This is a genomic window from Rhizobium sp. ERR 1071, assembly GCF_007828675.1.
GTDB classification, from domain to species: domain Bacteria; phylum Pseudomonadota; class Alphaproteobacteria; order Rhizobiales; family Rhizobiaceae; genus Rhizobium; species Rhizobium dioscoreae.
Window position 1 is genome coordinate 112,262 of the sequence record NZ_VITM01000006.1, and the last position, 113,393, is coordinate 225,654.

The 113,393-nt window shown below is 59.2% G+C and carries 113 protein-coding genes and 5 pseudogenes (2 of these 118 running past the window's edge); 49 read left to right on the plus strand and 69 right to left on the minus strand.

The features are described from left to right. On the minus strand, positions 1-293 hold the start of the coding sequence (locus tag FBZ99_RS21400; protein WP_331275827.1) for a monovalent cation/H+ antiporter subunit A. It extends 2,629 nt beyond the left edge of the window; the window shows 293 of its 2,922 coding nt (coding positions 1-293); its start codon is at positions 291-293; the stop codon falls past the left edge of the window. 79 nt (positions 294-372) lie between these two features. On the opposite strand from FBZ99_RS21400, the pseudogene FBZ99_RS21405 reads away from it, so the two are divergent. From FBZ99_RS21405 to FBZ99_RS21425, 5 genes and pseudogenes are all read left to right on the plus strand, one after another. Further along, a pseudogene (locus tag FBZ99_RS21405) lies at positions 373-657 on the plus strand (helix-turn-helix transcriptional regulator); the annotation flags it as partial. A 310-nt stretch (positions 658-967) separates the two neighbouring features. Next, the gene (locus tag FBZ99_RS21410; protein ID WP_113350851.1) at positions 968-1,528 is read left to right on the plus strand and encodes a cytochrome b; all 561 of its coding nucleotides are present in this window, start codon (positions 968-970) and stop codon (positions 1,526-1,528) included. A gap of 403 nt (positions 1,529-1,931) precedes the next feature. After that, positions 1,932-2,663 (plus strand): response regulator, encoded by a 732-nt coding sequence (locus FBZ99_RS21415; RefSeq protein WP_233788651.1) that lies wholly within the window; start codon positions 1,932-1,934, stop codon positions 2,661-2,663. Then, positions 2,660-3,997 (plus strand): ATP-binding protein, encoded by a 1,338-nt coding sequence (locus FBZ99_RS21420; protein ID WP_113350850.1) that lies wholly within the window; start codon positions 2,660-2,662, stop codon positions 3,995-3,997. The genes FBZ99_RS21415 and FBZ99_RS21420 overlap by 4 nt, the downstream gene beginning before the upstream one ends. A gap of 68 nt (positions 3,998-4,065) precedes the next feature. Continuing rightward, the gene (locus FBZ99_RS21425; RefSeq protein WP_113350849.1) at positions 4,066-4,722 is read left to right on the plus strand and encodes a DUF3313 domain-containing protein; all 657 of its coding nucleotides are present in this window, start codon (positions 4,066-4,068) and stop codon (positions 4,720-4,722) included. A 91-nt stretch (positions 4,723-4,813) separates the two neighbouring features. Here the strand turns inward: FBZ99_RS21425 and FBZ99_RS21430 are convergent, their stop codons facing one another. The 3 genes from FBZ99_RS21430 to FBZ99_RS21440 all read right to left on the minus strand — a co-directional run bounded on the left by FBZ99_RS21430 (position 4,814) and on the right by FBZ99_RS21440 (position 6,708). After that, a complete protein-coding gene (locus tag FBZ99_RS21430; protein WP_246661161.1) occupies positions 4,814-5,329 on the minus strand; it encodes a hypothetical protein in 516 nt (171 codons plus the stop codon). A 101-nt stretch (positions 5,330-5,430) separates the two neighbouring features. Further along, positions 5,431-6,162: a phosphodiesterase gene (locus FBZ99_RS21435; RefSeq protein WP_113329349.1), complete on the minus strand. Its 732-nt coding sequence runs from the start codon at positions 6,160-6,162 to the stop codon at positions 5,431-5,433. Positions 6,163-6,321: 159 nt separating this feature from the next. Further along, positions 6,322-6,708, minus strand: coding sequence for a VOC family protein (locus FBZ99_RS21440; RefSeq protein ID WP_113351068.1), 387 nt, complete (start codon positions 6,706-6,708; stop codon positions 6,322-6,324). 153 nt (positions 6,709-6,861) lie between these two features. On the opposite strand from FBZ99_RS21440, the gene FBZ99_RS21445 reads away from it, so the two are divergent. The 3 genes and pseudogenes from FBZ99_RS21445 to FBZ99_RS21455 all read left to right on the plus strand — a co-directional run bounded on the left by FBZ99_RS21445 (position 6,862) and on the right by FBZ99_RS21455 (position 9,232). Beyond that, a complete protein-coding gene (locus tag FBZ99_RS21445) occupies positions 6,862-7,344 on the plus strand; it encodes an NUDIX hydrolase (RefSeq protein WP_442966501.1) in 483 nt (160 codons plus the stop codon). 106 nt (positions 7,345-7,450) lie between these two features. Then, positions 7,451-7,966, plus strand: a complete 516-nt coding sequence (locus FBZ99_RS21450) for an adenylate kinase (RefSeq protein WP_113350848.1) — start codon at positions 7,451-7,453, stop codon at positions 7,964-7,966. A gap of 220 nt (positions 7,967-8,186) precedes the next feature. Beyond that, positions 8,187-9,232 (plus strand): annotated as a pseudogene (locus FBZ99_RS21455) (isopenicillin N synthase family dioxygenase). Positions 9,233-9,398: 166 nt separating this feature from the next. On the opposite strand, the gene FBZ99_RS21460 reads toward FBZ99_RS21455, so the two are convergent. Both FBZ99_RS21460 and FBZ99_RS21465 read right to left on the minus strand, forming a co-directional pair. Then, complete coding sequence (locus FBZ99_RS21460) at positions 9,399-9,719, minus strand: 2Fe-2S iron-sulfur cluster-binding protein (RefSeq protein ID WP_112721834.1); 321 nt, start codon at positions 9,717-9,719, stop codon at positions 9,399-9,401. Positions 9,720-9,749: 30 nt separating this feature from the next. After that, a complete protein-coding gene (locus FBZ99_RS21465; RefSeq protein ID WP_113351066.1) occupies positions 9,750-10,982 on the minus strand; it encodes a cytochrome P450 in 1,233 nt (410 codons plus the stop codon). A 123-nt stretch (positions 10,983-11,105) separates the two neighbouring features. Here FBZ99_RS21465 and FBZ99_RS21470 point away from each other — a divergent pair, with 123 nt between their 5' ends. After that, on the plus strand, positions 11,106-11,987 hold the full coding sequence (locus FBZ99_RS21470; RefSeq protein WP_246661162.1) for a helix-turn-helix transcriptional regulator: 882 nt from the start codon (positions 11,106-11,108) through the stop codon (positions 11,985-11,987). Positions 11,988-12,134: 147 nt separating this feature from the next. Further along, positions 12,135-13,061: a cation diffusion facilitator family transporter gene (locus tag FBZ99_RS21475; RefSeq protein ID WP_113350846.1), complete on the plus strand. Its 927-nt coding sequence runs from the start codon at positions 12,135-12,137 to the stop codon at positions 13,059-13,061. 7 nt (positions 13,062-13,068) lie between these two features. On the opposite strand, the gene FBZ99_RS21480 is transcribed toward FBZ99_RS21475, so the two are convergent. Continuing rightward, positions 13,069-13,971 (minus strand): LysR family transcriptional regulator, encoded by a 903-nt coding sequence (locus FBZ99_RS21480; RefSeq protein WP_113329355.1) that lies wholly within the window; start codon positions 13,969-13,971, stop codon positions 13,069-13,071. Between the two features lie 165 nt (positions 13,972-14,136). Between FBZ99_RS21480 and FBZ99_RS21485 the strand changes: the two genes are divergently transcribed. After that, positions 14,137-16,086, plus strand: a complete 1,950-nt coding sequence (locus tag FBZ99_RS21485; protein ID WP_162751538.1) for an FUSC family protein — start codon at positions 14,137-14,139, stop codon at positions 16,084-16,086. Between the two features lie 5 nt (positions 16,087-16,091). Here FBZ99_RS21485 and FBZ99_RS21490 read toward each other — a convergent pair whose 3' ends face one another. The 3 genes from FBZ99_RS21490 to phnF form a co-directional block, all read right to left on the minus strand. Continuing rightward, a complete protein-coding gene (locus FBZ99_RS21490) occupies positions 16,092-17,192 on the minus strand; it encodes an acyltransferase family protein (protein WP_246661163.1) in 1,101 nt (366 codons plus the stop codon). Positions 17,193-17,388: 196 nt separating this feature from the next. Next, the gene (locus FBZ99_RS21495; RefSeq protein WP_113350844.1) at positions 17,389-18,210 is read right to left on the minus strand and encodes a class I SAM-dependent methyltransferase; all 822 of its coding nucleotides are present in this window, start codon (positions 18,208-18,210) and stop codon (positions 17,389-17,391) included. A 100-nt stretch (positions 18,211-18,310) separates the two neighbouring features. After that, positions 18,311-19,069, minus strand: coding sequence for a phosphonate metabolism transcriptional regulator PhnF (gene phnF, locus FBZ99_RS21500; protein WP_069610056.1), 759 nt, complete (start codon positions 19,067-19,069; stop codon positions 18,311-18,313). 222 nt (positions 19,070-19,291) lie between these two features. On the opposite strand from phnF, the gene FBZ99_RS21505 reads away from it, so the two are divergent. The 11 genes from FBZ99_RS21505 to FBZ99_RS21555 all read left to right on the plus strand — a co-directional run bounded on the left by FBZ99_RS21505 (position 19,292) and on the right by FBZ99_RS21555 (position 28,951). Beyond that, entirely contained in the window at positions 19,292-20,539 is a 1,248-nt protein-coding gene (locus FBZ99_RS21505) for an extracellular solute-binding protein (RefSeq protein ID WP_113329358.1), read from the plus strand. A gap of 9 nt (positions 20,540-20,548) precedes the next feature. Then, positions 20,549-21,433: a carbohydrate ABC transporter permease gene (locus FBZ99_RS33515; RefSeq protein ID WP_113350843.1), complete on the plus strand. Its 885-nt coding sequence runs from the start codon at positions 20,549-20,551 to the stop codon at positions 21,431-21,433. Next, on the plus strand, positions 21,430-22,269 hold the full coding sequence (locus FBZ99_RS21515; protein WP_233788647.1) for a carbohydrate ABC transporter permease: 840 nt from the start codon (positions 21,430-21,432) through the stop codon (positions 22,267-22,269). The genes FBZ99_RS33515 and FBZ99_RS21515 overlap by 4 nt, the downstream gene beginning before the upstream one ends. Positions 22,270-22,277: 8 nt before the next feature. Next, a complete protein-coding gene (locus tag FBZ99_RS21520) occupies positions 22,278-23,078 on the plus strand; it encodes a PfkB family carbohydrate kinase (protein ID WP_186450327.1) in 801 nt (266 codons plus the stop codon). Positions 23,079-23,214: 136 nt separating this feature from the next. After that, entirely contained in the window at positions 23,215-23,673 is a 459-nt protein-coding gene (locus FBZ99_RS21525; RefSeq protein WP_113350841.1) for a phosphonate C-P lyase system protein PhnG, read from the plus strand. A gap of 2 nt (positions 23,674-23,675) precedes the next feature. Then, positions 23,676-24,221, plus strand: coding sequence for a phosphonate C-P lyase system protein PhnH (gene phnH, locus FBZ99_RS21530; protein ID WP_113350840.1), 546 nt, complete (start codon positions 23,676-23,678; stop codon positions 24,219-24,221). Continuing rightward, entirely contained in the window at positions 24,221-25,315 is a 1,095-nt protein-coding gene (locus tag FBZ99_RS21535) for a carbon-phosphorus lyase complex subunit PhnI (RefSeq protein WP_113350839.1), read from the plus strand. Before phnH ends, FBZ99_RS21535 begins: the two co-directional genes overlap by 1 nt. After that, positions 25,312-26,223, plus strand: coding sequence for an alpha-D-ribose 1-methylphosphonate 5-phosphate C-P-lyase PhnJ (locus FBZ99_RS21540; RefSeq protein ID WP_113329363.1), 912 nt, complete (start codon positions 25,312-25,314; stop codon positions 26,221-26,223). The genes FBZ99_RS21535 and FBZ99_RS21540 overlap by 4 nt, the downstream gene beginning before the upstream one ends. After that, positions 26,223-27,050 carry an ATP-binding cassette domain-containing protein gene (locus tag FBZ99_RS21545; protein WP_113350838.1) on the plus strand — a complete coding sequence of 276 codons (828 nt, stop codon included), beginning with the start codon at positions 26,223-26,225 and terminating at the stop codon, positions 27,048-27,050. Before FBZ99_RS21540 ends, FBZ99_RS21545 begins: the two co-directional genes overlap by 1 nt. A gap of 13 nt (positions 27,051-27,063) precedes the next feature. Then, a complete protein-coding gene (locus FBZ99_RS21550) occupies positions 27,064-27,810 on the plus strand; it encodes a phosphonate C-P lyase system protein PhnL (RefSeq protein WP_113350837.1) in 747 nt (248 codons plus the stop codon). Then, complete coding sequence (locus FBZ99_RS21555) at positions 27,797-28,951, plus strand: alpha-D-ribose 1-methylphosphonate 5-triphosphate diphosphatase (protein ID WP_113350836.1); 1,155 nt, start codon at positions 27,797-27,799, stop codon at positions 28,949-28,951. The genes FBZ99_RS21550 and FBZ99_RS21555 overlap by 14 nt, the downstream gene beginning before the upstream one ends. Positions 28,952-29,039: 88 nt before the next feature. Here the strand turns inward: FBZ99_RS21555 and FBZ99_RS21560 are convergent, their stop codons facing one another. Together FBZ99_RS21560 and FBZ99_RS21565 are read right to left on the minus strand one after the other, a co-directional pair. Next, a complete protein-coding gene (locus tag FBZ99_RS21560) occupies positions 29,040-29,849 on the minus strand; it encodes an SDR family oxidoreductase (protein ID WP_113350835.1) in 810 nt (269 codons plus the stop codon). A gap of 6 nt (positions 29,850-29,855) precedes the next feature. Beyond that, the gene (locus FBZ99_RS21565; protein ID WP_113350834.1) at positions 29,856-31,049 is read right to left on the minus strand and encodes a phytanoyl-CoA dioxygenase family protein; all 1,194 of its coding nucleotides are present in this window, start codon (positions 31,047-31,049) and stop codon (positions 29,856-29,858) included. A gap of 107 nt (positions 31,050-31,156) precedes the next feature. Between FBZ99_RS21565 and FBZ99_RS21570 the strand changes: the two genes are divergently transcribed. After that, positions 31,157-32,176 carry a LacI family DNA-binding transcriptional regulator gene (locus FBZ99_RS21570; protein WP_113351062.1) on the plus strand — a complete coding sequence of 340 codons (1,020 nt, stop codon included), beginning with the start codon at positions 31,157-31,159 and terminating at the stop codon, positions 32,174-32,176. Between the two features lie 46 nt (positions 32,177-32,222). Here FBZ99_RS21570 and greA read toward each other — a convergent pair whose 3' ends face one another. Continuing rightward, a complete protein-coding gene (greA, locus tag FBZ99_RS21575) occupies positions 32,223-32,705 on the minus strand; it encodes a transcription elongation factor GreA (RefSeq protein WP_113351061.1) in 483 nt (160 codons plus the stop codon). Positions 32,706-33,021: 316 nt separating this feature from the next. Here greA and FBZ99_RS21580 point away from each other — a divergent pair, with 316 nt between their 5' ends. Next, positions 33,022-33,648: a LysE family translocator gene (locus FBZ99_RS21580; protein WP_173004604.1), complete on the plus strand. Its 627-nt coding sequence runs from the start codon at positions 33,022-33,024 to the stop codon at positions 33,646-33,648. Between the two features lie 25 nt (positions 33,649-33,673). Here FBZ99_RS21580 and FBZ99_RS21585 read toward each other — a convergent pair whose 3' ends face one another. Together FBZ99_RS21585 and FBZ99_RS21590 are read right to left on the minus strand one after the other, a co-directional pair. Then, a complete protein-coding gene (locus FBZ99_RS21585) occupies positions 33,674-34,357 on the minus strand; it encodes a GNAT family N-acetyltransferase (protein ID WP_113351059.1) in 684 nt (227 codons plus the stop codon). Then, positions 34,357-34,848 (minus strand): MarR family winged helix-turn-helix transcriptional regulator, encoded by a 492-nt coding sequence (locus FBZ99_RS21590; protein WP_113351058.1) that lies wholly within the window; start codon positions 34,846-34,848, stop codon positions 34,357-34,359. Before FBZ99_RS21590 ends, FBZ99_RS21585 begins: the two co-directional genes overlap by 1 nt. Before the next feature lie 634 nt (positions 34,849-35,482). On the opposite strand from FBZ99_RS21590, the gene FBZ99_RS21595 reads away from it, so the two are divergent. From FBZ99_RS21595 to FBZ99_RS21605, 3 genes are all read left to right on the plus strand, one after another. After that, positions 35,483-36,292 (plus strand): WecB/TagA/CpsF family glycosyltransferase, encoded by an 810-nt coding sequence (locus FBZ99_RS21595; RefSeq protein ID WP_113350833.1) that lies wholly within the window; start codon positions 35,483-35,485, stop codon positions 36,290-36,292. Next, positions 36,289-37,548, plus strand: coding sequence for an FAD-dependent oxidoreductase (locus FBZ99_RS21600; protein WP_113350832.1), 1,260 nt, complete (start codon positions 36,289-36,291; stop codon positions 37,546-37,548). Before FBZ99_RS21595 ends, FBZ99_RS21600 begins: the two co-directional genes overlap by 4 nt. Positions 37,549-37,793: 245 nt before the next feature. Continuing rightward, entirely contained in the window at positions 37,794-38,540 is a 747-nt protein-coding gene (locus FBZ99_RS21605; RefSeq protein ID WP_113351057.1) for a hypothetical protein, read from the plus strand. A 71-nt stretch (positions 38,541-38,611) separates the two neighbouring features. Here FBZ99_RS21605 and FBZ99_RS21610 read toward each other — a convergent pair whose 3' ends face one another. From FBZ99_RS21610 to FBZ99_RS21620, 3 genes are read right to left on the minus strand one after another with little or no spacing between them, the layout of a single operon-like run. Further along, the gene (locus FBZ99_RS21610; RefSeq protein WP_145634740.1) at positions 38,612-40,165 is read right to left on the minus strand and encodes a hypothetical protein; all 1,554 of its coding nucleotides are present in this window, start codon (positions 40,163-40,165) and stop codon (positions 38,612-38,614) included. Between the two features lie 59 nt (positions 40,166-40,224). After that, complete coding sequence (locus FBZ99_RS21615; RefSeq protein ID WP_233788555.1) at positions 40,225-41,328, minus strand: glycoside hydrolase family 5 protein; 1,104 nt, start codon at positions 41,326-41,328, stop codon at positions 40,225-40,227. A 26-nt stretch (positions 41,329-41,354) separates the two neighbouring features. Further along, entirely contained in the window at positions 41,355-43,517 is a 2,163-nt protein-coding gene (locus FBZ99_RS21620; protein ID WP_113350829.1) for a GumC family protein, read from the minus strand. A gap of 243 nt (positions 43,518-43,760) precedes the next feature. Here FBZ99_RS21620 and FBZ99_RS21625 point away from each other — a divergent pair, with 243 nt between their 5' ends. Both FBZ99_RS21625 and FBZ99_RS21630 read left to right on the plus strand, forming a co-directional pair. After that, the gene (locus FBZ99_RS21625) at positions 43,761-45,173 is read left to right on the plus strand and encodes a lipopolysaccharide biosynthesis protein (protein ID WP_145634743.1); all 1,413 of its coding nucleotides are present in this window, start codon (positions 43,761-43,763) and stop codon (positions 45,171-45,173) included. Continuing rightward, complete coding sequence (locus FBZ99_RS21630; RefSeq protein WP_113350827.1) at positions 45,170-46,312, plus strand: glycosyltransferase family 4 protein; 1,143 nt, start codon at positions 45,170-45,172, stop codon at positions 46,310-46,312. Before FBZ99_RS21625 ends, FBZ99_RS21630 begins: the two co-directional genes overlap by 4 nt. Here FBZ99_RS21630 and FBZ99_RS21635 read toward each other — a convergent pair. The 4 genes and pseudogenes from FBZ99_RS21635 to FBZ99_RS21645 all read right to left on the minus strand — a co-directional run bounded on the left by FBZ99_RS21635 (position 46,265) and on the right by FBZ99_RS21645 (position 49,515). Next, complete coding sequence (locus tag FBZ99_RS21635; protein ID WP_113350826.1) at positions 46,265-47,731, minus strand: glucosamine inositolphosphorylceramide transferase family protein; 1,467 nt, start codon at positions 47,729-47,731, stop codon at positions 46,265-46,267. The genes FBZ99_RS21630 and FBZ99_RS21635 overlap by 48 nt on opposite strands. Positions 47,732-48,006: 275 nt before the next feature. Continuing rightward, positions 48,007-48,141 (minus strand): hypothetical protein, encoded by a 135-nt coding sequence (locus FBZ99_RS33905; RefSeq protein WP_442966498.1) that lies wholly within the window; start codon positions 48,139-48,141, stop codon positions 48,007-48,009. 17 nt (positions 48,142-48,158) lie between these two features. After that, positions 48,159-48,440: pseudogene (locus tag FBZ99_RS33910) on the minus strand (dioxygenase); the annotation flags it as partial. A gap of 121 nt (positions 48,441-48,561) precedes the next feature. Continuing rightward, positions 48,562-49,515: a hypothetical protein gene (locus FBZ99_RS21645; protein ID WP_186450328.1), complete on the minus strand. Its 954-nt coding sequence runs from the start codon at positions 49,513-49,515 to the stop codon at positions 48,562-48,564. 450 nt (positions 49,516-49,965) lie between these two features. Between FBZ99_RS21645 and FBZ99_RS33915 the strand changes: the two are divergent. From FBZ99_RS33915 to FBZ99_RS21655, 3 genes and pseudogenes are all read left to right on the plus strand, one after another. Then, positions 49,966-50,187 (plus strand): annotated as a pseudogene (locus FBZ99_RS33915) (winged helix-turn-helix domain-containing protein); the annotation flags it as partial. Between the two features lie 117 nt (positions 50,188-50,304). Continuing rightward, positions 50,305-51,699 (plus strand): tetratricopeptide repeat protein, encoded by a 1,395-nt coding sequence (locus FBZ99_RS21650; RefSeq protein WP_442966502.1) that lies wholly within the window; start codon positions 50,305-50,307, stop codon positions 51,697-51,699. Between the two features lie 227 nt (positions 51,700-51,926). Next, complete coding sequence (locus tag FBZ99_RS21655; protein ID WP_113350824.1) at positions 51,927-52,883, plus strand: pilus assembly protein TadG-related protein; 957 nt, start codon at positions 51,927-51,929, stop codon at positions 52,881-52,883. An 83-nt stretch (positions 52,884-52,966) separates the two neighbouring features. Here the strand turns inward: FBZ99_RS21655 and FBZ99_RS21660 are convergent, their stop codons facing one another. The 13 genes from FBZ99_RS21660 to FBZ99_RS21720 all read right to left on the minus strand — a co-directional run bounded on the left by FBZ99_RS21660 (position 52,967) and on the right by FBZ99_RS21720 (position 65,561). Further along, positions 52,967-53,803, minus strand: a complete 837-nt coding sequence (locus FBZ99_RS21660) for a bifunctional allantoicase/(S)-ureidoglycine aminohydrolase (RefSeq protein ID WP_113350823.1) — start codon at positions 53,801-53,803, stop codon at positions 52,967-52,969. Positions 53,804-53,892: 89 nt separating this feature from the next. Further along, positions 53,893-54,483 carry an ankyrin repeat domain-containing protein gene (locus FBZ99_RS21665; protein WP_210248388.1) on the minus strand — a complete coding sequence of 197 codons (591 nt, stop codon included), beginning with the start codon at positions 54,481-54,483 and terminating at the stop codon, positions 53,893-53,895. Positions 54,484-54,706: 223 nt separating this feature from the next. Then, a complete protein-coding gene (locus FBZ99_RS21670) occupies positions 54,707-56,158 on the minus strand; it encodes a sensor histidine kinase (RefSeq protein WP_113350821.1) in 1,452 nt (483 codons plus the stop codon). Then, complete coding sequence (locus FBZ99_RS21675) at positions 56,155-56,829, minus strand: response regulator transcription factor (protein WP_113329383.1); 675 nt, start codon at positions 56,827-56,829, stop codon at positions 56,155-56,157. The genes FBZ99_RS21670 and FBZ99_RS21675 overlap by 4 nt, the downstream gene beginning before the upstream one ends. Positions 56,830-57,006: 177 nt before the next feature. Next, positions 57,007-57,351, minus strand: coding sequence for a type II toxin-antitoxin system RelE/ParE family toxin (locus FBZ99_RS21680; RefSeq protein ID WP_113350820.1), 345 nt, complete (start codon positions 57,349-57,351; stop codon positions 57,007-57,009). After that, on the minus strand, positions 57,338-57,613 hold the full coding sequence (locus tag FBZ99_RS21685) for a ribbon-helix-helix domain-containing protein (protein ID WP_095437326.1): 276 nt from the start codon (positions 57,611-57,613) through the stop codon (positions 57,338-57,340). The genes FBZ99_RS21680 and FBZ99_RS21685 overlap by 14 nt, the downstream gene beginning before the upstream one ends. 87 nt (positions 57,614-57,700) lie before the next feature. Then, positions 57,701-58,357: a class II aldolase/adducin family protein gene (locus tag FBZ99_RS21690; protein ID WP_069610444.1), complete on the minus strand. Its 657-nt coding sequence runs from the start codon at positions 58,355-58,357 to the stop codon at positions 57,701-57,703. Positions 58,358-58,397: 40 nt separating this feature from the next. Next, positions 58,398-59,777, minus strand: coding sequence for an FGGY-family carbohydrate kinase (locus FBZ99_RS21695; protein WP_145634749.1), 1,380 nt, complete (start codon positions 59,775-59,777; stop codon positions 58,398-58,400). After that, positions 59,774-60,832, minus strand: coding sequence for an ABC transporter permease (locus FBZ99_RS21700; protein ID WP_145634752.1), 1,059 nt, complete (start codon positions 60,830-60,832; stop codon positions 59,774-59,776). Before FBZ99_RS21700 ends, FBZ99_RS21695 begins: the two co-directional genes overlap by 4 nt. After that, a complete protein-coding gene (locus FBZ99_RS21705) occupies positions 60,825-61,859 on the minus strand; it encodes an ABC transporter permease (protein WP_145634755.1) in 1,035 nt (344 codons plus the stop codon). The genes FBZ99_RS21700 and FBZ99_RS21705 overlap by 8 nt, the downstream gene beginning before the upstream one ends. Then, positions 61,852-63,345 carry a sugar ABC transporter ATP-binding protein gene (locus tag FBZ99_RS21710; RefSeq protein ID WP_145634758.1) on the minus strand — a complete coding sequence of 498 codons (1,494 nt, stop codon included), beginning with the start codon at positions 63,343-63,345 and terminating at the stop codon, positions 61,852-61,854. The genes FBZ99_RS21705 and FBZ99_RS21710 overlap by 8 nt, the downstream gene beginning before the upstream one ends. Positions 63,346-63,519: 174 nt before the next feature. Then, the gene (locus FBZ99_RS21715; RefSeq protein WP_145634761.1) at positions 63,520-64,527 is read right to left on the minus strand and encodes a substrate-binding domain-containing protein; all 1,008 of its coding nucleotides are present in this window, start codon (positions 64,525-64,527) and stop codon (positions 63,520-63,522) included. Further along, positions 64,491-65,561 (minus strand): LacI family DNA-binding transcriptional regulator, encoded by a 1,071-nt coding sequence (locus FBZ99_RS21720; RefSeq protein ID WP_145634765.1) that lies wholly within the window; start codon positions 65,559-65,561, stop codon positions 64,491-64,493. The genes FBZ99_RS21715 and FBZ99_RS21720 overlap by 37 nt, the downstream gene beginning before the upstream one ends. A gap of 178 nt (positions 65,562-65,739) precedes the next feature. Between FBZ99_RS21720 and FBZ99_RS21725 the strand changes: the two genes are divergently transcribed. Further along, complete coding sequence (locus FBZ99_RS21725) at positions 65,740-66,636, plus strand: sugar phosphate isomerase/epimerase family protein (RefSeq protein ID WP_113329392.1); 897 nt, start codon at positions 65,740-65,742, stop codon at positions 66,634-66,636. Between the two features lie 58 nt (positions 66,637-66,694). Here FBZ99_RS21725 and FBZ99_RS21730 read toward each other — a convergent pair whose 3' ends face one another. From FBZ99_RS21730 to FBZ99_RS21755, 6 genes are all read right to left on the minus strand, one after another. Then, positions 66,695-67,417, minus strand: coding sequence for a L,D-transpeptidase (locus tag FBZ99_RS21730; RefSeq protein ID WP_371864848.1), 723 nt, complete (start codon positions 67,415-67,417; stop codon positions 66,695-66,697). Positions 67,418-67,827: 410 nt separating this feature from the next. Continuing rightward, on the minus strand, positions 67,828-69,168 hold the full coding sequence (locus FBZ99_RS21735; protein WP_145634768.1) for an SAM-dependent methyltransferase: 1,341 nt from the start codon (positions 69,166-69,168) through the stop codon (positions 67,828-67,830). 330 nt (positions 69,169-69,498) lie between these two features. Then, entirely contained in the window at positions 69,499-70,272 is a 774-nt protein-coding gene (locus FBZ99_RS21740) for an SDR family NAD(P)-dependent oxidoreductase (protein ID WP_145634771.1), read from the minus strand. An 11-nt stretch (positions 70,273-70,283) separates the two neighbouring features. Next, positions 70,284-71,009 (minus strand): SDR family oxidoreductase, encoded by a 726-nt coding sequence (locus FBZ99_RS21745; protein WP_113329395.1) that lies wholly within the window; start codon positions 71,007-71,009, stop codon positions 70,284-70,286. Between the two features lie 183 nt (positions 71,010-71,192). Beyond that, a complete protein-coding gene (locus FBZ99_RS21750) occupies positions 71,193-72,170 on the minus strand; it encodes a tagatose kinase (RefSeq protein WP_145634774.1) in 978 nt (325 codons plus the stop codon). 63 nt (positions 72,171-72,233) lie between these two features. After that, entirely contained in the window at positions 72,234-72,509 is a 276-nt protein-coding gene (locus FBZ99_RS21755; protein ID WP_145634777.1) for a hypothetical protein, read from the minus strand. A gap of 66 nt (positions 72,510-72,575) precedes the next feature. Here FBZ99_RS21755 and FBZ99_RS21760 point away from each other — a divergent pair, with 66 nt between their 5' ends. After that, positions 72,576-73,301, plus strand: a complete 726-nt coding sequence (locus FBZ99_RS21760) for an SDR family oxidoreductase (RefSeq protein WP_069610097.1) — start codon at positions 72,576-72,578, stop codon at positions 73,299-73,301. Between the two features lie 110 nt (positions 73,302-73,411). Here the strand turns inward: FBZ99_RS21760 and FBZ99_RS21765 are convergent, their stop codons facing one another. Together FBZ99_RS21765 and FBZ99_RS21770 are read right to left on the minus strand one after the other, a co-directional pair. After that, on the minus strand, positions 73,412-73,618 hold the full coding sequence (locus FBZ99_RS21765) for a hypothetical protein (protein WP_233788556.1): 207 nt from the start codon (positions 73,616-73,618) through the stop codon (positions 73,412-73,414). A 219-nt stretch (positions 73,619-73,837) separates the two neighbouring features. Further along, positions 73,838-74,608, minus strand: coding sequence for a hydratase (locus tag FBZ99_RS21770; protein WP_113350807.1), 771 nt, complete (start codon positions 74,606-74,608; stop codon positions 73,838-73,840). Between the two features lie 802 nt (positions 74,609-75,410). Here FBZ99_RS21770 and FBZ99_RS21775 point away from each other — a divergent pair. The 3 genes from FBZ99_RS21775 (at position 75,411) to FBZ99_RS21785 (ending at position 78,044) form a co-directional block, all read left to right on the plus strand. Further along, positions 75,411-76,454, plus strand: a complete 1,044-nt coding sequence (locus FBZ99_RS21775) for a helix-turn-helix domain-containing protein (protein WP_145634780.1) — start codon at positions 75,411-75,413, stop codon at positions 76,452-76,454. A 156-nt stretch (positions 76,455-76,610) separates the two neighbouring features. Further along, positions 76,611-77,432 (plus strand): sterol desaturase family protein, encoded by an 822-nt coding sequence (locus FBZ99_RS21780; RefSeq protein ID WP_113329400.1) that lies wholly within the window; start codon positions 76,611-76,613, stop codon positions 77,430-77,432. A 294-nt stretch (positions 77,433-77,726) separates the two neighbouring features. Next, entirely contained in the window at positions 77,727-78,044 is a 318-nt protein-coding gene (locus FBZ99_RS21785) for a chemotaxis protein CheW (RefSeq protein ID WP_233788557.1), read from the plus strand. 285 nt (positions 78,045-78,329) lie between these two features. Here FBZ99_RS21785 and FBZ99_RS33520 read toward each other — a convergent pair whose 3' ends face one another. Beyond that, on the minus strand, positions 78,330-78,827 hold the full coding sequence (locus FBZ99_RS33520) for a hypothetical protein (protein WP_246661164.1): 498 nt from the start codon (positions 78,825-78,827) through the stop codon (positions 78,330-78,332). Between the two features lie 167 nt (positions 78,828-78,994). On the opposite strand from FBZ99_RS33520, the gene FBZ99_RS21795 reads away from it, so the two are divergent. Continuing rightward, a complete protein-coding gene (locus tag FBZ99_RS21795) occupies positions 78,995-79,393 on the plus strand; it encodes a DUF1236 domain-containing protein (RefSeq protein WP_113329403.1) in 399 nt (132 codons plus the stop codon). A 384-nt stretch (positions 79,394-79,777) separates the two neighbouring features. Here the strand turns inward: FBZ99_RS21795 and FBZ99_RS21805 are convergent, their stop codons facing one another. Further along, the gene (locus tag FBZ99_RS21805; RefSeq protein WP_145634783.1) at positions 79,778-80,431 is read right to left on the minus strand and encodes a hypothetical protein; all 654 of its coding nucleotides are present in this window, start codon (positions 80,429-80,431) and stop codon (positions 79,778-79,780) included. Between the two features lie 284 nt (positions 80,432-80,715). Here FBZ99_RS21805 and FBZ99_RS21810 point away from each other — a divergent pair, with 284 nt between their 5' ends. Continuing rightward, complete coding sequence (locus FBZ99_RS21810; protein ID WP_113350804.1) at positions 80,716-82,149, plus strand: sensor histidine kinase; 1,434 nt, start codon at positions 80,716-80,718, stop codon at positions 82,147-82,149. Further along, positions 82,146-82,790 (plus strand): response regulator, encoded by a 645-nt coding sequence (locus FBZ99_RS21815; RefSeq protein WP_113350803.1) that lies wholly within the window; start codon positions 82,146-82,148, stop codon positions 82,788-82,790. Before FBZ99_RS21810 ends, FBZ99_RS21815 begins: the two co-directional genes overlap by 4 nt. On the opposite strand, the gene FBZ99_RS21820 is transcribed toward FBZ99_RS21815, so the two are convergent. The 10 genes from FBZ99_RS21820 to FBZ99_RS21865 all read right to left on the minus strand — a co-directional run bounded on the left by FBZ99_RS21820 (position 82,784) and on the right by FBZ99_RS21865 (position 90,611). Next, on the minus strand, positions 82,784-83,287 hold the full coding sequence (locus FBZ99_RS21820; protein WP_186450329.1) for a hypothetical protein: 504 nt from the start codon (positions 83,285-83,287) through the stop codon (positions 82,784-82,786). The genes FBZ99_RS21815 and FBZ99_RS21820 overlap by 7 nt on opposite strands. A gap of 1,009 nt (positions 83,288-84,296) precedes the next feature. Then, complete coding sequence (locus tag FBZ99_RS21830) at positions 84,297-84,443, minus strand: DUF1127 domain-containing protein (RefSeq protein ID WP_083258017.1); 147 nt, start codon at positions 84,441-84,443, stop codon at positions 84,297-84,299. Between the two features lie 260 nt (positions 84,444-84,703). Further along, positions 84,704-85,174 carry an MEKHLA domain-containing protein gene (locus FBZ99_RS21835; protein ID WP_069610109.1) on the minus strand — a complete coding sequence of 157 codons (471 nt, stop codon included), beginning with the start codon at positions 85,172-85,174 and terminating at the stop codon, positions 84,704-84,706. A 215-nt stretch (positions 85,175-85,389) separates the two neighbouring features. Further along, positions 85,390-86,193, minus strand: coding sequence for a phosphonoacetaldehyde hydrolase (gene phnX / locus FBZ99_RS21840; RefSeq protein WP_113350800.1), 804 nt, complete (start codon positions 86,191-86,193; stop codon positions 85,390-85,392). Between the two features lie 5 nt (positions 86,194-86,198). After that, positions 86,199-87,344, minus strand: coding sequence for a TIGR03364 family FAD-dependent oxidoreductase (locus tag FBZ99_RS21845; protein ID WP_113350799.1), 1,146 nt, complete (start codon positions 87,342-87,344; stop codon positions 86,199-86,201). A gap of 121 nt (positions 87,345-87,465) precedes the next feature. Further along, entirely contained in the window at positions 87,466-88,368 is a 903-nt protein-coding gene (locus FBZ99_RS21850; protein ID WP_162748761.1) for a LysR family transcriptional regulator, read from the minus strand. A gap of 294 nt (positions 88,369-88,662) precedes the next feature. Then, the gene (locus FBZ99_RS33205; RefSeq protein ID WP_162748760.1) at positions 88,663-88,836 is read right to left on the minus strand and encodes a hypothetical protein; all 174 of its coding nucleotides are present in this window, start codon (positions 88,834-88,836) and stop codon (positions 88,663-88,665) included. A 290-nt stretch (positions 88,837-89,126) separates the two neighbouring features. Then, positions 89,127-89,726 (minus strand): TetR/AcrR family transcriptional regulator, encoded by a 600-nt coding sequence (locus FBZ99_RS21855; RefSeq protein ID WP_246661165.1) that lies wholly within the window; start codon positions 89,724-89,726, stop codon positions 89,127-89,129. A 16-nt stretch (positions 89,727-89,742) separates the two neighbouring features. Next, positions 89,743-90,171: a hypothetical protein gene (locus FBZ99_RS21860; protein ID WP_113350796.1), complete on the minus strand. Its 429-nt coding sequence runs from the start codon at positions 90,169-90,171 to the stop codon at positions 89,743-89,745. Then, positions 90,168-90,611, minus strand: a complete 444-nt coding sequence (locus tag FBZ99_RS21865) for a hypothetical protein (protein WP_145634785.1) — start codon at positions 90,609-90,611, stop codon at positions 90,168-90,170. Before FBZ99_RS21865 ends, FBZ99_RS21860 begins: the two co-directional genes overlap by 4 nt. A 515-nt stretch (positions 90,612-91,126) precedes the next feature. Between FBZ99_RS21865 and FBZ99_RS21870 the strand changes: the two genes are divergently transcribed. Further along, a complete protein-coding gene (locus tag FBZ99_RS21870) occupies positions 91,127-91,858 on the plus strand; it encodes a helix-turn-helix transcriptional regulator (protein ID WP_113350794.1) in 732 nt (243 codons plus the stop codon). Here the strand turns inward: FBZ99_RS21870 and FBZ99_RS21875 are convergent. Next, complete coding sequence (locus tag FBZ99_RS21875) at positions 91,848-92,675, minus strand: acyl-homoserine-lactone synthase (RefSeq protein ID WP_246661166.1); 828 nt, start codon at positions 92,673-92,675, stop codon at positions 91,848-91,850. The two genes, FBZ99_RS21870 and FBZ99_RS21875, sit on opposite strands and share 11 nt — an antisense overlap. Before the next feature lie 36 nt (positions 92,676-92,711). Further along, positions 92,712-92,921 (minus strand): annotated as a pseudogene (locus tag FBZ99_RS21880) (3-hydroxyacyl-CoA dehydrogenase NAD-binding domain-containing protein); the annotation flags it as partial. 144 nt (positions 92,922-93,065) lie between these two features. On the opposite strand from FBZ99_RS21880, the gene paaG reads away from it, so the two are divergent. The 4 genes from paaG (at position 93,066) to FBZ99_RS21900 (ending at position 96,409) form a co-directional block, all read left to right on the plus strand. Continuing rightward, on the plus strand, positions 93,066-93,854 hold the full coding sequence (gene paaG / locus FBZ99_RS21885; RefSeq protein ID WP_113350791.1) for a 2-(1,2-epoxy-1,2-dihydrophenyl)acetyl-CoA isomerase PaaG: 789 nt from the start codon (positions 93,066-93,068) through the stop codon (positions 93,852-93,854). Beyond that, positions 93,851-94,294: a hydroxyphenylacetyl-CoA thioesterase PaaI gene (gene paaI, locus FBZ99_RS21890; protein WP_113350790.1), complete on the plus strand. Its 444-nt coding sequence runs from the start codon at positions 93,851-93,853 to the stop codon at positions 94,292-94,294. The genes paaG and paaI overlap by 4 nt, the downstream gene beginning before the upstream one ends. A 104-nt stretch (positions 94,295-94,398) precedes the next feature. Continuing rightward, positions 94,399-95,709 (plus strand): phenylacetate--CoA ligase PaaK, encoded by a 1,311-nt coding sequence (paaK, locus tag FBZ99_RS21895; protein ID WP_145634788.1) that lies wholly within the window; start codon positions 94,399-94,401, stop codon positions 95,707-95,709. A 103-nt stretch (positions 95,710-95,812) separates the two neighbouring features. Beyond that, positions 95,813-96,409, plus strand: coding sequence for a TetR/AcrR family transcriptional regulator (locus FBZ99_RS21900; RefSeq protein ID WP_113329420.1), 597 nt, complete (start codon positions 95,813-95,815; stop codon positions 96,407-96,409). Between the two features lie 9 nt (positions 96,410-96,418). On the opposite strand, the gene FBZ99_RS21905 is transcribed toward FBZ99_RS21900, so the two are convergent. From FBZ99_RS21905 to FBZ99_RS21955, 11 genes are all read right to left on the minus strand, one after another. Beyond that, positions 96,419-97,033: a transferase hexapeptide repeat family protein gene (locus tag FBZ99_RS21905; protein WP_113350788.1), complete on the minus strand. Its 615-nt coding sequence runs from the start codon at positions 97,031-97,033 to the stop codon at positions 96,419-96,421. Continuing rightward, the gene (locus FBZ99_RS21910) at positions 97,034-97,552 is read right to left on the minus strand and encodes an acyl-CoA thioesterase (protein WP_113329422.1); all 519 of its coding nucleotides are present in this window, start codon (positions 97,550-97,552) and stop codon (positions 97,034-97,036) included. A 4-nt stretch (positions 97,553-97,556) separates the two neighbouring features. Beyond that, the gene (gene paaZ, locus FBZ99_RS21915; protein ID WP_113350787.1) at positions 97,557-99,614 is read right to left on the minus strand and encodes a phenylacetic acid degradation bifunctional protein PaaZ; all 2,058 of its coding nucleotides are present in this window, start codon (positions 99,612-99,614) and stop codon (positions 97,557-97,559) included. A gap of 69 nt (positions 99,615-99,683) precedes the next feature. Continuing rightward, positions 99,684-100,439 carry a Phenylacetic acid catabolic protein gene (locus FBZ99_RS21920; RefSeq protein WP_113350786.1) on the minus strand — a complete coding sequence of 252 codons (756 nt, stop codon included), beginning with the start codon at positions 100,437-100,439 and terminating at the stop codon, positions 99,684-99,686. A 28-nt stretch (positions 100,440-100,467) separates the two neighbouring features. Beyond that, a complete protein-coding gene (paaE, locus tag FBZ99_RS21925; RefSeq protein ID WP_113350785.1) occupies positions 100,468-101,544 on the minus strand; it encodes a 1,2-phenylacetyl-CoA epoxidase subunit PaaE in 1,077 nt (358 codons plus the stop codon). A 25-nt stretch (positions 101,545-101,569) separates the two neighbouring features. Then, positions 101,570-102,094, minus strand: coding sequence for a 1,2-phenylacetyl-CoA epoxidase subunit PaaD (gene paaD / locus FBZ99_RS21930; RefSeq protein ID WP_162748759.1), 525 nt, complete (start codon positions 102,092-102,094; stop codon positions 101,570-101,572). Positions 102,095-102,103: 9 nt separating this feature from the next. Beyond that, positions 102,104-102,886 carry a 1,2-phenylacetyl-CoA epoxidase subunit PaaC gene (paaC, locus tag FBZ99_RS21935; RefSeq protein ID WP_145634792.1) on the minus strand — a complete coding sequence of 261 codons (783 nt, stop codon included), beginning with the start codon at positions 102,884-102,886 and terminating at the stop codon, positions 102,104-102,106. Next, positions 102,886-103,170 (minus strand): 1,2-phenylacetyl-CoA epoxidase subunit PaaB, encoded by a 285-nt coding sequence (paaB, locus tag FBZ99_RS21940; protein ID WP_113350783.1) that lies wholly within the window; start codon positions 103,168-103,170, stop codon positions 102,886-102,888. The genes paaC and paaB overlap by 1 nt, the downstream gene beginning before the upstream one ends. Positions 103,171-103,200: 30 nt before the next feature. After that, on the minus strand, positions 103,201-104,205 hold the full coding sequence (paaA, locus tag FBZ99_RS21945) for a 1,2-phenylacetyl-CoA epoxidase subunit PaaA (RefSeq protein WP_113350782.1): 1,005 nt from the start codon (positions 104,203-104,205) through the stop codon (positions 103,201-103,203). A 324-nt stretch (positions 104,206-104,529) separates the two neighbouring features. Continuing rightward, positions 104,530-105,420, minus strand: coding sequence for a phenylacetic acid degradation operon negative regulatory protein PaaX (gene paaX / locus FBZ99_RS21950; RefSeq protein ID WP_145634796.1), 891 nt, complete (start codon positions 105,418-105,420; stop codon positions 104,530-104,532). An 84-nt stretch (positions 105,421-105,504) separates the two neighbouring features. Beyond that, positions 105,505-105,984 (minus strand): Lrp/AsnC family transcriptional regulator, encoded by a 480-nt coding sequence (locus FBZ99_RS21955; protein WP_069610127.1) that lies wholly within the window; start codon positions 105,982-105,984, stop codon positions 105,505-105,507. 118 nt (positions 105,985-106,102) lie between these two features. Between FBZ99_RS21955 and FBZ99_RS21960 the strand changes: the two genes are divergently transcribed. The 4 genes from FBZ99_RS21960 to FBZ99_RS21975 all read left to right on the plus strand — a co-directional run bounded on the left by FBZ99_RS21960 (position 106,103) and on the right by FBZ99_RS21975 (position 112,272). Continuing rightward, on the plus strand, positions 106,103-108,181 hold the full coding sequence (locus tag FBZ99_RS21960) for an alpha-ketoacid dehydrogenase subunit alpha/beta (protein WP_113350780.1): 2,079 nt from the start codon (positions 106,103-106,105) through the stop codon (positions 108,179-108,181). Positions 108,182-108,183: 2 nt separating this feature from the next. Next, on the plus strand, positions 108,184-109,401 hold the full coding sequence (locus tag FBZ99_RS21965) for a dihydrolipoamide acetyltransferase family protein (RefSeq protein WP_145634799.1): 1,218 nt from the start codon (positions 108,184-108,186) through the stop codon (positions 109,399-109,401). Positions 109,402-109,418: 17 nt separating this feature from the next. Beyond that, positions 109,419-110,609, plus strand: a complete 1,191-nt coding sequence (locus FBZ99_RS21970; protein ID WP_113350778.1) for an aromatic amino acid transaminase — start codon at positions 109,419-109,421, stop codon at positions 110,607-110,609. Positions 110,610-110,946: 337 nt separating this feature from the next. After that, a complete protein-coding gene (locus tag FBZ99_RS21975; protein WP_113350777.1) occupies positions 110,947-112,272 on the plus strand; it encodes an MFS transporter in 1,326 nt (441 codons plus the stop codon). A 75-nt stretch (positions 112,273-112,347) separates the two neighbouring features. On the opposite strand, the gene FBZ99_RS21980 is transcribed toward FBZ99_RS21975, so the two are convergent. Then, positions 112,348-113,393, minus strand: partial view of an amidase gene (locus FBZ99_RS21980; RefSeq protein WP_113350776.1) — the 3' portion only. It continues 319 nt past the right edge of the window; only the last 1,046 of its 1,365 coding nucleotides appear in the window; its start codon lies beyond the right edge, outside the window; it ends in the stop codon at positions 112,348-112,350.

Sequence of the window (113,393 nt, forward strand, 5' to 3'; positions counted from 1 at the left end):
ACGAGAAAGCCGATGGCGGTGATGACAAGCGAAAACAGCCAGGCAAAACCATCCAGCCTGAGGCTGAAATCAAGCCCGAGCTGCGGTAGCCATTCTATGCTATAGTGGACGATGCCGCCGTCCTTGACGGCAGGATAGAAGCTTGCGGAAATCAACAGCGCCAGAAATGTGACAGTCCCGGCGATCCAGGCCGGGCCACGCCGCGACTGTGTGCGCAAGAGGCATACGGAAAGAAGACTTCCGATAAACGGCAGAGCCAAAAGTGCTAGAATAAAAACAGGCTCGCCAGTTATCCCAAAACGTCATTCCTTCGCTTGGCCGGATCACGCCCAGACTGCCACGACGGCAAAACCCCTAGAAATCCGGTGTATTATGTCCTATATGATAGATATTGCCCAATATGGGCAGCTTCGAACCCTGCGTCAAGGTAAGATGGCGATGATTTTGACACCAGCACTCTGCCGGGCAGCCCGCGGCTTCCTCGATTGGACGCAGACGGATCTTGCCGACCGCTCCGGCGTATCGCGCAGCACGATCCGTGACTATGAAGGCAATCGCCATAGCTTGCATCGGGCGACGGAGGCGCAGTTGCGCCTGGCGCTCGAGACGGGGGGCATCGCCTTCTTCCGGATCGAAGGACATGAGATCGGCATTTGTACGAAGGCCCTGGTCGCCGAAGCGCCAGCGCCGACGCATACGGAAAGCTGCGAGATCCTTTCCAGCGCCGGCGAAAGAAACCGGACGCCGCCTAAGCCGGAACAATAGTGCCGGATAGCGCTGGACGCGGCCGGCACAATTTCCGACCATAAAGTCGCTTATGCAAGCCGAAGCCTTTCGCCGGCGTTACCTCGCGCGTAGCCGATAGAAGTCCGCTCGCGAGAAGGTGAACGGAAAGGTCCTCAATTCAGCCATATTCCAACCGATTACCGCATCCGCGCCGTACCCCCCAAGACGACCGGAGAAACCCATGCCCAATACGACAGCGACCACAGCAGAAACATCTACCGCCCGCTACCGATCGTCGCAACGGCTCCTGCATTGGCTTATGGCCATCGTCATCATTTCAGCGCTCGTCATCGGCCTTTATTGTTCCTACCTCACCCCGGGCATACCCCTGCGTCGCGCCCTCCTCGACATACACAAATCCCTCGGCATGACGGCGCTTTTTCTCATCGCCATCCGCCTGCCGCTCAGGCTTTCGCTGGGTGAACCTGCCTATCAACGGCCGCTTGGCGTCTTCAATCACTATGCCGCCCGCGGCGCGCATATCCTGCTCTACATCTTGATGATCCTGATGCCGCTTGCAGGCTACGCCACATCTGCTGCCGGCGGCCATGATCTGCCATGGTTCGGCCTCTTCCAATGGCCCAACCTGCTGCCACACGACAAGGGCCTGGAGCGAGCCGCCGCCGAGATCCACGAATATGGTGCTTATTGCCTGTATGCTATCGTCAGCCTGCATATCCTTGCAGCGCTCTGGCACCATTTCGTCCGCAAGGATGAGGTCCTGAAGAGAATGTTGTTCTGAATCGATCTTTGTAACGCAAGCAGCGCGCCGGCTTTGCAGTGGATGGCTCAGATCTTCGCCGTCCCCACCATATGCGGTTTTTATGCAGTTTCCGCAGCCTTCGGTTTGTCAGTGATGGCATTCCGACTGCTGATGCTCGCAAGACCCGCCAATCGCCTTAAAAGGCAGTTCTGCGCAGCAGCGACGGGGAACCGCCTGCAACATATTGTAATATTTTCTAACACGCCGCTATAATTCCTTCTGCTATGGACGGCCGAGGATATGATCTGCGAGATTTTCCTTCGAAAGTCATCGATCGCTGGTTGCTCTCGGCCCATCTTTCAGCCCTTTCAGGCAGCGTAAGGTTTACTCCGGCACGCGGATAACGGGCGAAGGATCAGGATCTACAAACATGGTTGCGCGCATGAGGACGGTTGAGCCTTCACATCATATTCTCGTCGTCGAAGACGATAACGAGATTGCAACCATGTTAGTCGAGCTGATCAAGGATCATGGCTTGCGCGCTTCCCCCGTACGAAGCGGCGCGGAGATGGACAGGATATTGCAAAGGCACCCGTTCGATCTCATCATTCTCGACGCCATGCTGCCCGGAGAAGATGGGTTCAGCATCTGCCGGCGCCTGAGATCGGCTGGAACGATCCCGATCCTGATGCTGACCGCGCTCACGGAGGATATCGACCGCATCATCGGCCTTGAGCTTGGGGCAGACGACTATGTCACCAAGCCGTTCAACCCGCGGGAACTCGTCGCCAGGATCAAAGCGCTTCTTCGCAGAGCTTCGTATGGTGCGGAGACATCGGAGCGGAAGCCGCTTACGAAGATGACCTTTTCAGGCTGGATGATCGACCCAAGAAGCAGGCGGATCGTGGACCCCGAGGGGGCCGAGGTGCTGATGACAACATCCGAATTCGATCTGCTGCTTGCCTTCTGTCACAATCCGAACCAGATCCTGACCCGTGAACAGCTGCTGTCGATGACACATGCGGGAACGGCCGGGCCGGTCGAGCGCAGCGTTGACGCGCAAATCAGCCGTCTTCGGCAGAAGATAGAACCAAATCTGAAGGAGCCGATCTTCATCAAGACCGTGCGGCTTGGGGGCTATCTTTTCGCCGCGAATGTCGAGTATCTGCCGTGAAGTGGCTATCCCGATCATCAGTCCGCACCCAGATCGCCATTCTCACCATTTTGCTTGCTACCATCGTCACGACCATAACGGCCGGCACCGAACCATTCGTTCGCGGCCGGTTCGACAAAGGTGTCGAAGTCGGACTTTTTGCAGGCCGCATCGAAACCATCGCAAAGGAGTTCGCGCTTTCGGCAGATGAAGCGCAAGGAGACGCCATCCTTTCAAGGTTCAGGGCGCAAGGCGTCAATGTCTGGAGGGCGACCGGTGAACAGACCGAAGGTTTGCCAATCACGACACAGGATATCGCCGCCGCCGTGCGCCGGCTGCTCGATTACAATCTCTTTCTCGATCCTTATGGCTTCATGGGCTGGAACAATCCGAAGACTTTGACGGTCAAAGCCGGAGATGGCAGCCTGGTATTTGCCTTGCCAGAATTTTCCACGACACGATGGGTCCTCCCCGCCGTGGTCGGCAATCTTGTGCTGATCGTTGCCCCCGCAGCCATTCTGGCAATCCTGACCGCATGGCTGATCGGAAGACCAATCGTCAATCTGGCAAAGGCAGCCGAAGGTGTGCGCTCCGATGACGAGCTTGACGAACCTTTCGACGTTCGTGGCTCGGCCGAGCTGCGGAGTCTCGCAACGTCGCTCAACCTCATGCGCAAACGCATCCGCGAGCTGGTGGCTGGGCGCACCCGCATGCTGACATCCATTAGCCACGACCTGCGCACACCGTTGACGCGGCTGAGAATGCGCACCGAGCGTTGCGAGCAAGCGGATTTGCGGCAACAAATGTTGAGAGACATCGATGTGCTTTCCGGCATGATCAACGAAAGCCTCGCTTATCTCGGCGGCGAGCTTGAGGCTTTGAAGAAAGTCGAGCTGTCCAGCCTTCTGCAAACCGTGACCGATGACTTTGCCGATACCGGCATCGAGGTCACTTTCGCCGGACCGCGGCGCTTGCCCTATATCTGCCGGCCGCGGGCGCTATCGAGAGCCATATCGAACCTGATCGACAACGCTTCCCGCCATGCCGGCCGCATCAATCTCACGCTTGCCGAGGACGAAGACGGTTCGGTCGTCATCACGGTTGCCGATGATGGCCCCGGCATCGCCGACGACTTGAAGCCGAAGGTCCTGGAGCCCTTCTTCAAGGCCGACAAGGCACGTTCGCCGAGCGGGAATGGCGGTGGTTTCGGCCTCGGGCTTTCCATTGCACATGGAATCATCACCATCGGCCATCGAGGCAGTTTCGAATTGCGCGACAGCAAGCCGAGCGGCTTGGCCGTCGTGATACGCCTGCCTGCCAATTCCGGCATCGGCAATGCCGCAACATTTTCATAAAAATCCGAACACAACCCAACAAGGGCAAACTTTACAAGGAGATCGCAAAAACACTCCAGGAGCTCTCCATGAAGTCCCTTCCCGCATGCCTTGCATTGGCGGCCATTTCCCTTGCTGCAGCAGGCTGCGCCACTTCCGAACCCATGGTCTATCAAGGCCTCGCATCAGCGGCGCAATTGAGACCTGATCCGAGCGACAGTTCCGGCCGGGCACCGTTCAGCTACAAGGTGGTCGTGAACTGGAACCATTATGACAAGATCATCGTCGAGCCTGTCTCCATCTATAGAGGCAAGGACAGCCAGTTCGCAAACATGCCCGAAGAGGACAAGCAGAACCTCGCGCGCTATATGCATGACAAGTTCAGCAGTGTACTTGCCCAACGCTATTCGATGACCGCCATTCCTGGCCCTAGCACGCTGCGTCTGCGCTTGACGCTTGCCGGTGCGGAGGCGACCAATACCGTGCTTGGCCCAGCCTCGCATCTCGATATCGCCGGCGGCGTCTACAATACCGTCCAGGCGGCGCGCGGAAAACAGGGATCGATGACCGGCTCGGCGACCTATGCGGTCGAGATCTTTGATTCGACATCCAACCGCCTGTTGCTTGCCTATGTCTCCAAGCAATATCCGGGCGCGCTCAATCTTGGAGCGTCGTTCGGAAATCTGAAGGCCTCCTATGTTGCAATAGACAAGGGCGCTGCAGATCTTCTGACCCGAACGAGGTAGACGGATGCAGGGTCGCAGGATGTGTATGATCCAATGAGATAGGAGCGAAAGGCAATGCATCTGCACTGCCTTTCGCCCGTCATAGACGTCCTCAGCCGCGGTCGTGAACCACGCCGACGATCTCGCCGGAACGCGAAACGCTCACCAACAAGTCGTCTCCGTCTCTCCATGCTCGAACCAGATAGCGTGGTCCGACGTCTTGCACATCCTTGACCCGATATCCCCGACGCACCAGGAGACGAATGACATCAGACGGGCCGAAATCGTCGGAGTTCTGCCCCCATTCGCGACGTTCTTCGTGGCGGCGGTTCCATCGCTGCAGAAAATCGGCTTCCGGCTGACCTTCTCCCGGAGAATAGGTTGACGATTGGTCCTCATGGAATACGACCTGGGCATAACAGGAGCTGACAGTTCCAATGGCAGCAGCCGATGCCGCCATCATTGTCAGTGCCGCGTAGTAGATCTTCATTGCTTGATCCTCTTGCTTCGCCGCCGCAAGCACAACGCCATGCAAGCCTCCTGCGAACGACCTCGCCAGTATGGCCAGTTCCAGTTTCGGCGGTGCATTTTTTTGTTGAGAAATATTGCGGCCGGCCAAACGGGCCATCGCATCGCTTGGCCGGCCGACCGCCGTGCCATTGCAGATGCCACCACGGCGCCACAGGCGCCTGGGAACTGGTCTATATCGGCCTCAAGGATGAAATTGCCTCAGACCGAAACATGACTGCTGACGAGATGACCATGTCTCAGATCATGAATCATCAAGGCGGGAGGGTCCGCTGCTTGCGGCACGCGAGATGCGTCGAGCATCAGCGGATTGGCCGGGCATATGGAACCGCAAGTATAGGCCGGAATGCCCGCAAACAGGCTCGACATGCTCCGATGAACATGGCCGCTACAAATGGCGGCCGGCGGTCTAATGCCGCTCTTCAGCAGACCCGCCAAGGCTTGCGTACCCTTGCACATGACCGCATCCAACGGGGGAATACCGCAAGGGAACACATGATGGTGGGTGAAAAGCAACGCCGTGCCATTCGGGCTACCCGCCAATGCCCGCCGCAACCAGGAAAGATGTTGCGTGACGTCGCCATAGGCTTCGCCATCCACGCAGGTATCGACCCCGATTATGACAGACCCGCCGCAGGGTTCGATAAAATGCATTGCCGGCCGGTCGTGCCAATAATCCGGTTGCGGCATGATCGTCCGCATGACGGCCCGATCGTCCGAATTGCCCGGAAGGATCAATGAGCGACAGGCAAGGCGATGGAGCGATGTCGATATAAGGCCGTAGCCTTCGAGCCATTTCCCATCAACCAGGTCGCCGGAGACCACCAGCAGATCTGGCTGAAGGACCGCTAACCAGGATACGGCACGGTCAAGCCGCGCCATGCTATCATTCGTCGGGCTGGCGTGAATGTCGCTAATCTGGGCGATAAGCATGAGATCCGTTTCATGATGATGTGATATGTCAAACAACGATCGGTGCGACGCAGACCATACATTCCCTTGACTTCGCGTGCAGCCAAACCGGCTCGCATTGGAGAACATGCTGCGATCGCATTTCCATTCTCCGTCGCTTCAGGTTAACGGCAGCAAGGATCAACCGGCCTTCAGGTCCCGCTGCGGTTCGCCGATCTCCACCGCATGACCGTCAGGATCATAGAAGCGGAATACGCGCTGCCCCCATTCCTGCCTTTCGACGGGATGAATGAGATTGACATGCGGCGCTATCGCCTCGAAGGCAGCATCCACGTCCTCATGTTCGAAATAGAGAAGGATGTTTCGCCGCCCATAGGGTTCGGATGCTTCGCTGCTTTCCCTCCAGACCGTTTGCTCCAGCGATTTTCCATCATGAATCGCAAAGCCGGTTTCAAACAGCACGAAGCTGCCAAAGTCATTCAAAACCCTGAGGCCCAACAGCTCACAGTAGAACGCCTTCGAACGCTCGATATCGCTGACGAAGGGAATTGGATTTACGAAACGCACCGCCAGGACCTGCTCGATTAGGGGAAACGAAGCAAACGAAAAACAACCTTCAAACTGCTTCACTATATCTGAGAACCGGATGCTGGTATCTGGCAAATGATTTCCATCTCGTCTCGCAATCGGAGGCCGCCCGTGGCAGAAACCGCACGAACCATGATCGTCATGGATTCGGGAGAATCCCGCTTTCAGTTGAGCGCCGGCGCATTGATCCGCCACGGCGATCATATCCTAATTCACCGCGCACTCACGGACAACTTCTGGTCTTTGCCCGGCGGCCGGGTGGAGTTTCATGAGGCAGGCGCCGAGACACTTGCCCGCGAGATCGAAGAGGAAATCGGCTGCAAGGCGACCATCGGACCTTTACGCTTCATCATCGAAAATTTCTTCGAATTTGCCGGACGACGTGTTCACGAAGTTAGCGTCTATTACGAGGCGGAGCTGCTGCAGCCATTTCCGTTTCACGAAACGGAAATCGTCCATCGGGTGAAGGATGGCAATGCCGACCTCGAATTTCGCTGGGCACCTTCCACGCTGGTCGGGCTCGACCGGTTCGACCTGGTGCCAACTCCCATACGCAACCTCATCGTCACCAATCCCGCTGGCATTCAGCATTTCGTGCGGCGCGACGCAGCCTGAGTCTCCTGCCGTCTGCATCAATTGCAACAACAAGGAAATAACTTCATAAAAGCTCCGGCATGTTTGCCGAGTTTCCGATAGGCCCGAATCGTCAGGTCGTCATCCAATGTCGCGCATCGCCATTTTGGGAAATGCAGGCGGTGGGAAATCCACCCTCGCCCGCAAATTGAGCGAGCGCCACGCGATTCCCCATTTCGAGATCGACAGGCTGCTTTGGCAGGAAGGCTGGATTCCCACACCGATCGAGACTTATGCCGAGCGGCATGAACGGATCCTATCGGGTGAGAATTGGGTCATCGATGGCCTGGGGCACAAGAATTCGATCCCGGCACGGATAGATCGCGCGACCGAGATCATCCTCATCGATATGCCGCTCTGGATGCATTTCTGGCTCGCGGCCGAGCGGCAGATCGCCTGGCAGTCGGGCACGATCGAAAACGCGCCCGGCGGACTTTCGGCCATGCCACCGACGCGAGATCTGTTCCGGACCATATGGGAAATCGAGCAAGACTGGATGCCCGGCATTCGCCGCCTGTGCACGGAAGCGCAAAATGCCGGCAAGGCGCTGACACGGATAGGCAGTGTCGATGAGCTGGATGCGCTTACGAAGGAATTGGGGTGAACTGCGGCCTTGATGACTATTCAGATAAGCGGCAGTCGCGAGAACGACGACCGTAAAACCATTCCAAAAGATCCGCGATCTTTGAGATTATCTTCTTTGCTTTGATAACGAAGGGCTTTTAGCCTTGTCTAAGCCCATAAGAGCCATTTGCAGGCTCGGACACGGCAGGCGATGGCATTGCGGTCCGAAAACAAAGACGAGCTTCGAAGAGGAAACCTCATTGCCCCGCCATACCACGCCGACTGGCTCCGATGCATCGCTTCCAACGCTTGATCTCCAGCGCCTCTATGCTTCGCCGGCAGAACATCAGGCCTTTATCGCAGAGCTTCGCACGGTGCTCTACGATCACGGCTTCTTCTATCTGACGGGGCACGGCGTCGATCCCAAGCTGATTGCCGATGTGGTCGCAACGGCCAAGCGTTTCTTCGCGCTGCCCATGGAAGAAAAGCTCAAGATCGAGATGGTCAAGTCACCGCACTTCCGCGGCTACAATCGCGCCGGCCAGGAGCGTACCCGCGGCGAACAGGATTGGCGCGAGCAGCTCGACATCAACACCGAAAGTACACCCTTCGAGATCGGTCCGGACACGCCGGCTTGGCGGCGCCTCCAGGGACCGAACCAGTGGCCGGAGGCGTTGCCGGAACTCAAGCCTCTGCTGCTTGCCTATCAGGCCGAGGTGACGCGCATCGGCATCGACGTGCTGAAGGCGATCGCCGCAGCTCTCGGCCAGCAGGAAAACGTCTTCGCCGATATTTATGAGCCGCAGGCCTCGCAGCTTCTGAAGATCATCCGCTATCCCGGCCGCGACGTCGCCGAAACGGACCAGGGTGTCGGCGCTCACAAGGATGGCGGCTTCGTCACCGTGCTGCTCCAGGACACCACGCCCGGCCTGCGCGTGCGCACGGAAGACGGCGTCTGGATCGACGCACCGCCGGTGCCGGGCACCTTCGTCATCAATACCGGCGAGTTGCTTGAGCTTGCGACGAACGGCTTCGTGCGCGCCGACGTGCATGACGTCATCGCACCGCCTGCCGGCGTCGAACGTTTCTCCGTCGCCTTCTTCCTCGGTTCCGACCGGATGCGACGATCCCCGTCATCGAGTTGCCGGAAGAGCTGAAACGATCGGAGCGCGGCATCTCGGTCGACCCCTTGAACCCGATCTTCCGCGAAGTTGGTCAGAACCAGCTGAAGAGCCGCTTGCGTTCCCACCCGGATGTCGCTCGCGCCCACTATGCCGATCTCCTGGCATCGGAACAGCCGGTTTAGGCCGGATACTCTGAAAATTCGAACGAGGTCGCTAGCTCAGACATCTCGTCTGAAGGCCAGCTCCGAGAGCAATTCCAGGAAAAGTGCGCAGTGGTTTTCCGTCCGGAATTGCGCGAAACCAAAGAGATAGAGCGGTTCAGAGATTCCGTGAAAAACTGAACCGTCCCTAGTGCTGACTATCCGGCACGACGACACGCATGCCGTCGACGACGCTGCTTGCGAGAATCTGACAGCTCAAGCGGCTGTTCGGCGCCGGCTCCATCACGAATTCGATCATCGTCGCCTCTTCTTCGGAAGGCGGCGGCAGAAGATCGAGATGAGGTTGCTCGATGTAGCAATGACAGGTACCGCAGGCCAAGGCGCCGCCGCATTGTGCCACGATGCCATCGATGCCGCTCCTGACGGCCACAGCCATCAGAGTTTCACCCTCCTGTGCCTTAACACGCGTCTCACGACCAGCGGAATCGATGAACACGATTTCACACATTGCATTCTCCATATTTTTCGGTAAGCCCGTTCACGCGGCAATAAGACGAACATCCAGACGTTGCGGACCGCGCACCGAGAGCCCGCGCTTGTAGGCGGGACTGTCATCCAGCAGTTCTATCGCGCGGGTGCGTCGCAGGAGCGTCGAGAAAATGATCTCCATGTCCAGCCGCGCGAGATGATTGCCGAGACAGAAATGCGCGCCGCCGCCGAAGGCCAGATGGCGGTTGGGGGTGCGCTCGACATTGAACACATCGGGTGAGTCAAATTGCTCCGGATCACGATTGGCAGCGCCATAGAGCAGGCCGATCTTCGTGCCCTTAGGCAGCGGCGTGCCGGCAATCGTCTTTTCTTCCGTCAGGTAGCGATGAAAGAATGGCAGCGGTGACTCGAAGCGGAACATTTCCTGGATGGCAGTCGGCATCACGGCCTGGGTTTCCCGCAGCTTGCTCAGAGCATCGGGATATTGCATCAAAGCATGCATGCCGCTACCCAGCACATCGATGGTCGAGCCATGTCCGGCCATGAGGATCAGCATGCAGGTGGACACGAGTTCGTCTTCGGTCAGCTCGCCGGCAACATGCGCCTCGGTCAGCCGACAGAGAAGATCGTCGCGCGGATTGCGTACACGCTCGGCGATGAGTTCCTTGAGGAGTTCGTAGAATTCCGTCGTCGCGCGTTCGGCGATCGCCTTGCGCTCGGCGCTGCGATCGACATCGAAATACTGCACGACCTCTTCCGACCACTTGCGCAGCTGCCCGGCATATTCCTCCGGCACACCCAGCACGGAGCCGATGATGTGGCCCGGAACCTGTGAGGCAAGATCTTCGACGAAATCGATCGTACCTGCCTGTAGGAGACGGTCGAGCAGGCGGTCGACGAAATCCTGTATCATGCCGCGCTGGCGCGCAACGAGTGCCGGGGTAAATTCACGGAACACCTTGCGGCGCAGCCGGTCATGGGTTTCACCATCGGAATCCAGAAGGCTGAATTGCACGAAGCGCGAATGGTTCGGCATGTCGTGCCAATTCTGCCGAACCTTCTGCTCCTGTATCTCCTCCGGGGAAAGAAAGAATTCGAGCGAGCGCACGAGCGTCTTGTCAGCGGCGGCAACGGCCACATCCTGATAGCGCGACAGCAGCCATATGTCGAAATGCTCGTAATAGACGGGACCGGGAGTGGCGCGCAGCTCACGGTAGGCGACATAGGGATCGTCAGTGAACGCTTGGCTGAGCGGATCGAATGCTGGGGTTGCCGTCGGCATAATCAGGACCTTTGTCCATTCTGGTTTATCACCGTAGAATACAGCGGCACGGCATGAAAAGACATGGATGCCAACCGCAGCCATATGGATAAAACTCTCATTCCCCAATAGGGTTAGGTCGCCATGACCGATAAAGCGACTTCACCAGCAACCCTCCCCCTTGACGACGTCTTCTTTCAGACTCCGGGCAAGTTGTCCCGCGCCTTTCCCTACACGCTTCTCGCCGCCGGACGCCGGATCTGCACGCCAGCGGAAATGCCGATAGCCCACCGCTTCAACCATCACACTTTGATCCTTACTCTCAGCGGAAAAGGCCTGTTGCAGGTCAACGGAGTCTCCAGCCTGCTGCATGAGGGGACGATCGCCTGGCTGGACTCCTCAATGTTGTATTCGCATCGCTGCGAGCCACGCCATGCGCACTGGTCCTATCTATGGGTGGGCTTCGTCGGATACGGGCTCGATACCCTGTTTGACAGCCTTGGCGTGGTCGCCAATCCGGTTTTCGACATGAAGGCTGTGCACAATCTACAAGGCATCTTTGAGGGAATCCTCGGTGAAGTGGAAGGAAGAGGCTTCTTTGCAGAGAGCCAGTGCTTCGCCTTGCTCGCCCAGTTGATCTCTTCATTGGTATCGGAGCGGGCCTACAATAGTGACGTTGGCGGCGCCGTTCAGCGCCTGCAGCGGGTCATGGAGACGGTTCGAGCCGATCTGTCACGCGCCTGGACGGTGGCAGAGCTCGCGCCCGCCGCCAATCTGAGCCAAGCCCAACTGTTCCGACGCTTCCGTCAGAGAACGGGAACGACGCCTATCGACTGGCTACGGCACGAGCGCGTAAACGCCGCCAAGCGGCTACTGGTGGTAACGGATGAGCAGATCGGCAAGATCGCCGCCAGATGCGGCTACCCTGATCCATTCCACTTTGCCCGTGACTTCAAGAAGCTAGTGGGCGTCACGCCGAGCGAGTTTAGACGGCAGGGCGAGAACGACAGACCACGCCGATCCTAAGGTGATTGAGTGCCTCTCAGCTTACGCTTGAAGAGTATTTCATGACAGAACCATCTCGATTGGCTTGGGACATATGACGCGATAGAAGTCTGTCGTGCATGCCAGATTATTCGAAATGCATGCCGCGCTTTAGCTGGGGATTAAGAAGTGACGACCGAACAAAGCGTCCTGCGCATTTCCATCATCGTGACATTCGTTCTGGCCGTCGCCGGTATCGTCTTCGGCATTCTCTCCGGCTCCTATGCGATCGTCTTTGACGGCGTCTACGCGCTTACCGATGCGAGCATGACGATCGTGGCGCTGATCGTTTCCAATCTGATCATATCCTCCGCGACGAACACGACACCCGCCGGCAAATTCGCCAAGCATTTCACCATGGGCTTCTGGCACCTCGAGCCGATGGTGCTTGGCCTCAATGGCGTCCTCCTGATGGGAGCCGCGGTCTATGCCCTGATCAACGCCATCGGCAGCATCATGGCCGGCGGCCGTCATCTCTCTTTCGATCAAGCCATCATCTACGCGGTGCTGACCATGTTCATCGCCTTCCTGATGGCGGCTTATGGCAACCGCGCGAACAAGACGCTCAGATCCAATTTCATCGCACTGGACGCCAAGGCCTGGATCATGACCGGCAGCCTCAGCGGCGCATTGCTCCTCGCCTTCATCTTCGGCTTTTTCATTCAGGGAACGAAGCTGCAGTGGATGTCGCCTTATGTCGATCCGGTCGCTCTGGCTCTCGTCTGCCTCATCGTCATTCCCATGCCGATCGGAACGATCAAGCAGGCATTCGCCGACATCCTGCTCGTGACACCTGCGGATCTTCGGGAACATGTCGATCGCGTCGCGACCGACATAGTTCGACGCTACAATTTCTTATCCTACCGCTCCTATGTCGCGCGGGTCGGCCGCGGCAAGCAGATCGAACTCTACTTCATCGTTCCACCGGATGGACCGACGAAGAAGCTGGAGGAATGGGACCATATCCGCGACGAAATCGGTGAAGCGATCGGCGACGAAGGGCCGGACCGCTGGCTGACGATCGCTTTTACGACGGATCCGGAATGGGCGGATTGAGCAGCCGCTACCCCCGCCAATCCTTGAACACTTCGGCGAGAAAATCGACGAAACTGCGCACCTTTCGATCCGACGTAGCGCGTCTTGGAAAGAGTGCGTTGAGCTCGATATCATCGGCTCGCTGCCATTGCGGGAGAACCGCTTCGAGTTCGCCGCGCGCAAAGTGCTGCGCGGCCAGTTGAGGCGATACCAGCGCTATGCCTGCACCGGCAACGGCCTGGCGGATGATGGTGGTTACCTCGTTCGACATCAGGATCGGCTTGACGATGACCTCGGCCACATTGCTGGCTTCGTCGAGCAAGCGCACCGTCGCCAAAGATGTGCCGGCGCCCATCATCATCACGGCATGCTCTCTGAGATCCTGTGGACGTTCCGGTCGGCCGAACCTGTCGAGATAGGCGGGGCTTGCGGCTAGGTGGGCGCGAGACCGACCGAGCGTGCGCACAGAATAGCCGGAATCGGAGAGCGGCCCCGTTCGCAATGCCACGTCGAAGCCGTGCTCGATGAGGTCGAGGGGATAGTTATCGTAAGTCAGGGCCAGCTGCACCTTTTGATAGTTCTGCCGAAACTCGCCCAGTCTTGGCTCCACGACACTCAGGCCGAGGGTATAGGGCATGAGGACGCGCAGCATACCCTGCGGCTCGATGCGCACAGCGCGTGCTGTCTGGTCCGCCTCCTCCAGGATCTCCTCTGCCCTGATGCAGCGCTCGTAATAGTCGCGCCCGGCATCCGTGACCGATACACGCCGGGTCGTGCGATACAACAATTGAACGCCGAGATCGTCCTCGAGCTGTTTTACGCGGCGGCTGACGCTCGTCAAAGGCAGCCGCAGTTGTGTCGCGGCGGCGGTGAAACTGCCGCGTTCCGCAACGCGCAGAAAAATCCGAATGCTCTCGAGGTCTCTGGCCATATTCTACCGTTTTCAGCAACAATATATCCTGAATTTACGCCATTATCCTTATTCGTCCATACCGTTATGGCTACGCGCATGACCGTGGCACCTCTCAACTCAGCACGACTATTCAGCTCCTTGGCACATGGGCTTGCGTTGCCACCGTGGTTGACGCGACCGGCAGTGGGTTTCGCGCTACGAACGACCGCAGCCTCGCTCGTAGCGCTCTACATCGCCTTCCTGCTCAATCTCGACGATCCGAAATGGGCGCCGATGACGGTCTGGATCGTTGCTCAATCCAACCGCGGCATGAGCCTTTCAAAAGGCCAATACAGAATTTTGGGCACGATCATCGGGGCCGTTGCCGCGGTGGCCATGGTCGCGCTTTTCATGCAGGCGCCGGAGCTGTTCATTCTGTCGCTCGCCCTATGGCTGGGACTGTGCACGGCGCTCGCCACCGGCTTGCGCAATTTTCGCGCCTACGGTGCCGTGTTGGCAGGATACACCGCGGCTATCGTCGCATTCGATTCCATCGGTTCGCCGCTGGAGGTCTTCGACATTGCGGTGGCACGGGTAATCTACATCGCCCTGGGGATCATGACGGAAGCGGTTTTCACCACCGTCTTCGCGCCTGGCACGCCGCTGCAGGAGACCCAGAACCGCCTGACAACATATCTCCGCCAGGTCTCCGATCTCTGCGCGCGCGCATTGCGCGGCCAGAGCAACACTTCGGGTTTCCGAGGGCTACTGACGGGCGCGTTGGAACTGGATGCCGCTGCAGAATATGCCGCCGCAAGCTCCCGTTCCGTACGCAGCCGTTTGGGCCATCTACGCGGCGCCGCAGTCGCAATGCTGACCCAGATGGCGATCGCCCAGTCTCTGCGCGAGCATCTCGCGGAGCGACCGGATCTCGATGAACCTCTCGTCGAGAAAGCAGCTATGGCACTCGACGCTATCGGCTCGGCATCACCGGTCGCTCCCAATATCATTGCCGCATTGCGGGCAGATGTTCAGATTGCACTCTCCGAAACTACTGTTGACTCCGATCATGCGATCCCGCCTCGGCTTCTGATCCTGGATCACCTCGACAGGCTGCTTGAAGCCGCCCATGGCGCACTCACGCGCCAGGCCCTGTTTTCGGACGAGAAAGCCCCCTCCTCAAGGCTAAGGCTCTCCTTCCACGTCGATCATCGCGACGCAGTTCAAAACGGTATTCGCACCTTCGTCGCCATCGTCATCGGATCCTGGTTCTGGATCGCAACCGCCTGGCCATCCGGCCCGAGCTTCATTGTCATTCTCGGTGTCATCTGCGCCCTGTTTGCCACCCGGCCCAATCCGGTGGTCGGCGGAATGGGTTTCCTCAAGGGCGGGCTCGTCGCGGTGATTGCGGCAGCGATCTGCAATTTCGCCATCCTGCCGATGCTGTCGGACTTTACCGAACTGGCCATGGTCATCGGCATCATCATGTTTGCAACCGGGCTTGCCATGCGCAACGTCCGCACTGCCGCCCTGGCAACGAGCTTTGCCTTTCTGTTTCTGGATCTGGTCGGCCCAGATAATACCAGCCGTGCCGATGCGGCTTCTTTCATGAACGGTGCCCTAGCGCTGATCCTTGGTGTGGGATCGGGCGTACTCGTCTTCACGCTGCTCTTTCCATCCAACCTGCCGGCAAAGCGGCAGCGCCTGCAACGCGCCACGCTGCGCGATCTGGCGGATATCGGCCGGTCTCCGGGCCATTGGACGAGAGAGCATTGGCTGAGCAGGACGGCCGACCGCCTGGCGGGCCAGGCCGCAGCGAATGCCGGCGTTCCCGAGAAACAGGCGGAAGACGACCTAAGGGGAATGCTTGCCGCGCTTGCGATCGGCGAGGCTGCGATCACGCTCGCCGAACTGGCAAGAGAGCACCCTCATCTTGCCAAACCACTGAACGTCGTGCTGCGTCAGCTCGGCCGCGGCGATCCGGCTCGTCTTGCAAAAGTCTCGCGCGCGGCCGCCCAACATCTTTCCTACTGGATCAGCAAGCCCGACATCTCGACCCGCCACACGCTGATCCGTGCTGCGACCCAGCTCGACACGATCGCCTCGGCGGCATTGAACCACGTCGATTACCTTCGCCAAAAGCGAACCGCCTGAAAGCGTCAGGCACTCTCGGTATCCGCTGCCGGGAGCGCCCCAGCCGATATCCGCTTGCGCCGTGCCGAGCCGAGCACGACGCTCTGCACGCGGCGCGTAAGCGGCTTCTCGATACCTCTGAAGAGCGCCAGGGCAAGCAGGGCAGCAGCGAGCGTCGAGAAGCCAGCGAACAAACCAAGCGGCAGAGCCCCTCCGATCACTTTCGCCCAAATGGCTCGCATGGGTCGCAGGATAAAGGGATGGGCGAGGTAGAGGCTATAGGAGGCATCTCCCAAAGCGACACTCCAGAGTACAGGTCTCTTATGAGGCAAAACAGGACCGATTGCGGCCGCAAGAACGAACAGAGCCGCAGGCAAACCGCTTCGCAGGAATTGCGGCAAGGCCGCATCGTTCCAAAGCGTGGAGACATGAACGAAGCCAAGAAGCCCTATGGCCACGAGCCCGAACGCAATACCCTTGCCGATCCTCACGCCGCTGCGGAAAATCAGAGCGACATAGACGCCAAACAGGAACTCCAGAATGATCGGGCTCGTCCAGAATGCTATCTGGACATGGCTGGGGTCAACGAGATTTCCGACGAGCGCCATGCCGACCATGAGCACCGACAGCCAGATGACCCCCACCCTTATCGGCAAAAGGAGCGCCAGTGCGAAGAACACATAGAACAGCATCTCGTAATTCAGAGTCCAGCCAAGCGCGAGCACCGGCCTGATCTCCCCCACGCCACGCCCGGACGGAATGAAGAAATAGGAGGCGAGAACATGGGATATGGAGCCGACGGGAACGACGAGCAGCGAGGGTGCCGCGAGCGCGCCAAGCAGCATGATACTCGTCAAAAGCCAATAGAGGGGGACGACACGAGCGCAACGCCGTAAAAAAAAATGCAGCGGAGCGCCGCTCTTGCCGAACTCCGATGCTGCAGTGTGGGTCATGATGAAGCCGGAAAGAACGAAGAAGATGTCGACGCCGAAACCGAGATTCCAGGCAGAGCCATCGACCGCTGCACGTCCTGTCGCTGCTGCAAGGATCTCTGTTTCGTGCAGAGCATGGGCGATGACCACGGAAGAGGCTGCGAGCGCGCGCAGCACCTGAAGGTTCAAGAGCATATGAGCGGATTTGCCGGCGTTGCCGCCCGCATCTCGTCCCTCAGGTATTTCCTTATAAAACCTCACCGGAAAGCTCAGCGAATATTGCCCTGGATCTCCATTTGGTATCCACGACAATATAATAACTCGTCGCCGCATGCATAAATCGGCAGCCCTGCTTTAGATTATAGTTATTCTTCAGTTAATATTTCAGACGTTAGGCAGGATAAGCCGTCGCCAGGATGATATGTGCCTGAATTTTAGCAGCAACTTCGCCGCTACCGTGTCTGGCTTCGATTGCGGCGGCGACATAGTCGGTCGCAGCCTGCAGCTTCTCCGCTTCTCTGGCTTCGATTTCGTTACGGAGCAGAGTTCCCTGACAATAAGCTACGGCCGGAAGACGCGGCGAAGATGCCCGGCTTTGCTCGGCCCTCGTTTCAATCGCAATTTCGGAGAAACCAGCGTTCTCGAGATCGCCGCGAATCCGATCCACATCGTGATAGCCATGCGGAGTGCGCGCCAGAAAGCGTGGCGGATCGTTGGGAAAAATCCGGGCAAGCGCGTTCGTGACATCATCCGCGAATATGTTCTCTTCGATGCGGTCCCAGACGTTGAAGAGGAAATGCCCACCGGGCTTCAGAACGCGCTTTGCCTGGCGGTAGGCCGAGATACGGTCCGGAAAAAACATGGCGCCGAACTGGCAAAAGACGAGATCGAAGGATGCATTTTCGAAGGGCAACGACTGGGCATCCGCCTGCTGCCATGTGATGCGGCTGTCGGGAGCCTGCCGCGAAGCGGCGTAATCGAGCATCGGCTGGTTGAGGTCGGTGACGACGTAGTTTGCACCGGGGGATAATTTCGGCGCCAATGCGCGGGTGACAACGCCGGTGCCTGCAGCGATTTCCAACACTGCGTCGGGCCGCAAGGACGCTGCTCGCTGGGCTATATCTGCCGCATAAGGCTCGAAAATCAACGGCACCATATGGCGGTCGTAATTTTCCGGAATCGAGCCAGCGAATAGCTTGTCTGCCTCCAACATCGCATCACCCGCTGCGCGCCTGAGAAAGCCCGATACTAGCATATCGCAGCAGACGCGTCATTCAGCTCTGAAGAGACCCAATCGCACAGAACCGGTCTATTCAGCCCGCGTCACCGCGCGCAAGCACGTCCAGAAGCTGGCTGGTGTTGTCGATGGAGAATTGCACGCGCTCGCCCGGCCAGACGGATTCCGAATAGGAAATCGGCGTGCCCTTGAGATCGACATCCACCTTTCTCGACACAGCCACCGGCTGAGACATGGACTGGCAGAGCTGTTTCGCCTCTTCGCTTGTCGGCAGACGGACGACGATATCCGTGCGCAGGCGGATATAGTCGGGGATGCCGTATTCGGCCAGAATGACGGTGACGCTTCGCCCGCTGCGCCGCGCCTCGTCGAAACCTGGAAAACGGCGCACCGGATAGTAAGCATGCGAATAGTTGATCGGCTCCTCGTCGGCAAAGCCGCGGCGGACAATATGATAAACCGGCTCACCAAGTGGAAGCCGCAAAGCCTCTGCGATCAATTCCGAAGCCGGGACAACCTCCTCATGAATGGCCTGACCGAGCGGTTCTCTGCCTTGATCGAGCAGGTTCTGGGAAAAGCGCGTGCGTTCGGACAGGCGATAGTCGAGGCGACTATCCCTGACGAAGGTTCCGCGCCCCTGCTCGACCAGCACGAGCCCCCGGCTTTCGAGACGGGAAATGGCGCGCCGTATGGTGTGCCGTCCGACGCCGAAACGTTCCATCAGGTCGGATTCCGTCGGAAGCTGCGCCTTTGGTGACAGGCGACCGGTCAGGATATCCTCCGCAATATCGCTCTCGACCTGTTGCCATTGCCCGTGCAGCAATTTCTTCTCCATGCCTGCCTTCCGAATTCAACCATGTCATTCGAATGTCATATATCGGCTACAGCATCGATTTTCAATCTGTGCCCGATATCGGAAATCCAACAAACAGCAGCCAAAGTCAATTTTACCCTCGAGCTTTAGCGCTTAGCCACGCTTTCCTTCATATGGGTGTCACTCGCCATCGTTAGGTAAATATCCGAATGTTTTATTAATCATTCGGATATTGAGGATAAGATGGTAAGACTTGATCGTCGTCAATTTATCGCGGGCACGACCGCAGTCATCGGCACATCAATCGCTATGACCGGCAAGGCCCGGTCCGCCGACGCGGCTATCGAGATTTCGAGCACCTGGGGCTCCGACAAGCCGTTCCAGAAGGTTGTCGACGCTTTCAATGCTAAGCAGCTCGGCATAACCGTTACCAACCGTTTCGACGGCGACTATGAGGCCGTGACCGCCAAGGCGGTCGCGAGCGTCGCCGCTGGCCGTCCGCCGGCCATGATGATCACCGGCTGGAAGTTCGGCTATTTCGCCAAGCGCACGCTCGGCGCCCGCGACCTTCGCGAGATCAATTCCGCAAAGGCAGAGGCAATCCTCGCCAATTTCCGCCCGTCGGTCCTACCACTGGTCAGCATCGACGGCGCCGTCATCGGTCTTCCCTGGGCGATGTCAACGCCGATAACCTATATCAACAGCGACATGTGGAAGGCTGCCGGCCTCGATCCCAATCTGCCGGAAACGCCTGATACCAAGTGGCTCTACGAAGGCGCCCGCAAGCTCGATGCGGCCCTGAAAGGCAAGCATCCGACCTATCGCTCACCGATCTCCCTCTCCAACAACGAATGGACGAGCCAGTCCTTCATCCAGAATGCCGGCGGCTTCATCATCGATCCCGATGGCAAGTTGGCCCTAAACAGCGCGGAAGCCATCGCCGGCATGACCGAATATTGCGCCCCGGCCCATGAAGGGCTTTGGCTTCCCGTCAGCGACAAGGAGCAGACGGCCGCGTTTCAGTCCGGCGCACTTGCGATTTGCACAACCAGCTCGACCGCCGCCGTCACCTTCCCCTTCGGTGCGGCAAAGGCTGTCACGACCAAATTCCCGGGGCTTCCGGGACATCAGCGCAAGATGAACAGCGGCGGCAATTTCCTTGCCATTTACACGCGTAACAAGGAACAGGCGGAGGCCGCTCTAGCCTTCCTCGAATTCTGCGCATCGAAGGAAGGCCAGACGCTTTGGTCTCAGACCGGCTACCTCAACACCTCGACGCACGACATTCCGCTCATCAACGAGTTCATGAAGCCGGCGGCGGCTCAGCTCGGCGATGGCCTGACCGCAGAGACGATCTGGCCCGGCAAGCGCGGCCTCGAAGGACAGGCCGTGTGGCGCAAGTGGGTCTCGCGTATGCTGCTCAAGGAAACGACGGTTGCCGACGGTATCAAGGGTGCTCATGACGAGCTTGCTGGGCTGATTTCGGCATAGGTTCGCATCATGCCATTTCGTCTTCGATCGCTGGCCCCCTACCTCTTCGTGGGGCCAGCCGTTTTTTCCGTGGCGATATTCCTCTATGGCCCGCTGATAGCGTCGATGTTGTTATCGGTGGTCGACTGGAATCTGCTGTCGGCAGACATCCGCTTTGTCGGCGTCGATAACTACGCGTCCATCTTCGACAATCCAGATTTCCGCATGGCGGCCTGGAATACGCTGCTTTACTGCACCGTCCTCATCCCGGCCGAGATCGTCATCCCACTGATCTTTGCGGTCATGCTGCATTCGGTGCGCAAGAATCCGCTGCAAGGGCTCTATCGCGGCAGCCTGTTCCTGCCGACGATCGTCGCCTATTCAGTGGCAGGCGTTGCCTGGTCCTGGCTTTTCAATCCAGTCAACGGTCTCTTCAACGAGGTGCTCGGCCATTTCGGCTTTCCGCCGTCGCGCTGGCACACGGATCCGAACCTTGCGCTCCTCTGTGTCAGCCTCGTCACCTTCTGGAAGACCTTCGGCCTCAACATGCTTTTGTGGCTGGCAGCGCTCGCGAACCTGCCGCATCAGCTGCGTGAGGCGTCTGAGCTCGACGGTGCAGGTTCGACGCGGCATTTCTTCGACATAAGCCTGCCGCTGATGACGCCGACGGCCTTTTTCATCAGCGTCACGACCTTCTTCCATGTGCTTGACGACATTGTCGGCGTCATCGATGTGCTGACCCATGGCGGACCGGCGGGCAGAAGCTCGAGCCTTCTCTATTTCCTGTGGCAGCAGGGTCTGTTGTTCTTCCAGTTCGGGCCGGCAAGCGCCGTTGCCGTCATCATCATCGTTCTCGTGCTCGCCATCACCTGGCTGCAGTTCCGCGTCAGCGAGAAGCGGGTGCACTACAGATGAGCGATATCGGTCACAAGCTTCACAGGTTGCTGCTCCATGTCGTGCTCATGGCAATCTGCATCGTCACCGTGTTTCCGCTCGTCTGGATGGTGACGGCGGCCTTCACGCCAAACGACATGATCATGGCGAGAGCCGTGCGTTTCTGGCCGGAAAATCCGACGCTTTCGAATTTCGCCATCGCCGCAAGCCGTCATCCGATCTGGATGTGGCTTTGGAATTCCATGCTGACCGCCACCCTGATCACCGCCGGAAAGCTCGCTCTCTCCGTGCCGGCCGGCTTTGCCTTCGGGCGACTCGAATTCAAGGGGAGGCAGCCGCTGTTCTGGTTCGTTATCGCCACCATGTCCTTTCCAAACGTGCTGGCGATCATTCCGACCTATATCGCCGTGGTGAAACTCCAGGCCTTCAACACCTATGGCGCGATGATCATCCCATCGATCCCCTATATCGGCTTCTATGTCTTCTACATGCGGCAGGCTTTCCGGTCGCTTCCCGCTTCGATATTCGAGGCGGCACGCATGGATGGAAGCGGATTGTGGCGGCAATTCATCGAGATCGGCATCCCCAATGTCATTCCGGCAATATCCGCCCTTTCGGTGATTTCCTTCATGGGGGCCTGGAACATCTATCTCTGGGGTCAGCTTGTACTCGATGATGCCTTCAAGAAGACGCTGACGACGGGCATTGCCGCCTTCGCCGATTTGGAGGGTGCAGAGCGGGCCTGGGGACCGCTGATGGCAACAAGTCTGTTGTCGATCGTCCCCGTTCTCTTGATCTTCCTGCTGGCGCAGCGTTTCATCGTCGATGCGCTGGCACCAGGCATTGATGACAGATAGGCGGATGCATGCCCCGAGTAATCGTAATCGGATCGGTAAACCACGATCGCATATGGCAGCTGGATGCACCGCTGGTTCCGGGCGGACGCATACAATTTTCGTCCCGCACGACCCGCCTTGGCGGCGGCGCATTCTATACGGGCCTGCAATTGCTGGAATTGGGAGCGGACGTCGCGATCGTTTCGAGGCTGATGCAGGACGAACAAGGGCAAACCGCATTGCGATCCCTTTCCTCGGCCGGCTTCCATACCGACTACATCATGATGGCGCCTGGAAAGACGGCACCGCTGGAAATTTTCCTTGAGCCGAGTGGAGAGCGGACGATCCTCGCACCGACCGGGCGATCTCAGCAGCTGACGGCAGCCGGCAAACTGTCGGGTGCAGGCGTCTATATCAATGCCCTCGCGCTCGACGAAAGCCTCGTCGAACAGATTAGCGCGCAGCCGCTCGTCCTCTCGCAATTTCCGCTGCGGCCGGCAACGCCGCGACCGGCGGACTATGTCATCTCCTCGCGCGACGATGTTCCGGATGATCTCAATCTCGCCTGGCAGAGGGCCGGCCAAATCGCCGGTTCGCGCCTGAAGATGCTCGTGCTCACCGACGGCACGCGCCCGATTACGCTGTTTGACGGCTTGCAGGCGGTAGAAGTCGAACCGGCTACAAAGGTCGACACGACCGATACCATTGGTGCCGGCGACCGTTTCGCCGGTTCTTTTCTGTTCGCCTTGCTGCAGGGGCAGGCACCGGCGGCCGCTGCACGGGAAGCAAGCCGCATCACGGCGGAATGGCTGCGCCGGCGCAGCGCCTAGGGAATTCGCGGCACTCCGAAAATCTCTTCGAGCAAGACAAAATGCCATAGACAATTCATTCGAATGACTATAGTAATCATTCGAATATTTTAGAGCCCCATTCCCCGAACAAATCCTGATGCCCGAGGAAAAGATGATGACTGAGGAGAAGACTGGTAACCCGGTCAACGCATCCTATACGCATGCGCAGGCTCTGGACATTCTCGCCGCAAGCCGCCCGGCGCACATCAAGGCTGCGGCCGAAAAGGTGCTCGACACCCTCGGCGAGGTCGATGTCGTCGTGAACCGTACCGGTCTTGCCATGCTGCCGCTGATCGATACCGTTCGCAGCACCGCCTTCCATCTCGGCGAAGTTCTGGTGTCCGAAGCGCATATCCGCGTGCCGGATCGCGCCGTGGAAGGCTATGGCGCACTGGTCGGCCGGGATCTCGAACACGCCATGGGAATGGCTGTGATCGACGCAGCGATCGCTGCCAATCATCAGGCCGCTCTCATCCTTGAGCTCCTGAATGCCGAACGGCGCCATCAGGAAGAGGAAGACCGGCAGCTCCTACAAAAAGTCGAGGCGACCCGCGTGCAGATGGAGACATTCTGACCATGGCCAACAATCTCCTGCCCACCCTCGACGATACCCGCACCAACGCCACCTTCGAAGAACTCATGTGGGCGCTGAGCCGACCCGGTCATCCGCGTGAACTACCCGCTGAAGGCTTCTGGCCGCTCGCCGAAAGCCTGCTCGATCGCGAATGCAGCTTCCATGTGACAAGCGATCCGGCGCTGGACCTAAAGATGACCTCAACCGGTGCGAGACGAATGCCGCTTGCCGATGCGGATTATGTCTTTACTGCTATCGGCTCCTCCGAAGCTGTCGAAGCCTTGTCGACATTGCGCATCGGCAGCCTACTGTATCCCGATGATGCTGCAACGCTGTTTGCGCCCGCGCGATTTGGTTCCGGACAGAGACTGCGTCTTACCGGCCCCGGCATTAAGGACAGCGTGACGATCGAGATCGACGGTATCGATCGTGCCTTCTGGCACATGCGCACCAAAGCAATCCGTTATCCGCTCGGCTGGGATCTCTATCTCATCGATGGAAGACGCCTGCTTGGTATTCCCCGTTCCACGACAATCGAGGTGCTCTGATGGCCTATGTAGCAACCCGCGGCGGCGAATATGCCATCGAGCAGGCGGAACGGCTTTTCCGCGCCGATCTCGGCCCGATCACGCGCGAGCGCGTCGAGGCGGTTCGAAACGGCCTCCCCTATCTCATCGACCGGCTGATGGGCGAAGCCTCGCTTTATGAGCCAGACCTTGCGGCGCTGGCGCTCGCCCAGGCCGGCGGCGATCTCTACGAAGCGATCCTGCTGCTGCGCGCCTACCGCACGACGCAGCCACGCATCGCCGTCGCCGAACCCGTCAATCAGCCGGATCTTCTGACGGTCCGCCGCATCTCAGCCGCCTTCAAGGATATTCCAGGCGGCCAGATATTGGGGCCGACGCTGGACTACTCCCACCGCCTGCTTCAGGTCGACGTGTTGCAGGGCAATGATTATGTCCCGGAACCGGTGATCCCGGCTGCCAAGCCGGCGCCGGCGACGCAACCGTCGCTCACCAGCTGGCAGAAAGCGCAAGGGCTTATTCCGGACCATCCGGTCGAAACCGTCGCGCCTGAGGAAATCCCCGATCTGACGCGCGAGCCGCTGCTGTTCCCGGCAGCGCGCGCCCACAAACTCCAGAGCTTGGCCCGCGCCGACACCGGCGGCACGCTGGCGCTCGGCTATGCCACCATGCGCGGCTACAGCGCTGTGCATCCGACCGTCAACGAGCTGCGTCTGACCTATGCGCCAGTTCGCCTGCGCCATCCCTCGGGTACAATCTTCAGCGCCGGCCGCGTTCGTGTGAGCCAGACCGAAGTCATTTCCAAGGCGAAGGAATTGCAGCTGGGCTTTTCGGCGACCTTTGGCTGGAACGAGGTAAAGGTGATCGCGGCGGCAACGCTCGACCTTGCCTCCAACCAGCCCGACCCGCACCCGGCTGCCAATGAGGAATTCGTACTCTATCACACCGAGCCGGTCGAAAGCTCCGGCTTCTGCATTCACTTCAAGCTTCCGCATTACGTTACGTTCCAATCGACCCTCGACGCGCTGCGCCGCGTCAAGACGGACGAGGACGCTGCCGCCGCAAAGCCAGCCGTGACAGAAAAGCTCGCCCCGCAACAGGAGGAGGCTGCGCTATGAAACTTCAGGAATTGACCAAGCCCTGGATGGCCTTCAACTACGGTTTCCTCGATGAATCCGCCAAGCGCGAAATGCGCCGCCGCATCCTGAAGGCGATTGCCGTTCCCGGCTACCAGGTGCCCTATGCGAGCCGCGAAGTGCCGATCGCCCGCGGCTGGGGAACCGGCGGACTGCAGGTGACGCTGACGCTGCTCAAGCCCACATCCGTCGTCAAAGTTATCGACCAGGGATCAGACGATTCAGTGAATGCGAGCAGCATCCGCAAGTTCGTGGCGCGGGTCGGTGGTGCCGTCGAGACGGAAGACACGATGGCCGCAACCATCATCCAGTCCCGCCACCGCATTCCGGAGGAAAAGCTGCGCGAGGATCAGGTCCTGGTGCTGCAGGTTCCGAACCCCGAACCACTGCGCCCTGTTCAGCCGGATATGTCCGTCGCCCGCGAAATGCATGGGGATGCCGATTATGGGCAGCTGTGGCTGGTGCTCTACGAACAGCTCGTCAAATCGGGACGGATCATGCAAGGGTCGAGCTATCCGAGCATGGTCAACGGCCGGCATGTGATGACGCCATCGCCGATCCCGCGCTGGGACGTGCCCAAGCTCAATCAGGCCGACCACCTGACAATCCTATCCGCTGGCCGCGAGAAGCGCATCTTCGCCGTGCCGCCCTATACGCGCGTCGAGCCGCTCGTTTTCGATGACGTGCCGTACCGCGTCGAAGATCACCAGGACAAAACCTGCTACCGCAGCAATGTCACCGGCTTCTTCATGAACGAGCTTCCGCAGGAAGACGGTTCCTCGCAATACGAATTGTCCGACAGCCATTTCGGCGTGAAGCACATCCGCAAGTCGGAAGCGGAAGCGGTCGAGATCGGCGAGACCTGGTACAAGAATGGAAGGATGGACTGATGGCCGCGCTTGACCCCACTCAAACGGCAGAGCTGACCCGCCAGCCGCCGCGGCTGATGCTGGCCGAGCCTATCCTGACCATGCGCGGCATTGCGCGCAACTATGGCGACGTCACCGCGCTCGGCGGCGTCGATGTGACTGTTTATCCGGGCGAAGTGCTCGGCATTGTCGGCGAATCCGGCTCCGGCAAGTCGACGCTTCTGAGGATGATGAACCTTGAGGATACGCCCGACACAGGCACCTATAATCTTGCTCTTCCCGGGCACGAGAGCCGCGACCTCTTTACGCTCGACCGCTTCGAGCGGCGAATGCTGCGGGCGCATCACATCGGCATCGTCTATCAGAACCCGCATCTCGGCTTGCTGATGAACCACACGAGCAGCGGCAACGTCGCCGAACGCCTGCTGATTTCAGGCAATCGCAATTTTGCCGAGCTGCGCGAACGGGCGCGCCAATCGCTCGACGCGTCGGAATTTCCGATCGAACGCATGGATGCCCGACCGAACGAGCTTTCGGGCGGCATGCAGCAGCGCGTGCAGCTCGCCAAGGCAATCGCGCTCGAGCCGGCCGTCCTGCTGCTCGACGAGCCGACGACCGGCCTCGACGTCAGCGTTCAGGCGCTGGTCCTCGATACGCTGAAGCGGTTGCAGCGCGAGCGTTCGATCACCATGGTTCTGGTCTCGCACGATCTCGGCGTCATACGCACGATGGCAGACCGGGTTATGGTCATGCGACGCGGCAAGGTTGTGGAACAGGGTCTGGCCGACCAGATCTTCCAGGATCCGCAGCACGCCTATACGCAGCAGCTCGTTCACGCCAAGCTTTGAGGAAACGCGAGAGATGAACATTCAGGTTTCCGCCCGGCAAACCACCCCCCCGGTGCTGCGCGTCCAGGGCCTTTCGAAGCAATTCGAAATGCACCATCTCAAGCGCACGCTGTTTGCCTTCGAGAATATCGATTTCGACCTTCACACAGGCGAATTCATTCTGCTGAAGGGCGAGAACGGCGCCGGCAAATCGACGTTGCTGCGCACGCTCTATCGCTCCTACCTGCCGCGGGCCGGCCACGTCTATTATCACACGCAGGAAGGGATCATAGATCTCGCGACAGCCGCCGATGTCGACATTGCCGTGCTGCGCCGCCGAGAAATTGGCTTCGTCACGCAGTTCCTCAATGCTCGCCCGCGCGTTGCCGCCGAAGAGATCGTGGCCGAGCCGCTGAGGCTTGCCGGCACGTCGCATTCCGAAGCCTTGGCCGAGGCGCGGCGTTGGCTCGATGCCTTCGGCGTCAAGAAGCAGCTCTGGTCGGCTTATCCTTCGACCTTCTCCGGTGGCGAGCAACAGAAGGTCAATCTGGCTCGCGCGCTCATCCTGCCGCAGCGTCTGCTGCTGCTCGACGAGCCAACCGCATCGCTCGATCATGCCGCCCGCAAGGCGCTGGTCGAAAGATTGGCGCAGCTCAAAACGTCCGGTGTTGCAATGATCGGTGTCTTTCACCATCCCGAAGATGTAAGGGCATTGATCGACCGGGAACTTCATCTGGAAGCCATCAAGATCGAGGACGAGCAAGACGATGTGGCTGAGTAATTTCGAAATTATATTGCAGGATCGCGTGATAGAGCGCGGTGCCATCAGGATCGAAGATGGGCTGATCGCTGAAATCAGCGAGCGGCCTGTCGACGGGGCTGAAATAGACGGCCACGGCCGGTTTCTATTGCCCGGTTTTGTCGACATGCATGGCGATATGATCGAAAAATGTGTGGAGCCGCGCGTCAATGTCCGCATGCCGCTCGAACTCGGCGTCTACGACCTCGACAAGATGCTCGCCGCCAACGGCGTGACGACAGCCTATGCTGCGGTCGCCTTCACACCGGCAACTTACGGCCATATCCGCTCCATCGAGCATACCCACGCCATGATCGAAAAGCTTGCATCGATGCGCGAAGAGCTTTTGATCGACCACCGCGTCCATGGCCGCTTCGAGGTGACCTTCCTGCCTGCGCTGAAAGAGGCAAAGACCCTAATCGATGCCGGCGCACTGCACCTGATTTCGCTGATGGATCACACGCCGGGCCAGGGACAATATCGCGATATCGAGCTGCATATCGCCAACACGGCAAAGGCCAAGAAGATCAGCGAAGCACAGGCGGCAGAACTCGTGAAACAGCGCATGGCGGCCCGCTCCGAGCATGGCGACAGCATGGACATCATCAACGGCTTGGCGGAACTGGCGCGCGAACATGGCGTCGTCCTTGCATCTCATGATGACGACACCATCGAGAAGGCAGTGCTGCTACACAGCCTCGGCGCGGCAATCAGCGAGTTTCCGATCAATATTGCGACGGCCACCGAAGCAAGGCGGCTGGGATTGGCGACGGCCATGGGCGCGCCGAATGCGCTGCGCGGCCTTTCCTATTCCGGCAATCTTTCCGCACGAGAAGCCTATGAAGCCGGCGTACTCGATATCCTTGCGAGCGACTATCATCCGTCGGCCATTCTGCCGGCCGTGATCGCGCTCGCGGAAATCGGTAAGGGCGGCCTTCCCGCCTCCGTTGCGCTGGCAAGCGCCAACCCTGCAAGGGCGCTGGGCCTGAATGATCGCGGCCGCATCGCCGAAGGATTGCGCGCCGATCTGGTCATCGCAGAACGCGGCCGGATACCGCGGGTGCGCGGCACGATCCGCGGCGGCAAGATGGTCTGGTCGGACGGAACCATTAAGAGCTTTTGAGGCACTGAGGATGCCTGTTGGCATTTCGCGCCAGCACGCAACCTGCCCATTGGCGGAAGGGTATTTCCCTCCCGCCAATCCGCGTGGCTTACATCGCTTTCTCCGGATGCGGCGAGCTCTCATAGGCGCCCCAGATCGATTGATCGAAATTGATCGTGGCGCCGGTCATCAGACCGGATTCGTCCGATGATAGGAAGGCGACGGCGCGTGCGACCTCGGCCGGATCGACCAGCCGGCCGAACGGCTGTTCGGCGGCGGCCTTTTCCAGCCAGTCTTCGGCGGCACCGTGATATTCGCGCTGGATGCGATCCTCGCCATCGCTCGACATCCAGCCGATATTGAGCGCGTTGACCCTGATGCGGTTCCTGAGCAACCCGAAGGCCGTATTTCGGGTCAGCGTATCGAGCGCGCCTTTGGAAGAGCAATAGGCGCTGATGAAAGGCTGCCCGGCCATCGCCGACATCGAAGAGATATTGACGATCGTGCCTTCGATGCCGTTGGCGATCATGTTCTTGATCGCGTCCTGCATCAGGAAGAACGGGGCACGCACGTTGACGGCGAACATCCGATCGAACAGATCCGGATCGGTATCGAGAATGGTGCCGCGATCGGTGATGGCGGCGACATTGACGAGCGCATCGATGCGGCCGAATTTTTCCACGGCGGTCGCGATGACCTTGCGGCAATCGTCCACCTTACCGAGATCGGCTGAAACGAAAGCGACCGGTATTTTATAGCGGTCACTTATCTCACGCGCCTTGGCCTCGCCCTTGGCGGTGCTGCGGCCACAGATCGTCAGGCCGGCGGCGCCGCGTTCGGCAAACAGCCGGGCAACTTCCGCGCCTAAGCCTTGCGTGCCGCCGGTCACGACGGCGAATTTTCCATCCAGTCGGCTCATACGATCTCAAGCCTCCCTGCGTGCGGCATGGGCGGCGATGAGTTCGGCAAATCGCTTCGCATCCGTCCCGGCATTGATCGCCTCCGCCATGATGGCCGCTTGCGTTTTCGGTGCCAAACCGCCAACGGGCGGATCGCTGTCGAGATTGGTCGGGAAGGCATAGCCCTCTGCCGTCGATGCGATCACGTTCGCAGCTTCTGCGCGGCTCAGCGCACCGGCATCGAGAGCGGCGACCAGCGCCGGATAGACTGCGACAGACATGCGGCTGCGGTTGACGCTCTCCATCGCCCGCCCGAAGGCCGAGGACACCTGCAGGAGGTTGGCCATGCGGTAGATGTCTTTTGAGACATTGTCGCCGGCCCCATGCATGACTGCCGGATTGAAGAAGACGGCATCGCCCTTCTTCAGCGGTAATTGCACGTAATGTTCGGCGAAATAGGCCTGAAATTCCGGCCGGCCGAAGGCGATATAGCCTTCGAAGAAGGTCTGCGAATAGGGTAGGAACAGCGTCGGCCCGCTTTCGAGCGGCATATCGCAATGCGCGACCGCGCCCTGCAGCGTCAACAGCGGCGAAACGGCATGGATGTGGCCCGGATAGGCCTGCATCTGCTGCGGCGACATGAAGCCGAGGTGATAGTCGCGGTGCGGCTTCTGCGCAGTGCCGCCCGGATTGACCCGGTTCATCTGCGCGGTCATCTGATAGCCGACGCCGAGCCAGGCCTCCGACACCATGGCGACCGCCGTCGAGGCGTAATAGCGAGCAAAATTCTCCGGGTCCGCCAGGCAATGCTTTTCCAGTGCGTTCCAGATGCGGTCGTTGGCGCCGGGTTTGGCAAAATGATCGCCGGCGCCCTTGCCCTTCTCTTTCTCCTCGCGGACGATGGCTTCGAATACGGTGGTTGCGCGATCGACAACCGCCGTATCCGGCATGGCGTTCTTGATGACGACGACGCCTGGGCCTGAGGTAAAGGCTTCCACCCACTCGGCCATCAGGGCGCGACGTTCGTCTTCATCCTCGGCGGCGCTGCGAACCTTGTCGCCATCATAGATGAGGATGTTTTTCTCGATCCCCGCCGCCAATGGCCAGTCGGCCGGATCGGCGGTCTTTTCCACCAGGCCTTTGAAAGTATCGAAATTGCCGCAATCGGCCGAAAGCCAGACCTTCCGGCTGCGCCGGCTGGCGAGCGTCTGAGCGTCCATGGTGTTCTCCTCCCAAAATGACGTTGGACTATGAGGTTGATCGTAGTCCCGCACCGGCCTATGAGAAAGACGGAAAACACCTCAAAAACACCTCAGAAAGAGTGACCGTGAAATCGCGCTTTCCCTTGAAAGATATTGCGCTACAGGCTGGGCTCAGCCTCGCGACCGTCGATCGTGTCATGCATGAACGCGAGGGCGTCCGTGCTGTGACCCGCACGCGGGTTGCAGCCGCGATTGCCGAGCTGGAGCGGCAATATGTGCAATCGGGCTTAGCAGGGCGGCGGCTCGTCATCGATGTCGTCATGGATACGCCGCAGCGCTTCTCGTCGGCCGTCCGCGAAGCCTTCGAGGCGGAATTGCCCGGCATGCGGCCCGCATCATTTTTCGCGCGCTTTCATGTGGCCGAGACGATGAGCGAGGCCGAGCTTTTATCCATCCTGCGCGCCATACGCCGGCGCGGCAGCCACGGTGTGGTGCTCAAGGCCGCGTCAACGCCGGCCATTGCCGATTTCGCTGCCCAACTCATGGCAGCAAGGATCCCGGTTGTTACGCTGGTGACTGACCTGCCTGAAAATTCCCGTATCGGCTACGTCGGCATGGACAATCGTATGGCTGGGGCGACCGCCGCCTATCTGCTCGGCCGCATGGCCGGCGAACGAGCGGGCAAAGTGTTGGTGACGCTCTCGAGCAGCCTTTTTACCGGCGAGGACGAGCGTGAGCGCGGATTTCGCGATACTCTTGCGGAGCGATTCCCCCATCTTTCGGTCGTTCGAATTTCCGAAGGGTTCGGCGTCGACCGCACGACGGAACTGCTCGTCCGCGATGCGTTGGAACGCGAGCCGGACATCCGCGCGGTCTACTCCGCTGGCGGCGGCAATCGTGCCATCCTGAAAGCCTTTACCGAGGCCCGGCGCGAATGCACGGTCTTTGCAGCCCACGATCTCGATCAAGATAATATCGGGCTGCTCGCCGCCGGCGAGATCACTCTCGTCATTCACCACGATCTGCGCCATGACGCCCGTAGCGCCTGTCAGCTCATGCTCGCCTATCACCGGATGCTGCCGGCAGATTTTCAGGTGGCACCATCGAGGGTCGCGATCGCAACGCCGTTCGAACCGGCGCATTGATCGAAAACCGCAGGCGTGCGCAGAAAGAGGGCGCGCGGAAAGACCGCTATTCGATCGCCGTGATCTCCAGCTCCTCCTTGCCAAGGGTCAGGATATCGCCAACCGTCTTTCCCATCAGCAATCTTGCGACGGGCGAGACGTAGGAAATCGATCCCGCCTTGGGATCGGCCTCGTCCTCCCCGACGATGCGATATTTTTGCACGCGGCCATCCTCACGGCTGTAGGTGACCGTGCTTCCGAAAACGACGACCTCGGACGAGGCCGGCGCCGGCATGACTTCGGCGGTTCGGACCCTTTCCGCGAAATAGCGCGCATCGCGCAATGGAATAGCTGTCTGCCGCCGGCGTTCGTTGATATCCTCGATCGCGCTTGCTGCTTCGTAGGCTTTGCGCGCATCCTGAAGCTGCAATTCCAGAGCCTTCAGTCCCGCCTCGGTGACGCGGTTCGGATGCGGAGAAATCGGCCGGTCGGGCAACACGGTTTCGGCGGCCGTTTCAGCGCTTTCTTCCTTCATGAACGCAGTGCTCAATTTCAAACTCCATTGCGAAGCGCTAAACCTTGAAATCCCGTCGGGATCTTTTTCCATGAACAATTTCGACGACCTGTCTTTAACCACAGGAAGCAAATCGACCCCGTACTATAGACCAGATGGCAATGCTGGAGGAATAGAACAGCCGATAGAAAGCCGAGATCACCGAAGAGGCCGGGTTCCCGCCAGCGGACATCGCCAACATGTTCGTTGCAACGATCTCTAAAACGACTAGTCTTCAAGCCAGCTAACAACGGCGGATACAAAGTTCCATGTCGCGGGGACTTTGAAACGGCACTCAACTTTAGAGAGATCGATGATCAGCCTCGGTGTATTGACGACTTATATATTGGTGGTGCTTGGTCTGATGGTCATTCCAGGACCTGCCACGTTACTCACGCTCGCCAGGGCAGTCAGTGGCGGCAAGCGCGTGGGATTGGCAACGGGCGTTGGAATAGCCGCCGGCGATCTCTTCCATACGATGATGGCGACCTTCGGATTGTCGGCATTGCTGGCCACATCCGCGCTGGCCTTCGAGATCGTCAAATATGCCGGCGTCATCTATCTGATCTATCTGGGTTTCAAGGCTTTTATCGAGAAAAGCGGCAGCATCGATCTGCCGACTGCGCAGGCTATTACCCCCATGCGCGCATTCCGGCAGGGTTTCTTCACGGAGATACTCAACCCGAAGACTGCGCTTTTCTTCCTGGCCTTCCTGCCGCAGTTCATCCATCCGGAAAGCGGATCCGTCATTGCGCAATTCGCGCTTCTGGGAGCCATTTTCGTGACCCTCAGCATCGGCGTGACCTCGCTTCTGGCGGTCGGTGCCGGCTCGATTGATGGCTGGCTGCGGCGCAACCGCACCATCGGCCGATGGCAGGGAAAGGTCATCGGCACAATCTATATGGCATTGGGCCTGAGGCTCGCGCTGCAACAGCAGTGACCGCCTTTACGGCAACAAAGGAAAATCAAACCTGCTGCCGTTTGACGACGCTGAAATTCATCTCCGAACGGATGCGGAAGCCCATCGCTTCGTATAGAGCGATGGCCGGCGTGTTTGTGGTATAAGCATGCAGATAGGCAGTCTCGCCGCGGGCCGCGATTTCACCAGCCACGAAACGGAAGAGCAAGGTGCCGAGGCCGCGCCCCTGAAAATCGGGATGAGTGCAGAGGCCGCTAAGTTCGGCAAATCCTGTCTGGCGCATGCGCTGACCTGCCATGGCGACAAGGCGCCCATCGATCTTCACGCCCCAGAAGGAGCCGAGGCTTTGGGCCTGCAAGGTGAAGGGGCCTGGCTTCGTCAGCGTAGCAAGCGCTAGCATATCCGCAGCATCGGCCTCCGTCAGCGGCACGACCCGACCGTCCGAGACTCGCTCGGAAGGGCGCTCCGCCATCATCTGCACGAGCCTGGCACTGGAAAGGGTCACCAACCCTTCAGGAACGATGATTGGCTCCGCCTCGACGATCGCCATGACCTCCTCTCCCGAAGGCAGCCTCGCCAGGGCCTCGAGACTTTCGGGCGAATTGTCCGCGGACGCCGCAAAGGGCACGATGGACGGTGGATAGCGGCGGGCAAGCGCATTGCCCTCCGCCAGTGATGCATGGGCAGTTTCAAGAGCACTCCAAATCGGACGATCGAGAATATGGCTCATCATTGCTGCTCCTTGCTGAGGGTGCCGCGTCGCCTGAGCGGAGCTTCCGCAAGTCCGTCCTCGATCGCGGCGAGTTGTTGCAATAGCGGCCCTGAAAGGTCACCGCAGAGCTCTCGGACCGCCTGTTCTATGCGCGGCCAGACGAATTTTTTCGAATAGTCGACGAGCTCCTGCCCCCTGGAAGTCAGCGAGATCAGACGGCGGCGCTGGTCTTCGATCGAGGCCTGCATGTCGACATAGCCCGCTTCCAGAAGCTGCGAGACAGTGCGTGTCGCGCCCGGCTGAGTGATGCCGACGGCCTGGGCAAGTTCGCCGATCGTCAGCGGCCCGGCGCGATCGATGGCGGCGAGAAACGGAAATTGGGCGGACTGCAAAGAAACGTCCAGCTCCTCCATGATCTGCTGCGTATCGGCCTGCAGACGCTCGCCGATCCGGCGAAACCGGCTGCCAAGACAGAGGAACCCCATCGCCCTCACAATATCTTCAGTCAAATCGACCCCCATTCCTCCATTTACATAAATTGTTATATAATGTGTTATTCAATTGCAATCAAGCCCGCTGGCGGTCACTTAGAGGATACGGATATACGATCTCAATGATTGTACTCATCGAGCAGTCCCGGCCTTTACACATCGCTGCCATTCGAAGGCAGACTAACGCTAAGGTCGTACACTGTTTGAATCTGGAACGCGCGACATAACCCTTCAAGGGAGAGGAATAGCTGACGCGCTCCTCCGTCTATGAGCTAGCCGCTGCGATACTTCCGATGTCCCACGCGAACGGGATTATTCAGCAACTAATTAACATATTGAAATACTTCTGAAATACTCGTTGTGTGACGAGAGATTTAACTTCACATTAAGTTCAGTTTATGCGCATATTATTTATTTAGAAATTTACATATTAACTGAATACTAATAAACGCCTTAACTTTCCAACTCATATTAGCTAACCATTACGCAAGCGGAGGTAATGGTTGTGCAAGATATTGGTACAGACTCTCAAAGATATTCAGGAAGAGCTTACTCAACCAAGAATGGCATTCAAAAACCCGGCCACAACGGGTCGGACGCTACTGGTGCGCATCTTGTTTCCGAAGAGCAGATCTTAAATCAGGAGAGCCAAATGCAGCCGGCAGACGCGCCTGAACATGGAGCCGCCATTCCTGCGCAAGACTATCCGCCCACGCTTCCAAGCGTGTTGATCGGCGGGTTGCCCATCACTGTCGTCAATCGACGCAATGCTGCTTCCTTCATGATCGATGTCGCGCGCAGACGCCGCCGCGACAGCCGGCCCTATTATTTTACGTCAGCCAATGGCGAGGTCGTCGCACGCGTTCATGCCGATGCCAATATCGCCAAACTCTTCCAGCAGGCGGATCAGATCTTGGCCGACGGTCAACCCCTCGTGATGGCTTCACGCTTACTCTGCAGGGTGCAGCTTCCCGAGCGCGTGGCAACAACGGATCTCTTTCACGATGTCGCCAAACTGGCCGAAAGGGAAGGCATAAGCTTCTATCTCCTGGGAGCGACCGAGACGGCAAACCGCGAAGCCGTCGCCGCCGTGCAAACCCGCTATCCCGGCTTACGCATCGTGGGCCATTGCCACGGCTACCTTGCCGGAGAAGCCCTGGAACGGAAGCTTGACGAGATCAACACACTCGCCCCCGACATATTGTGGATCGGCCTTGGCGTGCCGCGCGAGCAGATTTTCGTGCACGATTTCGCCGCGCGACTTGCCAATGTCGGCATCATCAAGACATCAGGCGGCCTCTTCGACCATCTGGCGGAGAGAACGAAGAGGGCGCCCATCTGGATCCAGAGAGCCGGTTTCGAATGGTTCTGGCGGATGCTGATGGAACCTCGCCGCCTGTTCTGGCGCTACCTGACCACCAACCCCTACGCCATCTATGCGATCCTGAGGTATTCGAAATGATGAATAGGCGATATTCCGAACTGCCGACGAGCGAAACGGACACAGACATAGCCATTGTCGGCGGCGGGCTTTCCGGCACGCTAGCAGCCTGCCTGCTCGGCCGAGCGGGATATCGGGTGACACTCATCGATCGTCATCGCGTCTTTCCCCAGGAATTCCGCGTTGAAAGAATAGCCGGCGAGGCGATCGAAAAACTTCAGCGACTTCAGCTATTTGCACCTCTGTCGACTGCCGCCGTACCCTTCGATGAAATCGTCAACATGCACAAGGGGCGCGTGGTGGACCGGACATACGGCCAGCACTATGGATTTTTCTACAACAGGCTCGTCATGGCGATGCGGAGCGCGCTGCCTGAAACGGTGAATTTCGTCGTCGGCCAGGTCCGCGCTTTGCGGATCGGAGCAGCGCACCAACGGATATCGATCCTTGGTCAGGACGAAATCACCACGCGATTGCTGGTGGTCGCGACGGGCATGGGCGATACCCTGCGCCGGGATCTCGGGATTCTGCACCGACAGATTAGCGATAGACGCCCGCTGGCATTCGGCTTCAACATTCGTCCGCTGCGATCCAATAGATTTCGCCATACGGCCCTGACCTATCATGGCGACGGCGACGGAATCGCCCATCTCAATCTATTTCCGGTCCCTGGAACGACACGAGCCAATCTCTTTCTGTTCCGAGACCCGCGAGATCCATGGGTCAAGTCGCTGCATGACGATCCGAAAGGGATGCTCACGGCCGCCTTCCCGTCACTTGTCGATACCTTTGGCGATTTTGAAATCAGCAGCCGCGTCGATAGCTGGTTGACCGATATAACAGCTGCCGACAATTGCCGGCAGGATGGCGTCGTGCTGATCGGAGATGCCTATCTGACCTCCTGTCCGGCAAGCGGACTCGGCGTCAGCCGGCTTCTGACCGATGTAGAGCGTCTATGCTGCACATATATCCCGCAATGGATGACAGAAACTGCCATCGATCACACCAAGATCGCCGCCTATTATGACGACCCAGAAAAGCTTGATATGGACATCAGTTCGGTGCAAATGGCCGATCACCACTTCAATCTGACGGCGAAGACCGATGTCGGGTGGCATCTGCGCCGCCAGTTCCATTTCACGCGGCGGCGCATCCTATACGGCATCGAAAACATAAGCCCCGCTCTTGCAACAAAGCTTCATCAGCTGAAGGCGAAGGCGATACGCGCCAAGTCTGCACTGCGATCCGCTGCACTGAACTCGGAACCGATGGCATAGCCAGGCTCGCAAGTGCGAAATGCGGTCTCGGGAAACATTCACAAATAGTGCATGTTTCCAACATGTGAAAAACGCAATCCTATATCGATAATATTACGGAGTTGATCATGGCAGTTTTAGGCGCATTTCCTCCTGGACTTACTTGCCGACCAATCGAAGAGAGCGATTGGGATGGCATCATCGATTGTCTTCGCAGAAATTTTCCGACGCGCGATCGAAGCTATTGGGAGCGCGCTGTCGCGCGCATGGAAAAGCGGCCTTTCGTGCCCGACCTGCCGAAATACGGCTTCGTTCTGGATATGTCCGGACGCATTGTCGGTGTTCTGCTGGCGCTTTATTTTCGGCACGAGGGATTGGAAGGAGAAGAGCTCCGCTGCAATTTGTCGAGCTGGTCTGTCGATCCCGAATATCGCGCTTTCGCCGGCAAGATGGTGATTGCGGCGCTCAGACGAAAGAACGTCACCTTCATCAACGTTTCTCCGGCACCAGGGACTATAAAGGTCAATGAAGCGCTCGGCTTTCGCCGTTATGCGGACGGGCAGCTCGCCTTTCTGCCGATGCTGAGTGCTGTGAGGCGGACTTATCGTGTGCTTGAAGCCCGCTCCGATCTTCCGGAAATGTCGATGCTCTCGGAAGGCGATAGGGAGATCCTTCTCCAGCATGCGGCACTGGAATGCCTGTCGTTCATTTGTGTCGCCGGTGACGAAGCCTTTCCCTTCGTGTTCAAGACACGCCGTATCTTCCACGGCATCGTTCCAAGTGCCCAGGTGATTTACAGCCGCATCCCTGAGGAGCTTAGCCGGTGCGCCGGCGCGCTCGGGCGCCATCTTCTGCGAAAAGGCATATTTCTCTGCGTCGTCGATGCGAACGGGCCGGTGCCCGGTCTCATCGGGCGTTATTTCGCCGGAAGCGGGACGAAATATTTCAAAGGTCCGAAACCGCCATCGCTTGGTGACCTGACATTCACGGAACTCGTCATCTTCGGCTCCTGATCCCTGATAATGAGCTGTCGGCGGCTTTTTGGAGTTTACCGCTGGCTCAGTCCGATTGAAGATTAACCGCATTACGGCGAGGGCGATGGCATGTGTTCGCCCGACTGGCTGACCGTTCTTCGCGAAATGCCGAGCGAGCGCCAGCGCGTTCCAAAAGAAACACCAACAAGCAGGAGGCAGAAGCCGAGCGCAAGCGGAGAGAAGAATGCCTCCTCCTGCAATACGGCATTGGACGCGATCGTGACGACCGCGACGAAAGCGAAGAGAAAATCCGGATCGCCGGTAGCAATCAGCTGCTTGCGCGCCGATAGGGCCAGCGCGGCAAGAAAGCCGAAGAAGACAAAGCTGCCCACACCCATCTGATAGAGCATGACGCCGACCGCGCTTTCGACGGGCACGGAGGCAACGCCTTCATCCTGTGCCCGGTCCCAATCCAGATTGAGGCTCGTACTCGAAAGATTGCCGCCGATGCCGAGGCCCTGTCCGAACGGATTGTGCAGGAATTCGCGAACGCCCGCGATCAGGCCGAGAACATGGTAATCGCCATGGGTGGCGCCGAAGAGGATAGCGGCGGCCGTCCAGACGACGGCAAGCGCGATGACGGCAAGAAGCGTCAGTTCCGCGCGCGATGGATGATAGATCAGCCGGGCACCGATCGCCACCAGCAACATGAACGTCGCTCCTTTCGAGCCTATGACAAGCAATAGTGGCAGGGCAGCAATCGGCAGCAGCCAACGGCCTCTGAAGAGGAGCCAGGCAGACATGATGCTCAAGCCGTAGGCGTAGCTGATGGGGTGAAAGTTCGGGCCGCCATTGCGGAAGATCGGCGGAAACAGGTCACTGAACAGCTTGATGTTGAAGAAGGTCGTCATCATCGTGTCTTCGATGCCGCGAAGCACGAAGCCAGTCTCTCGCAGCTTCTTTTCCCATACACCGGCCTCGATCTGAGCCTTCAGGCCACGATGAATATAGAGATCGCCGTGAAACAGGCTCAGGAAATCCATCCGAAAGATCTGTTCCAGATAGCCGTATATGATGGCAATGGCGCAGAGCCAAAAGATGCCCTTGCGCAGATCAATTGGATAGAGACTGGCTGCCAGAATTGCGATGTGGAAGCATGCAAGCGGCGTGATCGTATTGCGGAAATAGATAACGGCATCCTTCGGTCCGCCGTGAACAGCCCCAAGCGCTAGATAGAAACAAACGATGCCGCACAGCATGAAGCTGAACATCAGCCAAGGCCGCAATTCCGTCAGAGCCCGCGCGCGGTATTGGAAAGAGGCCATAATGAAGGCGCCAAACGCAGTCATGAGAATGACGAAATTGGCGCCGCGCAGCGCATCGAACGTATTGTGATCCGGCACGAAAGGCGTGAACCAGGCGACCACGAGGTTCTGGTAGAGAAAGGAGCAGGCAATGACGATCGGGATGCAGCCGGGCTGAGCAACAGACAGGACGAGCGTCAATGCGAATGTCGCGGCAACCCCAAAAGGCGTCCAGACGGCGAAGGCTGAAACGGAAGCAATGACCGCGAGAATGGCGATGCAGAGGTGGAAGACCGCATCTGAGCGCAGCGAACTAACGCCTCCCGCCGCGAAGCCGGCGCGATGTCCCGTAATGCTCATCGCCAAACTCCATTCGTCCGCATCAGTTGTCGTTCCTCACTGCCATATTCCTCAGCATTTCAGCCTCCGCCACGGCCATCCAGAAGTGCCGCGATCATGCCGACGTCAAAACCTTCGGCGCTGCGCCGGCTCTCGATGATGCCAAAACCCTGATCGAGCTCCCAATAGGCCCAGCCGACCTGATTGGCCTCTGCCGCTTGCCGCACGGCCCGAACCCAGAATTTGCGGCTTTCGGCATCGACACAGAAGTTGAGCACGCCGAACTCATTCATCATGACAGGGCAGTCATGCGTCTCGGACCAGCGCCTCAGCCTCACAAATTCGGAAGCGATCGCCGCTTCTGTCCAGGGCGTCGCCAATTGCTCCTCAATGAGGTTTGCGGCCTGCTCATCCCCGTTGGCGCGCAGCTTGCCGATGCTCTCCTGCACGAGAGGCGTTTCGATGGTAGCCGGAAAAGGCAAATTCGAAATCCGCGCAAGCGGAGACGCATCCCACGTCTCGCATTGATGAGTGAAGGCCGTGGGCGCATAGAAATGAATGGCGGCGATCTGGTTATCGTCGGCGAGCGGCGGCGTCTCGCCTATTTCCCAGATGCCCTGAGAGGGCGATGGCCCCCAGATCAGCGTATGGCTCGGGCATTTGGATCGTACGACCTCGGCAAGCCTATCCCGCAGTTGCAGCCACGCGTCACTCCGCATGGGCGGCTCATTCAAGAGCTCCGGATAGACCTTATCATCCGGGAGGTTCGCGACAACGCTGCTTAACGCCATCCAGGCTGCGGCCGCCCTTTGCGAGCCGGCCTCGAAATCTTGACGAAGAGCCTTGTGCAGACTTTCAGAGGGATGCATGTCCACAAGGATGGAAAAACCCAGCCGATTAAGGTCGGTCACGCCGGCCTCGATGCGACGGAGCGCGGCCGCATCAGTTGCCGTCAAGAGATCGCCATTGATCGGCAAGCGGATCGTCTCGAATCCCGCTTGGCGAAGCTTTTCGAGGACCGGCTCGCTGGGCGCTACTCCATCGCTGTTATCGAACCATCCGGGCAGATTGATGCCACGCGAGGGTACGATGGGCCTGGCCGCCGCACGCGCCGCGCCGGCAGCCGGGAGAGCAGCCAGAATGGAGCCGCCTGCCAGCTTGAGAGCGCTTCGGCGTGATATCATCGTCGATCGCGAGCCGCGTCCCTCGTTCATCCCCTTGCAGAGACTCGATCACCCTGCCCTCCATCGTCAGTCGAGCGGATGGGTCGCACCATCTGGCTACGGCGCGTATCGATGTTCTCCGGCGCAATTGTCAGCGTGGCGCTGCGCCCAATCTGATCGGCGTCGAGCCGTTGACGAAGCATATTGGCGATTTCCGCCGCTTCCTCGGCAGGGTTGAGCGCAAAAAGCATGAGATCCGCTTCAGCGAAAAGCGCTGGATCCCAATTGTCATCGACGATGGAAGGCCCCATCAGAAGCACGAAGTCGAACGAGCCGGCGGTGGTCAATATATCATCGAGGCCAAGGCGCACCCACGGTTCCGAATTCTCGGCCACGGGCCTGTTGTACACGACGGTCCGCAGGCCGCTCGCCCCGCTGATGAAGACGCTGTTACCGCTGCGCGCCGGCGCTCCCAAGCCAGGCAGGTCTCCGAACTCGACGACGAGCACATTCTGTTCGGCCTGTTGGAGGCCAAGGCCGACCATAGCACCCGCAAGTCTCGCCGCCAGCGGCGTGTGCAGCGAGGAGACCAGCAGCACATAGGGCTTCGGATGCTCTCTCAGATGCAGAATGATGCGCCGCATGAGCTGCAGCACATCCCGCGAAAAAGCTTCGTTTCCGGCCTGGAAAAAGCGTCTTCGCATCGCGCGGATGCTGAGATAGGCACCGATGCCGGCAACGCCCGGAAGCCGATATTCACCAAGATGGACCGGCGCCGGCTCCGTCTTTGCGATTTCCGACGAAAGGTCTTTGTGGGGCTCGACGTCAAGGAGGCTACGTCTTATGGGGCCTGTCGGATCCTGTTCCGGCTGATGTTTGGGTCCGCGCACCAGGGCAAGACCGCAGCCGATGATAAGACCGAGCGCGGCGCTGACCGGCAACAGGAGCAGCGGCTTCGGCCAGGTCGGCTGTACCGGCGGAGCGGCGGCGCTGATCACCCGGGCCTCCTGCAGCTGCAGGCCCTGCATCTGCGATGTTTCCTCGGCGCGTTTCAGGAAATCGTCGAGGACCGTGCGTGCCGCTTTCGTCTTCGCCTCCAGCTGCCGCAACTGCACCTGCGCAGCATTCGAACTATCCAGCTTCTGGCGGAGATCATCGAGCTTTGCCTGGAGTGCTGCGACGTTCTGTCCAGCGAGGTCGGACATTGCCTTCAATTCCCGAGTAATCCGCTGCGCCTCGACGGCCATAAGACCCTGCATCCTGTCCAACTCGGATCGCAATCTTTTAACGATCGGATGACGCGGCTGATACATGGCCTCGTAATTGGCGAGATCGGCGGCCCGTTGATTGTAGTTCTCGCGGAGTTTAACCGTGGCTTCGGAGGAAAGGATTTCCGAAAGCTTGGCAAGTCCGGCCGGCGAGGTGCCTGCGGCGACTGCCTGAGCATATTTATCCTTGGCCTGATCGGCCTCACTTCGTGCTCCGATCAGCTGATCCGTAAGCTTGTCGATCTGAGATTGCAGCGTGCCGCCCGCGGAAGCATCGAGGATCTGATGCGAGACCTTGAAATCTCCGACCTCCTGCTCGGCATCGCTGACGTTCTTCTGAAGATTGCCGATCCGGCTCGCAAGCAGGGAATTCACATCGCTGTTTGCAGTCTCCCGCTCACCCGACAGACCGGCCCTATAACGATTGACGATGGCGTTGGCGATCCGCGCCGCCTTGTCGGAATAGCGGGATGCGAAACTGACATCGATGACATAGGTAAGCCCGGCACGCTCTACGGTGACGGCGCGTTGGAAATTCTTGAAGATCGAATCCTTCGTGGGATGTGAAGCGAGACCAATACGCGACAGGAGGCCGCCTGCCGAAAATTCAGGGTCGTTCTCGATGTTCTCGCTCTCAAAAACCTTCATCAGAAGGTCACGCGATTCAATGACGAACACCTGGCTTGCGATGGCCGCGCTATCGCTGCCGATGCCGGGCAGGACATTGTTGAGATTCGTCGCGCGCGGATCACGCGGATCGATCATGACGGAAGCTGTCGCGGTATAGCTCGGCTTTGCCACGGCAAGGTAAGCCAGCGTCAGTAGAAGCACGGCAACGGTGCACGTCAACACGATCAGCCAGCGCTGCCAAAGGATGGTCCACACGGCACCGACATCGAACAGCGGCGGAAGCGAGCGCTCGTCAATGTTAAACGGCTTCATCCTGTTCCTCTCCGCGGGCCGCGGGTCTCCGGCTCATCGCACATCACTAAATTCAGTATTAGTGAATAATGTTAATCATCCGTTGAATTTACACCAGAGCGTGTGATCGACTTGAGACATCGCAAGTAACCATGTTGCGACTTCATTCTGGCGTAAGCATCAGTACTTACGATATTAGAGATACATTCTATTTCAGGCATTGCAGACCATTCGGTCGACAGCAATCAACACAGGATCAGGGCGTTGGGTGAGAAAGCTGGCAGCAGCGATACGATATCAGCCGAAACGCCGCCGCCTGCGAGCAACCTGCGCTTGTCGATCGGCGCGCTTGCCAGGAGCGGCGCCGTTGCCGGTGCCATCAAGCTCGCCAGTGCCGGCCTTTCGTTCCTGATGTTCGTCGCCGTCGCCATGACGACCGATGAGCGGCAGTTCGGTCTTTATAGCGCCGCCTATGCCGGAGCGAGCCTGGTCTCCTTCTTCGCCATCGTCGGCCAGCAAAGCGCAGTGCTCAGGTTCTGGCCGCAATATGCCGGCAATAACGATCTGAATTCGGCAAACGGCATGATGGCCCGTTCCATCCTTGTCGCACTGATGGGGCTCGCGAGCTTCAGCCTGCTCATTCTCGTCATCGGCTTTTTGCCATTCGCCGGCAGACAGACGCCCGAATGGCTGGCGATCTGCGTGGCGACCATGGTGTTGGCCTTCGCGCTCGGCTGGTCGGAATTCGTCGCCTGCGCCCTTCGCGCCAAGAATGCGCTCATCTTCGCCCTGCTGCCACGCGATGTCATTTGGCGGGCAGTAGCAATCCCCGTCTTCGTGCTTGCCCATTTCATGCAGATGAGGATGAGCGCGGTTACCGCAACCTACCTGACAGCCGGGTTGCTGCTCCTCATGATCGCGCCGCAAACATTCGTGCTTTTTCGCGATACGATGCGCGCGCAGCGCGGCCCGCTTACGACAGAACAGAAGGATGAATTCAAGACGGTGACGTTCGGGCTCTGGGGCGTCACGGCGCTGCCGCCTGCGCTCAGCCAGGCGAGCACCTTGCTTGTCGCGGCCATTCTAGGCCCAGAGGCCGCTGGCGCGATTTTCGTCGCGGATCGAACGATGCGGCTGGTCGTCCTCGCACTCAACGGCATCAACCAGGCGCTGGCGCCGCAGATCTCGGCCGCCTTCTACACTGGGGACAGGGCACATGTGCAGCGTATCACCAGTCTCGCAGCTCTGGGCGGCTTCATCATCGCCTTATGCGTAATGGTATCCTTCCTGGTCTTCGGCAACCTGATCCTGTCGATCTTCAATCACGCCTATGCCACGCCGACGATGCAGGTGACGCTGATTATCTTCGGCATCGGCGCGACCATCGGCACCGCCTGCGGGCCGACCGAAATCCTCATGCAGTTGACGGGCCTCCAGCACGCGCTTTTCAAGCTGCTTGTTATCGTCAACACCTTCGGGCTCTGTGCAACGGCGGTGCTGACCTATTGGCTCGGCCCGATCGGCGCAGCGCTCGCCATCGCCGGTACGATCATCGTTTGGTGCGTGACCGCCGTGTTCATCGCGCGCCGCACCATCGGCATCAACCCGTCAATCCTCGGCTTTCTTGCCGGCGAAGACGCGCTTGCCGCTCGCTCCTTCCTGAAAGGCCGCTCATGAAAATCATCCAGGTCCAGACCCAGGCAGAAGCGGGTGGCGCACAGCGGATTTCCGATATGGTCGGCGAGGGACTGCGCGCGCGTGGCCATGATGTGCGGACAGTCTTCATGTATAGGAAAACCGAAGTCTACGACGGCGATCCGCACGCTGATTTCATCCTCACCACGCCACCGCGCGGCGTGCTCGGCCAGATGCGGGCCACCATCGGACTTGCCGGTTATCTGCGCAAGACTCGGCCGGATGTGGTCATCACCTTCCAGCACTACGGCAATATTTTCGGCACCATCGGCGCGCGGTTCGCCGGTGCAGACCTCATCATCGCAAACCAGAGCGGCGCCCCCCAGACCCGAGGCGTCAGGGGGATCCTGACGCAGATTGACAAGTTGATGGGCACGCTCGGCGCCTATCATGCCAACGTCGTCAATTCGCGCTGGACGGAGGCACAGTTCGACACCTTCCCGAAAGCCTATCGGCGGCGGACATTACGCATCGACCATGGCGTTTCCGCACCCTCGGCCGCCTTCGACAAGGGAGCGGCGCGCGCCGCCTTTGACCTTCCCCGAGAGGCATGGCTCGCCGTCTCTTCTGGCCGCATGGCGCCATCGAAAAACCAGATCGCGCTCGTCGGTGCCCTCGCCCATCTGCCCGACATTCATATCGCTATCGCCGGCACCGGCCCCGAGCAGGATGCGATCGTCGCTTTTGCTAAGGACAATGGCATCGCCGACAGGCTGCATCTCGTCGGCGAGGTGCCTCCCTCGCGTATCTTCGAATTCCTCGCAACGGGAGACGCCTATGCTTTTTCGTCCTTGACGGAAACCTTTGGCCTTGCCGCCGTCGAGGCAGCCATTTCCGGACTGCCGGTGGTCACCAGCAAGCTCGATGTCCTGCGGGAAGTGCTGACCACGGATGATGGCGAAGCTGCAGCGCTCTTCGTCGAAGCCGATGCCAAGGGCATGGCTGATGGACTTGCTGAACTTATCGCCAGGCCCGAGCTTGCAGCTCGGCTTGCCGCTGCCGGACGGCAGCTGAAGGAACAATATTCGCCGGCGCGCATGTGCGCCGGCTACGAAGCGCTGCTTCCTTCCCGCTCACTTCCGCACGGCTGCAATCCCGTCGATAACCTCCAGTCGGCCTGAGCGATTGAGCGTATGGATTTTCGGATAGGGCCAATCACCATGCGCCGCGATGGGTCGGGGCGAGGACAGTCGAACCGTCTTTTCATCCAGCTCCAGCAATTGCGAGATACCGAGCCCGCCGCCGTAGCCGAGCGTTCCGTCTTGGACCGGCAGATAGATGCCATCCCACTCGCGGACAAAGGCGCCGCCCGGGCGCGCCATGCGACGATCGATGAGAACCGGGTTCAACATATGCGGTGTCCAGGGGCCGGCAAGCCGGTGTGCATGGAAGACCGCGAGCGTATCGGAGGTGCTGCCATAACCATCGCGGTCAGTCGCAAACAGCCAGAGTCGGCCACCATGCTCGAGGAGTGTCGCATCGGAAATCTCGCCTTCGATGAGTACGGCTTCGGGGGCCCAGCGATCCGGAAATTGGATGGAGCGATAGAGGACGAGCTTTCCGCCCGAACTTGCTTCAGGCAGCATCCAGATTGCGCCGTCGCGTTCGAAGACTTGCGGATAAGAGAGATGATAAGGCTCTTCCAGCACGCATCGCGGCTCTCCGGGCTTCCCGGCAGCATCGAACGGCACGACCGAGATGACTGCCTTGCCGGTCGCGTGCGGATAATCCTCCACGAACAGGAAGAAACGATCCTGCCATTGAAAGGGAAAGGGATCGGCATAGAAACGGTCTCCCGCATCCGGCAGCACCGACCAGCCTTCGCCGAGTCCACAGGTGCTTGCCACACCCGGCCCGTCGGTAAAGCGATAGCCGACGCGCCAATGCGCATGACGAAAACGTGCGCGCCGTATCACCTCCCGACCCAGGCGTGGCAGGGCGCGGGCCGTATATGAAGATGCAAACTCCAGCATTCCAGCAGCGGGATTTTCAGGCGCTGTGGACACGGGTTCGTTCATAGCGAGGCGGTTTTCGGCAAGGGCACGAACGGTGGAAACGGCAAGCGTGATAGCACGCGCCAAGACATCTTCGACGCCAAGCGAGGCGGATTCCCGCTTGTCGATCATCGGCCGCGCTCGGCCTATCACCCTCTTTCCATCCAGGACGGTTTCGATGACGGGCAAGGCGCCGGCGGCGACGGATATCGGGACCGAGAGGTCCGACCGCGATCCGTCGAACTGCAACGTGATGGTCGGAATATCCGATGGCGCAGCATTGCCGGCAAGATCCAGCCGAAATGCAGCAGGGCGAATGCGAATACTCGTGGGAATTTCCGATAGAGGAGCGGCAAGCGCCGGATCGCGCCGGCGGAAGATCGTTCGCTCGAGAGCCAAAGCGGCATTGACCGCTGCCGGCCACACTTCCGGCCCGGCTGCGTGCGAGACGGCAATGTCGTGGCCGTCTGCCTGCAGGCGCCGGATCACGATCTCCTGCCAGCGGCGAGGCGCGGACTTCGGCACGATGATATCGATCGATGGCATGACGCTCCCATCCGCCGCAGCATCGGCGAAGCTTCTGAGGCCTGGGAACTACATTTATTCGGGAAAGCTTACTTTCCCGTTATTCTAAGGTTGTATTGGAGAATTGCACGTCAGTACCGGTCAAGAAAAATTTCCGTAAGTAAATTCGGACGACCGCAGCACCCATGGTGGAACGTCGCGATCTTTCAGAGTCGTTTCCCGCGCTTTAGGCCTTTGATTTTGTGCATGTCGTTGTCGCAAAACCGCTGCACACTTTTGCGCGACATGCTTCAGTTTCACTTCCGCTCCGGCGCCAGCACGAAATCGTGCTCGACCTGCCAGAACGCGCCCCGGAAACCCAGGTCTTTGGCGCGGGTGGGATCTTCGGTGAGCTTGAACTCGGCAAGCAGGCTCTCCTTGACACCGAACACCGCATCGGAATGGATGTGCGGCCGCTGATCACCATGTCCTCGCCCTTCTGGTCGAGGCAGATATTGGCGCCCATCGGCAATTCCGGGGCATCTGCGGCATGGAAGGGGCCAAGGACAGTGCTTTCCGATGCACCCGACGGCTTGCGGTTGTTGATCGCGTCGACCAGCATCGAGACGCCGAGCACATCCGATAGCAGGATGAATTCCTGCCGCCAGTCGGTGCAGGTATGGCCGGTGCGGGTGGGGAAGAAGATTGCCTCCATCCACTCGTCCTGTGTCGGCTCCAGCTCCTTCACCGCCGATGCCGGTCAACACCGTGAAGATACCGTGGCCTGTCAGATCTGGGGATCTGTGACGACGGCGGCCAACATGCCGAAGACAAAGCTGCCTTGGAATTGTCTTTGGATGGCAAGGACCTTTTCAGGCCCACTCTTCCGTCAATTCTCCATCCGCGATCACCACCGATTTTTCGGAGGTAGGCACCAGAGCCGACAAGGCATTGGTAAACGCGTCATCGAGAATGAGCAGCTTGCGGGCGTGCGCGTGCGCATACTCCTCATAAAAGCCGCGCGAGATCCACAGCCGAGAGCGACCACGCCGGCCACTCCAGCCGACGCCTCCGATCGATTCCGCCGCGGCAAGCTTGCGGCTGGTATGGGCTCGCGACAAACCGAATGATTGAGCCAGATAGGAAATCGAGCTCACATCCGTCAGGAGCTTGTCTTGTCCCGCCAGCATCTCAGGCTCTATTCCGGCGATCAGCCGGTCCATCAGCAGCCCGCCGGCATCCGCCCAGGTGAAGATCGTATAGAGCGGACCGGGGCTGCGTATTGCGGGACTCGTCAGAAGTGCGTGCGCCGCAATCGGCTGCACCAATGCCAGCAGGCTTTCCGGCTCGGCGTGGAATCTGGCCGTCCTGCCGCCGCCGCCGATGAGGTCGAGAGCTTGAAAATGTACGCTATACCAGTGGGCCAGCATCTCCAGTATGAACGGCGCCGGCGCTACCTGCTCCGATGGCAGACCATTGGCAGCGACGATCGGGCGAACGACATCATATTGCAAGGCTTCGTCAAAGAAAGCATAGGCCGTATTGCGGCTGGCGATCGCATATTGCAGAGCGAGATTTCCTAGACCCCGCCGGGTTAGTCCTGCTCCGGACTCGCGAATTGTTCGAAAGTAATTTCCCAGTGCTGCATGGCAGAGGAGCCAGCGTTGCTGTGTTGCGAAAAGTGCTGCAGTTCGCGGCGAAGCCTCGTGAACCGCAACGAAACTACGGGCCAACAGTAAGACTGCTTGGGAAAATACCACCGGCTCGAACAGACCGTCCGCCTCACCTGCCGGCCGCTGCACCAGAAAATCAAGCACCTTTCCCATGGAAAGCTCTCTCAAGATTGCCGACTGGCTGGCGTCCAGGCCATTGCTATGCCGTTCCGGGACAATCATGCTTGTGAGGAATGCGCAATCGGAAGAAGCGCGGGTTGCAACAAAGAATATCCCCACAGTTCTTGCCGATATTGAGCACTTCCTCTCACATCATGAATAACCGCCGTAATTTTTCATTATCTATTCAAATAATAGTCGGAGCAGGCGGCGAGGTCCTGATAAGGCCATGCCAAGGTTCTGATATTTTCTGATATTTTTCTGATATTGATGATTTTGTTGCAAAAACTGGCACTTAGCCAATTCCGTTTGAACTTGCCGCGCGACGAAGCAAGCGGCGTCATCCCTTTCTCGATAGCGGCGTCGGCACGTTGACTGTCGAGCAAAGCTCTCTTTATATTGCGTCATATTTTAAATGGTACAATTGAGGATCATTGGGAGCAGGTGTTTTATTTTGCTGGATTCGGTCTCGATCCAGATCGTGCCGAGCTTCACAGGCCTGACGGTTCCGCGATCCGGCTGCGCCCAAAGACCTTTGAACTGCTGAAACTCCTCGTCGCGAATAACGGGCGCGTTGTCGGTAAACAGGAACTGATGGAAGCTGTCTGGCCCGGGATCTATGTAGGGGAAAACAGCCTGTTTCAATGCATTCGTGAAATCCGCACGGCGCTCGGTGATACTGAGCGGCATATGATCAAGCTTGTATCTGGTCGTGGTTATCTATTCACCGCTCAGGTAACCACAAGGCAGGAGAGTTCGGCACCGCAGCCTGCGGAACCGGATATGCCGGTCTCCGATACAAGTGTCATGGCGAATGGTGCTGAGACACCCGGTCGACGCGGGTCGCGCAAGGTTTTGGCGCTCGGCGCGTTGGCAATGCTTTGCATGATCGCCGTCGTCATTGGCCTCGCTTTGTTTTCCTCTCGCCTTGGCAAGGTCTTGGGAGCGGGGCCATCGGTCATCGAAGTTCTGCCTGTTATCGATACTGTTGGCGATGCGCAGAGCGCCGTTTTGGCGCAGGGCATCGCTGCGGAGATGATCAACGGCCTCGCCGCCATCGACAATATCCGTCTGATAGCGCCGAAGGAACAGAGCCCGGCGGCAGCCGCCAAACCCACATCCGGAGTTGGCGGCGAAACCGATTTTCTCTTGCAGAGTGAGCTGCAAAGAAGCCCGGAATCCTGGATCCTTCAAACACGGCTCATCAAGGTGAGCAGCCGCGAGATCGAATCGGTCGCCGAAGTGACGCTGGATGCCACCGAAGCCGACGGGCAGCGCCTTGCCTCACGGCTCGCTGCGGGAGCCGGCTACGATGTTGCCAACCGTCTCAACAAACTCGAAGAAGCAGGTAGCCCTGCAGCCCAAGCCGGCGCCGCCAATGTCGCGATCCAACAGGCAACCGCGTCAATCAATCAGACGACGAAGGAACGCTTCGCGACGGCACGATCGATTCTTGAAAAATATCTGCGCGATCAGCCTGATAATGCCGATCTGCAGATCGCGCTTGCCACGCTGCATCTGCGCGGCATTCAGCTCGACTGGTATGATCCGGCCGAGAGCAGGTCAGCAGAGAACGAGGCAAGATTCCTGATCGAGCACGCGCTACGAACAAGACCGAACTCTCTGCCGGTGCTCGACACCTATTGCCGTTTCCTGACCGCAACCAACCAGTTTTCCGAAAGCCTTGTGACTTGCGCAAGAGCGCTGAGCCTCAACCCGTGGGATGGCGCGGCGCTCTTCCAGCTGGGCCTGACGCAGATCCAGCTCGGGCGTTTCGAAGATGCGCTTGCGACATTCGAGCTGGCGGACCGCTTCGACACGCCGGCAGTGTCTCGCTGGACCTGGCTGCTGGGCGCGGGATGGGCGGATATCCTTCTCAATCGCAATGAAGATGCCATTGGATGGCTGCAACGCTCCATCGCGATCACCTCCGGGACGGGCCGGGCGCATATGCTTTTGGCGACCGCTTATCAACGATTGGGCCGAACGGACGAAGCCAGACTAGCTCTGGCGAAGGGGTTGGAACTAAGGCCAGGCTCGACAGCCGCGAATATCGCCCTGCCCGCTCGCAATACCAGCCCGATCTACCTCGCAGCGCGCCGGGACATCAGCCAAACGCTGATCGATCTCGGCCTGCCGGCTGACGACGAAGCGCAAAAACCAGACGACCCGAATTGACGAGAATGTATGGCGAATGCGTGCCGCAGATTGCCGAGATGCTCAATATCTACCCTAGATAAATCCCCGTAGACACAGCATCATCAAAGTATCAGAAAGTCTTTTCCACCTGAACATCAGCATAAAAATGCTGCCTATGGCTACAACTTGAGTCTCCTTCTAAACCACGTCTTTATATATTTTGCCCATTCTCCGACCAAAGTTCAGGCTTTTTTCTGGTAGGAATAATGAGCACTCGCTTTTTGCGGCGATTTGACCGCCTGACAAAGGATCGTGCTGGCAATTTCGCGACATTGACGGCGTTGATCGCAGTCCCGCTGGCTGCAGCTGCAGGCTTGGCAGTGGATTACGCATCTGCGGTACATCAGCGAACGAATTTGCAGGAAATCGCCGATGGTGCCGCTCTGGCCGGCGGCAAGATCTTCGATGGTACCAACCTTGCCGCGGCGCAGGCAGAAGCCACACGCTTCATCACCGCCTACGCGGACACGACACCTGCCAACCTTAGCTATACTATCACGGCAAACGGACGCATCCTTTCGGTGAATTTGACCGGAGCGGTGCCGACAAATCTGATGCGCATCGTCAATATCAACAGCGTCGACATCGGCGTGAACTCCCAAGCCACGGCGCCGGCAAAGCCTGACATCGTGACCATCACCCCGACACAGGCGCAAGGATGGTACTACAAAGTCATCACGATCCGTGTCGTCAGACCCAATGCAACGGCCGAAACCGTGGTCGGCACCGTAACCTATCAGCCGACAACCCATAACAACGGTGGCCAGGGCACCATGACGGCCGTCCCGTCCGGCCCGATTACGCTGGGCCAATATACCAAGCTCGTACTGCAGATGGACGTCAAAGATGATGGCTGTCCACCTGGCCAGGCCGCGACCATCTCGAACAACAACGCCGTGAACTGCAACAGCAAGAACTCGGCCGGCACAAAATACGATCTGACCCTGCGGACAGATGATCCGAATACGTCGAATTATCTCTTCGTCGACGGCAGCCAACTTCCCAAAGGCGTCACCTTGCCGATCGAGAATTATTTCGGCTGCCAGGCCGCACAAAAGCACGCCTGGGAAGATGGCGGCGGTTGGGATCGACAGGACTTTTTCTATACGATCTCGTCGCAATGTTCCTCGGCCGACGGCGATGCCGTGCGCCTCACGAACTGATGCGACGGCAAGCTGACGACCGGCCGCATCGATGACCCTAAGCCGGCGCCATGGGCGCCGAGCTTGTCGCAAAACCGCATGGCTTAACGGCGCGCGCCGAAGGGACGAAGCGCCATATGGCGATTGACGTCCTTATAGAGCAGATAGCGGAACGGACCTGGACCGCCGGCATAGCACGCCTGCGGGCAAAAGGCGCGCAACCACATGAAGTCGCCGGCCTCGACTTCGACCCAATCCTGGTTCAAGCGATAGACGGCCTTGCCTTCCAGCACATAGAGGCCGTGCTCCATGACATGGGTCTCCGCGAAGGGAATGACAGCACCGGGTTGGAGAGTGACGATCGTCACGTGCATGTCATGCCGCAGGTCGGACGGATCGACGAAGCGGGTCGTTGCCCAGCGCCCCTCCGTGCCCGGCATGGCGGACGGCGTAATATCCTTCTCGTTCAAGATGAGCGGTTCAGGATGAGCCAGCCCCTCGACTGTCTCATATGCCTTGCGCACCCAGTGGAAACGGGCATGAGCGCCGGAGCGGTTGTGCAGCGACCATTTCAGGCCCGGTGGCAGGAAGGCATAGCCGCCCGGCTGGAGAACATGCTTGCCGGAGGGCAAGGTGAGTTCGATCTCGCCGTCGACAACGAACAACACGCCTTCGGCCTCGGCATCCTGCTCCGGCCGGTCGCTGCCGCCGCCCGGCGCCACTTCCATGACATACTGCGAAAAGGTCTCGGCAAAACCCGAAAGCGGCCTTGCGATCACCCAGCAGCGCGTATCGTTCCAGAAGGGCAAATAGCTGGTGACGATATCCTGCATCACTCCCTTGGGGATGACCGCATAGGCCTCCGTGAATACGGCCCGCCCCGTCAGCAGATCGCTCTGCGGCGGATGGCCGCCAAGAGAGGAATAGTATTTTCTTTCCATTGTCCAAGCCCTTCATTCTCATCGTTTCGGGAGACCGAGGCATGTGCCTCCCCGTGGTATTGCATAGTGCCGGAAGTCGGAACGTCTCGTTACGTCGCCCCCGCCACCTCCAATAATTTCACGATCCCATCATACCCGCGACTACGAGCATGATGCAGCGGCGTCACGCCGTCATTGTCGGCCAGATTGACGTTTGCGCCTGCATCTATCAACAGCCTGACGATCTCAACATGACGCGAACCGCCATTGCCGAGAATGATAGCCTCGATCAGGGCAGTCCACCCCAGCCGGTTGACGTGATCGACGTTGACACCCGCCTTGATCAACGTGTCGACGGCTTCGACGTGACCGCGTTCGGAGGCGGGAATAAGCGCCGTGCCGCCATAGCGGTTGATGCTCTCGAGATCCGCCCCATGCGCGAGCGTCAGCTTGAGAATATCCAGATGGCCGCGAGCGCCGGCATAGAGATAGGGACTGTCTTGAATATCGTCCTTGGCATTGACGTCGGCACCCGCCTCGATCAATGCTCGCGCGGCGTCCACCCTGTTGGCGTGCGTCGCGACCAACAGCGGCGTTGCGCCCTTTGCATCCCGAGCCTCGATGGCGGCACCGCTATCGAGCAATTGTTGGATGGCCGCGACGTCACCGGTTGCGGCAGCCTTATGCAGTCGAAGATCCATCGTGTCGCCGAAGGCAAGAAAAGAAGTGCAGGCAGCCGTCAGGAAGAACAAAGCCGACAATAAAAGTTTCAACATGCCTTATCCCGGTGGTGCCTCTCCCCGAAACCTAGCAGGGAACCCGGCGTCGGAAAATCAAATATCCGAGCCCTGACCGCTGAGAAAATAAAAACAGTTTCAGGATTTTGCGCTGCAATAGCCGGCATCCGCGATTTAGGATCGACATTTAGCGCTGTTGTCGCCAGCCCATGTCCGCCACCACGACCGACGGCGGTATGGAGCCGATCTGCAGCCGCACGCAAAAACCATGGCCGGTGTCTAGAAACGAAACCCGTCCACCATGCAGTTCGGCGGCCTTCTTGACCAGATTCAACCCCAGCCCCGCGCCGGATGAACTGGCATTGATGCGGCGAAACGGCTCGAAGACGCGACCGCGCTCCGCCAGCGGTATGCCGGGACCTTCGTCGCAGACATCGATGGTGCCGCCGGCGCCGACGCGAACGACGATCGAGCCCTTCCCTCCGGCATGGTCGATCGCATTCCGGATCAGATTGACCACAGCCATTTCTATCGTCGAGGTCTGGATCACGAAGACCGCTTCCTCGGGGCTCGGCTCGAAGTCGAAATCATAGCCGGCGTCCATCGCAATCGGCGCAAGATCGGCGGCGATGGTTTCGACCAGCACATTCAGATCCTTCTTCTCTGCACGCAATTCGACCACGCCGATCGCCTGCATCTCCAGGAGTTGATGGGCGACGCGGGACAGCCGGTCGATATCGTCCCGAAGCTGGTGACTGATTTCGGCATCGGGCAGAAGGTCCGCCCGTGTCCGTGCAATCGCGATCGGCGTCCGCAGCTCATGGGCGGCATCGGCAAGAAAGCGATTGTGCCTGTTATACCCTTCATCCAGCTTCGAGAGGGCATGGTTGAACGCGTCGACCAGAGGGATGATCTCGGTCGGCACCTTCGAGCGCTCGAGGCGGGCCGAACGGCTGTCGAAATCGATCGCCTGCGCCTGCGTTGCCGTCTCCACCAGCCCGCTCAACGACCGGCCGACGGCACGTGGCGTGACGAGCAGCGTCGCGACGCCCGTCAATGCCAGTATGGGAACGACGCCGATCAAGGTGACGAATGCAAGCGCCGGCAATACTTTGAGCCATTCGATTTCACCATGGGGTCCCCTGGCCATCTCGACACGCATGTTGATCCACACATTCAAGCCATCATTGTCAAAGCCGCGTTCGGTAGCCGCCATGATCTGCAGCTGGCCGATGGACGTCTCCCGGTTTTCGACCGTGGCATGCACGCCGTTGGCGGCTTCGACCCTGATTCGCTCGATCGTCCACGGAAAGCTCTCGTTGAGAGCGGCGGCCGGCATCTCTCCATATTGGAAGAGTACTCCCTTATGGTCGCGGATCATGAACCAGAGGTCCGGATAGCGCTGCTTCAGCTCTATCACCTCCTGCGTCTCGGCCACCTGCAACTGCCCGTCATCATCCCTTGTAATCTGCTGAGCGACAACGCGAACGGCCTCTTCATTGGCATCTTCCAGCTCCGGATTGATGATCCAGAGCCAGGCAACGAGAAGGACGAAGAAAAGAACAAGAAGAAAGGCCTGCAGGACGATCAGGCGTTTTATCAGTCCCCAGCGTAGCGATCGGCTGCGTTCCGGGTTCATGCCTTCGCCCGGATCAGATAGCCGATGTTCCGCACCGCTCTTATCTCGACCGTGGCTTCGGCCAGAAGCAGCTTCTTTCGAATGCGCGAGATATGCGCATCCAGAGCGTTCGATCCGATTTCGTCCTCAAGGGCGTAAACCGCTTCGATCAGGTTCGGTCTCGTCACGATGCGATTCGGACGGCGCATCAGCGTCTCCAGCACCAGATATTCGCGTCGCGGGAACTCGACGAGCGCGCTGCCGACGACGATCTCATTGGTGCGCGGATCGACGCTCAGATTGCCGAAAGTCAGATATCTGTCGGAAACCGTCGGCCCTCGTCTCTGGAGAGCTCTCAAGCGCGCCAGCAATTCCTCGATCGCGAAAGGCTTTGCAAGATAGTCGTCGGCACCGCTGTCGAGCCCGTCGACGCGGTGATCGACGCTGCCAAGCGCCGTCAGCACGAGGATCGGGACGGGATGCTTGCGCTGACGCAGCGCCGCCACGAGATCCAGTCCTTCGCCGTCAGGCAGGCGACGATCCAGCACGAGGACGTCATAGGTTCCAACGCGGGCCATGGCATCGGCATCCGCAATCGTTCGGACATGGTCGGCGAGCACATCGCGACGCCGCAACGCTTCAAGCAGCGCGCGGGCCATTTCGGGCTCATCCTCAAGCAGCAGAATTCGCAATGACTTTTCCCCAAAGGACGGCGATTGCCATCCTTCGCCCCCACTGACAGCCAAAGATTGCGGCTACATTACACGCAGATTGCGGAAGTGGCATCAGGATGGAGCCAATGGGTCGCAACCAATAAGAAATGACCCTGCTCGAAGCCGGAAACCCCATTCGAGCAGACAATTGAAGCCTTATCGCTGCAGCATGCGCGCCAGCATCCGCCTGATATGATCCTGACCGCCAAAAAAAATCGCCGCAACAACGATCGTTTTGCGTTCCTCGATCGGCAGAAACCAGACGGCTGCCTTGTCGCGCCGCAGGAAACGGATGCCAGGATAGATATCCGGCCGCAATGTTCCGATATATGGGGTCTCGACCAACCGATCGATTTCCCGACGGAGTTCACGAATACGGCTGGCCGCGCGCTCTAGAGCTTCCCCAGACGAGTCTCCAAGATCGAGATAGGCCGCAAACAGATGATCGAAGGTCAGTTCGAAATCGAGATCGGCATCCCTGGAATATTCAAGGCTCCACACGAAGAGCTCGCCGTTTGCGTTCGATCATGCTCTCGATCCGCTCTTCCATGTCCTGAGCCGGAATCTTCGGTCCGTCGACGCGGCGCTGAATGAGCCTGCGCAGCCCTTCCGTCTCGGCCGCTTCCGCTTCCGTTTTCTGTCGCAGCAGTTCCAGGCCCTGCTGGAGAACCGAACTCAGGCTGGAATAGCGGCCCGTCTCGACAAGCGAGCGAGCAAATGCATCCTGCTGATCGGTTAACGATATCGACGACTTGACGCTCACGGGATAATCTCCTTCAGGAGCCTAAGGTGCTACTCAGTCGCACACATGTCAAGACTTCGCGGCGAGACGATTGAAGGCGGCGAGGGATTATTGCCGCCGCTTTGCCACATCGTTGACCCCATCCAAATCCGGCGCCTGTCCATAGCTCATGTTCTTCATCTGCTGGATGACGCGCGCCATTTCCTCGTCGTCAAGAATGGGCGGCTCGCCAAGTGTCAGCGCCTGCACATAAAGGCGGGAGAGGGTTTCGACCTCGATGGCAAGCGCAAGGGCGGCGGCCGGCGTCTTCCCGAGCGAGATCTGTCCGTGCTGACCGAGCAGGCAGGCTAGCCTATCCTGCAGCGCTTCGATCGCAGCATCCGAAAGCGCCTGGGTGCCGAAGGTGGCGTAGCGAGCGCAGCGGATCGTCGTGCCGCCCGCTACACCGGTCATATAGTGAAAGCTCGGAATGGTCTTATGGTGTACGGCGAGCGTGGTCGCATAAACCGAGTGGCAATGGAGCACGCAATCGATATCCTCGCGGGACGCGAGAATATCGCGATGGAATCGCCACTCGGACGATGGCCGGCGCTCGCCCTCGTAGCTGCCATCGAAATACATCTGCACCAGGTCTTTTGGCTGCATCATGTCATAGGGCAGAGAGGTTGGCGTGACCAGAAATCCCTTGGGATTCCGCACCGAAACGTTGCCGGCCGTTCCCTGGTTGATGCCGGATGCGTTCATCCGGCGGCAGATCGCCACCATGTCTTCGCGCAGGGCATTGTCGTCATAAGTCGTCACGATCTCACTCCATTGTCTTGATCTGGGTTTGCCAGCGGTGCCGGTAGGATGAAAGTTCGGGAAGGCTGGAGATATCGGGTGCTTCGGCCGTCAGCGCTGCAGGTGAGGCACGCTTTTCATGGGATGCCAGCATGGCGGCGCCAGTCGCCGTTCCGGTCGTACTGCGGCTGACGAGCACGCGTCGATTATGCAGGAAGGCCGCGACGATGGCGCCATAAAGGGGATCGACGACGAAATTGCCGTCCAGCACGACCGTCTCCGTGGGCGGAAGGTCCTGAATGCAGGCGGCTGTCAGCAGCGCCGAATAGAGCACTGCGAGCGTGAACCGGACGCCTTCCTCCTCCGCAAGCGGGCCTTCGAGACGGCCGCGGTGGGCCGTGCCGGGAAAGAGCCCGTCGTCCAAGCCGAATGTCGGAAGTGCAAAGGTACCTGAAGCCACGATCCTCCGAAGGGCCTGCAACGAGGCGGGACCCGAAGCCTTTGCGGCGACGGTCGAAAATTCCCGACCGCCCATGGTCAGCATACCGGGCGTCGGGTTTCCGAAGACATCGGCATTGCAGGAATGGCCGGGTCGCTCGACGCTGAAATCGACATCGCCGCGATCGCTCAATGCAACGATCCAGGTGCCTGTGGAGACAACGGTAAAATCAGACAGACCGGCCGCCTGATAACGGTATAGATTGGCCGAGGAATCATGCACGCCGCATAGGATACGCGTCGTCGCTTTCAGGCCGCATCGCTCAGCAAGCTCAGGCTTCAACGGGCCGAGCGTTTCCCATGCCCGCCGCATCGGCGGCATGAGACGCTGCCATCCGCGGCTTGCGACGAGCGATGCCGGCCGGCCATCGGCCGATGCCCACAGATGAGATTGCGCCGCCAGACTCGTCACCTCGCTTGCCAGCACGCCGGACAGGCGAAACGCCCAATATTGCGGCGTGGCGAGATAGGCGCTGGCCGCGCCAAAGGTCTCCGGCCAATACATTTCCTGCCACAACATCTGCCGCGCGAGATGCGCCGCGCCCAGCATGATGGCGCTTGCCCTCTCGCGATAGGAGCCGGCAATTGACCTGTACCGCGCATCGACATCTGCGGGGATCGGCTGCTCATAGTCGATCATCGGCATTGCAGCACCCTGTCCGTCGACCAGCACGCCGCCGGACCCATGTGCGCAGGTAACGATCGCGCCTATATCGTGCCTGCGTCCCAGCTCCGTCAGGCTATCGATGAGCCAGTCTTCCAGACTGTCGAGATCGTGATGGCGGTAGGGCGGACCATCCTTCACGATATTCGGCGTCGACAGCGTTTCTAATACGCGGCCGTCATCCGTTGCCGCCGACAGCTTCACATTCGTCTTGCCGATGTCGAAAACCGCAACGATGCTCATTTTGGACCGAAGAAACGTGTCGGCAGCAGCCACATCAGGTAGGGCCGAGCCGTCTGAACCGCAGCGACGAAGATGAGAATGCCGCCCCATATCGCAACAGTCAGGTAATTGCTGAGGCCGAACTGGTTGAAACCAGAGGAGATGACCTGCAGGATCGCCAGCGCCAGCATCAACCCGCCGGCCGTGCCGAAGCCGCCGAAGGGATCGACGCCGCCAAGCACAGCCGCAAGGATCGTTACCAGCAGATAGGATTGCGCATAATCCGCGCTTGCCGAATTGAAGGTTGCCAGCATGACCAGGGCGGCGAAGAAGCAGATCAGGCTCGACATGGCATAGACGCCAACCAGAACCCGGCGCGTATCGATCGCCGAATAGCGCGCCGCCTCAATATTGGAACCTATCATGGCGCAGGCGATGCCGAAGGCGGTACGTCGCAATATGAGGCTGACGATGACAGCAACCACGATCAGCAGCAGGAAGATCAGCGGCACTCCTACTATCGTCGTCGTCCCGATGCGGCTGAAGCCCTCCGGTATGCCAGACAGTGCCATGCCGCGGGTCAGATAGATGCTGATACCGTCGATCAGCGATTTCGTGCCGAGCGTGATGAGGATGGGGTGAACGCCGGTATAGGCAATGAGCGTGCCGGTGATAAGGCCGATGAGCAGGCAGAGCACAAGGCCGACCAGAAGCGCCAGTATGATCACGGCGAGCGCCGCTCCCGTGCCGCTATCAGACGTGATCAGGCTCTGCATGATGAAGGCCATCAGCAGCGCGCATTGGTTGGTCGTCGCGATGATCGCCAGATTGAGGCCGCCCGTAATCAACGGCGCCATCATCGCCAGGGACAGAAGGCCCAGCAGCGGCAGCTGGTACATGAAGGATTGCAGCGTGCCGAGTGAGGCAAAATTCGGAATGAACAGGGAGAAGCCGGCAACCAGAAAGACCAGAAGGACGACAAGCCCGGTGTGGGCACCGGGAATGCCTGTCCGCATACGCGTCATCAGGTCTGCCAGGCTGTTGTTGATGTTATAGAGAAGCGGAGGCTCAGCCATTGGACGACGCTCCCGCGATGATGCGATGGCGGCGGCCCGGTCGCGAGCTGATGACGGTGATCGAGGTCGAGACCAGAATGGTGATGCCGATGACGATCTGGAAGAAATAGGAGGAGACGCCGAGCAGATTGAGCCCATTCTGCAGCACGGCCAGAAGCACGATGCCGAGCAGCACGCCGGGCACGGTGCCGATGCCGCCGGTTAGACTGGCACCTCCAAGGACAGCGGCGGACAGTACCGCAAGTTCCGTATTGTACATGGCGTTGGGCACGCTTTCGCCGACCCGATGGGCCTGCAGCAGGCCGGCAACCGCCGCCATCAGCCCGAGATAGCCATAGGCGACGAATTGCAGCCGGCCGATGTTCATGCCGATGCGCCGTGCAGCCTCCGCATTACCGCCCATTGCGTAGAGCTGCCGCCCGACCGATGAGCGCGTCATCCATGCCCAGGTGAACAGGGTCACCACCACCATGGCGACGATCGGCAACGTCACGCGGACGATATCGCCCGATGCCGTTTCCATGCGCCAGAAGACGATGCGGTTCGTCCACCAATCCGGCAACGTATAAATCGACTTGCCACCGGAAAAATACATCAGCAGCGAGAAACTGACACTCATCATGGCGATCGTGGCGATGATCGATGTGATGCGTACATAATGAACCAGAAGTGCATTCAGGCAGCCCAGGCCAACGCCGATCGCCAGGCCAAAACCAATAACGATGGGCGCGGAGAAGCCGAACTGCGTTGCCAGCAGTGCCGCACAATATTGCGCTACGGAGGCGGTCGCCGCGAAGGATATGTCGATACCGCCCGAAACCAGCACGACGAAGAGGCCCATCGCCATGATCGCCTGCACGGAATAGGTTTCGAGCAGATCGATAATATTGGCGAGCGTCAGGAAATCGCGCGCCGTCAGGGAAAAGACGATCACGACCCCGGCAATGACGGCCAGAAGCCACGCTTCGGGACGCCGCTTCAATTGCACGATAAAGGATGGTCCAGCCGTTTGACTGTGCTCACGCATAGATGCGCTCCTTCATGTTGGCCTCGCTGACGTCACCCGGCACCGCTTCGCCGACGATGCGGCCGGCGCGCATGTGCAGGATGCGATCGCAGGTCGCAAAGAGCTCGGAGACCTCGTCGGAAATGAGGATGATGGCGACGCCCTGGCGCGCCAGTTCGGCCACCACATCATAGATGCCCTGCTTGTTCTTGATGTCGACGCCGACTGTCGGAGAATCGAGGATCAGCACCTTCGGCCGCGTCGCAAGCCACTTCGCCAGCACGACACGTTGCTGATTGCCGCCCGAAAGGGTCTGCACGGCACGATCGGCCGAGGGAACCTTGATGGCGAGCCGCTTGATCCAATCCTCAGCGAGTTGCCTGCGGGATTTATCGGGAATGAGCCCCAGCCGGTTTGCCATGCCCCGCATGATCGCGAGCATGATGTTGTCGCCGATCGACTGCTGCAGGATGACGCCGAGGCTCAGACGATCCTCGGAGACATAGGCGATACCCGCGCGTACGGCATCACGATTGGAGCGAAGCACAAGCTCCCTGCCCTCAAGACGAATGCTGCCGCTTTCGGCCCGATGCATGCCGAACAGCGTCAGTGCAAGCTCGGTGCGGCCCGATCCCAGCAATCCAGAGATGCCGAGCACCTCGCCGCGGCGCAGAGTGAAATCGATATCGGCAAACTCACCACGGCGCGACAGACCATGGACTTCCAGAATAGGCGCCGCCTCACCCATATTGCGGGCAACGATCGCGTGATCGATATCGAGCCCCGTCATCAGATGAGCGATCTTCTTTTCATTCATTTGATCGGCGGGCCAGGTGCCGACCTTGCGGCCGTCGCGCATGACAGTGACCCGCTCGGCGATCTCGACGACTTCGTCGAGCCGGTGGGAAACGAAGACGACGGCGATACCGTCCGCCTTGAGCCGTCCGACGATCCCCAAGAGGCGGTCGACCTCGGCCCGCGTCAGCGACGCTGTCGGTTCGTCCATGAAAATCAATCGCGCCTCGGCTGCCAGGCCGCGTGCGATCGCGACGATCTGACGCTCGGCCACCGAAAGATCGGAAACCACGAGATCGAGGTTGAGCGCAAAACCAAGCCTGGTAAGGACAGCGCTTGCCTTCTCCCGCATTCGCTTCCAGTTGACCGGTTTTACCAGCCGGTCGAGATGACTTTCGATGGCGATATTTTCAACAACGGACAGGTTGGGAAACAGAGACAGGTCCTGGAAAATCACCTGAATTCCCAGAGCCTTGGCGCGTGCTGGATCAAGCGGAAGAACCGGCCTTCCCTCGATCTCGATCATACCCGCCGAAGGCGGATGCACGCCGGCTACGGCCTTGATGAGGGTCGACTTGCCGCAGCCGTTTTCGCCGACCAGGCAATGAATCTCGCCGGACCGCACGTCCCAGTCGATCTCTTCCAATGCCCGCACGCCGCCGAACCGTTTGGACAGTCCGGTCAAACGCAGAAACGGAATTTCATCGCTCATCGATCCACTCCGATTGCCATGAATCGGCCGGCGGCGGCTTGAAGCCTGCCGCCGGCCCTCGGGAGGAACTGTCAGAACTTTTCCGCTTCTCTTCTCATCGCGGAAAAGCTCTATCCTCTTGGTTCCTTACGCATTCCGGACGGAAAACCGCTGCGCACTTTTCCTGGAAATGCTTTAGAGACCAAGCGCTACGAGCCGGTCGATATTTTCCTTATCGAGCGACTCGAGCTTCTGGGCCTGGATGAGTTTCTTGTCTGGATAGACACGCACCTTCCCGACGCCGGTCAGCTCCATATTGTCGGTGGGCTCCTTGCCAGCCGCCAGCAGGGAGGCGAGCTGAACGAAGATTTCGCCCGCCGTCATCGGATTCCAGATGAAGCCACCGCGGATGGTGCCGGACTTGACGTATTTGACGCCCTGCCCCGGAGAGAAGCCACCGACGAGCGCGATCGACTTCGCCTTTTCGCGATCGTCGAGAACGCGCGCCGCACCGATCGGACCTTGCGAGCCGAATGTCAGGATGCCCTTAAGATCCGGATGAGCGCGAAGCTGGTCCTGCGTGGTCTTGATGCTGTCATCCAGGCTCTCGGCCACGCCGAAGCGGTCGCCGAGCATTTCCATCTTCGGGTACTTCTGCTTCTGATAGGCGATCGCGGCATCGGCCCAGGCATTATGCAGGGGAACCGTCAGCGATCCGACATAGACGATATATTTGCCTTCTTCGCCCATCTGCTTGGCAAGCAGGTCCATATGGGCCTGGCCATAGCCTTCGATGGTTGTCAGCTCGAAGTCCCAATCGGCTTCCTTCTGGTTCGGCCCTTCATGGGCCAGCACCTTGATGCCTGCGGCCCGCGCGCGGCCGAGAACGGGATCGAGGGCAGCGGAGTCGTTCGGCACGATGCCGATGACAGCGACCTTGCGGGCGATCAGATCTTCGATCGCACGCACCTGCTGGGCGGCATCGGCCTGCGTCGGCCCGACCATCCAGGCATTGGCCTTGTATTCCGGTGCCGCCTTCTTGATGCCGACTTCCATGGCATTGAACCATGGAATGCCGCCAATCTTGACCACGACGCCGACTTGCGGCTCGGCCGCCTGTGCGACGCCGATCGTGCCGCCCAGAGTGCCGGCGACGACAGCTCCACCTATTCCGACGAGTAGGGTTCGTCTTGTAACTTCCATTTTTCTCCTCCCAGTTTCGTGTTACCCGCCTCCTCAAGCGGGCTCCGCGGCGTCGAACCGCGGATCTCGACGGCGCAGCGCAGGCGCCGCGTAACCGGCTTTCCTCCGGAGCCGGTCATACGTCGCAACAACAGCGCCCAGGCCTGCTCGGCCATTTCCTCAACGGGCTGGCGCACCGCCGTAATGCCGGGTGCGACCAGCCTCATCCATTCCATCTCGTCGAAGCTCGCAAAGGCGAGATCGCCAGGCACCGAAAGCCCGATCTCCGCCATGGTGCGGTACGTCAGAAGCGTCGTGCCGTGGTCGAGCGAAAACAGCGCGCCAGGCAAAGGGCGCTGACGCAGACGCCCCTCAAGGCGCTGCGCGCCATTGGCATCGTCTATGCCGATTTCCAGCATTTCGACATGCATACGGCCGGCCGCAGCGCGCACGCCCTCCCAGCGTTCGCGAACATTGGTGATCGAAAGGCTGCTGCCCAGAACCAGGCAATCACCATAACCCTGCCTGTCGAGATGGGCGGCGATCGCGCCGGCAGCCGGGCCATTGTCGACTGCGATCAAATCGAAGCCGGCCGCGTCGGGTATACGGTCGGCCAATACGACCGGCGCAAAGAAGCCGTTCGGCAAGCGTTCCGCAAAGGCGCCATCACAGGGGATGACAATCAGGCCGGCCGGACGCCATGAGCGGATCTTGCGCAGCCGGTCGGCCTCTTCCTCGGCATTGTTGCGCGCGGAGACGACCACCAGATCGTAATCGTCGAGGCGCGCCAGATGCTCCAGCGTGGAAACGAAGGAGGCAAACATCGGATTGGTGAGATCCGGCACCACGACACCGGCAAGCTGTGCCTTGCGCGAGCGCAGCCGCGATGCGCCGAGATCGACGACATAGCCAAGCTCACGCACCGCGTCGTTCACGCGCCTGGCGAAATCCGGAGAGACCGTGGGTTTGCCATTGAGGACGTTCGAAACGGTCGCTACCGAGACGCCTGCTTTGTCGGCCACCATCTTGATGGAAGGGGTTCGCGATTTCGACATTCTGCCCTCCCTTCAACAATCTCAGATTGATAATACGAAAATCCTGGTGAAACGTTTTATTGTAAGCTATACCAGCATAGATGCGGTGTCAACGTGAGCGTTTCTAAGTATAAAACGATTCATGTCTTTCGCATTGCAGCAATGTTTTTTTTGCATCCACGAAATCGGGAGGACGAGCATGAACAAACTGGGAGTTCACGCGCTGGTATGGGAGGCCGGCTGGAGCCGCGACGAATGCGCCCGCGCAATCGCAAACAGCGCCGAGGTGGGTTACGATTTCATCGAGGCACCAGCGCTCGACCCAAGCCTGATCGATCCGGAATTCACCCGCCGGCAGCTGGAGAAAAACGGCATCGGTATTAACTTCTCGCTTGGTCTCGATTTTGAAACCGATATCTCAAGCGGCGACAAGGAGAAGGGTCGGCGCGGCAAGGAAAGGCTGGAACAGGCGATCGCCGTCTGCCGCGATTGCGGCGGCGAATATATCGGCGGCATTCTGCATTCCGCTTTCGGCAAATATAGCGAGCCGACGACAGCTGCCGGCGTCGCGCAATCGGTCGACATCCTGCGAGAGGTGGCCGAGACGGCGGCGAAAAGCAACATCACGCTGGTTCTGGAGGTGGTAAACCGCTACGAATCCAACGTGCTGAACACGGCCGCCCAGGCCGTGGAGATGTGCAAGCGCATCGGCATGCCGAACGTGAAGGTGCATCTCGATGTCTATCACATGAATATCGAGGAATCCGATATTCAGGCCGCCATTCTCGAAACCGGCGATTATCTCGGCTATTTCCATACCGGCGATTCCCATCGCGGCTATATGGGCTCGGGCACGATCGATCTTACCGGCGTCTTCAGGGCTCTCGTCCGTTCCGGCTACCAGGGGCCGATCACTTTCGAATCCTTCTCCTCTCGCGTTGTCGGCCAGCCGCTCGAAGGCATTCTCGGCATCTGGCGCAACCTCTGGGATGATGGCCGCGACCTTGCCGAACATGCGCTGATGTATACGAAGGCGCAGCTCAAGGCCGCGCAGGAGGCCCAGCGTCAAAGCCAGCAGCGCAGCCGTCTTCCGTGATACGGCACTCCATCGTGCCGAAGCATCGGCTCGCGCCTATCGAGGGAGCCGATTTCCCTCAGGCAGAAATCGCCTTGCTTTGAAGCGGCGCCTGATGAACGACGATGCGCGCGTGGTATGGAATGCGTTCGTAGAGGTCGATGACGTCCTGATTGATCAGGCGAACACAGCCGGACGACGCTGCCTTGCCGATCGAGCGCCATTCCGGTGAACCATGCAGACGATAGAGCGTGTCCTTGCCATTCTGGAAGATATAGAGCGCGCGGGCACCCAGCGGATTCTTGATTCCCGGGTCCATGCCACCATTGGCAACCGAATATTTCGCGAGTTCCGGCTTGCGGGCAATCATGTCGCCCGGCGGCTTCCAGCGCGGCCAATGCTGGCGCCAATGGATGATCCCTTCGCCCTGCCATGCAAAGCCGTCGCGGCCGATGCCGACACCGTAGCGCATGGCCGTGCCGCCGCGCTCCACGACATAGAGAAATCTCGACGCCGTATCCACGACGACCGTACCGGGCGCCTCGCCGGTCGGATCAGGAACGCGCTGCCGATAAAACTTCGGGTCCAGCTTTCGGTAGGGAACCGCCGGAATGACATGACCGCCATCGACCACGGAGGCATAGCGTGCTTCGAGTTCGGGATCGGGTGTGACGACGCTCTGAGGTTCCGACGCCACGGGAACGACAGGTGGCGTACGAACCGGAGCTGCAATGGGAGTTGGAACCGGGGCGGTGGTGGCACAGCCCGCAAGCGCTGCCGTCGCAGAGATAGACCCCAGCATGAAAGCCCGGCGGGAAAGAGTCTTTTCATTCTTGTTTGAGCGCATTCCTATCCTAACAAACCCCGCATATTGATATCGCCTCTTCGACGGATGAGACCGAAAGAGGCGACATGTCTCATCATTAAGTGGTGATGACCTCATAGCCACTCGGGACCTGTGATGACAAGTTCGCCAATACCATGACCCTGCAAACTCAATCGACGAGTGTGGGCCAGAAGCCACAGCGATCTTGTGTTTCCGCGAGTTTATTGGGCGCTTGCCGCCTTACCGATGCGCAAACGTGCTGATTGCACGGAGGCACTTGCTCGCCGCGACATTGCGATATGTATCGGCTAGATATTGAAGGAATGGCTGGACAGGACATTGTATCCCATGTCCTGCCAATCCTCATGCCGGGCTGCAAGTGGTTTCTAAAGGTTCCGCGAGGATTCGCCTCCGGATTGATTTTGCTGGCGGGATTTGCGCTCGTCATGCAAGGTCAGATCTCGCCTTGCCCGCGCGCTCGCAGCTTCGATAGGCCCTGCCCTCCCTTGCTCGGCAATGACAGCCCGCGCCCGCTCGATATCGACCATATAGTCACGGGCCAACGGCAGAGCGGAAACGTTCTTCGTCAGTTGCAGTTGCCAGTTCATGTGACCCATACGCCGGAAGGCAAGCTCGGACCCGACAAGATAGAATTCGAACATCCGACAGAACCGCTCGTCATAGAGTTTTGCCAGGGTGCTTCTGTTCTTCATGAAGCGGTCGCGCCACTGCTCGAGCGTCTTGGCATAATGGAGGCGCAGGATTTCGATGTCGGTCGCCCAGAGACCGGATTTCTCAACCACGGACAGGACCTCGGAGACCGCCGGCGAATAGCCGCCAGGGAAGATATATTTCGCGATCCACGGATTCGTGCTGCCGGGACCATCAGCCCGACCGATTGCATGGATCAGCGCGACACCGTCCTCCTTGAGCACGGAGCAGATCTTGTCGAAGAAAGTCTTGTAATGGTTGATGCCCACATGCTCGAACATGCCGACCGAGACGACGCGGTCGACCGGACGCGTCCAGGAGCGATAATCCAGCAGTTCGAACGTGACCATATGCTCCAGCCCGGCATCCTTCGCGCGGGCTCGTGCGGCCAGCAATTGCTCTTCCGAAAGCGTAAGACCCGTCACCCGAGCACCGAACTCCCTGGCGAGATAGAGCGCCATGCCGCCCCATCCGCAGCCAATGTCCAGAACCTCGAGGCCCGGGCGGTCGAGCATGAGTTTCGATGCGATATGCCGCTTCTTCTTGAGCTGTGCCTCCTCCAGGGTCTCGTCGCCGACCGGGAAATAGGCGCAGGAATATTGCCGGTCTTCATCCAGCATCAAGGAGTAGAGCCGCGCATCGAGATCGTAATGATGCGCGACATTGCGCTTCGAGCGACCGGCGAAATTCAATTGATCGAGATTTCGGCGCAGCCAGCGGACCTTTTCCATCAGCTTCTCGAAGGGATGGCTCCCGCCTTCCATCATGTTGAGGGCGAGCAAGTCCACCATCTCGTAAAGATCGCCGGAAGCCGGTTCGACTTCCCCGTCCATATAGGCCTCGCCCAGCGCCAGAGCCGGATTGAGGAGCAGACGGCGTTTTGCACGGGCGGTGTTGATTTTCATCGCTGCACGCGGTTCCGATCCCGTACCGAAACTGCGCGTGGAACCGTCCGGAAAAGTGACCGTGAGCGTTCCGATTTTGATCAAGCGGGAAAGAGCTGCTTCTAGGAACATGACAACTACCTGTTTATCGTTTCCTTGACGGTGATCTCCTGGCCTGAGGGGTGGCGAAGAATCCCGTACCGGTATCGAAAGCGTACTACTTAATCTGGTAAAATATCCAGATCATTTGCGACATCAAGGTTGAGTAAGCTCAAACGCGCCTACAAGGATGCTCGCCCCCTCCGCAGGATCACTGCTTCGGCTATATATAGCCAGCCGGCTGCCGGAATGTGAGACCTCTCCCGGCGGCAAAGGGTGCGCGACAGCCGAATGCAAGCCGTATAGCATCGCCTCTGCCGAGCAGCATTACGCGGAGGGAATGCACTCCGACGCGGGACACACCTACCAGCAGGTGAAGCCGGCGTCCACGTTGACGATCGCGCCTGTCATCAGGCTGGCAGCGCCCGATGCAAGGAAGAGAACCGCGCTGGCGACTTCCTCTGGCGTTCCCATCCGCCCCATCGGCGTATCGGCAAGCCAGACCGGAATGCGTTCATGATTGGCCTCGACCGCCATCACCATAGGCGTTTCAATATAGGTAGGAGCCACGGCATTCACCCGGACGCCATGCTCCGCCCATTCCGCCGCCATCGACCGTGTGAGATGATGGACCGCCGCTTTGGAGACGTTGTATGGCGTCTGTGGTTGCGGCCTATTGCAGATGATTCCAGACATCGAACCGAGATTGACGATGGCGCCGCGTTTTTGAGCAATCATGTGGCGGCCGAAGGCGCGCGAGCACCAGAACACGCCATTGACATTGACATCCATCATTCGCAGCCAATCGGCGTCGCTGACATCCTGCGAGGGTATGCCGCTCTGACCGATCCCAGCATTGTTCACCAGGATCGTCGCGGCACGGCCGCCATCGACGAGTTTCGTGGCGATCGCCTCCATTCGCGCGGAGTCCGTGACATCGCCGATCCGTACATCGATGTCGTAACCCTTCTCTCGTAAAGCGAGAGCTCCCCGTGCGTCGGCCTCGTCACGCTCGATGACGACGACTGCAGCGCCAGCTTCAGCCAGTGCCTCTACGCAGCAAAGGCCGATGGCGCGGCCACCGCCCGTAACCACAGCCCGCTCGCCATCGAGCCGGAATTTCTCCTGATAACCCATGGCTTTGCTCCTCAAATATCGAAGGCGCTCGGCAGAACCACGACGTCGCGGATCGTCACGTTGCGCGGACGTGTCAGCATGAACATGATGGCATCTGCGACTTCCTTGGGCTCGATCAAGGCGCCGGCCTCCTTGGCCTTGCGCAGGTTTTCTTCGGGCCAGTCGGCGAGCAAGGCACTGATGACCGGGCCCGGAGAGACAGAACCGACTCGAACACCGCTCTTCAGAAGCTGGCGCCGCATGGCCTGGACAAAGCTGGTCATTGCCCATTTCGAGGGCGAATAGACGGGCTCCCAAGGAATGGCCGAATGGCCTGCGACCGAACTCGTGACGATGATATCGCCCGTACCGCGCCCGATCATATGCGGCGCGACGGTACGGACATTCTTGATGACGACATTGACGTTGAGGTTAAGCATCCTGTCTATGGCGTCGAGATTGGCTTCCACCAGGTCACCGCCAATATAGGTGCCGGCATTCGCATGAAAGATGTCGAGATGATCGACTTTGGCAAGGATGCCCTCTAGCAGCCCGGCGCACTGCTCCGCGTCGAGCAGATCGACGACCAGCGGAATGGCAAGTTCGCCCAGGCGCTCGCACACCGATGCCAATGCTCTCTCATCGCGATCGATCAAGACGACCTTCGCTCCCGCCGCAATCATGGCCTCGCTCGAAGCGAGCCCGATCCCCGATGCCGCACCGGTCACCGCGGCGATTTTCCCCTTCAATTCGTCCATGGTCTCCTCCTCCTTGGATTAAAACAGCTATCATTTACCGGCACTGCAGACCGGGTATTCATTGGCAAAGCTCGAGACAGTCTGCGAGATCCACAGTGCGATCAGGTCAATCGCGCCTATGGAGCGGCCGTCGTCGAACCACCTGGACCTCCAAGCCCGCCCCTTCGACGGAACGGATCCGCATCAGGAACGTCTTTCCGTGGTTGCGATGAACGCGTCGAGTTGCTCTCGGGTGCCGGCCCCCTCCATCGGACCGACGACTGTGACATTGCGGGCACCCGCAGCAGCCGCATAGGTCAGGGCGTCTGCTGCCGGCATGCCGAGCCGTCGGCAAGTGAGGTAGGCGCCACCGAAGCAATCGCCAGCACCCGTCGGATCGATTTCCGCGACGATGAAGGCCGGCGCATCGATGCGCTCGCCTTCCCTGCTGTAATAAGTCGCGCCATCAGCCCCACGCTTCAGCACGATTTCCTTGACGCCGATTTCAAACAGGCGGCGGATCGCATTGGTTTCGCCCTCGACGCCGGCCGCGCGCTCAAGCTCCTCCCCGGAGGGCAGCAGCAGATCGGCCATAGCCACAAGCCGGGCAAACCGGCGTTCGGTCGCCTCGTCGAGCTTGAGTTCCTTGCGAATGTTCGGATCGACGGAAAGCGTGCCGCCGCGGGTCTTGACGATATCGACGGCCTTGTCGATCACCTCACACGCGCTCGGAACGGATAGCGCCGAACCCATCACATGCAGGTGTCCGGCACGGTCGATGAGATTGCTGACGCCTTCGCTCCAGCCAAAGCGAGCAGCCGCTGACGTCGCGATATTATAGACGAAGTCGCGGGAACCGTCCTCGCGGTAGCGAACGAAGGCGCTGCCTGTCGGATAATCCGGGTCGATGGATATTGCCGAGATATCGACGCCATCGCCCTTGAGCCTTTCGAGGTTCACGCGGCCGAAATCATCGGTGCCGACGGCGCCGATCATTGCTGCGCTGCCGCCAAGTCGCCCGCACTGGGAAATGAAGATCGCCGGGGCGCCGCTCGCAAACGGTCCGACGAGCGGTTGTGCCTCCATGAAACCATTGCCGACCGTCGTGGCGACGATTTCCACAAGGATTTCCCCGGCGCAGACCGTTGGGCCAAGCTGGTCGGGTGCCAGTATTGAACGCATTGCAATCCTGCTTTCGATACCTGTTGTTCTCAATCCGCGACGGCGTGTCGTTGCGCTCCATCCTCATCGCAAGACTGATTGTTTTCCAGCAAAGAAATACTGGCGAAACATATATGCCGCGTTGAGCGTCGGACCAGAAGCATTCTTCTCTTTCGTGGCGATTTCAGCATTCGCAATGAATTCAAGCATGATTCCAGCTGCTTGCGGGCGCGACCCTTCGACGCGGCAATTATGGGTCGCCGGAACAGACGCCGTGAAATTCGGCGGCTTGCGCTGTTTGCGGATGCCTCCGCCCGGCGAGAAATTCGGTTCGCTTCGGATAGAACGCTGCATTTTCATGTTGACCCCCGCCGCATTCGCATCTTCGATCGGCAAACAGGCAGGAGATCGAAAGAGGAAGTTCCGATGAGTTTCGAAGGCAAGAGAGTGATCGTCACCGGGGCAGGCAAGGGCATCGGTCGAGTGACGGCGGAAATGCTGATAAAGCGCGGCGCACATGTCGTGGCGCTGACCAGAAGCGCAGCGGACGTCGCTTCCTTGCGCAATGAACTGGGTTGCGAAGCCATTCAGGTCGATCTTGCCGACGCCGACAGAACACGTGAGGCAGCAATCGCTGCGCTTCCGGCAGATTATCTTGTCAACTGCGCAGGCACGACCGAGCTGCAGCCGTTCCTTGAGACCACGGTCGAAGCCTTCGACCATCTGCATGCGGTCAACACCCGCGCGCCGATGATCGTGGCCCAGGAATTCGCTCGCTCATTGATCGGCAGAGGCCTTCCCGGCGCAATCGTCAATGTCTCCTCCATTGCCGCATTTATCGGCATACCGGATCATGCGTCCTATTGCGCATCGAAGGGCGGCCTGGACGGCCTGACGCGCGTGATGGCCAGGGAACTGGCGCCCAAGGGTATTCGCGTCAACGGCGTGCACCCGACGGTGACGCTGACACCGATGGCGGTCAAGGCATGGAGCGATCCCGAAAAGGCAGCACCCATGCGCGATCGCATTCCGGCCGGCCGCTTTGTCGAACCGGCAGAGGTTGCGGAGGTAATCCTTTTCTTACTTTCCGACGCGGCGGCCATGGTGAACGGCATCTCCATGCCGATCGATGGCGGCTATATGATCGCCTGAGATCATATCCACGGCATCCTGATAGAGATCAAACACCCGATGGAAGCCGCCGAAGAGGCTGAGATATTCGACGGGGAGCTGATGCTATGGAACGCCTGGAAGGCTTGGCATCAGGCTGCCGCCTCATAGATCAGATCTGGCGCGACGATCCATTCTCCCTTCCTGAGCGTCAGGACGTCGAGCCTGCCTTCGCGATCCCGGACGGCAATGCCGACGAACCGGTAGCGGCTGCCGTTTCTATCCACGACGGCAGCCGAAATAGGTTTGCCGTTGACATAGCCGACAACAGGGCCTTCCTCCCTTGTTGCGGAAAGCATGAAATATTCGTGAGGAATGTTCCGACTGACCATCAGCTCCGATCCCCACGCTGAAGGGTCAGGCCCACACTCGCCCCAGCACCTTTCTGCGCGCGCGTGCGCTCACGCGTCGCTTGCTCAAGAGAGGATTTCGAGCGCGGACGCCTGTTCTTCTTGATCTCGACCACGAATGGCTTTCGCTGCGGCCGCATTATCCGTCCTTTCGACTTTTGATTCATTTTAATTGAAGACACATTCGACCTGGCCGAGCGGCCCGAAGTCGACGGCCAAATGCTGGCCGGCGCAGACCTGGAGGACCGCAGTGCAGGAGCCGGTCGCCACGATATCGCTCGGCTCGAGCCGCCTGCCATTTGCCGCAAGCGCCGCGGCAAGCCACGCAACCGCGTTCAGCGGATTGCCCATGACCGCCGACGAGCTGCCGGACACCATGGTCTGCCGAAACAGAAACGCCGTGACCTCGATTCTCGAAAGAGCGCCGATGTCCACATTTGCGGCATGGTCGCCGCAGAGCGTCGCGACATGCAGGCCAAAATCCGCAATCGCAGCGTTTGCGCCGGCAAACGCTCGCCGCGTCCGGCGGCCGACGACCCCGATTGCAGGGCGGCAGCTCATGACCGCCTCAGCCACGCTATCGAGGGAGATTTGCTCGCCCTCGTCCGGAAATGGCCTCAGCATCGTGAAAACGAACTCGCTTTGTATTCCAATGGTTCCCGGCGGCAGACGGAAGCTTTGCGCCCTCTTTTGCAGGGCGGAAGACGGAATTTCTGAATAAATCGGCCCCTTAAGGCCGAGCGTCCGGCAAGACAGATCGCTCGTTCCCACAATCGCATAGCCCTTGCGCTCAAAGCCGAGTGCATCCTGCGCCGCGGCTTGGATGTCGTAAGCCTCATCTTCAGAGACGATCAGATCGAGCGGAAGATCGCAAAGTTCTTCGTGACGGCGACACTTCGCCAGAAGATCGGCTGTGGTATCCTTCAATTCGAAATACATCTTCGCGCTCCAATCTCGACAACTGGCTTTCACGCGAAAATGGCTCGACACGCATAGCCGTTCCATTCGGCGCAATGCGCGAAAAGATTAAAATCTCATAGTGATTGCTTTTTCTCGTTGAATGATATGTGGCATCCCGTCGTTCCGTGCCTTACCGCTGCCGCTTTGGCTGAGACCGCCAGGCGGCGAAGCGACGCTCGAAGTGGAAGCCGTATCGGTCAGGAGACTGCGGCAAGGACGCGGACGTCATGGCATCGAACAGCATAATAGGTGCGCGGTCCGAGAGCATCGAGCCGCAGCCGCTATGGCTTCAAAGCCGACATAGCCATATTGGATGCCATCGGCCGCAGCGTTTCAGATCGTCCTGCTGGCTATGACGCCAGGGTCCGCTCAGGATTTCTTGCGCGCGGCCTGAAGGCAATCCATCCACACCGCGACCGGGCAAGCGCAGGCGGATTCTGCCGGATCGTACAACGGGACCAACCAGTACCGGCAGAGCACCGAATGCACGATCGAGGCCGACGCTAAGGAGAATCGACCCGCCTGTCTGCGTCCATTTTTGAACGCACCTATGTTGTTTCGCTCCTCTGTTCACGGCATCCGGGAAAGGAGGTAACGGAGTTTTGGCGCGAATAGGAGAAGCGGATAAGGTAGCGGGATCCAGCGAAATTGACCGTCCTCGTTCCGGGAGGCGCCCTTCCCCAGGATTTTGATGACCTCAATCATGTTTGAGGTCGCCGCGCAGTGTATCTTTCGGCATGATCGGCTGGAAAATCGCTGCCAATCCTTCACGAACCGATCAATGCTCTTCATTCCATTTCCATTTGTCGTCGCCATTTTGCTCGTCGTTCTCTTTGCAGCCGTAAAGGCTCGAGACGATGAAGCACCACCCAATTTGCCTTTCCAGACACTGATCCTTCTCAGTGCGTTTCAATCCACGCTTTCCGGTCTGCGATGGGGCTATGCCGTTCAGCCCGCCATGTATATCATGCCGGTGGCGGCCGCGATGGTGGCGCCACTTGCCTATCTCGGCGTCTCGAGACTGGTGCGCAAAAGCTCGCTCTCCCCACTTCAGCAGATCTGCCTGCATGCGCTGCCGGCCGGGCTCATTATCGTGCTGATCGCGGTGTGGCGCGACGCGATTGATATCGCCATCGTACTGATCGACATCGGCTATGCCGCGGCGATCCTGCTTCTCATGCGTTCGGGCACGGACGCGCTTCGCCTCGCGCCATTCGAAAATGCCGGTCCGACCTATCGGGCCGTCCTCTTTGCTGCCGGCGCTCTTCTTTTATCGGCGATGGTCGATATCTTCATCTGGCTGGACTTCGCCTGGGCCGGTGGTGAATATGCGTTGAAGGTCATCAGCCTCGGAAATCTCGTGGGACTGGCCATCCTGGCCACAGCCGCCGCTGCAGCCAGCCGCAGCCACGCGCCCGTCGACAAGGGAGGGGCTGTCCAGCCGCCTGAAATCCTGCAGGACACCCAGACGCTTGATGCCGTACAGACGCTGATGAAGGAAAGACACGCCTATCGCGATGTCGATCTCAATCTCGACCGGCTGGCGCGCAAGCTTGCGATTCCCGCCCGGCAGATTTCCACAGCCATCAACCGCGCGACCGGCAAAAACGTCTCGCAATATGTCAACGAGTACCGGATCGCGGAAGCTTGCACGCTGCTGGCCGAAACCGGGAAGCCGGTGACGGAAATCATGTTCGATGTCGGCTTTCAGACCAAGTCGAACTTCAATCGCGAGTTCCGGCGCGTCACTGATACCACACCGCTCGAATGGCGCGACAGGTCGCGCAGGTCCGTCAAGTCCACGGCCGCACCACAGGCTGAGTGAATCGCGCTCGGGCACAATCCGGAACGTGTTTAACCTCTCTCCAATCCGGCCGGCATGGCTTTAACCAGTTTTTAATCATCAAGTTGAAGCAACCGCCATTCCCGGATAAAGGGAGGATATCGCTTCCTCCGTCGTTCCGTGGATAGCAAATTGACAATGGAAAATTTGCTTCAATTGCTTGATTTCATGGAGGAGTACACCGATCGCATCCTTCCGGTCGCGTTCCTGTTGCTCGCCGCAGAGATCATCTTTCCGAAGTCTCGCTATACCTATGTATCGAGACTTCGCGGCGCCATCTTCTGCGTGACGAACATCCTCATAACCAAGGCAAGCCTGACACTCTTCTACTGGTTTTGGGCGGGCATCGGCATAAAGCCGCTGTTTGCAATCGACCTAACATTCCTCTCGAAGTTTTCGAACGCATGGCCACTCCATCTGCTGGGCGCCATAGCTGCTTCTTTTCTCGTTCTGCAGGTCAGCGAGTTCTTCTACTATTGGTTCCACAGGCTACAGCATAGCAATAGCTTCTTCTGGCGCTTCCATGCCGAGCATCATTCGCTCGAGGAAATGAGCGCCTTCAACAGCAACCACCATTTCAGCGAGGAGATCTTCAGGATTCCGTTTCTGATCATTCCCGTCTCGCTGCTCTTCGATTTCAAACAGGACTATGTTCCCTGGATCTGGGTGTTCTTCGTGCGCTGGCAAGGCTATTTCGAGCATAGCTCGACGCGACTGAATCTGGGCTGGGTTCGTTACGTCTTTCCCGACAATCGCTTTCACCGTATTCACCATTCGGTCGAGCGACAGCACTTCAACAAGAATTTCGGCAGCGGCTCGGCGATCTGGGACATTCTGTTCGGGACCGCCTATTATCCGAAGGCCGCGGAATGGCCCGATGTCGGCTTGCCCAATATCCGGGAGCCGCAAAACTTGACCGAATTTCTCGTCCGACCGTTTCGACGCGGCAGGCATAGCTAGAACGCAGGCTGTTTCAATTCCAGGATTTTCCTCACGCTTTCAGCCCAATGCTCGGTCTAAAAACACGCCTCCGTTAGAATTTTAGATAAACCTAAAAGCGGTCATCAAGACCACGGCTCTACCATCGACGTGTCTGGCCGAACAAGGTTCGGCGGCACCATGACAGTGCCAAGGCATCCTGGAATGGGTTTCGCCTCAGACGATTGCACTTTTGAATGGGGAGTCCCGAAGGGGACAAAGTGCTCAATGCCTCTATCAGCATTTCTTCGTCGCCGTGCAGCGATGGCGGTCCGCGTGCATGACACCTTATGTACATTCATCGACGGCACGATTGTCGCCCGGGCGGATAATTGGCGCCCAGTTCGCGATAGCGACGATACGCGCCGCGCGCTCGGTCATACCTCATATCGTGGCGAATTGGTGCCGGTCTACGATCTGGCGACGAAGATGGGCAACAAGCCCTCAAGGAGCTGTGAAATCGCCATCATCAAGACGACTGGCGGCTACGTCGCATTTCTGATCGACGAATTCATCGGCAGCACGTCGGCGGCGAGCGAAGCCATCCGCCTTTCGGAACTCGACATTTTTGGCCGCGAGCGTGTAGCCGTATAGCGTCGCTTTCCCGATGCCAAAGAAGGCGGCTGGGAACGCGCTTCCGCAAGCCATGAAGAAAGTCATCTCTTCGCAGGAGCCACCTGCCGCACTTCCTGTACACTATGACCAGCCGCGGCCAAATTCCGGAACAGATTTTCAACATGGCGCACGACTGAAGCCATGCACGCCTTTATGTCTCAGCAATAACGGCCAATCTCGGAAATATTTTCTCCATACTTCACTTAAATTGGCAGATCCAGCAATCGCAAGGGGCTTCGTTACCAGATATTGTCGATCAAGGTACTAGACATTCGGAATTCGACGGACATAAACTTGATAGATGAACGCGTGCCAGAAAAAGAGAGCGATCATAGCCTTGATCTCAACCGGAACGGCCACGTCGATGCTGACGGCTCTCCCTTGGATATGGAGCCGATGAATGCTGTATGATCCAAACATATCCCGATCGCGCTGGCCGCTGCCGTTTCGCCGGCAGTCATGGGAGACATTGGTTGGTTTGGTCTCCGTAATCCTGCTGGTCGGGATCATATGTACAAACCTGCCGAGCACCTGGACCACGGAGCGAAACGTATCGGTGGCTTCTTCGAGCCGCGCCGCACATTGACGGATTGAGATCGCTCCGCCGTGAATGTGCGGCGATCGCAAGCCTTTGTCGGATTGACTTCCTGTATTCGTCGACATCCAGTAGCCGGTTCCGGTATTTGCGAACAGAGGGCTGCAGGCAGTCAATCCCTGTATTCCATCACCGGAATCAGCTTTGAGCGTGATGAATTTCCACATATTCCCGATGAAGACCGTCCGCGTGAGCCTTTGGTCCAGTGCATCGCGCGACCCTCGCCCCAATGTCACTCGACTGAAGCCCATGGAAAGGAACCGACTGCGCCGAAGCTCTGTTTTACCGACAGCTCCGTCAATGACGGACGAAGAGAAGGTGAAAGGAGATTCTGATGAAAACGAAAGTACTTAGTATTGCGGCACTCGCGCTAGGCCTGACCGCCGGATGTGCCTTTGCCCAATCGTCGACCGTCACCGGCGCTGCAGGTGGCGCGGTTACCGGAGCCGTTGTCGGTGGTCCGGTCGGGGCCGCCGTGGGCGGCGTGGCTGGCGCCATTGTCGGCACCGCCATCGATCCGCCGCCTCAGAAGGTGGTCACCTATGTCCGCGAACAGCCCTTGCCTGAAGAGGGCACGGTTGTCCACGAGAGAGTGGTCGTCGGCAGGTCTCTGCCGGATACGGTCGTTGTTCGCACAGTTCCGCAGAATCCGCGATATGCCTATGCAGTCGTCAACCACGAGCGCGTGATCGTCGAGCCTTCCTCACGCAAGGTTATCCAGATTCTGAACTAATCGTCGTGGGGAGCGGGAAGCCGCTCTCCACCCTTCCCCCTGTTCCCCATGGGCGACCGAAACGAGAAAGCGGCCGGTCTGCAGCGCTACCCGAAGCTCCGAGTTTTTCACAGTGGCTTCCACAGGCTGCACCCCCTTGCGCACCATATTCTAAACTTGGCCGCCTGCATCACGCAGCAAATTGCCTATCGCCGGATCGAGCAGCGTCTGGGGCGGAAGGCCCGACCCGGCGATAGAGCCGGTGGGCGGACCGGCTAGGGAAAGGCGTGCATCGACGCCAAACTCGTGAACCCAAACTTGTGAGCGATGATCGCAGAAACCTCGTGTCGCAAAGTGCCCGGCGACCGGCATGCTCACCTCAAGACGCTGCTGGTACAGCGCCATTCAATTGACAGTCGCCGCACTGCTCTCGGAGGGCGCCGCGGCTTCGGATTTCCTTTCCAGGGCATCACGGACTTCGGCGATTTTGCCGCTGTTTGTTCCGATGCCGAGAATGCTCTTTGCTTCAGCGAGTGTCTGGTCCGTTACCGGCTTGTTCGACAGCTGCGCGAGCGCCGAACGCAGGGCGTTGTCGCTGAGGGCTGGATCCGTCGGCACTGCCGTCGTTCCATATTGCATTTCGAATTCCGCATATGCCTTCACATAGGCCGAGAGCGCCGCCATCTTGGGGTCTTTCGAGTTCAAGTAGGCGTGATAGTCTCTCCTGAGCGAGCTAAGCCTGCCCTCGTCGGGCTTCGAAACATGCGTCTTCGAGCTTGCACTATGAGCTCCGGAATGTTTGTCCGGGTGATGTGCCTGCAATGACGATGAGGCAGCCTGCGCAGTCGCCGCGCTCGTCGACGTGCTGCTTGAATCGTCGCTCCCGGACTTTTCATGACCGGAATTTCCTTCGCCATGGCCGCCGCCATTACCATTACCGCCGCCGTTTCCGCCCTTGGCGAATGCCGTCTGCATGAAACCGACCGTAGCTCCTCCCATGGGAGCGACTGCAAGCACCAGGCCGAGACTTGTTGCACCGATTATGGAACGGATTTTCATGCGCATTTCCTTCATAAAGCGTCCACCACTCGCAGCAGCGGCCGTATCCAGCAAATCACTGCGCACTAGAATATTGCCGAAATCCCAGGTTTCTACATGGGTCCGACCTATGCTTTGAGCATTAGGACCATTGTCTGATTGATCCTGCCCGATGGTCCCTTAGATTGTGCGCGCCGGATAGCAATACCCTCTTCACGGGACGAGGCGACCGGTGCCAACGTTGCAACAGTTGACACTCCATCCCACTGGGATAGCTATACAGGGTTGGGAGATCAGTGCTGATTATGCCAGTTCTGCGAGCAAACCATAAATACAAACTATCTCTGGCAAGTCTTATCGAACGCTGGAACTCCCAATCTTTGGCCAGACAGTTCCTGCTCGCCGGCGGCCTCGTCGCGCTCTGTGCGATGCTCGTGGTCGGCTCTTTCGTTGCCGCCCTCATCGAGAATGCGGTGACGCGCAATTCCGCGGCGACGACGGCGCTCTATGTCGACAGCGTTATCGCCCCGCTTCTGCCGGATATGCAAACCACCCAGGCTCTCGACGATACCGTCACCCGCGCTCTCGACGAAACGCTCGGCCAGGGCGCGCTTGGCACACGGCTGTTTTCGTTCCGATTATGGCGGAATGACGGGACGATCCTTTACTCCAACAACAAGGATCTTTCCGGAAAGCGATTTCCGCTGTCAGATAGCCTGAAGATGGCCTTTTCCGGCCGAATGGTTGCCAAATTCAACCGGATCGACGACGTGGAAAGCGTCGCCGAACGCAATAGCGGCAAACCGCTCCTGGAAATCTACAATCCCGTACTGCAGCCCTGGTCGGGCAAAGTCGTTGCCGTTTCCGAATTTTACGAGATTGCCAACGATTTCGAAGGGAGTCTCACTCAGGCCCGCCTGCTGAGCTGGCTTGTCGTTGCCTTGTTCACTCTGACATTCTTCGCTCTTCTGTCGATCATCGTCCTGCGTGGCAGCCGCACCATCGACAATCAGCGCAAGGCGCTCAACGGCCGCATCGGCGAACTGTCGACGCTTCTTCAACAGAATGAGGCGTTGCGAGCCCGGGTTCAACGTGCGACCCAGCGTGCGGCCGCACTTAACGAGAGCTATTTGCGCCGTATCGGCGCCGACCTGCATGACGGCCCCGCCCAATTGGTCGCCTATGCCTCATTGCGGCTGGACAGCCAGACCCTCATCAGCTCCACCACCTCGCCAGAGGAGCGCGAGGCGTCGCTGCAGACCATCAAATCCAGCCTTGACGACGCCATGACCGAAATCAGGAGCGTCTGCAGCGGCCTGATGCTACCGCACATCGAGACGGACAATCTGACCGATCTTTTGAAACGGGCAATCCGTGCCCACGAACAGCGCACAGGCGTCGCTGTCGCGCTGATGGTCGCGACAACGCCGACAGACCTTTCGACCTCCGCAAAAATATGCGTCTATCGCTTTGTGCAGGAAGCCTTGAACAACGGTTATCGCCACGCCGGCGGAATCGGGCAAAAGGTCGTGCAGACCTTCAAAGACGGCCAGGTCGTGATCGAGGTTGCCGATGAAGGGCCGGGATTTGACCCGAAGGAGGTCGGCCCGCAAAAGCTTGGCCTTGCCGGCCTCAGGGACCGGGTCGAAAGTCTCGGCGGTATTTTTCAACTTTTGTCGTCGAACCGGGGAACCATCGTTCGCATGTCCCTGAACATCGAGGAAATGGAGCAGGCATGACAGCTGCAATCAGTTTGGCGGTCGTAGACGACCACCCTCTCTTCAGGGAGGGCGTTATTCGGAGCCTGACCGAAATGGATGGGTTCAGTATTGTGGGTGAGGGCAGCAGCAGGGAGGATGCGCTGCGCATAGCAGCGGAACACCGCCCGGATATCCTGCTGCTCGACATTTCCATGCCGGGAGGAGGGCTGGATGCCATCTCTCTCATCCTCGAGCAGATACCCGATCAGAAGATCGTGATGCTGACAGTCTCCGAGGCAAGCGACGATGTCATGGCGGCGCTCAAGAGCGGCGCGAAAGGCTATGTTCTCAAAGGCGTCGGATCACGGACCCTCGCCGATATTCTTCGCAGCATTGCTGCGGGTGACAGCTATGTCGCACCGACGCTATCGGCGCGTCTGATCTCGGATAACGGATCTGGTGCCCAGATCAATCCCTTCAGCGCATTGACGGAGCGCGAGCGGGAGGTCCTTGAACTGGCTTCTGCCGGATTGAGCAACAAACATATCGGGCTAAAGCTCGATCTGCATGAAAAGACCATCAAGCATCACATGACCCAGATCTTCGCCAAGCTGGAAGTGAGCAACAGAACGGAAGCTGCGATGGCATTCAGGGATGAACTCGAAAGGCGCCGTCAGTGAAGGAACGCTTTAAGCCGCTGCTCGTCGGCGATCGTCGCATTGCGGTTGACGATGGTGCGGCCCTTTGAATCCTTCATCACATACCGCCCGCTCTTTATATTTTCGCTCATGCCATCCTTGTGTTGAACGGTAATCGATCCGTCGCCATCATCGGAGGATTGGTCGGAATCGACCTGAGTTTGGGTAGCGCTCTTGGTTGCGGATGAACGGCCATTGGCATTACCGTTTCCGTTTCCATTTCCATTCCCGTTGCCGTTGTTGCCGTTCCCACCCCCATTGCCGCTGTTGCCACCGCCGTTCCCGTTGCCTCCCCCATTGCCGTTTCCGCCGCCGTTACCATTGCCACCGCCATTGCCGTTACCCCCTTTTGCCTCCACTATTTGTTGTGCAAATATCGCGGAAGCGCCGTGAATTTTAATGGTGTAGGGGAGTGCTGTGCTGACCATAGTCAACAACAGGCATGGCAAAACAGCAATGAGCTTTCGACGCAATGACACCTACGGCCTCCTGAGGCTCCGGTTGGCTTCGGCGACGAATGTTCGTCGCTCCCTGGCCCGAAAGCGCCGCCATTTATCGCCGACTGGCAAATATCTCTGATCCCATATCAAATCGCCGCAACACCGCGAGGGGTCAAGTCTTATCAAACGGAGAGACCTCTGCTTGGACTTCAGCAATCGAAGCCAAGACCTTTCGCCGGGATATCGTCAGACTAACGTCCAGGAAGGAGCTGGACCGAAGCCCAATTGCATGATTGCATTATTGAAAACGACTTCCTCTGGTCGATATGACTGCGGATACGCCGACGCCTTGCCAATGCAAAATGCCATGGTTGGGAACCCAATATTGCCCTTGCAAAAATTGGCACTCAATATATCGATGCCCGCGCGATCGATCCGAAAAGAGGGGTACTGCGATGACCCAACACTGGAGGATATTTCTAGCTCGCTCCGCGCCGCCAGGCGCGATATTGGATTTCTCGGCAACCGAGTTCGCTCTCGAGGTCGCGATCAATTTGCGATATTGCCTGAACCTTGTCCGACCAACGCCGGAATGCATCGCTTTGGCTGACCTCGTTTTGCTGCGAGCCAGAAACTACGGCGAAGCGAGAATGGGGCATAAGCCACAGCTATTCGCAGAGGCCGAGGATGCACTTGCCAAGGCAATAAGGCTGCTCGAGATCGAACTCGAATATTGCGCAAAACAGAACATGAAAGGCAGCTGCGAAAAAGCCGCCTGAAAACTTCGCCATAGCAGCCGCGACGATAATAGCGAAAAAACCTTCGCAATCAGCTGCGTTCCGGATCGTCTGCCGACTTGGCGACTGGCATGAATTGCCAATGCCGCGGCAAGAGAAAGTGCCGGGCGATCGCCTTCGATGCCACCAGGGATCACGGCACGAGCTGCTGCTTCTACTGGCTATTGCTTGTCAAAGAGAGGCGATGACGGCGCGCGCCCAAAGGTCTCTTGCGGCGGCGCATACCTCGGGTATGCGCTCGAAAAGATGGTTTAGTTGCCGCGGGCGCCGCTGACGGCGTAGGGGATATGCGAGCGGGCAATACCGAGATCACGAAGGACATGATCGTCGAGGGCGGAAAGCTCGCGTATGGCTCTGCGCTGTTCGCTAAAGCGCTTGATCTTCTCAAATACTCTCATTTTTACGGTCTCCTTTGCTGATGCGCAGGAGATAGGCATTTATCCGCCTAAATAAAATGCACATGCCTGCACGATAGCCATGCCGGTTTTGCAAGGCTCATGACCATAAGATTGGCGGGATGAACACGTGCTGGTTCTTACCACCATATTCGAGAGTGCGATCGGCTCTGGATTTCACTGACAGATCGCCACCTTCTGCGACTGTTGCGGCCCCGATGAAGCGAACTTAGCTCTTGAACCGTCAATCTCTATCCTACGGCCTATGCATCCTGCCATTTGGAAAAGGTTGCAGCCTGCCCGCGCAAATTGCCATCTCGGTCCACGAGCTGCCAGACGATACCGGCATCGATCCAGAAACGTCGTCCGGATTTCGCAATCCTCAGACCGCGATAGTCGGAGATGAAGCCGTTACGGGTCACCGCGTCCAGCAACTGCTGACGCTCCGCCCGATTGGGAAGCTCGGCCGAAAGCCGCGAGGGCAGCGTTATGAACTCGTCCCATGAGTATTCGAAGCAATTCTGCGCAGCCTTGTTGGCGTAGACGAAACGCGGATCGGCATCCGTATTATGGGCGAGGACCACAAACGGCGCGTCGCGATAGAGCCAATCCGGCCCCGCGCCCTCGCCAATCAAGGAAGAGCCGACAATGCGTTGAAAACTGCCGGTCAGAAGTTCAAAAAAGGCTTCGTCAACCGATAAATCGACAGCGTTGCTTTCAGGCCTATCAGTCATCTCTTCCCTTCCTAGCATTCTGGGCATCGACGGGAGCGATACCTATCAAATTGCGTGGGAGATCAAAAGCAGGGCAAGCGGGAAGACGCGAATATCCATCATCAACCACACCGCGAAGCCAGGGTCTCCAGAGTAAGCGCGAACAAGTTACCGATAGCGTGCTCAAGGACGAGATTGCCGCAACGGAGCCCTGCCAGCTCTGAACACCAACCAAATTACGGTCGTTCGCCGGCGCCCAGCCGACGTTCGATATCATCGATGACAGGCAGCAGATCGGCAACTGTATCGATGACATAATGCGCGCCCCGTGCGTTCAGAACGCCGGTTGCACGTTCACGAACCTTGGCGAGCGCATCCGGCGCCATAGCGGCGATCTCTTGCGGAGTGAGACCCGCCTCATTGCCGCTCAATGCGACGCCGACCGTCCAGCAGCCGGCCGCAACGCCTTCATCGATGCCGACACCAGTATCGTCGACCTTGACTACCGCATGCGCCGGCCAGACATCGAGATCGAGGAAGCACTTGTACATGTTCATCGGCGTCGGCCGGCCATGCGGCAGGTCGCCGGCGCAGACGAGATTGTCGACCTCATAGCCCTGCTCTTTCGCGAGCGGCAGGACGCGCTCCATGATCGAGCGTGTGTAACCCGTCGTGGAACCGATCTTCATCCCGCGCTGGCGCAGCGTCCCGACAACTTCGGTCGTGCCCGGCACGAGATCGGCGAACTTATGCACCACCTCCTCGTTCATCGGCACGAAGACCTCGTAGACCGCGTCGACATCGGCTGCCGTCGGTGTCTTGCCATGACGCGTGGCCCACAGCTCGCGGATGCGAGGCTGCTTCAGCATGGCGTCGATATGATCCCATTTCGGCCGCCCCATCGGCTCACGCGCTTCCGCGATGGTGACCTCGATGCCGAAGCGGCTGAAGGCTTCGACGAAGACGCCCATGGGGGCGAAGGATCCGAAGTCGATGACCGTTCCAGCCCAGTCGAATACAACGGCTTTCAATTGGCTCACTGATTTCACTCCCAAGACCGAGATGTCGAAGCGTAGAGGTCGTCGATGACCTGCTCACCGAGGGCGAAGCCGGTCGAGGCGCCGGTTCCGCCCGTCACCATCACGAGGCGGATATGATCGGCGGGGCGCTCGACCAGCACCGTCCGCTCCTTCGACGAGGCATAAGTGCCGATCCAGCGGTTGACGACGGTGCGGCCCGGCAGATCGAATACGCGATCGAACTCATCGAGGATCAGCCGGTCGAAGCGCTCGCTGGCGAATGGCTGTTGTGCATTGCCGTAGACATGGCTGTCCCCGACGACGAGAGAACCGTCGGCCGACTGGACCGCGATCAGGTGGATGCCGGCGGCGCGGCTTTCGGCCTCTTCGCGATCGAGCCGCTTTCCAAGCGCTTCCGCTTCCGGCAGCTGAGCAAAGCCTTCGTAACGGGCAAGGCTCATATCCGACATGACGGCCGCGCCGAACCTGCTCGGCTGAGCGGGTGCCACCCGCAGCATCTGCAATGTGCAGATCATGAGATTATGCTTGGCGATGACATCCGGGAAAAGCGTCGAGAAATCGTCACCGGGACAGACGACGACGGCTTCCGCCTCGATCGCGCCGTGGCTGGTCTCGATCCGCATTCCCTCGATGGCACGGACGGCTGTGTTCCAGCGAAAATCGACCTTGTGCCGAGCCTCGAGCCAGGCTGCGAGCTTCGGCAGCGCTTCCGAAGATTCGACACGCAGCTCATGCGGGCTATAAAGAATGGTCTCGACGCCATCCAAACGCAGGCTCGGCACGAGATCGCCAGCCTCGGCCTTGGTCATCAGGCGGCACTTCTCGCCCATCGGTGTCTTCAAAAAGGCGTCGACAACCACGGCGGCTTCCGAGCGACGCGCCGGCATGACCAGGCCGCGATGGATGACCGCGATGCCCGCCTCGTCGACAATCTCGGCCCAGATGTCACGCGCCCGCATGGCGCGCTCCCAATGGGCACCCGCCTTCTGCCCGCTAATGGTCACGAAGCCGAAATTGCGAATGGAGGCACCGACCGCCTTGGCATTGCGCTCGATGACGACGACCTTCTTGCCCTGGCGCACAGCCGCCAATGCCACGCCGATGCCGACAATACCCGCACCGACAACCGCAAGGTCATATCCATTCACCATATCGTTACCCTTCCTCGGCCGGCATCAAGCCTAACCGTCAGCCTATAGGGCAAACACTAGCAAAATGATATGACAGAATTATAAATCATAAAAAATTATATGATTTGCCTATAGTTTAAAATCAACTCGAAGGCATCCCGCCATCGACTTCGCGCGCGTGCTCCTTGGCAACATCGAAAAAAGCCTGGATGGCCGCGTGATCGCGGCATTCCGGCAGGGTGACGAGGTAATGGCCGATGGCCAGCTCCGGCTCGACCAACGGCACGACCTCGATATGGTCATCGGGCGGAACCTCGCCTTCTATAGAGATCGCCAACCCAATTCCGGCAGCCGCCGCAGCATAGGCAACGTCAAGTGTCGCGACTTCAAGCACCGGCTTCAGGCGTATGCCCCGCTTGTTCGCCGCATCCTCCAGCAGCGTGCGAGTGCCGGACGCCTTGTTCCAGAGCACCATGTCGCGGCCATCGAGATCGCCAAGCGTCAGCCGGCCCTTGGCCAGCATCGGATCGCCTCTGCGGCCATAAATCGCCACGCGCGATTCATGCAGGCGCAGGGAGGAAAAACGGCCGTCGGATGCCACCTGCGAGATAGCGGCGACATCGAGCTCGCCGCGCAGCACGGCGTCTGCGAGATCGAGCGAAGGCCCGCCCCGTGTCGTCAGGCGCAGCGAAGGATATTCGCGGACGAACGCCATCAGGACCGGCATGATGAGGCGATGCGCACTGAAGCCGATCGAGATCGTGCCCGAGTTCAAAGACGTGGTGTCGGTGATCGCGCGATCGACCTCGTTCAGGCATTTCAGCGTGATCCGGATCTTGGCGATCAGATCGACTGCCGATGGCGCGACGCTGACATTATGCCCATCCCGAATGAAGACGCGCGTGCGGCACAGCTCTTCGAATGACTGGATCTGCGTCGAAACCGAGGGCTGGCTGATGCCCAAATCCTCGGCTGCACGGGAAAACTTTCCCGTGCGCGCCAAAGCTTCGACGGCCTTCATTTGCGCAAGCGTGACAGACGGCATTCTACAAAGCCTCACCTGGAGAAATCGCACAGCTGTCCGTTTCAATAAGTCGCGTATCCCGAGGAGGCAACCGGCTTTGGGCTGGATGTCCATGCGAAATAGCTTCAGCGCAGCACCGACCTGTTGGAAAGCCGCGACAGTCCCCATAGCGCGATCAATGTCGCCGCCCCTAGGATCATTGTCGCCAAAAGCCCGCAGCGCATCAATTTCTAGCGGGGATCATATCCGCATGTAGCGAGGCAATTTCGCGTATTCGCTTGGCTGAAAGGCTGTGATGGAAGCCTGAGCAATATCCTAGTCGTCCTTGTTTCGGGTTTGCCGCACCTCTTCCACAATCGCGTCGGTGTTATCCTTACGCTCCCGTGTCTCCTTTCTGCGGCGGCCGGAATCCGCCAATTGCCACAGGACAATACCGGCAGCACCGAGGCTGCCGATGATGGCCACAATGACTTCGAAATTCCAAATCATTGCCTCCCCATTTATTCAGGCGCATCCGCGCGTCGTGCTTGGCTGTGCAGCACAGGCGTCAAGCGATCCCGGCTTCAGTTCGCCTTCGTCATCAGCCCATGCTTCTCTCTGCAAAAGTGCGGTAGCGGTCATTCCAAAACGCCACCATGTGGGCGGCAGCGAGAAGACCCACCGTACCGACCATCTGCGCAATTGGCCCTGCCGAGACAGACATCATATGCACTGCTTTTTCCTCCGCGAAGGGGCGTGCTTCCATTCGTCCAACGTCTCTCGCCGCCATTTCTTTCGTCTTAGGGGCTGACGGCGCGTCGGCAGAAGTCGGTAACGGCTGCCACCAGCCTCCGCCGGTCGACATCCGATCCATCGGCCAGACAGTCATCCACCGCACTGTGCATGGAATTGAACAGCATGACGGCCGTGAGCCGGGCATCGACGAAGGCGAACGCGCCGGCAGCATGACCTTCGACAAGGAAGGACGTGAGGCGACTAACAAGAGGATTGGCACGTTTCATGTCCCGCTTCGTCGGCTGAAACTGTTGAAATACCAGATCGTGAAGCGCGACCTCGTCGAGATAGCCGAGAACACAGGCCTCCATCAAAACGTCGAGCCGCCGCACCCAACTGTCAGAGGCGGACGCTCTGGCGACGGCATCGATCCTCTCGCAAAAGAGCTCGACGAACCGCGCTTGCAGGGCTTTAAGGACATCGTCCTTGGTCTGAAAATAAAGGTAGAAAGTACCCTTGGCGACGTCTGCGGCATCGACGATCTCCGCAACACTGGTCGCGGCAAACCCCTTCTCCAGAAACAGTCTCTGCGCGGCATCCATCAATTCCTCACGGCGAATTTCCGGCGGCTTGGTGCGCGGACGCGGACGATCTGTAACGGTCACGGGTTCTCCTCGCTGTTCATAGGCTGTCGATGATGATACCCGCTGGCGAGAGAGCGGATGCGCACAACCACCTTACCGCAAGCGAGCCCTTTTCAAAGACTTCTAACGGCATATCGAGCGGAAGACGAGCAAGACTGCGCCGAGCGTCATCGAGCGCGGATGCGGGGGCGACAACTGCGACCCCGAGAAGGGAGCGGCAAAGCGCCTCGCGAACAAGATCCAGCCGCTGCGCCAGCATGGGCAGCACAGCCACATCTCTTTGAAACGTGCATCCGCAAGCCGCGACCAGGAGGAGAACAAAAGGTTGTTCGCGTCTCAGCCAGCTCTCGATCATATCGAGGCCCGCGCGCATGCCGTCGACATCAAGCGGCGTTTCCGCGACCAGTATCGCGAGCGGCCAATGAGTCTCATCACCCTCAGGCAACATCGATATATGCTCGCTCATGACAGCCCACGCAAAGCTGCCAGACCTCGCAGCGCCCCACCGACGTCCAGTGGTCTTCCTTGCGCTGCCGAAAGGGAAGCAAGCCACATCGCCGCCTCATTGACGTCATCGAACATCTGCGCGGGAATTCCGAATAGCTTTTCTGCATCCATGCGGCTCAACTCTTCGAGAGCCTCCGACGGTATGACGGTCGCCATGCCGATGACGAACTGCCTGATCCGCTCGCCATTGGCCTGAAGCCAGACCTTTGCATCCTTTGCGCCGCCTTCAGGCCGCTTGAGCGCCTCGGCATCGGTAAAGACACGCAATGTCGAAAACGATTCGCCGCGATCGAGCCAGGCGTCCCAATCCGAAAAGAAGGCGAGCTGCTCATCGAGCGACATCGCGCCGCGAGCGGCGGAAAGCACGAGCGGCCAATGGCTGAGATCGTGACGGATCATGACCGGATACCCCTCGATGCGGCAAATCGGAAGCAGGCGTCGCTCTGTGTTGCGCCTCCCACATTCTCAATACGGACGACCATTCGCATGCCCCTTAAAACCTGACAGTGATAGCCCACATATATGACTGACCGTCGGTCATTTGTAAAGGAAGGACATTCTTCGAGCCTGATATTATGGAGCTTGCACCCTGCCCGGCCTTAAAGCCGGCATGGTCGCGAGGGAAGCAGCGGCGCTTAGCGAAACGTCATATGGCGCGTATGCACATATGGCGAGGGGACTGGACCTGTATCTTCCGCGTGTATCCAAAGATGCAGCAACACAACCCTCATATGATTGGCAGCGACTATGTTTTCGACAATTTTAAGAGCCCAATCATGCCCGCGAAAAGTTGGCTTCTGAATAGCTGAGAGTGCGGCGGGAGCGCCAGGATGACCTTCAAACTTTGAAAGACATCCCAGACGCGCTGCGCGTGGCCCGAGCACCGCTTTCACTTCGGCTTTTATGGTGAGACTATGTTGACAGGATCACGCCAATCTCATTGCTTGTCTGAGATCGCTCAGGCAAATGACATCGATGAATTGCGACAGTTCTTATTCAAGTTCTGTTCTTTATACGGCCTGGCAAACGCAGCCTTTCATGTGACGCAAATCGCCGCCCTGTCGCAGCAAAACCCGCTTCTCCTGCTGACCTACCCGCCGGAATGGATAGACACATATATAGCGCACGATTACTTCTCGATCGATCCCGTTGTTCAAGCCGGACGCAACGGATTTCTGCCCTTCGACTGGTCGACCCTCGATCTGAAGTCGCCGCAAAGCATCTCCTTTTTCCGCGAAGCCGAAGCCTTTGATGTCGGGCGCTACGGCTTGACGCTGGTCGTTCGAGGGCCTCACGGTGAGCGATCGCTTTTTACAGTTACCTCAAATCTGAAAAGCGGCGACTGGGAGCAATTGCGAAACAGCATAATAGGCGATCTGCAGGTGATCGCCTATTATCTGCATGAGCAGTCATTGATCGTGTCCGGTCTGCGAGAACAAAGCATCGGACGCAAGCTTTCGAAGCGGGAAACCGAGTGCCTGGAACTGCTGGCGCACGGCCTGCTTCCGAAGCAGATCACATCCATTCTTGGAATTTCTGAAAGCGCCGTGCGCCTGTATCTCAGCTCCGGCCGCCGCAAACTTCACGTCAGCACCACAAATCAGGCCATTGCGAAAGCAATTTCGCTTGAGCTCATCAAAAGCTGAACTGAATATTCCCCGGCGACGAAGATGCGAATTGCAAGGTGGGGGTCCTGTCATCCTTGCCGCGCATCATCCTCAGCCGCTGCTCAAGCCGCTGATCGGACTCCTCGTTCACCTCCCAGAGGCCGACATAGAGGTTGCCGATCTCCGGCCGCGAACGCGCAAGCGGCGTCGGCGACCATCCGATCTTTCGGTAAACCCCGATCATCGATGCATCATAGACGCCCATGATGTGCTCGATGCCCGATTTCAAGCTCAGGCGGCAAAGACCGGAGAGCAGTTCGACGGCGGCTGTCTGCGACGACGGATGTCCGGCCTGAAGCGGAGGATGCACGCAAAACCGGGTGCACTCCCAGATCGAAGGGCTGCAGATATCGAGATCCTCGTTGAAAAAATGCTGGAACTCGCTCGAAAGCATCGTCTCGCTCGTTGTCGGCAACAGCCGCAGCGAACCCGTAAGCTCGTCGTCCTCTTCCTTCACGGCCAGGTAGATGGGGTCGTGCTCGTCGTCGAAGCGGTCGATCTCCAAACCACCTTCAACGTTGACATCCCACCCCATTCGATCACGGAAGACGAGCGCGCGGGCGCGGAACATCTGAGTGAAATACGAGGACGCCGCATTGCGGTCTCGTCGGGTCAGTATCTGTAGCATCAGCGTCTCCAAATTTTGCCTTAACAAAGCACCTTGGAGCCAGGCTTCAATATATCGATTCCGCCAGATTGCGTGACCGCGAGTACCCTTTAGAATCGAGGGGTACGGAGCAAGGCAGAGGTTCAACCGCTCCCGCGGCCCCTCCTGTCGGCATGCAAAGGTCGGCATGCAGGGGCTTGCGGGCATTCGGCGCGCTAACGCCTTTCAAGCGCAACGATTTCGGCAAGGCCGCGGGTTTGCCCATAATACATCGGGCCGCCGCGCCAGTGTTAAGCCGATCGCCAGGACTTCCGTGACCGTTTTCCCGGCCGGCACAATCTTCAGAAGCTTCGTGACATAGGCAGGCCCGAAGAAATGCAGCCTCACGAAGCGCTCCGGCTGCACAAGTCCTTCGCTAATTTCATCCGGATCAAGATAGGACGATGAGGGCCATCACACCTTCATACGTGAACGTTGACGGTCATGATCCTCATGTCAATCATTGCATTTATAATTGACTGACCGGTCGGTTTATGCAAGAGTTTTGCGTCGCCATCGAAAGGGCGGCAGGGAGGAAACATGTCCGAATCCGACACCATTCTGTCGGCGCTCGCCGATGGCGTCTTGAGCCTCACGCTCAATCGACCCGACAAACTCAACTCCTTCAACGAAGAAATGCATCTTGCGCTGCGCGCCGGCTTCGAGCGTGCACATCAGGATGCGGATGTTCGCGCGGTTCTCCTGACGGGAGCCGGTCGTGGCTTTTCGGCCGGCCAGGATCTCGGCGATCGCGATCCGCGCAAAGGCACTCCGGATCTCGGCCATACGATCGAGACTTTCTACAATCCCCTGCTGCGCCTCATTCGCAGTCTGGAAAAGCCAGTAATCTGCGCGGTCAATGGCGTTGCCGCCGGCGCCGGCGCCAATATCGCATTCGCCTGCGATATCACGATTGCAGCCCGTTCCGCCCGCTTCATCCAGGCCTTCGCGAAAATCGGCCTCGTGCCGGATTCCGGCGGCACCTGGAACCTGCCGCGGCTGATCGGCGAAGCCCGCGCCAAGGCGCTGGCGCTGACGGCTGAGCCTCTGGGTGCGGAAACGGCGGCCAGTTGGGGCCTGATCTGGCGCGTGGTAGACGATGAAACGCTGATGGATGAGGCAAAGGCGCTTGCCATCAGGCTCGCCGCCGGCCCTACAAAAGGCCTCGGCCTGACGAAGCGCGCCATTCAGGCGGCAGCGACAAATTCGCTCGACGAACAGCTCGATCTTGAACGCGACCTTCAGCGCGAAGCAGGCCGCAGCGCCGACTATGCCGAGGGCGTCACGGCTTTCCTCGAAAAGCGCAAGCCGGAGTTCAAGGGCAAATGAGCATGGCCGACACGCTTTCCCCAGAGGCGCTTGCAGAAGCATGCGCAAAAGCCATGTGGGACGAAGACAATGCCAGCCGCCATCTCGCAATGGAGTTGCTTGCAGTAGCACCGGGTGAGGCTACGCTCTCGATGGCGATCACCGAAGCGATGACGAATGGTCACGGCACCTGTCATGGCGGTTACATATTCACGCTTGCCGACTCGGCATTCGCCTTCGCTTGCAACAGCTACAACCAGCGCACCGTCGCCCAGCACTGTTCGGTGACCTATATCGCGCCGGCCTTCAGGGGCGACCTGCTGACGGCGACGGCGCGGGAGGTGTCGCGCCGCGGCCGCGGCGGAATTTACGACATTGCGATCACCAATCAGCAGGGCGAGCAGATTGCGGAATTCCGCGGCCACTCGCGAACGGTCAAGGGCACGCTGCTGCCGGAATAGGGTTCATGCCGGCAGCGCCCAGCATTACCCGGAAAAATGCGCAGCGGTGTTCCGGCCGGAATGGGGAAGAGACAAGAGGATAAGCATTTCTGGAGGAGACATTCATGGAAAACCTTTCTCCGCGAGCCAGCGAGCTGGAAGCGATCGAGATAGCCTCGCGCGACGAGATTTCCGCGCTGCAGCTCGAACGCATGAAGTGGTCACTCACCCATGCCTATGAGAATTCGCCCTTCTATAACAAACGCTTCGATGAAGCCGGCGTGCATCCCTCCGATCTGAGGGCCTTGTCCGATCTCGCCAAATTCCCCTTCGCCACCAAGAAGGATCTTCGCGACACCTATCCTTTCGGCATGTTTGCGGTGCCGCGCGAAAAGCTTGCCCGGCTCCATGCTTCCTCCGGCACGACAGGTAAACCGACCGTCGTCGGCTATACCGCCAAGGACGTCGATACCTGGGCGAGCGTCGTTGCGCGTTCGATCCGGGCCGCTGGCGGCCGGGCCGGCGATCTGGTGCATGTCGCCTATGGCTACGGCCTGTTCACCGGTGGCCTTGGTGCACATTACGGCGCGGAAAAGCTCGGCTGCACGGTAGTCCCTGTCTCCGGCGGCATGACGGAACGGCAGGTGACGCTGATCCAGGATTTCAAGCCGCGCATCATCATGGTTACCCCCTCCTACATGCTGTCCATCCTCGATGAATTCCGCCGCCAGGGCATCGACCCCCGAGAAAGTTCGCTTGTCGTCGGCATCTTCGGCGCAGAGCCATGGACCAACGCCATGCGCGAGGAAATCGAACACGCCTTCGACATGCATGCCGTCGACATCTATGGCCTGTCTGAGGTCATAGGTCCGGGCGTTGCCAGCGAATGCGTCGAGAGCAAGGACGGGCTGCACATCTGGGAAGACCATTTCTATCCGGAGATCATCGATCCCGTCACCGGCGCGATCTTGCCAGATGGCGAACTCGGCGAGCTGGTGTTTACGACGCTGACCAAAGAAGGGTTGCCAATCATCCGCTACCGCACGCGCGACCTGACGCGGCTGCTGCCCGGCACGGCACGCTCGATGCGCCGCATGGAAAAGGTGACGGGGCGCTCCGACGACATGATGATCCTGCGTGGGGTCAATGTCTTCCCGACACAGATCGAGGAGCAGATCCTCAAATGCCGCGGGCTTTCGCCGCACTTCCAGATCGAGCTGACGCGCTCCGGCCGCATGGACAACATGACCGTTCATGTCGAATGCACGCTGGAGGCGGCGGACGAAATCGCGCGCGGCGTTTCGGCAAAGGAACTCACCCATCACATCAAGAGCGTGGTCGGTGTCTCGACGAAGATCGCCGTGCATCCGCCGGGCGGCGTTGTCCGCTCGGAGGGCAAGGCAAAGCGTGTGGTCGACAACCGCCCGAAAGAATGATTGGTGTCGTAGCGGATAGCCCGACAAGGATTTGATCGTGTATAGGAAGCATCGACCATTAGGCATGGATAATGTCAACCGGCAATGAGCAGAGCAGGATCACATGGCACGCACGCGCGCAGTTGATTTCGAGGAAAAGCAGCGCGGCATCCTGGCAAGCGCTGCGGCGGTCTTTGCCGAGGTCGGCATGGAGAAGGCCTCCATGTCGATGATCGCCTCGCACAGCAACGTCTCGAAGGCCCTGCTCTATCATTACTATCCCGGCAGAGATGCGCTGATCTTCGATATCGTGCAGACGCATCTGACAGAGCTGGAAAGCGCGATCGAAGCAGCCGATCGCACCGATGCAACGCCGCAGGAACGGCTGCGCCTGCTCGTGAAAGCCGTATTGAAAAATTACGAAGGCGCGGACAACGAACATCAGGTTCAGCTTAACGGCACGCATGCGCTCTCGCCGGAACAGCTGTCGGAGATCAGGACGATCGAGCGACGCATCGTCAAGCGCTTCTCCAGTGTGATCCAGGACCTCAACCCTGATCTCAACAAGAACAAGCCATTGCTGATGCCGGTCACCATGTCGCTCTTCGGCATGATGAACTGGGTCTATATGTGGTTCCGTCCCAACGGCCCGATCACCCGCGACGAATATGCCGATATCGCCACCACCCTCATCCTTGAAGGGGTCAAGGCCGTCCGTTGATATCGCGCCTCAATCGCCGAGCTTCATCCGTTCGAGAATAAGAGGATCATATTCCGGCGCGCGGATGCGACGGCGATCAGGCTCGGGCGCGGTGAGCGGCTCGACGGCCGCCAGCTTCTCCTTTGCCTCCAGTGCGAGGCGCTGATAGATGGCGGTACCCTGGCGCTTCCACGCAATCTCATCTGCCGTAAGCTCACGCACCGCTCGGGCCGGCGATCCCAGAGCAAGGCTGTTAGCCGGAATTTCGGCACCGGCCTTGACGAAGGCCATGGCAGCGACGATCGCATTCTCGCCGATAACGGCTTCATCCATGATGACGGCATTCATGCCGACCATGACATTGGCGCCGATGCGGCAGCCATGCAGCACAGCGCCATGGCCGATGTGCCCCGCCTCGCCGATCACAACTTCCAGATTCGGGAAGCTATGGACGACGCAGGTCTCCTGCACGTTCGAGCCGCGCTCGAGCACGATGCGCCCGAAATCGCCGCGCAGCACGGCGCCCGGCCCGACATAACAGGCCGGGCCGATGATAACGTCGCCGATGACGGTTGCGGCCGGATGCACGAAGGCTAAGGGATCGATGACCGGGATCAAGCCGTCATAGGAATAGATCTGCGCCATTCAGTCGGCTCCCAAACCTTCCACGTCGCGACCGGTTTCGGCTACGGCTTCCAGCCGCTGCGCGAATTCGCGACGCAAGGTGCGGCGAAGCTGGGCTGCCTTGTGACGGCGGATATCTGTCGGCGTGACCGGAACAAGCTCGGGCACGCGGACCGGTCGACCGGCCTCGTCAACGGCAACCATGGTGAAATAACAGGAGTTGGTGTGGCGGCGCTGGCCGGAACGGATATTCTCCGCTTCCACCCTTATGCCGACTTCCATGGAGGTACGGCCGGTATCATTGATAGAGGCCCGGAAGGTGACGAGTTCGCCAACATTGATCGGCTCCTTGAACAGCACCTGATCGACCGACAGCGTTACGGCATATTGCTTGGAATAGCGCGACGCACAGGAGAAGGCAACGCGATCGAGCAGGTTCAGAAGGGCGCCACCATGCACCTTGCCGCTGAAATTCGCCATATCGGGCGTCATCAGCACGGTCATTTCCAGGCGATGCGGGTCTTGCTCAATCGTCGTCATGCATTCACTCTCTTGTTTTCGCTACCATCGTCAGAACGTCATATTGCGCGACGACGGCATCCAGCTGGTTGGTCACCTTGCAATCCCAGCGCACCTCGCCGTGCTCGGCATTGATGCGGGGATTGATCTCCTTGCAGGTCAACTGCACCTGGAGCGTATCACCCGGATTGACCGGTGTCAGGAAGCGCAGATTATCGACCCCATAATTTGCGAGAACCGGGCCTGGAGCCGGATCGACGAAAAGGCCTGCCGCGAAAGAGACGATAAGATAGCCATGCGCCACCCGGCCCTCGAAGAACGGATTGGCCTTGGCTGCCTCCTCGTCCATATGGGCATAGAATGTGTCGCCGGTGAAACTCGCAAAATGCTCGATATCGTCGAGCGTGACGGTGCGCGTGGTGGTGACGAACTGATCGCCGACCGTTAGCTCGGCAAGCGATTTGCGGAACGGATGCTCGCTGCCGGTGCGCGCATCCGCCCCATCCATCCAACGTCCCGTCACGGCCGAAAGCAGGCGCGGAGTGCCCTGAACTGCAGTGCGCTGCATGTAATGCTTGACGCCACGGATACCGCCGAGCTCCTCGCCGCCGCCTGCGCGGCCGGGACCGCCGTGAACGAGGCCCGGCAAGGGTGAGCCGTGCCCGGTGGAACTCTTGGCACTCAAGCGGTTGCCGATCATGACGCGGCCGTGGAACGGTGCCAGACCGAGAACCACTTCCTCGGCAAAATGCGGATCATTGGTGAAGACGGAGGCCACGAGGCTGCCCTTGCCGCGTCGTGCTAGATCGACCGCCTCTTCCGCCGTATCATAAGGCATGACGGTGCTGACGGGGCCGAAGGCCTCGACATCGTGAATGGCACGCGCCGAGCCCGGCTTGTCACAATAAAGCAGAACCGGATTGAGGAAGGCGCCGGCGCTGGCATCGCCGGACGTGACGCGCGGATTGTCGGGATCGCCGCCGACGATCTCGGCCTCGATAGCGAGATCCCGAATGCGAGCGCGGACTTCCTCACGCTGGTCGAGGCTTGCAAGCGGCCCCATACGAACAGTCTCATCGGCCGGATTGCCGATCACCGTCTTGCCGAGGCGATCGTTCAAGGCGGCAATCAGCGCTTCACTATAGGAACGGGGCGCAATGACGCGGCGGATGGCGGTGCACTTCTGTCCGGCCTTGACCGTCATCTCACGGGCGACCTCCTTGACGAAGAGATCGAACTCCTCCGTGCCAGGAGCAGCATCGAGACCGAGAACGGCCGCATTGAGGCTATCGGCCTCCATGGTGAAACGCACGGAGTTTTCGATAATCGACTTGTGCATCTTCAGACGCTGGCCGGTTGCGGCAGAGCCGGTAAAGGTCACCACATCCTGGCCTTCGACATGATCGAGGAGATCGCCAACCGAGCCGCAAACAAGCTGCAGCGCACCTTCCGGCAGCAGGCCTGTTTCAATGATACGGCGAACCATCAGCTCGGAGAGATAGGCTGTCTGGCTCGCCGGTTTCACGATGGCGGGAACGCCGGCAAGCAAAGTCGGCGCGATTTTTTCCAGCATGCCCCAGCAGGGGAAGTTGAAGGCATTGATGTGAACGGCAACACCCTGTAGCGGGCTTAGGATATGCTGGGCGGAAAAGCTTTGATCCTTGGAGAGCTGCTCCGCATCGCCATCGAGCAGCACGCGTGCATTCGGCAGCTCGCGCCGACCTTTGGAGGCATAGGACAGCAGAGTTCCGATGCCGCCTTCGATATCGACCCAGCTGTCCGCACGCGTGGCACCCGTCGCCGTAGAGAGCGCGTAGAACTCTTCTTTCCTCTCGAGCAGCGCCTGCCCAAGCGCCTTCAGCATTGCGGCACGCTCATGGAAGGATAGGCGCCGCAGTGCCGGTCCGCCCTTGTCGCGGCCATGGGCTAATGTCTGCTTGAAATCGATACCGGAGGAATCGATGAACGCGACGGGTGCGCCGGTCGACGCATCAAGCAGCGGCACGCCTTCCTTGGCGCCGGCGACCCAGGTGCCCCCGACATAGCTTTCAAGCCGGCGCGGCTGTTTTGCCATGATGTTCATCCGTTTTTCCTTCCTTCATCTTTTCCGGCAATCCTGAAAGGCAAATAGCCGTTTGCTTTCCGGGCGTGGCTAAGCCAATCCGAGCGCAGAGAGCTGCGCATCGACATCGGCTCGCCATTCGGCCAGCAGGGTCTCGTTGGGCTGATGACGCAGGCCGAAGCGCGACAATGTCTCGAAGCGGGTCGAGCCGGCATGACCAAAGCTCGCGGCAACACGAGGGTACCAGTAGGCCATCGAAGGTCGCGCCTTGGCCCGCCCCTCATCATCGGCGACGATGCGGGCAAGACCGGCGGCGCCGAGTTCGGCGTGCCGCTTTTCGCGCGGCAGAATGGCACGGAAAGTTTCTGCCAGCGGCTGGTAGGAGACGCGCGCCAGCTCCTTCAACTGCACGACACTGGCAGCACCCATGAGCACATTCATGACGACAGCATCCACCCAGCCTTCGAGCGGGTAGTGGAATACGGCAAGCCGCATGTCGCCGCCGTGCCTCACAGCGCCTATATCGGCATCGCGGGCGAGCCGTGCCGCCCATGGATGCTGGACGGCATAGCGCTCGCCATCAACGCCGAAAGTCTCCATGATCTTCAGGACCTGACCGGCATGGTCGGTCTTTTCCAGCACGATGCGTGCCGCAGAAATGCGCTCCTGAATACCTGGGGCGTCGTTGATGATATCGGCAAAGCCGGCGGAACCGGCCAGTTCGCTATCGACAAAGCTCGCCATCAGACGCAAGAGTTCGCCGCGATAGCGCGGAGGCGCATTGTCCGGCGAGGAGAGCATCCCACCCTCCTCCAGATATTGCTCGATAGGCATCGTCTCGGACATCTTGTTCCTCCCTTCGACCCACACGCGCCTACTGGTCGTAGCTGACGGCGATGCGGTCGGTGAGCGGGTAGCACTGGCAGGTCAGCACATAGCCCTGGCGCACCTCGTAATCCTCGAGCGCGTGGTTGACCTCCATCTCCACCTCGCCTTCGAGAATCTTGGCGCGGCAGGTGGAGCAAACGCCGGCTTTACATGCGTAAGGCACGTCCATCGCATTTTCGAGCGCGGCATCGAGCAGGCATTGGCCATGCTTGGGAAATTTGAACGTTCGCGTCGCGCCGTCGAGCGTGACCGTTGCCTCGCACGCCGCGTCCTGGTCCGCGCCGGCGGCCTGTTCCACTTTGCGCCGCGCGCGGCCGGGCTGCGCGGAGGCGAAAAGTTCGAATTTAATCTGGTCGTCGCGCATGCCGTGCTCGCGCAGCGCCGCGGCAATTGCCAGCATCATCGGCTCGGGACCGCAGATGAAGGCTGTCGCAACCGACTTAATATCGATCCAGCTCTTGAAGAGCGCCTTGCATTTTTCCGCATCGATCCTCCCCGTAAAAAGATCGATTTCCTGCGCTTCGCTTTCAAGAATATGCAGCACCGATAGGCGGCCGAGATAGAGGTTCTTCAGATCATCGAGCTCTTCGCGGAACATGATCGAGCTGATCTGCCTGTTGGCATAGACCAGCGTGAAGACCGAGCGTGGCTCGCGCGCCAGCACGGTCTTGATGATCGAGAGAACCGGTGTGATGCCGCTGCCGCCGGCAAAGCCGAGATAGTGTTTTGCCGCGTCCGGCTCGATCGCCGTGAAGAAGGCTCCCATCGGCGGCATGGCTTCCAGCGTGTCGCCCGCTTTCAGTTTTTCGTTGATCCAGGTCGAGAAACAGCCGCCGGCCACGCGCTTGATGCCGACTTTCAATACGCCCTCGTCCTTGCCGGCGCAGATCGAATAGGAGCGGCGCAGCTCCTCATCATCGAACTTGCGGCGGAAGGTCAGATACTGGCCCTGCGTGAAATCGAAGATGGCTCGGTCCTCCTCGGATGGCGCAAGCGTGACGACGACCGCATCGCGCGTCTCGCGGCGCACATCGGTGACGGTCAGCGAATGGAAACGTGCCATGGATGCGGGCCTTGTCCTGTTGGGGTCAAATGCACTTGAAGTAATCAAAAGGTTCCAGACACTCGGTGCAGCGATAGCTTGCCTTGCAGGGCGTCGAGCCGAACTGGCTGATCTTTTCCGTGTCCGTCGATCCGCAGTGCGGGCAAGCGACAACGAGGTTGGATCGGCCTGCAAGCCGGTCAATGCGTTTCATCAGCACGCCATCGGCAGCGGTGCCATCGATCGGCGGGGCGATTCCGTAGGCGCGCAACTTCTCGCGGCCTTCCGCGCTGATCCAATCCGTCGTCCAGGCAGGCGACAGCCGGCGCTCAAGGCGCACATGGTCGAGGCCTTTTTCGGCAAGCGCCCGCTCGATATCGAGATTGATGACCGTCGTGGCGGGACAGCCCGAATAGGTTGGCGTCACCGTCACCACAAGCGTATCCTCGTGCCAGCCGACATCGCGGATGATGCCGAGATCGGTCAGCGAGATCACCGGGATTTCCGGATCCGGCACCTCAGACAGCCAGTGCCAGACCTCGTCGACCGAGGGATGCAGCGCGGTCACCATGTCAGCCTCCTACCAAGTCGCGCCCGGATAGGCGCGCTGCAGGAACTGCATCTCGGCCAGGAGATAGCCGAGATGCTCGGTGTGAACGCCGCGCCGGCCGCCCTTGTGCATGTAGCCATCTGCCTGGCGTTTCAGCGTCGCTTCGGTAAGTGTATCGGAGACGATCTCGTCCCAGCCCGCCTTGAGGCTTTGCGGTTCCGGGATCACGCCGGCCTGTGCCAGTGCCGCATCGGCGGCATCGCCAACGAACATTTCACCGGTGAAGGCCCAGAGATCGTCGAGAGCCTCCTGCATGCGACGATGGCTTTCGGCCGTGCCGTCGCCAAGGCGGATAATCAGGTCGCGGCTGCGATCGAGGTGATAGGAGACTTCCTTGAAAGCCTTCTCGGCGATCTCGGCGATGCGTCGGTCGGCAGATCCTTTCAACGCTTTCAGCAGCAGATAGTGCCAGGCGTCGAAGAGAAATTGTCGCATCAAAGTCTTGCCGAAATCGCCATTGGGGCGCTCAACCAGCAGGACATTGCGAAACTCGTAGCCATCGCGCAGATAGGCGAGTTCGTCGGCCGAACGGCCCTTGCCTTCCACCTCGCCCGCCAGAGCGAGCCAGAGTTGCGTCTGGCCAATGAGATCGAGTGCGGTGTTGGCAAGCGCGATATCCTCTTCCAGCGCCGGTCCGCGGCCGCACCATTCGGAAACGCGGTGGCCTAAGATCAGCGTGTTGTCGCCGATGCGCAGGAGGAATTCGACGAGAGCGGCCTGAGCGGCCGCCGGCTCAAGGGTAGCGGTCGCCATCACATGTGCCCCACTTCATCCGGAATGTCGAAAAACGTCGGGTGACGATAGACCTTGGAATTAGAGGGATCAAAGAGCGGGCCTTTTTCCGAGGGTGCGCTGGCGGTGATCTCAGACGAGCGCACCACCCAGATACTGATGCCTTCGTTGCGGCGGGTATAGACATCGCGCGCATTGTTGATCGCCATCTCGGCATCGGGTGCATGCAGGCTGCCGACATGGCGATGGTTGAGGCCATGCTGACCACGGATGAAGACTTCCCAAAGCGGCCATTCGCTGGACATGTTTCTCACTCCCTGAACTTTCGAGCCGCCTTATTCGGCGGCAATCTTTGCGGCAGCGCGGCGCTCGGCCACCTTTTCGGCATGCGCCGTCAGACCGTCGCGGAACCAGGCGCCATCGTCCCATGCCTGCTTGCGGGCATTCAGCCGCTCCGCATTGCAGGGGCCGTTGCCGGCGATCACGTTGAAGAATTCCTCCCAGTCCGGTTCGCCGAAATCGTAGCCACCCTTCTCCTCGTTCCACTTCAGATCGGGATCGGGGACGGTCACGCCGAGGTACTCCGCCTGCGGCACGGTCTGGTCGACGAATTTTTGCCGCAGCTCATCATTGGAATTCTGCTTGATCTTCCAGGCCATCGACTGGGCCGAATGCACGGAGGCATCGTCTGAAGGGCCGAACATCATCAGCGACGGCCACCACCAGCGGTTCAAAGCATCCTGCACCATGGCTTTTTGCACCGGCGTGCCCTTCACCATTTTCATCAGGATGTCGAAGCCCTGGCGCTGATGAAAGCTTTCCTCCTTGCAGATGCGGATCATGGCCCTGGAATAGGGGCCGTAGGAACAGCGTTGCAGGGGAACCTGGTTCATGATGGCAGCGCCATCGACCAGCCAGCCGATCGCGCCGATATCGGCCCAGGTCAGCGTCGGATAGTTGAAGATCGAGGAATATTTGGCCTTGCCGGAGTGCAACTGCTCATACATTTCATCGCGGCTGATGCCGAGCGTCTCGGCGGCACAGTAGAGATAGAGGCCGTGGCCGGCTTCGTCCTGCACCTTGGCAAGCAGGATCGCCTTGCGTTCTAGCGTCGGAGCACGGGTAATCCAGTTACCCTCCGGCAGCTGACCGACGATTTCGGAATGAGCATGCTGGCTGATCTGGCGGATCAGCGTCTTGCGGTACCCTTCCGGCATCCACTCCTTCGGCTCGATCTTCTGGCCGGCATCGACGCGCTCCTGAAAGGCGCGCTCCTGGGGATCCATCTCGTCGAGGGAGCGGATGCGGGCGTCGTCGGTTTTCACCATCTGTGCATACATTGATCTTTCCTCCGTCTTCGCGCGTCCGACGCGCTCGAGAATGATCGCAGGCCCGGGGTTGTCTCGAAGCGCATCAGCAAGGCCGCCGCGTTACGGCACCGCCAGTATAAGCCTGTTTCTCGTTCTCCTCCACGAAACAGCGATCCCGCGGCAAATGCATTAACCGACCGATCGGTCACTGTATTAACATGAGATATGTCACAGTACAAATGAATTTTCCAAATTTTTTGTGACATTTTAGACTATCATTTTTTGTGACATTTTAGACTATCAAAGAGTGCAGCGAGGCAACTGCTTCGCTATGTTACTGAGAGGATTGACCCTTCAGAGGGACTTGAGACGTTCGTGCCGATTTTGGCTCGCCGGCGTGGTCTCTTGAAGCTTGCCTGCCTCATTGATGAAATGGCGGCCAACATAAGCATCGGCTTTTTTCGACAAAAGCAGATAGAGATCGGCGAACAGCCGCCGTGCCTCCTCGCCCGGCCAATTATCCGGCAGCGCAGACTTGGGAAGATGCGGCTCACGCAGCATGATCAGGCGATATTGATGCACGAGCAACAGCCGCGCAATCAGGCAATCGAACGGCGATAGCGCGGCACAATTTCCGACGCGTTTGAAAAATGAACCGAACCGGGCAATGAATTCGCGATAGGCCTCTGCGAAACGCGGCAGGTTCCAGGCCTCTTCGGCAAATTCCCGCAATGCGCCGTTCTCGGTCGCCAGCTGCGCGTCGAAGACGACGACGTTGCTCGGCAGGGGCGGTGCTGGATGCGTTCCCACTGCCAGGCGCGGGTTCAACCTCGCAAACCCCTCCCGCTCAAGGCCCTGCATAATCTCTTCCGGCGCAGGTCCGTTGATGAGGACGAACTGCCATCGAACCGCGGGCTGCGGCCCATAAACCAGGCTGGCAGCCTCGACGAATTCGGCTTGAGCGGCGTCGGTCAGCCGATAGAAGCTGCGGCGCCCTTCGCGCTCGCCCACAAGCTGACCCGCCATAACCAATCGCGACACGGCGGTCCGCACCAGTGTCTCGGTAATCCCGACGCTCTTGCACGTCTCGATGAGGTTGCCGATCCAGACGACGCCTCCGCGCGGCTCGATGACATCGCCGTAGATCGTCACGATGAAGCTCGCCGCTTTTATCGGCAAGTTGATAAGGAGCGCCGCAACCGCTTCGCTCAAATCATGGCCGAGCTTGACGTTATCAGCCGACACTCCAACCCTGCTCCGCATCTGAAATTATTAGAGTTTATTAGCGTGAGACGCTCGCACTATTCAAGGCGAGTACGGACAGAGGCTTTATCGTGACACATTCGTCGGCAACGCCGTGGTGTATTTGACGCATTTCAGCGAGAAGTGCGACGATGAGCTCAGCACGGCTTCATGGGTCAGGATACCCCGCATCAAAAGCCCCTCATATTCCCTGACATCGGCAACGACCGCGCGGATCAGGTAATCCCACTCCCCCGACATGGAGTAGCATTCCAGCACCTCGCGATAGCTGGCGATGAACTGTTCGAAGTCGCGCCGCGTCGGCGGATCATGGGTCTTCATTTTGACCTGGCAGAAGACATTCAGCCCCTTGCCGATTTTGTCGGGATCGACAAGGCGAACCGTCCGGCCGAGCACGCCCGCGCTTTCCAATGCCTTGATCCTTCGCCAGCAAGAGGCAGGCGATGCGCCGACCTTTTCTGACAGCGCCGCCTGACTGATATCGCCTTCCTCCTGCAGGACGCGCAGAATCGCTCTGTCGACGTGATCAAGATCGAAATCTTCCATTCAGAAATCCGCCACTTATGAAACATATCTTTCAAAAGCTACGGCAAAGCCTGTCAAATTGAAAGGAATAGAGCTGACGCTTGAATTAAAATAGTTGAGCCATCTGTAGGAGGATCACATGGCCCAGCTTGCCTTCAAAAGCCACGAGCGGAACTCGCCCGACGATCACATCGACTGGCGCAAGGTTGCCTATCTCGTTCATCTCTCCCGGGCTCTCGACGAGATGGAGGAGAAGCGCCTCGTTCCGGAAAAGAAGGTTCTCTACCAGTTTTCCGCACGCGGCCATGACATGGCGCAAATCCTTCTTGGAATGCAGCTGACCGGCCTGCACGACGCGACCTGCGGCTATTATCGCTCGCGGCCACTTCTGCTTTCTCTCGGCGTCGACCCGGCCGATGCGCTGGGTTCAGCCATGGGCCGCGCCGGCGGCTATTCCGACGGCCGCGACATCGGTGTCGTCTTCAACTATCCAAACCGTTCCGGCGCCTCGGCCTTGCCCATGTGCGGCGGCGTCGGTGCGCAATACACGCCGACGGCCGGCTGGGCACAGGCGATGAAATACTATGCCACCACGCTCGGGCGCACGGAATACGCACGCGACATCGGCGTCGTGCTTGGCGGCGACGGCTCGGTTGCCTCGAACGGCTTTTGGTCGGCGCTGACCGCTGCAACCACGCAAGCACTGCCGATGCTGTTCTATATCGAGGACAATGGCTTTGGCATCTCGGTGCCTTCGACGGTGCAGACGCCGGGAGGGAATATCGCCGCCAATCTCGCGAGCTGGAAAAACCTCGCAATCTTCGATGGCGACGGCTGCAACCCCGCCGAAGCTGCGCATCTGGTGCAGGATGCCGTCTCCTTCGTTCGTGACGAACGCAAGCCGGCGCTTCTCAGGCTCACGGTTCCGCGCCTTGAGGGCCACAGTTTTCAGGACACGCAGGCCTACAAGAGCGAGGAAACCGTGAGGCGCGAATGGGAGCGCGATCCCCTGCCGCGCCTGAAAGATTTCCTCGTTCCCGCCGTGATGACAGCACAGGAATGGGATGTCTGCGAAAGCGACGCGCGCGAGACAGCCGAAAACGCCCGTGCGCAAGCCGAAAAGAGGCCGGTCGCCGACCCCTCCTCCGTGACCCGCCATGTGTTCTTCGACGGCGACATGCAGACGATGGGCGGCCAGCATCCCATGGGTTATTCCGCACCGGCCACGACAAGCGAACCGGAGACATCCGGGCCGCGCATCAACATGGTCACAGCAATCCGCAGAACGCTCGAACACGAGATGTCGATCAACGAGCGCGTCGTAATCTTCGGCGAAGATGTCGGCCCAAAAGGCGGCGTTCACGCCGTCACCCTGGGCATGCAGGAAAAATTCGGCAACGAGCGGGTCTTCGATACCTCTCTGTCCGAAGAGGGCATTATCGGCCGTGCGGTTGGCATGGCGCTCGCCGGGCTCGTCCCCGTTCCCGAAATCCAGTTCCGGAAATATGCCGAACCAGCGACCGAACAGCTGAACGATTGCGGCACTATTCGCTGGCGCACCAACAACCGTTTTGCCGCCCCCGTCGTGGTGCGCATGCCCGGCGGCTTCTTCAAATGCGGCGACCCCTGGCACAGCCAGACCAACGAAGTGGCCTTCGTACACCAACCAGGCTGGAAGGTCGCCGTTCCCTCGAACGCCGAAGATGCGGTCGGCCTGCTGCGTACCTCGATCCGCGGCAACGACCCGGTCATCTTCTTCGAGCATCGGGCGATGCTCGATCACGCTTGGGCGCGGCGCCCCTATCCCGGCGACGATTTCGCGCTGCCCTTCGGCAAGGCGAAGCTGACGCGGACCGGCAGCGACATCACCATCGTCACCTGGGGCGCCATGGTGCAGCGCTGCGAGGAAGCAGCCGAGGGTATCTCCGCCGATATCCTCGATCTCCGTACATTGATGCCCTGGGATCGGGAAGCCGTGCTTGCATCGGTCGCCAAGACCCATCGCTGCCTCATCGTCCACGAAGATCTCGAAGCCGCAGGCTTCGGCGCGGAAATTGCCGCCGTGATCGCGGACAAGGCCTTCACGGATCTCGATGCGCCGGTCTCGCGCCTGACCATGCCGGATATCCCCAGCCCGCATAACCCCGTGCTTCTCGACTGGGCCGTCCCGTCCAGCGAGCGGATCGCCAAGCGCATTGCCGAAATCCTGGAGTTTTAGGGATGACTGGTATCATCGAGATCACGGCTCCGATCGAGCAAGAGGGCACGAAAGCGGTTGTCCGAAACTGGCTGAAGCGGATCGGCGACCATGTCAAGGAAGGCGATGCGCTTGTCGAACTGGAAACCGACAAGGTGACCCAGGAGATACCGGCGCCATGCGACGGCATCCTGAGCGAAATCGCGATGGCGGATGGCGATGATGCCGCGCCCGGCGCGATCCTCGGACGGATGAGCATCGAAAATGCAAACGGTGGTGCAGCGCAATTGGCCCAGGTTCCGTTGCAGATACAGCCGGCTTCACCTGCCACGGCCTCCGCCGCCGCTTATTATTCACCCGCGGTTCGCAAGGCCGCCGAGGAATACGGGATCGACCCGGCCAGTCTGAAGGGCAGCGGCAGGGACGGACGGGTCACACGAGCCGATATGGATCATGCGCTGGAAACCGCCAGGCCGCATCCATCTGCGTCGGTGTCGCGGCAGGCTGAGGCTGGACAGACCTCGCCGGCAGCCGCGGTGGACGGCAAATCTCGCATCGTTCCCCATTCCGCCATGCGGCTTTCGATCGCCAGGCATATGGCCCAATCCCTGGCGACGGCACCGCAGGTCACCGCAATCTTCGAGGCGGATTTCACCGCGATCATGCGCCATCGCGAAAGTCACAAGGATCGTCTGAAGGCTGAGGGCGTAAACCTTTCCTACACCTCCTATTTCGTGGCGGCATCGATTGCGGCCATGAAGATCGTACCGGGGGTCAACAGCCAATGGCATGATGACGGCCTCGAGATCTTCGAAGACGTCAATATCGGGATCGGCATTGCATTGGCTGACAAAGGCCTGGTGGTTCCCGTGATCCGGCAGGCGCAGAAACTTTCGTTGGAGGCCATTGCCGTGCGACTTCAGGATCTGACGGATAAAGCGCGATCGAATGCGCTCAAGACCGACGACTTGAAGGGAGGAACCTTCACCATCTCCAATCACGGCGTTTCCGGCTCGCTGGTCGCATCCCCGATCATCATCAATCAGCCACAATCCGCCATCCTCGGCATCGGCAAGCTGGAAAAGCGCGTCGTGGTACGGGAGGTCGACGTGGTCGATACGATACAGATCCGCCCGATGGCTTACGTGTCCCTGACGATTGACCATCGCTCCCTGGATGGGCATCAAACGAATGCCTGGCTGACGGAATTCGTACGGATTCTGCAGAACTGGCCGCAATGAGCACGAGGGAGGAGCAAATGAACAAGACAGCGTTTTTCGATAGCCTTACGGAACAGAAGCCCGACCCGCTGCTTGAACTGATTGCCAAGTTCGCGGCGGATCCGCGATCCGGAAAGATCGACCTCGGGGTTGGCGTCTATCGCGATGAAACGGGCCGAACACCGGTCATGAGAGCCGTCAAGGCGGCCGAGCACCATCTTTGGGAAACCCAAGAGTCCAAATCCTATATCGGCCCTGAGGGCGATCATGCTTTTCTGCGCGCGCTGGCCCGCGAAATCTTCGGTGAACGCCACGGCGGCAAGCCGGTCGCGGGAATTCAGACCCCTGGGGGCACCGGCGCTCTGCGTCTGGCTGCGGAACTGCTTGCCCTCGACAAGCGGCGCAAGATCTGGATGGGCACGCCGACATGGGTCAACCATCATGCGATCTTTGCCGCGGTCGGCCTTCAGGTCGAAACCTACCGCTTCTTTGACATCGGCAAGCAGGCTATTCTCGTTGACGAGATGCTGACGACCCTGCGCAACGCAGCATCCGGCGATGCCGTGCTGCTGCAAACGAGCTGCCATAATCCGACAGGTGCAGGATTATCATCGCAGAACTGGCGAGACATCGCCGAGATCGCCGCCGACAAAGGATTGCTGCCGCTCTTCGACAATGCCTATCAAGGCCTCGGTCACGGCCGGGTCGAAGATGCGGCAGGCATGATCGATGTCATCGAAGCGGTCGGCGAGGCGATGGTTGCCGTCTCCTGCTCCAAATCCTTCTCACTCTATCGGGAGCGCACCGGCGCGGTCTATCTCTTCGGCGATCAGCAGGCGCCGTTGAACAAGGGCATCGGCAATCTGGCGAGCTATGCCCGCGCCAGCTATTCCATGCCGCCAGCGCATGGGGCTGCTATTGTTGCCGCGATCCTGCAGGACCCGTCGCGGCGCCAGGCCTGGGTCGATGAACTCAGCGAAATGCGCAACCGCATAGCCGAAATCCGCCGCGCCGCCGCCGAAGCCTTTGCGCAATTCCGTCCCGATCTCGCCAATATCGCTTCGCAGGAAGGCATGTTCTCCCTTCTGCCGATCCCTCCGGAAAATGTCCGGCAACTTCGGGCCGAACACGGCATCTACATGCCGGATTCCGGCAGGATCAACGTGGCAGGGATGCGTGTTACGGATGTCGCATCCGTCGCGAAGCGCATCGGTCCCTATCTTGCCTGAACATACGCCAAAATAGCCCGGCGTTTCGCGTAGAGACGTGATCGGGACGCGCCAATCGGCTCGCCGGCCGTAGCTTTTGCCGCGCATCCAACTCGGCAAAAGCACCCGGATTCCACTGCTGCCCGAACGCTATGCTCTGCCCTTAAGCGGACCGAGCGCGTGTGGGCTCGCGCCTATTGACCTTTTCATACATAAATATAATCTGCGTATATGCAAGATGGCGGTCAGGCTTGGCTGTCACGTCAATAGCCAGATCGAGATCCGGTTTAAGCATGAAGGCATGCCTTGTCCGCGAGGGTTTCGCTACGAGGCATTCTGCCTTTGGGAGGAGTAACTTATGACAAACGACAATCCGGCGCTGCAAAGCGCCGTGCGCAAGGCGACGATTCGTCTCCTGCCCTTTCTGGGCTTGATGCTGATCCTGAATTTTCTCGACCGATCCAATGTCGGCTTCGCCAAGGTGGCTTATCAGGCCGATACCGGTATTTCGGATGCAGCCTATGCCTTCGGCGCCGGCATTCTCTATCTCGGCTACGCCACCTTCGAAGTGCCGAGCAACCTGATCATGCAGCGCGTTGGCGCCCGCCTTTGGCTGAGCCGGATCATGATTACCTGGGGTATCGTCTCCGCCTGCATGGTCTTTGCCCACACACCAACGAGCTACTACATCGTGCGCTTTCTGCTCGGCGTTTGCGAAGCCGGTTTCTATCCGGGCGTTCTCCTCTATTTGACCTACTGGTTCCCCGCCAAGCAGCGAGCGCGCGCCACCGGCCTGTTCTATCTCGGCATTCCCCTATCGCTGGTGATCGGTGCACCACTCTCCGGCTGGCTGCTCACCCATCACGACGTCCTTGGCCTCACCAACTGGCAATGGATGTTTGCGGTCGAAGGCCTGGCGGCAACCGTCGTCGGCATCGCAGCCCTCTTCTTCCTGACGAGCCGCCCAAACGAAGCAAAATGGCTGACGGCGGAGGAGAAAAACGCGCTGAATGCCGTTATCGAGGCAGAAGAGCGCAGTAAGCTTTCCGAAGTGAAGCACTCGGTCTTCAGCGTGCTGAAAGACTGGCGCGTCCTCGCCTTCATCGGCATCTACCTGTTCATCCAGATCGGTGTCGGCCCGATCACCTTTTACCTGCCGGCGCGGCTAGCGCAGGCGCTCGGCGGCGGCGTCAATACCTGGGTCGGCGTGCTGCTCGGCCTACCCTGGCTTTGCGCGCTTTTCGCAACCCGCTTCTTCACCGTCTATGCCGACAAGCATGACAACCATCGCATCGTCTGCATCGCCATGCTGACGGCAGGCACCATCGCGCTAGGAACGATCGGCCTAACGATGAATCCGTGGGTGATGGTGATTGCGGCCTGCATCGCGGTTCCGGGCCTTGCCTCTTCGCAGCCGGTCTTCTGGAGCCTGCCGACCCGCTATCTCGGGGGCGTCGGTGCCGCTAGCGGCATAGCCTTCATTGTCTCGCTCGGCAATCTCGGCAGCTTCGCCTCGCCGCAGATCAAGGCCTATGTTGACGCAGCCACAGGCAATGGCGATATCGGCTTCTACATCCTCGCCGGCTGCTGCTTCCTGTCTGTCGTGCTGCTGATCGCGCTCGGCCCGCACCGCCGCTGGATCGTCGACGCCGAGCCGACCGCCGGTGGCAGCCGTTCGCATTGAAGGAAGAGAGCTTTCGATCCTCCCCCGCGATAGTGGGCGAGGATCGATAGGATGCGGCAAATCCGCCGCGCAACGTTAGCCCGCGACGATCTCTTCCAACGCCAGCGCCGCGCCCAACAGCCGCTCGTCATGGTTTCTCGGCGCCGACAGCAGGAAGCCAACCGGCATGCCTGCTTCACCCGTGCCGCAAGGCAGGGAGACGCCGCACCAATCGAGGAAATTGCCGATCGCTGTATTGCGCAGTGTTCTGCCATTGATCTTTACGAACAGCTCGTCATCCGCCTCCAAGGGGCCAAGCGCCGGCGCAACATGGGCAACCGTCGGATAGGCGATGAACTCGTTTGGCCCAAGCGTGTCAGTCACTTCCTTGACCAGTTGCTTGCGCACTTTGAGCGTTTCCAGATAGCCGACCAGTGTCGTCTTCTCTCCAAGGCGTGTCCGCGCGACAACACGCCGATCCATGGAAGCGGCTTCCGGTCCTGCCAGACGGCGGTGATGCAGCACGAAGGCCTCGGCAGTAACCAACGGCCCGTACTCAGCCATCAGCTCAAAGAGCCTTTCGAAAGCCGGAAAGGCAGCTCGCCGGATCTTAACGCCAGCGGCGCTCAATCTCGCCAGCGTCGCCTCGAAAGCTGCAAGAACACCATCCTGCGCATCATCCATGACGATATTTGTCGGCACCACGATAGAAAGCCCGGCGGCTTCGGCTCGCTCCACCTCGGGGACAAAGCACCCACGCATTGCGGTATCGACCCAGATCGCATCCTGGACGCTGCGGCACAAAGGCCCAAGCGAGTCGAGGCTGGTCGACAGTGGAAAGACACCGTCCATGCTGTAGCGACCATGGCTTGCCTTATAGCCGACAAGGCCGTTGAAAGCAGACGGTATGCGCACTGAACCGCCCGTATCCGTGCCGATCGAAACCGGCACGAGACCTGCTGCAACCGCGACGGCAGAACCGGAAGACGAACCGCCCGGAATGCGCGCGACATCGATCGCCCGCGGGTTTAGCGGGGTACCGTAATGCGGATTGAGGCCGAGGCCGGAAAAGGCGAACTCGCTCATATTGACCCGACCGACAGCCACCATGCCCGCAGCCTTCAATGCCTTGACGACCTCGG

Bases quoted from the DNA above. Each gene is read 5' to 3' on its own strand.
- FBZ99_RS21425 (WP_113350849.1), top strand. From the start codon at position 4,066: ATGAAGTCCCTTCCCGCATGCCTTGCATTGGCGGCCATTTCCCTTGCT.
- FBZ99_RS21975 (WP_113350777.1), top strand. From the start codon at position 110,947: ATGACAAACGACAATCCGGCGCTGCAAAGCGCCGTGCGCAAGGCGACG.
- FBZ99_RS21465 (WP_113351066.1), bottom strand. From the start codon at position 10,982: ATGCCGACGGCAACCCCAGCATTCGATCCGCTCAGCCAAGCGTTCACT.
- paaD (WP_162748759.1), bottom strand. From the start codon at position 102,094: ATGGTGACCGCGCTGCATCCCTCGGTCGACGAGGTCTGGCACTGGCTG.
- FBZ99_RS21955 (WP_069610127.1), bottom strand. From the start codon at position 105,984: ATGGAAGATTTCGATCTTGATCACGTCGACAGAGCGATTCTGCGCGTC.
- FBZ99_RS21735 (WP_145634768.1), bottom strand. From the start codon at position 69,168: ATGTTCCTAGAAGCAGCTCTTTCCCGCTTGATCAAAATCGGAACGCTC.
- FBZ99_RS21900 (WP_113329420.1), top strand. From the start codon at position 95,813: ATGGCACGCACGCGCGCAGTTGATTTCGAGGAAAAGCAGCGCGGCATC.
- FBZ99_RS21415 (WP_233788651.1), top strand. From the start codon at position 1,932: ATGAGGACGGTTGAGCCTTCACATCATATTCTCGTCGTCGAAGACGAT.
- FBZ99_RS21970 (WP_113350778.1), top strand. From the start codon at position 109,419: ATGAACAAGACAGCGTTTTTCGATAGCCTTACGGAACAGAAGCCCGAC.
- paaK (WP_145634788.1), top strand. From the start codon at position 94,399: ATGGAAAACCTTTCTCCGCGAGCCAGCGAGCTGGAAGCGATCGAGATA.
- FBZ99_RS21850 (WP_162748761.1), bottom strand. From the start codon at position 88,368: ATGCCGTCTGTCACGCTTGCGCAAATGAAGGCCGTCGAAGCTTTGGCG.
- FBZ99_RS21550 (WP_113350837.1), top strand. From the start codon at position 27,064: ATGAACATTCAGGTTTCCGCCCGGCAAACCACCCCCCCGGTGCTGCGC.
- FBZ99_RS21630 (WP_113350827.1), top strand. From the start codon at position 45,170: ATGAAAATCATCCAGGTCCAGACCCAGGCAGAAGCGGGTGGCGCACAG.
- FBZ99_RS21725 (WP_113329392.1), top strand. From the start codon at position 65,740: ATGAACAAACTGGGAGTTCACGCGCTGGTATGGGAGGCCGGCTGGAGC.
- FBZ99_RS21715 (WP_145634761.1), bottom strand. From the start codon at position 64,527: ATGGAAGTTACAAGACGAACCCTACTCGTCGGAATAGGTGGAGCTGTC.
- paaG (WP_113350791.1), top strand. From the start codon at position 93,066: ATGTCCGAATCCGACACCATTCTGTCGGCGCTCGCCGATGGCGTCTTG.
- FBZ99_RS21965 (WP_145634799.1), top strand. From the start codon at position 108,184: ATGACTGGTATCATCGAGATCACGGCTCCGATCGAGCAAGAGGGCACG.
- FBZ99_RS33515 (WP_113350843.1), top strand. From the start codon at position 20,549: ATGCCATTTCGTCTTCGATCGCTGGCCCCCTACCTCTTCGTGGGGCCA.
- FBZ99_RS21490 (WP_246661163.1), bottom strand. From the start codon at position 17,192: ATGCTCTTGAACCTTCAGGTGCTGCGCGCGCTCGCAGCCTCTTCCGTG.
- FBZ99_RS21780 (WP_113329400.1), top strand. From the start codon at position 76,611: ATGGAAAATTTGCTTCAATTGCTTGATTTCATGGAGGAGTACACCGAT.
- FBZ99_RS21760 (WP_069610097.1), top strand. From the start codon at position 72,576: ATGAGTTTCGAAGGCAAGAGAGTGATCGTCACCGGGGCAGGCAAGGGC.
- paaZ (WP_113350787.1), bottom strand. From the start codon at position 99,614: ATGAACATCATGGCAAAACAGCCGCGCCGGCTTGAAAGCTATGTCGGG.
- FBZ99_RS21560 (WP_113350835.1), bottom strand. From the start codon at position 29,849: ATGAGCCGACTGGATGGAAAATTCGCCGTCGTGACCGGCGGCACGCAA.
- FBZ99_RS21410 (WP_113350851.1), top strand. From the start codon at position 968: ATGCCCAATACGACAGCGACCACAGCAGAAACATCTACCGCCCGCTAC.
- FBZ99_RS21805 (WP_145634783.1), bottom strand. From the start codon at position 80,431: ATGAAAATCCGTTCCATAATCGGTGCAACAAGTCTCGGCCTGGTGCTT.
- FBZ99_RS21600 (WP_113350832.1), top strand. From the start codon at position 36,289: ATGATGAATAGGCGATATTCCGAACTGCCGACGAGCGAAACGGACACA.
- FBZ99_RS21610 (WP_145634740.1), bottom strand. From the start codon at position 40,165: ATGAGCATTACGGGACATCGCGCCGGCTTCGCGGCGGGAGGCGTTAGT.
- paaI (WP_113350790.1), top strand. From the start codon at position 93,851: ATGAGCATGGCCGACACGCTTTCCCCAGAGGCGCTTGCAGAAGCATGC.
- paaC (WP_145634792.1), bottom strand. From the start codon at position 102,886: ATGGCGACCGCTACCCTTGAGCCGGCGGCCGCTCAGGCCGCTCTCGTC.
- FBZ99_RS21555 (WP_113350836.1), top strand. From the start codon at position 27,797: ATGTGGCTGAGTAATTTCGAAATTATATTGCAGGATCGCGTGATAGAG.
- FBZ99_RS21585 (WP_113351059.1), bottom strand. From the start codon at position 34,357: ATGAGCCATATTCTCGATCGTCCGATTTGGAGTGCTCTTGAAACTGCC.
- FBZ99_RS21700 (WP_145634752.1), bottom strand. From the start codon at position 60,832: ATGGCTGAGCCTCCGCTTCTCTATAACATCAACAACAGCCTGGCAGAC.
- FBZ99_RS21810 (WP_113350804.1), top strand. From the start codon at position 80,716: ATGCCAGTTCTGCGAGCAAACCATAAATACAAACTATCTCTGGCAAGT.
- FBZ99_RS21960 (WP_113350780.1), top strand. From the start codon at position 106,103: ATGGCCCAGCTTGCCTTCAAAAGCCACGAGCGGAACTCGCCCGACGAT.
- FBZ99_RS21740 (WP_145634771.1), bottom strand. From the start codon at position 70,272: ATGGGTTATCAGGAGAAATTCCGGCTCGATGGCGAGCGGGCTGTGGTT.
- FBZ99_RS21775 (WP_145634780.1), top strand. From the start codon at position 75,411: ATGCTCTTCATTCCATTTCCATTTGTCGTCGCCATTTTGCTCGTCGTT.
- FBZ99_RS21795 (WP_113329403.1), top strand. From the start codon at position 78,995: ATGAAAACGAAAGTACTTAGTATTGCGGCACTCGCGCTAGGCCTGACC.
- phnF (WP_069610056.1), bottom strand. From the start codon at position 19,069: ATGGAGAAGAAATTGCTGCACGGGCAATGGCAACAGGTCGAGAGCGAT.
- FBZ99_RS21695 (WP_145634749.1), bottom strand. From the start codon at position 59,777: ATGAGCATCGTTGCGGTTTTCGACATCGGCAAGACGAATGTGAAGCTG.
- FBZ99_RS21670 (WP_113350821.1), bottom strand. From the start codon at position 56,158: ATGAACCCGGAACGCAGCCGATCGCTACGCTGGGGACTGATAAAACGC.
- FBZ99_RS21495 (WP_113350844.1), bottom strand. From the start codon at position 18,210: ATGTTGGAGGCAGACAAGCTATTCGCTGGCTCGATTCCGGAAAATTAC.
- FBZ99_RS21710 (WP_145634758.1), bottom strand. From the start codon at position 63,345: ATGAGCGATGAAATTCCGTTTCTGCGTTTGACCGGACTGTCCAAACGG.
- FBZ99_RS21770 (WP_113350807.1), bottom strand. From the start codon at position 74,608: ATGTATTTCGAATTGAAGGATACCACAGCCGATCTTCTGGCGAAGTGT.
- FBZ99_RS21830 (WP_083258017.1), bottom strand. From the start codon at position 84,443: ATGAGAGTATTTGAGAAGATCAAGCGCTTTAGCGAACAGCGCAGAGCC.
- FBZ99_RS21755 (WP_145634777.1), bottom strand. From the start codon at position 72,509: ATGAAAATGCAGCGTTCTATCCGAAGCGAACCGAATTTCTCGCCGGGC.
- FBZ99_RS21545 (WP_113350838.1), top strand. From the start codon at position 26,223: ATGGCCGCGCTTGACCCCACTCAAACGGCAGAGCTGACCCGCCAGCCG.
- FBZ99_RS21650 (WP_442966502.1), top strand. From the start codon at position 50,305: ATGCCGGTCTCCGATACAAGTGTCATGGCGAATGGTGCTGAGACACCC.
- FBZ99_RS21870 (WP_113350794.1), top strand. From the start codon at position 91,127: ATGTTGACAGGATCACGCCAATCTCATTGCTTGTCTGAGATCGCTCAG.
- FBZ99_RS21580 (WP_173004604.1), top strand. From the start codon at position 33,022: ATGATCAGCCTCGGTGTATTGACGACTTATATATTGGTGGTGCTTGGT.
- FBZ99_RS21865 (WP_145634785.1), bottom strand. From the start codon at position 90,611: ATGATCCGTCACGATCTCAGCCATTGGCCGCTCGTGCTTTCCGCCGCT.
- FBZ99_RS21905 (WP_113350788.1), bottom strand. From the start codon at position 97,033: ATGGCGCAGATCTATTCCTATGACGGCTTGATCCCGGTCATCGATCCC.
- FBZ99_RS21435 (WP_113329349.1), bottom strand. From the start codon at position 6,162: ATGCTTATCGCCCAGATTAGCGACATTCACGCCAGCCCGACGAATGAT.
- FBZ99_RS21445 (WP_442966501.1), top strand. From the start codon at position 6,862: ATGATCGTCATGGATTCGGGAGAATCCCGCTTTCAGTTGAGCGCCGGC.
- FBZ99_RS21655 (WP_113350824.1), top strand. From the start codon at position 51,927: ATGAGCACTCGCTTTTTGCGGCGATTTGACCGCCTGACAAAGGATCGT.
- FBZ99_RS21730 (WP_371864848.1), bottom strand. From the start codon at position 67,417: ATGCTGGGGTCTATCTCTGCGACGGCAGCGCTTGCGGGCTGTGCCACC.
- FBZ99_RS21660 (WP_113350823.1), bottom strand. From the start codon at position 53,803: ATGGAAAGAAAATACTATTCCTCTCTTGGCGGCCATCCGCCGCAGAGC.
- FBZ99_RS21645 (WP_186450328.1), bottom strand. From the start codon at position 49,515: ATGGGAAAGGTGCTTGATTTTCTGGTGCAGCGGCCGGCAGGTGAGGCG.
- FBZ99_RS21860 (WP_113350796.1), bottom strand. From the start codon at position 90,171: ATGAGCGAGCATATATCGATGTTGCCTGAGGGTGATGAGACTCATTGG.
- FBZ99_RS21515 (WP_233788647.1), top strand. From the start codon at position 21,430: ATGAGCGATATCGGTCACAAGCTTCACAGGTTGCTGCTCCATGTCGTG.
- FBZ99_RS21450 (WP_113350848.1), top strand. From the start codon at position 7,451: ATGTCGCGCATCGCCATTTTGGGAAATGCAGGCGGTGGGAAATCCACC.
- FBZ99_RS21520 (WP_186450327.1), top strand. From the start codon at position 22,278: ATGCCCCGAGTAATCGTAATCGGATCGGTAAACCACGATCGCATATGG.
- FBZ99_RS21460 (WP_112721834.1), bottom strand. From the start codon at position 9,719: ATGTGTGAAATCGTGTTCATCGATTCCGCTGGTCGTGAGACGCGTGTT.
- FBZ99_RS21920 (WP_113350786.1), bottom strand. From the start codon at position 100,439: ATGTCCGAGACGATGCCTATCGAGCAATATCTGGAGGAGGGTGGGATG.
- FBZ99_RS33205 (WP_162748760.1), bottom strand. From the start codon at position 88,836: ATGATTTGGAATTTCGAAGTCATTGTGGCCATCATCGGCAGCCTCGGT.
- paaB (WP_113350783.1), bottom strand. From the start codon at position 103,170: ATGTCCAGCGAATGGCCGCTTTGGGAAGTCTTCATCCGTGGTCAGCAT.
- FBZ99_RS21615 (WP_233788555.1), bottom strand. From the start codon at position 41,328: ATGATATCACGCCGAAGCGCTCTCAAGCTGGCAGGCGGCTCCATTCTG.
- FBZ99_RS21845 (WP_113350799.1), bottom strand. From the start codon at position 87,344: ATGGTGAATGGATATGACCTTGCGGTTGTCGGTGCGGGTATTGTCGGC.
- paaA (WP_113350782.1), bottom strand. From the start codon at position 104,205: ATGTATGCACAGATGGTGAAAACCGACGACGCCCGCATCCGCTCCCTC.
- FBZ99_RS21505 (WP_113329358.1), top strand. From the start codon at position 19,292: ATGGTAAGACTTGATCGTCGTCAATTTATCGCGGGCACGACCGCAGTC.
- FBZ99_RS21525 (WP_113350841.1), top strand. From the start codon at position 23,215: ATGACTGAGGAGAAGACTGGTAACCCGGTCAACGCATCCTATACGCAT.
- FBZ99_RS21750 (WP_145634774.1), bottom strand. From the start codon at position 72,170: ATGCGTTCAATACTGGCACCCGACCAGCTTGGCCCAACGGTCTGCGCC.
- paaE (WP_113350785.1), bottom strand. From the start codon at position 101,544: ATGGCACGTTTCCATTCGCTGACCGTCACCGATGTGCGCCGCGAGACG.
- FBZ99_RS21620 (WP_113350829.1), bottom strand. From the start codon at position 43,517: ATGAAGCCGTTTAACATTGACGAGCGCTCGCTTCCGCCGCTGTTCGAT.
- FBZ99_RS21595 (WP_113350833.1), top strand. From the start codon at position 35,483: ATGCAGCCGGCAGACGCGCCTGAACATGGAGCCGCCATTCCTGCGCAA.
- FBZ99_RS21765 (WP_233788556.1), bottom strand. From the start codon at position 73,618: ATGCTTTCCGCAACAAGGGAGGAAGGCCCTGTTGTCGGCTATGTCAAC.
- FBZ99_RS21480 (WP_113329355.1), bottom strand. From the start codon at position 13,971: ATGGCCAGAGACCTCGAGAGCATTCGGATTTTTCTGCGCGTTGCGGAA.
- FBZ99_RS21665 (WP_210248388.1), bottom strand. From the start codon at position 54,483: ATGGATCTTCGACTGCATAAGGCTGCCGCAACCGGTGACGTCGCGGCC.
- FBZ99_RS21470 (WP_246661162.1), top strand. From the start codon at position 11,106: ATGACCGATAAAGCGACTTCACCAGCAACCCTCCCCCTTGACGACGTC.
- FBZ99_RS21835 (WP_069610109.1), bottom strand. From the start codon at position 85,174: ATGACTGATAGGCCTGAAAGCAACGCTGTCGATTTATCGGTTGACGAA.
- FBZ99_RS21875 (WP_246661166.1), bottom strand. From the start codon at position 92,675: ATGCCGACCTTTGCATGCCGACAGGAGGGGCCGCGGGAGCGGTTGAAC.
- FBZ99_RS21430 (WP_246661161.1), bottom strand. From the start codon at position 5,329: ATGGCCCGTTTGGCCGGCCGCAATATTTCTCAACAAAAAAATGCACCG.
- FBZ99_RS21815 (WP_113350803.1), top strand. From the start codon at position 82,146: ATGACAGCTGCAATCAGTTTGGCGGTCGTAGACGACCACCCTCTCTTC.
- FBZ99_RS21690 (WP_069610444.1), bottom strand. From the start codon at position 58,357: ATGGTGGCGATCTGCCGCCGGATGAACGCATCCGGCATCAACCAGGGA.
- FBZ99_RS21745 (WP_113329395.1), bottom strand. From the start codon at position 71,009: ATGGACGAATTGAAGGGGAAAATCGCCGCGGTGACCGGTGCGGCATCG.
- FBZ99_RS21910 (WP_113329422.1), bottom strand. From the start codon at position 97,552: ATGACGACGATTGAGCAAGACCCGCATCGCCTGGAAATGACCGTGCTG.
- phnH (WP_113350840.1), top strand. From the start codon at position 23,676: ATGGCCAACAATCTCCTGCCCACCCTCGACGATACCCGCACCAACGCC.
- FBZ99_RS21535 (WP_113350839.1), top strand. From the start codon at position 24,221: ATGGCCTATGTAGCAACCCGCGGCGGCGAATATGCCATCGAGCAGGCG.
- FBZ99_RS21540 (WP_113329363.1), top strand. From the start codon at position 25,312: ATGAAACTTCAGGAATTGACCAAGCCCTGGATGGCCTTCAACTACGGT.
- FBZ99_RS21565 (WP_113350834.1), bottom strand. From the start codon at position 31,049: ATGGACGCTCAGACGCTCGCCAGCCGGCGCAGCCGGAAGGTCTGGCTT.
- FBZ99_RS21635 (WP_113350826.1), bottom strand. From the start codon at position 47,731: ATGCCATCGATCGATATCATCGTGCCGAAGTCCGCGCCTCGCCGCTGG.
- FBZ99_RS21605 (WP_113351057.1), top strand. From the start codon at position 37,794: ATGGAAAAGCGGCCTTTCGTGCCCGACCTGCCGAAATACGGCTTCGTT.
- FBZ99_RS21705 (WP_145634755.1), bottom strand. From the start codon at position 61,859: ATGCGTGAGCACAGTCAAACGGCTGGACCATCCTTTATCGTGCAATTG.
- FBZ99_RS21720 (WP_145634765.1), bottom strand. From the start codon at position 65,561: ATGTCGAAATCGCGAACCCCTTCCATCAAGATGGTGGCCGACAAAGCA.
- FBZ99_RS33520 (WP_246661164.1), bottom strand. From the start codon at position 78,827: ATGTGGAAATTCATCACGCTCAAAGCTGATTCCGGTGATGGAATACAG.